Source organism: Hymenobacter negativus (assembly GCF_016056375.1).
GTDB lineage: Bacteria > Bacteroidota > Bacteroidia > Cytophagales > Hymenobacteraceae > Hymenobacter > Hymenobacter negativus_A.
Map to the genome: position 1 here is coordinate 1 of NZ_JAEDAE010000008.1, position 115,343 is coordinate 115,343.

General features: G+C 61.7%; 89 protein-coding genes and 2 riboswitches (1 of these 91 running past the window's edge). Of the genes, 55 read left to right on the top strand and 34 right to left on the bottom strand.

Going from position 1 to position 115,343, the window contains the following annotated elements; translation table 11 throughout:
* Nucleotides 1-109: 109 nt before the first annotated feature.
* Together I7X13_RS15885 and I7X13_RS15890 are read right to left on the bottom strand one after the other, a co-directional pair.
* The gene (locus I7X13_RS15885; RefSeq protein WP_198070044.1) at nt 110-1,228 is read right to left on the bottom strand and encodes a mechanosensitive ion channel family protein; all 1,119 of its coding nucleotides are present in this window, start codon (nt 1,226-1,228) and stop codon (nt 110-112) included.
* Nucleotides 1,229-1,400: 172 nt separating this feature from the next.
* Entirely contained in the window at nt 1,401-2,663 is a 1,263-nt protein-coding gene (locus tag I7X13_RS15890) for an ABC transporter permease (RefSeq protein ID WP_198070043.1), read from the bottom strand.
* A gap of 295 nt (nt 2,664-2,958) precedes the next feature.
* Between I7X13_RS15890 and queA the strand changes: the two genes are divergently transcribed.
* Complete coding sequence (gene queA, locus I7X13_RS15895; protein ID WP_198070088.1) at nt 2,959-4,008, top strand: tRNA preQ1(34) S-adenosylmethionine ribosyltransferase-isomerase QueA; 1,050 nt, start codon at nt 2,959-2,961, stop codon at nt 4,006-4,008.
* 138 nt (nt 4,009-4,146) lie between these two features.
* Nucleotides 4,147-4,893, top strand: coding sequence for a 2-C-methyl-D-erythritol 4-phosphate cytidylyltransferase (locus I7X13_RS15900; protein ID WP_198076227.1), 747 nt, complete (start codon nt 4,147-4,149; stop codon nt 4,891-4,893).
* Nucleotides 4,894-4,990: 97 nt separating this feature from the next.
* On the opposite strand, the gene I7X13_RS15905 is transcribed toward I7X13_RS15900, so the two are convergent.
* Both I7X13_RS15905 and I7X13_RS15910 read right to left on the bottom strand, forming a co-directional pair.
* The gene (locus I7X13_RS15905) at nt 4,991-7,465 is read right to left on the bottom strand and encodes a T9SS type A sorting domain-containing protein (RefSeq protein ID WP_198076228.1); all 2,475 of its coding nucleotides are present in this window, start codon (nt 7,463-7,465) and stop codon (nt 4,991-4,993) included.
* Nucleotides 7,466-8,353: 888 nt separating this feature from the next.
* Nucleotides 8,354-9,193 carry a hypothetical protein gene (locus I7X13_RS15910; RefSeq protein WP_198076229.1) on the bottom strand — a complete coding sequence of 280 codons (840 nt, stop codon included), beginning with the start codon at nt 9,191-9,193 and terminating at the stop codon, nt 8,354-8,356.
* A 190-nt stretch (nt 9,194-9,383) separates the two neighbouring features.
* On the opposite strand from I7X13_RS15910, the gene I7X13_RS15915 reads away from it, so the two are divergent.
* The 4 genes from I7X13_RS15915 (at nt 9,384) to I7X13_RS15930 (ending at nt 12,381) form a co-directional block, all read left to right on the top strand.
* On the top strand, nt 9,384-9,992 hold the full coding sequence (locus I7X13_RS15915; RefSeq protein ID WP_198070039.1) for a DUF4142 domain-containing protein: 609 nt from the start codon (nt 9,384-9,386) through the stop codon (nt 9,990-9,992).
* Between the two features lie 76 nt (nt 9,993-10,068).
* Entirely contained in the window at nt 10,069-10,671 is a 603-nt protein-coding gene (locus I7X13_RS15920; RefSeq protein WP_198076230.1) for a DUF4142 domain-containing protein, read from the top strand.
* A 234-nt stretch (nt 10,672-10,905) separates the two neighbouring features.
* Nucleotides 10,906-11,568: a DUF4142 domain-containing protein gene (locus tag I7X13_RS15925; protein WP_198070037.1), complete on the top strand. Its 663-nt coding sequence runs from the start codon at nt 10,906-10,908 to the stop codon at nt 11,566-11,568.
* A 99-nt stretch (nt 11,569-11,667) separates the two neighbouring features.
* Nucleotides 11,668-12,381: a TMEM175 family protein gene (locus tag I7X13_RS15930; protein ID WP_198076231.1), complete on the top strand. Its 714-nt coding sequence runs from the start codon at nt 11,668-11,670 to the stop codon at nt 12,379-12,381.
* Here I7X13_RS15930 and I7X13_RS15935 read toward each other — a convergent pair.
* Complete coding sequence (locus tag I7X13_RS15935; protein WP_198076232.1) at nt 12,374-12,811, bottom strand: hypothetical protein; 438 nt, start codon at nt 12,809-12,811, stop codon at nt 12,374-12,376. The two genes, I7X13_RS15930 and I7X13_RS15935, sit on opposite strands and share 8 nt — an antisense overlap.
* A gap of 67 nt (nt 12,812-12,878) precedes the next feature.
* Complete coding sequence (gene uvrA, locus I7X13_RS15940) at nt 12,879-15,950, bottom strand: excinuclease ABC subunit UvrA (protein ID WP_233454814.1); 3,072 nt, start codon at nt 15,948-15,950, stop codon at nt 12,879-12,881.
* Nucleotides 15,951-16,251: 301 nt separating this feature from the next.
* Between uvrA and I7X13_RS15945 the strand changes: the two genes are divergently transcribed.
* The 3 genes from I7X13_RS15945 to I7X13_RS15955 all read left to right on the top strand — a co-directional run bounded on the left by I7X13_RS15945 (nt 16,252) and on the right by I7X13_RS15955 (nt 18,158).
* A complete protein-coding gene (locus tag I7X13_RS15945) occupies nt 16,252-16,995 on the top strand; it encodes a hypothetical protein (protein ID WP_198076233.1) in 744 nt (247 codons plus the stop codon).
* A gap of 107 nt (nt 16,996-17,102) precedes the next feature.
* On the top strand, nt 17,103-17,546 hold the full coding sequence (locus I7X13_RS15950; protein ID WP_198070033.1) for a hypothetical protein: 444 nt from the start codon (nt 17,103-17,105) through the stop codon (nt 17,544-17,546).
* Between the two features lie 117 nt (nt 17,547-17,663).
* On the top strand, nt 17,664-18,158 hold the full coding sequence (locus I7X13_RS15955; RefSeq protein ID WP_198076234.1) for a hypothetical protein: 495 nt from the start codon (nt 17,664-17,666) through the stop codon (nt 18,156-18,158).
* Between the two features lie 72 nt (nt 18,159-18,230).
* Here I7X13_RS15955 and I7X13_RS15960 read toward each other — a convergent pair whose 3' ends face one another.
* Nucleotides 18,231-19,868 carry an FAD-dependent oxidoreductase gene (locus tag I7X13_RS15960; RefSeq protein ID WP_198076235.1) on the bottom strand — a complete coding sequence of 546 codons (1,638 nt, stop codon included), beginning with the start codon at nt 19,866-19,868 and terminating at the stop codon, nt 18,231-18,233.
* Between the two features lie 121 nt (nt 19,869-19,989).
* The gene (asnS, locus tag I7X13_RS15965) at nt 19,990-21,384 is read right to left on the bottom strand and encodes an asparagine--tRNA ligase (RefSeq protein ID WP_198076236.1); all 1,395 of its coding nucleotides are present in this window, start codon (nt 21,382-21,384) and stop codon (nt 19,990-19,992) included.
* 154 nt (nt 21,385-21,538) lie between these two features.
* On the opposite strand from asnS, the gene rpoN reads away from it, so the two are divergent.
* Nucleotides 21,539-23,125, top strand: a complete 1,587-nt coding sequence (rpoN, locus tag I7X13_RS15970; RefSeq protein WP_198076237.1) for an RNA polymerase factor sigma-54 — start codon at nt 21,539-21,541, stop codon at nt 23,123-23,125.
* 144 nt (nt 23,126-23,269) lie between these two features.
* A complete protein-coding gene (locus tag I7X13_RS15975; protein ID WP_198076238.1) occupies nt 23,270-26,059 on the top strand; it encodes a response regulator in 2,790 nt (929 codons plus the stop codon).
* A gap of 67 nt (nt 26,060-26,126) precedes the next feature.
* Here the strand turns inward: I7X13_RS15975 and I7X13_RS15980 are convergent, their stop codons facing one another.
* The gene (locus I7X13_RS15980) at nt 26,127-28,151 is read right to left on the bottom strand and encodes a hypothetical protein (RefSeq protein ID WP_198076239.1); all 2,025 of its coding nucleotides are present in this window, start codon (nt 28,149-28,151) and stop codon (nt 26,127-26,129) included.
* A 250-nt stretch (nt 28,152-28,401) separates the two neighbouring features.
* Between I7X13_RS15980 and I7X13_RS15985 the strand changes: the two genes are divergently transcribed.
* Nucleotides 28,402-30,480, top strand: coding sequence for an OmpA family protein (locus tag I7X13_RS15985; protein WP_198076240.1), 2,079 nt, complete (start codon nt 28,402-28,404; stop codon nt 30,478-30,480).
* 72 nt (nt 30,481-30,552) lie between these two features.
* On the opposite strand, the gene I7X13_RS15990 is transcribed toward I7X13_RS15985, so the two are convergent.
* Nucleotides 30,553-30,981: a DUF4844 domain-containing protein gene (locus I7X13_RS15990; protein WP_198076241.1), complete on the bottom strand. Its 429-nt coding sequence runs from the start codon at nt 30,979-30,981 to the stop codon at nt 30,553-30,555.
* A 236-nt stretch (nt 30,982-31,217) separates the two neighbouring features.
* Entirely contained in the window at nt 31,218-32,693 is a 1,476-nt protein-coding gene (gene proS / locus I7X13_RS15995; RefSeq protein ID WP_198076242.1) for a proline--tRNA ligase, read from the bottom strand.
* A gap of 263 nt (nt 32,694-32,956) precedes the next feature.
* On the opposite strand from proS, the gene I7X13_RS16000 reads away from it, so the two are divergent.
* Together I7X13_RS16000 and I7X13_RS16005 are read left to right on the top strand one after the other, a co-directional pair.
* Nucleotides 32,957-34,435, top strand: a complete 1,479-nt coding sequence (locus I7X13_RS16000) for a hypothetical protein (protein ID WP_198076243.1) — start codon at nt 32,957-32,959, stop codon at nt 34,433-34,435.
* A gap of 77 nt (nt 34,436-34,512) precedes the next feature.
* A complete protein-coding gene (locus I7X13_RS16005; RefSeq protein WP_198070022.1) occupies nt 34,513-36,081 on the top strand; it encodes an OmpP1/FadL family transporter in 1,569 nt (522 codons plus the stop codon).
* Between the two features lie 73 nt (nt 36,082-36,154).
* Here I7X13_RS16005 and I7X13_RS16010 read toward each other — a convergent pair whose 3' ends face one another.
* Nucleotides 36,155-37,177, bottom strand: coding sequence for a hypothetical protein (locus tag I7X13_RS16010; RefSeq protein WP_198076244.1), 1,023 nt, complete (start codon nt 37,175-37,177; stop codon nt 36,155-36,157).
* A gap of 102 nt (nt 37,178-37,279) precedes the next feature.
* On the opposite strand from I7X13_RS16010, the gene I7X13_RS16015 reads away from it, so the two are divergent.
* Both I7X13_RS16015 and I7X13_RS16020 read left to right on the top strand, forming a co-directional pair.
* Nucleotides 37,280-39,514 (top strand): S9 family peptidase, encoded by a 2,235-nt coding sequence (locus I7X13_RS16015; protein ID WP_198076245.1) that lies wholly within the window; start codon nt 37,280-37,282, stop codon nt 39,512-39,514.
* 358 nt (nt 39,515-39,872) lie between these two features.
* Nucleotides 39,873-40,955 (top strand): T9SS type A sorting domain-containing protein, encoded by a 1,083-nt coding sequence (locus I7X13_RS16020; RefSeq protein ID WP_198076246.1) that lies wholly within the window; start codon nt 39,873-39,875, stop codon nt 40,953-40,955.
* A 105-nt stretch (nt 40,956-41,060) separates the two neighbouring features.
* Here the strand turns inward: I7X13_RS16020 and prmC are convergent, their stop codons facing one another.
* Nucleotides 41,061-41,918 carry a peptide chain release factor N(5)-glutamine methyltransferase gene (gene prmC / locus I7X13_RS16025; protein WP_198076247.1) on the bottom strand — a complete coding sequence of 286 codons (858 nt, stop codon included), beginning with the start codon at nt 41,916-41,918 and terminating at the stop codon, nt 41,061-41,063.
* 55 nt (nt 41,919-41,973) lie between these two features.
* Between prmC and ribD the strand changes: the two genes are divergently transcribed.
* Nucleotides 41,974-43,008, top strand: a complete 1,035-nt coding sequence (ribD, locus tag I7X13_RS16030) for a bifunctional diaminohydroxyphosphoribosylaminopyrimidine deaminase/5-amino-6-(5-phosphoribosylamino)uracil reductase RibD (protein WP_198076248.1) — start codon at nt 41,974-41,976, stop codon at nt 43,006-43,008.
* Nucleotides 43,009-43,160: 152 nt separating this feature from the next.
* Nucleotides 43,161-43,643, top strand: a complete 483-nt coding sequence (locus tag I7X13_RS16035) for a GAF domain-containing protein (protein WP_198076249.1) — start codon at nt 43,161-43,163, stop codon at nt 43,641-43,643.
* Nucleotides 43,644-43,804: 161 nt separating this feature from the next.
* Here the strand turns inward: I7X13_RS16035 and I7X13_RS16040 are convergent, their stop codons facing one another.
* The 4 genes from I7X13_RS16040 to I7X13_RS16055 form a co-directional block, all read right to left on the bottom strand.
* Nucleotides 43,805-44,467, bottom strand: coding sequence for a phosphatidylserine decarboxylase family protein (locus tag I7X13_RS16040; protein WP_198070015.1), 663 nt, complete (start codon nt 44,465-44,467; stop codon nt 43,805-43,807).
* Nucleotides 44,468-44,727: 260 nt separating this feature from the next.
* Entirely contained in the window at nt 44,728-46,014 is a 1,287-nt protein-coding gene (locus tag I7X13_RS16045; protein ID WP_198070014.1) for a Glu/Leu/Phe/Val family dehydrogenase, read from the bottom strand.
* Nucleotides 46,015-46,336: 322 nt separating this feature from the next.
* Nucleotides 46,337-47,326 carry a phosphatidate cytidylyltransferase gene (locus tag I7X13_RS16050; protein WP_198076250.1) on the bottom strand — a complete coding sequence of 330 codons (990 nt, stop codon included), beginning with the start codon at nt 47,324-47,326 and terminating at the stop codon, nt 46,337-46,339.
* A gap of 129 nt (nt 47,327-47,455) precedes the next feature.
* Nucleotides 47,456-48,436: a CPBP family intramembrane glutamic endopeptidase gene (locus tag I7X13_RS16055; protein WP_198076251.1), complete on the bottom strand. Its 981-nt coding sequence runs from the start codon at nt 48,434-48,436 to the stop codon at nt 47,456-47,458.
* 140 nt (nt 48,437-48,576) lie between these two features.
* Here I7X13_RS16055 and dusB point away from each other — a divergent pair, with 140 nt between their 5' ends.
* Together dusB and I7X13_RS16065 are read left to right on the top strand one after the other, a co-directional pair.
* Complete coding sequence (gene dusB / locus I7X13_RS16060; protein ID WP_198076387.1) at nt 48,577-49,569, top strand: tRNA dihydrouridine synthase DusB; 993 nt, start codon at nt 48,577-48,579, stop codon at nt 49,567-49,569.
* A gap of 188 nt (nt 49,570-49,757) precedes the next feature.
* Nucleotides 49,758-50,960: an ATP-binding protein gene (locus tag I7X13_RS16065; RefSeq protein WP_198076252.1), complete on the top strand. Its 1,203-nt coding sequence runs from the start codon at nt 49,758-49,760 to the stop codon at nt 50,958-50,960.
* A gap of 129 nt (nt 50,961-51,089) precedes the next feature.
* Here the strand turns inward: I7X13_RS16065 and I7X13_RS16070 are convergent, their stop codons facing one another.
* From I7X13_RS16070 to I7X13_RS16085, 4 genes are all read right to left on the bottom strand, one after another.
* Entirely contained in the window at nt 51,090-52,151 is a 1,062-nt protein-coding gene (locus tag I7X13_RS16070) for a lipocalin family protein (protein WP_198076253.1), read from the bottom strand.
* A gap of 44 nt (nt 52,152-52,195) precedes the next feature.
* Entirely contained in the window at nt 52,196-52,729 is a 534-nt protein-coding gene (locus I7X13_RS16075; RefSeq protein ID WP_198076254.1) for a carboxypeptidase-like regulatory domain-containing protein, read from the bottom strand.
* Between the two features lie 230 nt (nt 52,730-52,959).
* Complete coding sequence (locus tag I7X13_RS16080) at nt 52,960-53,667, bottom strand: carboxypeptidase-like regulatory domain-containing protein (protein WP_198076255.1); 708 nt, start codon at nt 53,665-53,667, stop codon at nt 52,960-52,962.
* A gap of 50 nt (nt 53,668-53,717) precedes the next feature.
* Nucleotides 53,718-54,581, bottom strand: coding sequence for a carboxypeptidase-like regulatory domain-containing protein (locus I7X13_RS16085; protein ID WP_198076256.1), 864 nt, complete (start codon nt 54,579-54,581; stop codon nt 53,718-53,720).
* A gap of 114 nt (nt 54,582-54,695) precedes the next feature.
* On the opposite strand from I7X13_RS16085, the gene I7X13_RS16090 reads away from it, so the two are divergent.
* The 4 genes from I7X13_RS16090 (at nt 54,696) to I7X13_RS16105 (ending at nt 59,665) form a co-directional block, all read left to right on the top strand.
* The gene (locus I7X13_RS16090) at nt 54,696-55,217 is read left to right on the top strand and encodes a hypothetical protein (protein ID WP_198076257.1); all 522 of its coding nucleotides are present in this window, start codon (nt 54,696-54,698) and stop codon (nt 55,215-55,217) included.
* Between the two features lie 73 nt (nt 55,218-55,290).
* Nucleotides 55,291-57,075 carry an amino acid permease gene (locus tag I7X13_RS16095; RefSeq protein ID WP_198076258.1) on the top strand — a complete coding sequence of 595 codons (1,785 nt, stop codon included), beginning with the start codon at nt 55,291-55,293 and terminating at the stop codon, nt 57,073-57,075.
* A 49-nt stretch (nt 57,076-57,124) separates the two neighbouring features.
* Nucleotides 57,125-58,228, top strand: coding sequence for a sensor histidine kinase (locus I7X13_RS16100; protein WP_198076259.1), 1,104 nt, complete (start codon nt 57,125-57,127; stop codon nt 58,226-58,228).
* Nucleotides 58,229-58,687: 459 nt separating this feature from the next.
* Nucleotides 58,688-59,665, top strand: coding sequence for a lipid A deacylase LpxR family protein (locus tag I7X13_RS16105; RefSeq protein WP_198076260.1), 978 nt, complete (start codon nt 58,688-58,690; stop codon nt 59,663-59,665).
* 99 nt (nt 59,666-59,764) lie between these two features.
* Here the strand turns inward: I7X13_RS16105 and I7X13_RS16110 are convergent, their stop codons facing one another.
* Complete coding sequence (locus tag I7X13_RS16110; protein WP_211532098.1) at nt 59,765-60,802, bottom strand: DMT family transporter; 1,038 nt, start codon at nt 60,800-60,802, stop codon at nt 59,765-59,767.
* A 240-nt stretch (nt 60,803-61,042) separates the two neighbouring features.
* Here I7X13_RS16110 and hemA point away from each other — a divergent pair, with 240 nt between their 5' ends.
* On the top strand, nt 61,043-62,314 hold the full coding sequence (gene hemA / locus I7X13_RS16115; RefSeq protein ID WP_198076388.1) for a glutamyl-tRNA reductase: 1,272 nt from the start codon (nt 61,043-61,045) through the stop codon (nt 62,312-62,314).
* A gap of 161 nt (nt 62,315-62,475) precedes the next feature.
* On the opposite strand, the gene I7X13_RS16120 is transcribed toward hemA, so the two are convergent.
* From I7X13_RS16120 to fdhD, 3 genes are all read right to left on the bottom strand, one after another.
* Complete coding sequence (locus tag I7X13_RS16120; protein ID WP_198076261.1) at nt 62,476-65,022, bottom strand: FdhF/YdeP family oxidoreductase; 2,547 nt, start codon at nt 65,020-65,022, stop codon at nt 62,476-62,478.
* Between the two features lie 94 nt (nt 65,023-65,116).
* The gene (locus tag I7X13_RS16125) at nt 65,117-65,464 is read right to left on the bottom strand and encodes a DUF7009 family protein (RefSeq protein WP_198076262.1); all 348 of its coding nucleotides are present in this window, start codon (nt 65,462-65,464) and stop codon (nt 65,117-65,119) included.
* Nucleotides 65,465-65,553: 89 nt separating this feature from the next.
* Complete coding sequence (fdhD, locus tag I7X13_RS16130) at nt 65,554-66,441, bottom strand: formate dehydrogenase accessory sulfurtransferase FdhD (RefSeq protein ID WP_233454815.1); 888 nt, start codon at nt 66,439-66,441, stop codon at nt 65,554-65,556.
* Nucleotides 66,442-66,618: 177 nt separating this feature from the next.
* Here fdhD and I7X13_RS16135 point away from each other — a divergent pair, with 177 nt between their 5' ends.
* Both I7X13_RS16135 and I7X13_RS16140 read left to right on the top strand, forming a co-directional pair.
* Nucleotides 66,619-67,932 carry a cation:dicarboxylate symporter family transporter gene (locus I7X13_RS16135; RefSeq protein WP_198076263.1) on the top strand — a complete coding sequence of 438 codons (1,314 nt, stop codon included), beginning with the start codon at nt 66,619-66,621 and terminating at the stop codon, nt 67,930-67,932.
* A 37-nt stretch (nt 67,933-67,969) separates the two neighbouring features.
* Nucleotides 67,970-69,145, top strand: a complete 1,176-nt coding sequence (locus I7X13_RS16140) for a putative sulfate/molybdate transporter (protein WP_198076264.1) — start codon at nt 67,970-67,972, stop codon at nt 69,143-69,145.
* Nucleotides 69,146-69,181: 36 nt separating this feature from the next.
* Here the strand turns inward: I7X13_RS16140 and I7X13_RS16145 are convergent, their stop codons facing one another.
* The 4 genes from I7X13_RS16145 to moaA form a co-directional block, all read right to left on the bottom strand.
* Nucleotides 69,182-69,616, bottom strand: coding sequence for an acyl-CoA thioesterase (locus I7X13_RS16145; RefSeq protein ID WP_198076265.1), 435 nt, complete (start codon nt 69,614-69,616; stop codon nt 69,182-69,184).
* A 147-nt stretch (nt 69,617-69,763) separates the two neighbouring features.
* Nucleotides 69,764-69,989: riboswitch (cobalamin riboswitch) on the bottom strand.
* Between the two features lie 168 nt (nt 69,990-70,157).
* Nucleotides 70,158-71,729 carry an MDR family MFS transporter gene (locus I7X13_RS16150; RefSeq protein ID WP_211532096.1) on the bottom strand — a complete coding sequence of 524 codons (1,572 nt, stop codon included), beginning with the start codon at nt 71,727-71,729 and terminating at the stop codon, nt 70,158-70,160.
* Between the two features lie 194 nt (nt 71,730-71,923).
* Nucleotides 71,924-73,084, bottom strand: a complete 1,161-nt coding sequence (locus I7X13_RS16155; RefSeq protein ID WP_198076266.1) for an MFS transporter — start codon at nt 73,082-73,084, stop codon at nt 71,924-71,926.
* Between the two features lie 202 nt (nt 73,085-73,286).
* The gene (gene moaA / locus I7X13_RS16160; protein WP_198076267.1) at nt 73,287-74,324 is read right to left on the bottom strand and encodes a GTP 3',8-cyclase MoaA; all 1,038 of its coding nucleotides are present in this window, start codon (nt 74,322-74,324) and stop codon (nt 73,287-73,289) included.
* A gap of 136 nt (nt 74,325-74,460) precedes the next feature.
* On the opposite strand from moaA, the gene I7X13_RS16165 reads away from it, so the two are divergent.
* Nucleotides 74,461-74,703: a MoaD/ThiS family protein gene (locus tag I7X13_RS16165; RefSeq protein ID WP_198076268.1), complete on the top strand. Its 243-nt coding sequence runs from the start codon at nt 74,461-74,463 to the stop codon at nt 74,701-74,703.
* A gap of 91 nt (nt 74,704-74,794) precedes the next feature.
* The gene (locus I7X13_RS16170; RefSeq protein ID WP_198069992.1) at nt 74,795-75,217 is read left to right on the top strand and encodes a molybdenum cofactor biosynthesis protein MoaE; all 423 of its coding nucleotides are present in this window, start codon (nt 74,795-74,797) and stop codon (nt 75,215-75,217) included.
* 104 nt (nt 75,218-75,321) lie between these two features.
* Here the strand turns inward: I7X13_RS16170 and I7X13_RS16175 are convergent, their stop codons facing one another.
* The 3 genes from I7X13_RS16175 to moaC form a co-directional block, all read right to left on the bottom strand.
* The gene (locus I7X13_RS16175) at nt 75,322-76,014 is read right to left on the bottom strand and encodes a porin family protein (protein WP_198076269.1); all 693 of its coding nucleotides are present in this window, start codon (nt 76,012-76,014) and stop codon (nt 75,322-75,324) included.
* Between the two features lie 197 nt (nt 76,015-76,211).
* Nucleotides 76,212-77,408 (bottom strand): NTP transferase domain-containing protein, encoded by a 1,197-nt coding sequence (locus I7X13_RS21550; RefSeq protein ID WP_233454816.1) that lies wholly within the window; start codon nt 77,406-77,408, stop codon nt 76,212-76,214.
* A gap of 8 nt (nt 77,409-77,416) precedes the next feature.
* A complete protein-coding gene (moaC, locus tag I7X13_RS16185) occupies nt 77,417-77,908 on the bottom strand; it encodes a cyclic pyranopterin monophosphate synthase MoaC (protein ID WP_198076270.1) in 492 nt (163 codons plus the stop codon).
* Nucleotides 77,909-78,192: 284 nt separating this feature from the next.
* On the opposite strand from moaC, the gene I7X13_RS16190 reads away from it, so the two are divergent.
* Nucleotides 78,193-79,260 (top strand): SDR family oxidoreductase, encoded by a 1,068-nt coding sequence (locus tag I7X13_RS16190; RefSeq protein ID WP_198076271.1) that lies wholly within the window; start codon nt 78,193-78,195, stop codon nt 79,258-79,260.
* A gap of 133 nt (nt 79,261-79,393) precedes the next feature.
* Nucleotides 79,394-80,614, top strand: a complete 1,221-nt coding sequence (locus I7X13_RS16195) for a molybdopterin molybdotransferase MoeA (protein ID WP_198076272.1) — start codon at nt 79,394-79,396, stop codon at nt 80,612-80,614.
* Nucleotides 80,615-80,690: 76 nt separating this feature from the next.
* On the opposite strand, the gene I7X13_RS16200 is transcribed toward I7X13_RS16195, so the two are convergent.
* A complete protein-coding gene (locus tag I7X13_RS16200) occupies nt 80,691-81,266 on the bottom strand; it encodes an NUDIX domain-containing protein (RefSeq protein ID WP_198069988.1) in 576 nt (191 codons plus the stop codon).
* A gap of 72 nt (nt 81,267-81,338) precedes the next feature.
* Between I7X13_RS16200 and I7X13_RS16205 the strand changes: the two genes are divergently transcribed.
* The 17 genes from I7X13_RS16205 (at nt 81,339) to I7X13_RS16285 (ending at nt 103,041) form a co-directional block, all read left to right on the top strand.
* Entirely contained in the window at nt 81,339-82,091 is a 753-nt protein-coding gene (locus tag I7X13_RS16205) for a DeoR/GlpR family DNA-binding transcription regulator (RefSeq protein WP_198076273.1), read from the top strand.
* Between the two features lie 53 nt (nt 82,092-82,144).
* Nucleotides 82,145-82,254, top strand: a riboswitch (SAM riboswitch).
* A gap of 72 nt (nt 82,255-82,326) precedes the next feature.
* Entirely contained in the window at nt 82,327-86,025 is a 3,699-nt protein-coding gene (gene metH, locus I7X13_RS16210; RefSeq protein WP_198076274.1) for a methionine synthase, read from the top strand.
* Nucleotides 86,026-86,127: 102 nt separating this feature from the next.
* Nucleotides 86,128-87,084, top strand: coding sequence for a methylenetetrahydrofolate reductase [NAD(P)H] (gene metF / locus I7X13_RS16215; RefSeq protein ID WP_198069985.1), 957 nt, complete (start codon nt 86,128-86,130; stop codon nt 87,082-87,084).
* 179 nt (nt 87,085-87,263) lie between these two features.
* Entirely contained in the window at nt 87,264-87,824 is a 561-nt protein-coding gene (locus I7X13_RS16220) for a hypothetical protein (protein WP_198076275.1), read from the top strand.
* A gap of 32 nt (nt 87,825-87,856) precedes the next feature.
* Nucleotides 87,857-88,297 (top strand): putative signal transducing protein, encoded by a 441-nt coding sequence (locus tag I7X13_RS16225; protein ID WP_198076276.1) that lies wholly within the window; start codon nt 87,857-87,859, stop codon nt 88,295-88,297.
* Between the two features lie 68 nt (nt 88,298-88,365).
* Nucleotides 88,366-89,556, top strand: a complete 1,191-nt coding sequence (locus tag I7X13_RS16230; RefSeq protein ID WP_198076277.1) for a PA14 domain-containing protein — start codon at nt 88,366-88,368, stop codon at nt 89,554-89,556.
* Between the two features lie 199 nt (nt 89,557-89,755).
* A complete protein-coding gene (locus I7X13_RS16235) occupies nt 89,756-90,601 on the top strand; it encodes an SDR family oxidoreductase (RefSeq protein ID WP_233454826.1) in 846 nt (281 codons plus the stop codon).
* 268 nt (nt 90,602-90,869) lie between these two features.
* Nucleotides 90,870-92,279: an L-lactate MFS transporter gene (locus I7X13_RS16240; protein WP_198076279.1), complete on the top strand. Its 1,410-nt coding sequence runs from the start codon at nt 90,870-90,872 to the stop codon at nt 92,277-92,279.
* Between the two features lie 34 nt (nt 92,280-92,313).
* Nucleotides 92,314-92,460: an MFS transporter small subunit gene (locus I7X13_RS16245; RefSeq protein WP_198069979.1), complete on the top strand. Its 147-nt coding sequence runs from the start codon at nt 92,314-92,316 to the stop codon at nt 92,458-92,460.
* Nucleotides 92,461-92,632: 172 nt separating this feature from the next.
* Nucleotides 92,633-93,226 carry a gluconate 2-dehydrogenase subunit 3 family protein gene (locus I7X13_RS16250; protein WP_198076280.1) on the top strand — a complete coding sequence of 198 codons (594 nt, stop codon included), beginning with the start codon at nt 92,633-92,635 and terminating at the stop codon, nt 93,224-93,226.
* Between the two features lie 92 nt (nt 93,227-93,318).
* Nucleotides 93,319-95,031, top strand: coding sequence for a GMC family oxidoreductase (locus I7X13_RS16255; RefSeq protein ID WP_198076281.1), 1,713 nt, complete (start codon nt 93,319-93,321; stop codon nt 95,029-95,031).
* On the top strand, nt 95,028-96,362 hold the full coding sequence (locus tag I7X13_RS16260) for a family 1 glycosylhydrolase (protein WP_198076282.1): 1,335 nt from the start codon (nt 95,028-95,030) through the stop codon (nt 96,360-96,362). The genes I7X13_RS16255 and I7X13_RS16260 overlap by 4 nt, the downstream gene beginning before the upstream one ends.
* Nucleotides 96,363-96,475: 113 nt before the next feature.
* On the top strand, nt 96,476-97,066 hold the full coding sequence (locus tag I7X13_RS16265) for a hypothetical protein (protein ID WP_198076283.1): 591 nt from the start codon (nt 96,476-96,478) through the stop codon (nt 97,064-97,066).
* 9 nt (nt 97,067-97,075) lie between these two features.
* On the top strand, nt 97,076-97,390 hold the full coding sequence (locus tag I7X13_RS16270; RefSeq protein ID WP_198076284.1) for a hypothetical protein: 315 nt from the start codon (nt 97,076-97,078) through the stop codon (nt 97,388-97,390).
* Between the two features lie 164 nt (nt 97,391-97,554).
* Nucleotides 97,555-98,100, top strand: a complete 546-nt coding sequence (locus I7X13_RS16275; RefSeq protein ID WP_198076285.1) for a hypothetical protein — start codon at nt 97,555-97,557, stop codon at nt 98,098-98,100.
* 269 nt (nt 98,101-98,369) lie between these two features.
* Nucleotides 98,370-100,919, top strand: a complete 2,550-nt coding sequence (locus tag I7X13_RS16280; RefSeq protein WP_198076286.1) for a DUF5686 and carboxypeptidase-like regulatory domain-containing protein — start codon at nt 98,370-98,372, stop codon at nt 100,917-100,919.
* 70 nt (nt 100,920-100,989) lie between these two features.
* Entirely contained in the window at nt 100,990-103,041 is a 2,052-nt protein-coding gene (locus I7X13_RS16285; RefSeq protein WP_198076287.1) for a 7TM diverse intracellular signaling domain-containing protein, read from the top strand.
* 141 nt (nt 103,042-103,182) lie between these two features.
* Here I7X13_RS16285 and I7X13_RS21345 read toward each other — a convergent pair whose 3' ends face one another.
* A complete protein-coding gene (locus I7X13_RS21345) occupies nt 103,183-103,446 on the bottom strand; it encodes a hypothetical protein (RefSeq protein ID WP_213019093.1) in 264 nt (87 codons plus the stop codon).
* A gap of 47 nt (nt 103,447-103,493) precedes the next feature.
* Here I7X13_RS21345 and I7X13_RS16290 point away from each other — a divergent pair, with 47 nt between their 5' ends.
* From I7X13_RS16290 to I7X13_RS16320, 7 genes are all read left to right on the top strand, one after another.
* Nucleotides 103,494-105,890 carry a beta-glucosidase family protein gene (locus I7X13_RS16290; protein ID WP_198069969.1) on the top strand — a complete coding sequence of 799 codons (2,397 nt, stop codon included), beginning with the start codon at nt 103,494-103,496 and terminating at the stop codon, nt 105,888-105,890.
* A gap of 69 nt (nt 105,891-105,959) precedes the next feature.
* Nucleotides 105,960-109,124, top strand: coding sequence for a SusC/RagA family TonB-linked outer membrane protein (locus tag I7X13_RS16295; protein WP_198076288.1), 3,165 nt, complete (start codon nt 105,960-105,962; stop codon nt 109,122-109,124).
* Nucleotides 109,125-109,250: 126 nt separating this feature from the next.
* On the top strand, nt 109,251-110,765 hold the full coding sequence (locus I7X13_RS16300) for a RagB/SusD family nutrient uptake outer membrane protein (protein WP_198076289.1): 1,515 nt from the start codon (nt 109,251-109,253) through the stop codon (nt 110,763-110,765).
* 40 nt (nt 110,766-110,805) lie between these two features.
* A complete protein-coding gene (locus I7X13_RS16305) occupies nt 110,806-112,050 on the top strand; it encodes a PKD domain-containing protein (protein ID WP_198076290.1) in 1,245 nt (414 codons plus the stop codon).
* Nucleotides 112,051-112,079: 29 nt separating this feature from the next.
* Nucleotides 112,080-112,961: a glycoside hydrolase family 16 protein gene (locus I7X13_RS16310; protein WP_198076291.1), complete on the top strand. Its 882-nt coding sequence runs from the start codon at nt 112,080-112,082 to the stop codon at nt 112,959-112,961.
* A gap of 159 nt (nt 112,962-113,120) precedes the next feature.
* Complete coding sequence (locus I7X13_RS16315) at nt 113,121-113,951, top strand: glycoside hydrolase family 16 protein (protein WP_198076292.1); 831 nt, start codon at nt 113,121-113,123, stop codon at nt 113,949-113,951.
* 52 nt (nt 113,952-114,003) lie between these two features.
* Nucleotides 114,004-115,343, top strand: partial view of a T9SS type A sorting domain-containing protein gene (locus tag I7X13_RS16320; protein ID WP_198076293.1) — the 5' portion only. The gene runs 100 nt beyond the window's last position; only the first 1,340 of its 1,440 coding nucleotides appear in the window; the start codon lies at nt 114,004-114,006; the stop codon falls past the right edge of the window.

The following is a 115,343-nucleotide window of genomic DNA, read 5'->3' on the forward strand; positions in this document are numbered from 1 at the left end:
GGGCGGTCTGCTGAACGGTGGCCTGGGCGGAATGCTCGGCGGCTTGTTTGGCGGCCGTTAGGCACGCGAATTCGCCCGGTTTTACCGGATTTTGTGGGCGAATCAGTGGTTAGGGTTTGGCCACCGGGGCCGCCACCACGGGCGCGCCGGCAAACAGGCCGCCGTGCTGCTCCACCACTTCGATGATGCTGTAATTAAGGTCTTCTTTTACGTTGAGGTACTCATCGTAGCTGGTGGTTTCCACAAAGTATTGCACGGTGACTTCCTTGCCGGCGGGCGTAAGGGCGTTGAATTTCATCTGCACGTCCTGGGTCACGAGTGGATGGGCCTGCATGGCCACCACGGCATCCGCAATGATGGCGTGGAGCTGGGCACTGGTGGTTTTCTGGTCGAAGGTGAGGGTGAAGCCCACGCGACGCGAGGTGCGCAGCGAAAGGTTATCCAGCGGCTTGTCAATCATGCTTTTGTTGGGCACGGTAACGTAGCTTTTTTCGGCGGTGCGCAGGCGGGTGCTGCGAAAGCCAATTTTCTCCACGGTGCCGCTCACGTCGCCGGCCGTCACAAGGTCGCCCACGCCGAAGGGCTGGTCGAGGAAGATGGTAAACGAGGCGATGAGGTTTTCGAGGCTTTCCTTGGCCGCGAAGGCCACCGCTAGCCCACCAATACCCAAGCCGCCGATGAGGGCCGTGACATTCACCCCAAACACCTGTCCCAGCGCCACCAGCACCGCGATGATGATGAAAAATACCTTCAGCAGGTCCTTGGCAAAGGGCAGAAACTGGTTGTCGAGGCGGGTGGGACTGCTGGCGGTTTCGCGCAGTGCAGCCCGGCGGGCCATCACCAGCAGGGCAAAATCGACGAGGCGCAGGGCCACCCGCGCCGCCGCCACAATGAAGGCCAGCGTCAGGGTTCGCAACAGCACCACCTCGTGCCAAGGCAGTTCGCCCGGACCGGCCGTGGGGCTGTGCGGGTACGTGAGCGTGGCCCCAGCCAGTTCCAGCGTCACGAGCAGCAGCAGCGTGGACAGCGGCTGGATAAGCAGGTCGTGCAGCTCTTCTTCCGTAACGCCGGCGGTGTAGCGCTTGGTGAGCGAAAACAGCAGCTTGCTGAGCAAACGCGAAAACAGCCGCCGGAATGCGCTACCTACCAACAGAATGAGTACCGCAATGAGGTATTGCCCGAGGGTATTGCCTAGGATTTGGTAATCAAGAAAGGCGGGTAAAGTCATGCAATAGCTCTGGTAACAGAGCGGTTTGATTTGGTAATGAACGTCATGAAAAAACAGTCATGCTGAGCGGAGCCGAAGCATCTCTACCGCAATACCATTCCTTACGATTAGGATTAGTTGCGCGGTAGAGATGCTTCGGCTGCGCTCAGCATGACGTTCTTCTTATTATCCCCTATTTGGCTCGAATGGCAATTACTGGGTCCAAATTCGCCGCCAGCACGGCGGGCACAATGCCGGCAATGATGCCAATGCCCACTGAAATAAGCAGCCCCAGCACCACCCGCGCCGCCGACATGGTGAGCGGCAGGGCATCCTGCGGAATCAGCGTCACAAGCCAGACCAGGAAGATGCCGGCCGCCCCCCCAATCAGGCACAGAAACACGGCTTCAAACAGAAATTGAAACAGAATGAAGAAGTTCTTCGCCCCCAACGACTTCTGAATCCCGATGATATTGGTGCGCTCGCGCACGCTCACAAACATGATGTTGGCAATGCCGAAGCCGCCCACCAATATAGCAAACGAGCCAATGACGCCGCCCACCAGGCCGATGACGCTGAACAGCTTGCCCACGGCCGAGGCAATCATCTCGGGGCGGTTCAGGGCGAAATTGTCTTCCTCGCGGGGCTTGAGGCCGCGAATGTTGCGCATCACGCCGCGCATTTCGTATTCCAGGTCGAGCAGGCCCACGTCTTCGTCGCGCCCTTTTACGGCGATGGTAGCGCTGGGGCCGCCGCCAAAACCGGTGGTACTGAGCGCGAACATCTTGGTGAACATCCCAAACGGGATGATGCAGTTGGCATCGTTGCTGGAGATAGTGATAAGCTTTTTGCCTTCCTTTTCCATCACGCCAATCACGGTGAAGGTCTGGCCGCGCGCCTTGAACTGACTGCCCAGCGCATTGCCATGCGGAAACAGGTTTTCGGCGATGGTAGCCCCGATAATGGCCACGGGCCGGGCGGCATCCATTTCCTGCACGGTGAAGTAGCGGCCTTCCTTGATGGGCACGTTGCTTACCACGCGAAAATCGTAGCTCACGCCCTGCAGCACGCAGTCGGCTACCGAGTTAGAGCCGGCTTTAAAGGTGTTGCCGCTGTTGGCGGCGAAGAGGGCGATGCCTTTGTTGTTCGGCCCGAGCTGCCGGCGCAGCTGCTGGTACTCGCGGGGCGTGGGTACGGGGCGCTGGAAATACTTCCACCACGGAAAATCCGAATCGAAGGCAAACGGCCACTTTGAGACGTAGATAATCTTGTCGCCCACAAAGTCGAGGCTGCTGCGCACGTTGGCTTCCAGCGAGTCGACGATGGTGAAAACGGCGATGATAGCGAAGATGCCAACCGTGACGCCCAGCAGCGACAGCACGGTACGCAACAGGTTGGATTTGAGAGCGTCCCAGGCAAAGAGAAAGCTTTCGAGGGTGAGGCGCAGATTCAGCATAAGGGCGGGCGGACACGGATAAAGCAGCTTCCGACCCCAAAAGACGGAAACCGGCGGGGAAGTTGCGCCCTTCCGTTGTGTGTGTTGTCATCCTGAGCGTAGCGAAGGACCTTATCACGCCTGAACTACCTAAACTACCGCAGGCCGCTCAGGCGTGATAAGGTCCTTCGCTACGCTCAGGATGACAGATGAATAAGTGGCTACTGTTTTCACCAAAAAAAACGAAATCCAAATAAAAGCCGTACTTTTGCCTCCCCAAAATTCCGTATCTTCCCCCAATTACTGCCCTATGGCGATGAAATTGCACGAGTTCAAATTTGAACTCCCTGAGGAGCTGGTGGCATTGCACCCCGCCCGCAACCGTGACGAAAGCCGCCTGATGGTGGTGCACCGCGCCACCGGCCAGATTGAGCACCGCAACTTTAAGGATATTCTCGACTATTTCAACGAGGGCGATGTAATGGTGTTCAACGACACCAAGGTTTTTCCGGCCCGCCTGTATGGCAACAAGGAGAAAACCGGCGCTAAAATCGAAGTGTTTCTGCTGCGCGAGCTGAACAAGGAGCTGCGCCTGTGGGACGTGCTGGTAGACCCCGCCCGCAAAATCCGCGTGGGCAACAAACTGTATTTCGGCGAGTCGGATATGGTGGCCGAGGTGATTGACAACACCACGTCGCGCGGCCGCACCATCAAGTTCCTATTCGATGGCACCGACGAGGAATTCCGCAAAGCGCTGTACGAGCTGGGCGAAACCCCGATTCCAAAAGAAGTTATCAACCGCGAAACCGAACCCGCCGACAAGGAGCGGTACCAGACCATCTACGCCGAGCACATTGGCGCGGTGGCGGCCCCTTCGGCCGGCCTGCACTTCACCCGCGAAGTGATGAAGCGCATGGAAATCAAGGGCGTGGAGCCGGCTTTTGTGACGCTGCACGTGGGCCTGGGCACCTTCCGCACGGTGGACGTGGAAGACCTGACCAAGCACAAAATGGATTCGGAGAACTTCATCGTGACGGCCCCGGCCTGCGAAGTGGTGAACAAGGCGCTTGATGCCAAGAAAAAGGTGTGCGCCGTAGGCACCACCACCATCCGCGCCATGGAGGCGTCGGTGTCGGCCAATGCCCGCATGAAGCCCACGCAGGGCTGGATTGACCGGTTCATATTCCCGCCCCACGACTTCAAAATTGCCAACTGCATGCTCACCAACTTCCACATGCCGGAAAGCACGCTTATCATGCTGGCGTCGGCCTTCGCCGGCTACCCGCTGCTGATGGAAGCCTACAAGGAAGCCATCAAGGAGAAGTATAAGTTCTTCAGCTACGGCGATGCCATGCTGATTCTGTAGGTTTGAGGGGCTTGGGGACTTCGGGACTTGGTTTTCGTTCTTGTCTCATTTGTCACTCAAGCCTATTCATTCTCTAGCTTTTGAGCGTCGGCATTCCTTCGGGAATGTCGACGCTTTTTTTGTTTGAACTTCGCATCGATGAAACTGAAGCGCTCCAGTACCCAGGCATCCAAGCCACTCCCCATCCAAGCCCCCAAGTCCCCAGGCTCCCAAGTCCCCAGATTTGCTATTCTGGTGGCGGGCGGCAGCGGCACGCGCATGGGGGCCGACCGGCCCAAGCAGTTTCTGCTGTTGCGCGGCGAGCCGGTGCTGCTGCACACGCTGCGCCGCTTTGCCGAGCCGGCGCTGGGCGTGACAGACATTGTGGTGGTGCTGCCGGCCGACCAGCTCGATACCTGGCAGGCGCTGTGCGCGCAATTCAGCGTAAACATTCCGCACCGGCTGGTGGCGGGTGGGGCCACCCGCTGGGCCTCGGTGAAGGCCGGCCTGGCTTCTTTGAAAGCCCACGCCGAGGGCCTGGTGGCGGTGCACGACGGCGTGCGCCCGCTGGTGTCGCGGCAGGTAGTGGAGCGCACCTATACGGCGGCGGCCACGCACGCCGCCGCCGCCGCCGCCGTGATGCCCAAGGACTCCGTGCGGCTGGTGTCGGCGCACGGCTCGGCGGCGCAGAACCGGAGCCGCCTGCGCCTGATGCAAACGCCTCAGACGTTTGAAATCGACCTGCTGCGCCGGGCCTACGCCATGCCCGAGCTGGCCAGCTTCACCGACGATGCGACGGTGGTGGACGACCTGTGCCGCGTGCAGCTGGTAGACGGCGACTACCGCAACCTGAAAATTACCACGCCCGAAGATTTGGTGGTGGCGGAGGCGCTGCTGGCGCAATAGCAGCTGATGATGCTGGTGCGTGAACGGCAGCAGTATTCACACCAAAAAGGCCCGTTCAAAGCTGGACGGGCCTTTTCTGTAGCAAGTGCCGAGCTATTTATTTGACGAGGCTGACGTGGTTGGTTTTGGTTTTGCCATCGGCTACCACCCGGTACGTGTAGATGCCGGTGGCCAATGACTCTCCTTTGAGCTTTACCGAACGGGTTTCGCCCCCTACCACTTCGCCATCAAAAAGCGTGGCCACCGCCACCCCAATGGCGTTGTAGACCTGCACAACCACGTGCCCCGACTTAGGCACCGAGAAATTAATGGTGGCATCCCGGTTGGTAGGGTTGGGGTAGGCTTCCGTCTGGATGCTCTGCTGCAAGACGGCCGCAGTAGCGGTCGAGCCTGCTGCTACCCGGCCAGCCGAAGCCGGGCAACTTTCGGCCTGACCACCACAAATGGTTGCGGCTGAAATGCACCCTCCGGCAGCCGCCGAAGCCGTAGCGGTAATGCTGAACCCTTTGCCGGCACGCAGCACAAAAACCAACGGCCCCGCGCTATAGGTAGTGCTTTGAGGATTTGCGCCGTCGGATTCCGTCAACAGGTACGTGGTGCCTACCACGGGGCTGCAAACCGTGAGGGTAGGCGAGGTGAGCGTGCCGCATAGTGTAGCTTCCTGAATAGTTACCGTGGGCCCGGCAGGTTTGGCATTTACCGTCACGGCCACGTCGCTGGTGGCGGCAGTACACACCGGGTTGGCCGAGCTGGTCACGGTCAGGCGCAGGGTCACGGTGCCGCTGCCTCCGCTTACCGCAACGGTCGGCGCGTAAGTACCGCCGTTGGTGATATTCACCGTCAGGCTACTGGGGTTGCTCTGCACAGCCCACGAGGGCGTACCGTTGCTGCCCGAGCCCGATAGAGCGAAGGCGTTGCCTGCTTCGACAGCACACTGCGCTGCTGGCGCGGTTCCCGCACTAGCCGTCGGAACCGGCTTCACCGTCACGGCTACATCGCTGGTCGCGGTACCGCAGGAAGGCGTAGCGCCGCTGGTCACAGTCAGGCGCAGGGTCACGGTGCCGGTGCCCCCTCTTACCGCAACGGTGGGGGCATAGGTGCCGCCGCTGGCGATGCTCACCGTCAGGTTGTTCGGGTTGCTCTGCACGGCCCAGGAGGGCGTACCGTTGCTGCCCGAACCGGCGAGCAAAAAGGAGTTGCCGGCCGTGACGGCGCATTGAGTGGCCGGTGCCGTGCCGGCGTTAGCCGTGGGGTTGGCATTTACGGTTACCACTACATCGTCGGGGGGCGACGAGCAGGTGGCCCCCACTTTTGTCACTGTGAGCGTGTAGGTGGTGGTGGCGCCGGGACTCACCGAAACCTGAGCCGTGGTGGCAAAAGGAGCCGCATTGCCTATGGCCCAGGAATAAGTGTAGCCCGACACGGCCGGGGTGCCAATGGTAGTAGAGCCACCGGCGCAAATGGCTTTGTCCGGGCCGGCATCAGCCGTCACGTTTATCTTGAGGTCCAGCGGAATGGGCTCCACGAAATCCGTCATGTTAGCCGACGAGGACTGGGATGATTTCGTGACCACCCACAGCGTTGAGATTTTCCCCACGCAGGTGGTTTGCACATTTCTGTACACGGCGGAAATATCGACGGCCACCTCCGCAAACAAATTGGTGTCATAGGACGAGCCTCCAAATGGTGCGTAGGGCACATTGCTCAGCACCACGCCGTTGGTGCGGCCAAAAGCAGCCCCAGCCGGCGGAGCCTGAATCTGCACCCACGTAAATGCCCCCGCCACCGACCGCCACTCCTCGTAGTAGAGGTTGGGCACGGTGCCGCCGTTCACAAACTCGGCCGTGATTTGAATATCCCCCACCGTGCGCCCGCCGTCCGGGCCCGCGCTGGTGAAGGAACCGTTGGTATTGCGGACCAGCGTTTTTTGCAGAAACTGGAAAGCCAGAAAGCTGTTGCCTTCCTTGGTGGCCCGGTCGCCGGCCATCATCACCCACGTGTCGCCGGCCAGGGTGCCCGGTCCCGTAGCAACTGCCGATTCCTCGATGAACACCAGGGCGTTATTGATGTCGTTTTTGGAAGGGTTCGGTCCCCCGGTTTTCCAGGTCACCGCCGTGTTGGGGTTCGAATCAATCTTGCTCCCACCCGAAAAGATGTCGTCTGTAGCCCCGTAAGAGTCTGTTTTATGAATCACCCGCTTCGGATTGGCAGTGGCGGGCACGGTGCCACTGGCCGACAGCACGCCGCCATACCCAGCGGCCGTTAGTGGGTTCGGCAGCCAGTCTCCGGCATTTGTGTAGCTAGCATCATCCCCAAAATAGGCGGTCAGGTCACCGTCAATCCCAAATCCGTTTGTCGCGGGTGTTGGCCGGGAGTTGGGGATGGGCACCGGGGCCACCCCTGGCGGCACGGCATTTTGGGCAAAAGCGCCAGTACTTAGCAGCAGCGCCGCAAATAGCACTCCGGCCGGGTGCCACAACTTCCAGCCCGGAAGAGCCAGAAAGCGAAGGAAACGAACGAGGAAGCTTGATTGGGCAAGCGAACGAGCAAGGGCGTGATAAGCGAGTTTCATGGGTGCGCAGGTAAAGGTGAATTGTTGACAGCAACAGCGCGAACGGACCGCAAAGCGGCCAACCCGGGCCTCCAGTGGAGAGCCGCAGGTGAAGCGAGACCAGAAAGCGGAGACAGTAGTCTGCCATTGCCTGGCTATTGGCCAGGAGAAAACCCCGTCAATCAGAAAGGGGGCTCCTTACCAGAATGCCACCCGGCGCGCTAAAGCGGCAAGTGGGCCGGCAAGCAGCGGCGATGTAATAAAGCTGTTGCTGATGCCCATATCAGCAAAGCGTTGGAATGACCGCCCGTGGGCTCAGGCAGTACGCGGAGGGCACAAGCATGGCTCCCAGCACAGGAGGACAGTCATGCTTTATTATTAATATTTAAATGTATATATTAATTTTGTTAATAAACATTATATTTGATTTTATTATTAAATTTTTTAATAAATCCATGTCAAATACTTTAGCCCTAGTTTCAATCATCTGTGCACATTAATGAGTAAAACACATCTGTATGAGGCAAATATAACTAGCAGCCAAGCGACCTCACCGAAATATAACAACCTTATGTATAACACATTAAACTAACATAGCCTGTATTCCATACTTCTCTTACCAATGGGGCCAGCAGCGAAGGCGGTTCGGCCAGGAAACAGATACAACCGCAGGGATGGCGCTCAGCCTCACTTTTGTATTTAGTGAGCACTCGATTGTGTTTGAGGGCTGCAATATCCAAATCGCATTGGACTGGCAGTGTTCCGGACTGCACCTGTGTAGCACTGCGCCCGCACTCCCCGAGCCTTGCGGCCGCTGATGCGCCTACCCGGCGGGCATAAAAAAAGGCAGCCCGTGGGCTGCCTTTTTTTATGCTTGAATGCTTGACCAGTCGGTTTGCCAAAAGGCGCTTACCGCAGGGCGATGGTTTTGGTATGACCATTCACGGTTACAGTAGCCACGTTGTCGCAGGTGCCAGTGCCGTAGTCCAGCGTCATGGTCTTGCTGTTGGTGTTGGTGATGCCAATGGTGCCCTGCACGAAATATTTGGGGCAGTCGGCGCGCTTGATGAGCGGGTTCTGGATGGTAGCGGTGTAGCCCACGTTTTTGCGGTTGGTGCCGGTGGCCGCGCCCGTTACGCTGTACACATCGTCCGAAACCTGCGGGGTATTGTAGCCTTCCTTGCAAGTAAACGTCCAGTTGGCCGTCCAGGAGTGGGTGCCGCCGTTGTTGGCCCGGATAATGCTGGCACTGTCGACAGCCACGGTGAACGAGCCCGCGCCGATGTCGGTGAAGGTACGGCGGGCGGTGTGCTGGTTATCGTTCACGAAATAGTTGCGGCGGGTAACGACGGCGCCGGCCGTGCGGCGGTTTACATCGGAGGTGAAGCGCACCAGGATTTTGCCCCGGCGGTAGCGCCCATCCACGCACAGGCAATTGGTGGTGCCAAAGTCGATGGTGAGGGTCTTGGTGTTGAAGTCGTAGCTGCGGGTGGCGCAGTTGCCAAAGCGGTTTTTGAAGTCGTTTTCGCCAATCAGGTAGGCCGAGCCCTGGGTCTGGGCATCAACGGGGCCCGCCATTTGGAAGGCTTCCGAGCTCATGGCCGTTTCGGAGTTGTCGTCGCTGCGGTCCTCGGCCGTGGTAATGTCGTCGGAAGGCGTGGCGTCGTTGTTGCGGTTGCAGCTGGCGGTGAGCAGCGCGCCGCTGGCGAGGCAGGCAAAGGCGAGTGAACGGAGAGAAAGGGTACGCATGACGGTGAGAGAAAAAGTAAGTATATGAATGGGAATGTTGAACGGCGGTTGTGGTCGGTTGGAAGCAAAGGTGCTGTGCAGGTTTAACCCAGCCGTAAAAAAACTTCTCGCGGCCCGCAAAAAACCCAGCCCGGGGGGAGTCGTATAGCTGACGTATTGGGCCATATGGCTTATTCCCAACTTATTTACCATGCGGCCCTCCCCTCTTCTCTCCAGGCCACTGCGGCTGTTTAAATGGGCGGCCGTGGCGCTGCCGCTGCTGGCAGCCTGCTCATCGGGCGACGGCAGCAACGATGCCGTGGACGCGGCCATGGCCCAGAACGAAAAGAAAATTGACGCCGCCGACATCACCAAAAAGCAGGAGGCCGACGCTGAATTTCTGGTAAAAAGCACCAGCAATGCCCTGCTCGAAGTAGAGCTGGGCAAGCTGGCGCAGGCCCGCGCCACCTCCCCCACCGTGCGCAGTTACGGGGCCCGCCTAGTGCCGCAGCGGCTGGAGCTGCTGGGTACCCTCCGCGCCCTGGCCGCTGCCAAGGGCCTGACTGTGCCCGCCGCCCTCGGCGACGACGAGCAGGAAGCCTACCACGAGGCCAGCACCCAGGCCGGCACCCAGATTGACAAGCACCTGATGGCGCTGCTGGTGAAAGCCCAGAAGCAGGACGAGGACGCCTTCGACGATATGAGCGACGATGCCTACGACGGCGACATTCGCGGTTTTGCGGCCAAATTCCACGACCCGGTGCAGGAACAGCTTGATGCGGCCAAAGAGACGGCCGACGTAGCCAAAAAGCTACCCTAAGCGGCGGTTTTTCAGCAAATTTTCATCAGTGCGGAATCATCTTACCGCATTCAGTTCACCAACCCATCCTCTTGCCATGAAACGCTCGTTCATCGCCCTGCTCAGTGCTGCTACGCTGCTCATTAGCGCCGCCGGCTGCAATTCTAACGACTCCGTGAAAGAAGCCCAAAAAGTTAACGAAGTGAAAGCCGACAGTGCCACGGCCAACACCGACATGGGCAAAATTGAGGAAAAAGGCATGGACTACGACTCCAAGTTCATGACCAAGGCCGCCAGCGGTGGCATGCTCGAAGTAGAAATGGGCAAGCAGGTGGCGGCCCGCGCCGTGACGCCCGAAGCTAAGAAATACGCCCAGCAAATGGTGGCCGACCATACCAAAGGCAATGCCGAACTGATGGCCCTGGCCGCCAAAAAGAACATTACCCTGCCCACCACCCTCGGCGATGACCACCAGAAAGTGTTGAAAGATGTGGTGGAAGAAAAAGGCGTGAAAATGGACCAGGAGTATATGAAGGAGATGCTGAAGGACCACGAGGAAGATGTGAAGGAGTACACCGATGCCTCTATCAAAGCCGCCGATCCCGATATCAAAGCCTTCGCCGCCAAAACCGTCCCGATGCTGAAAATGCACCTCGATATGGTAACCAAAATGAAGCTAACGGTGGACGCGGCTAAGTAGCTTTCCGCCCGGTATTTGCCTTCGGCAATCAGCCCGTTCCGGTTTTCCGGAACGGGCTTTTTTGTTTTTTTCGAACGCTACTTTATTGACATTCAACAGATGAGCTTAGTCGTAAAATAGCATTGGGGATGTAACATCTGCTGCTGAATCTTGCGTACTGCCTGTATTGCTGGTGCTTCTTAATGCTGGTTTGTTCTTCCGTTTTACGTTCCAATCACCCATTTCTTCAACATTATGAAACGCTCCCTTCTTCCGCTGCTGGCCTCGGGCCTGCTCACGCTGGCCGCCTGCGGCGACGCCAACAAATCGACCACCGAAAGCAGCACCGACAGCAACATGGCCAACACGCCCGCTGCCGGGGCCGACACTTCTGCCGCGGCCACGCCCGCATCGGGCGACAGCAGCGCTATGAGCGGCTCGATGGGCGGCGCGGCCAAGGCCGACCCCAACGGCCCGACCGGCCCTCACAAAGACGACAAGGAATTCATGATGACGGCCGCCCACAGCGACCAAAATGAGATTCAGCAAAGCAAAATGGCTTTGGCTAAGGGCGTGACCGGTATGGCCAAGGAAATGGCCAACAAGATGATTGCCGACCACACCAAATCGACGGCCGACCTGAAAAAGATTGCCGCCAAAAAGGGCGTGACCCTGCCCACCGACATGGACGCCGAGCACAAGGCAATGGCCCCGGCCATGGAAAAGCTGTCCGGCAAAGAGTTTGAGGCCAAGTACATTTCGCAGATGCAGACCGACCACCAGAAGACGGCCAACACCATGGCCGCCCACGAAAAAATGACCCAGGACGCTGACCTGAAAGCTTTCATCGGCAAAACCCTGCCCGTGGTGGAGCAACACCTGGGCATGGCCAAACAAAGTTCGGACATGAAGATGTAGCCCGCTCGGCAACATCAACCCTAAGCCCATCTGCCTGGCGCAGATGGGCTTTTTTTTGTTTCTTTCCGCAAAAAACTCCTTAAATCTATATTGATTTTTATGTCGCACGCGCCTGATACTGCCTTCGACCACCACGACCGTACCGAGTTTCAGCTTGAGCGCCTCATTCTGTTTTCGGATGCCGTGTTTGCCATTGCCATCACGCTGCTCATCATCGAAATCAAGGTACCCGAACTGCACGAGCGCACCAACCATGCGGCCTTTGTGTCGCTGCTGCGGCTCATTCCCAAGTTCGTGGGCTTTTTTATCGGCTTCTTTGTGATTGCCACGTACTGGGCGGCGCACCACCGCATCTTTCGGTTTGTGCGGCGCTACGACGACGGGCTGATTTGGCTGAACATCTTTTTCCTGCTCAGCATCGTGCTCATGCCCTTCACCTCGGCCTACTACGGCGAGTACCCGATGCTGCGTGTGCCGTTTGTGCTGTACTGCGCCAGTGTGATGGGCACGGGCTTGCTGCAAATGCTGATGCAGCGCACGCTGGCCAACCCCAAACGCAACTACGTGTACCCCGAGGCCCTCGCCCACCCCGACCTGGACCTGGGCCGTCCCCTGATTCCGACGGCAGTATTCGCCCTGGGCATTGTGCTGACTTTGGTGTTTCCTCACTCGTTCATCAGCCGCCCGGTCTTCATACTAATTTTCCCATTCATGATGCTCTACGGCAAGCGCTATAAGCGCCTGCAACGCGAGTACGAAGCCCGGCAGCCAGTGCACCAAACCCAGCCGGCGCAGCAGGAACAGCTTATTTAGCCGCGGGCCCGACGGCGGTGGCTTCCCATTGCAGCTCGTAGGAGTCGCAGCGCAGGGCGTTGATGTTCATGCGGAAGCGGCCGCTGGCGGTTTTGCCCACAATTTTGCCGCCCAGGTCGAAGCACCAAGCGGTGGCCCCGCCATTCGGCGGCTCGCAGATACGGCCCGCAATGGTGCCGTTGCTTACGGCAAAGGTGCCCTTGGTGGGGCCGGCCGCGCCCAGCATTTCCAGCTTCCCGTCGCAGCGCCAGTAGCCCTTGAAAGTGAAGTCGCGAATGGTTTTGCCGTCGGGCGCGAGCACGAAACTCAGGGTATTGCCTTTGAGGCCGTTACTGAATTTGCCTTCGAAACGGGTGCCAGCCTGGGGCGCGGCGGGGATGTTGGTGGCGCTCAGGAGCGTTAGTAATGGAAACAGTAACAATGTTCGCATAGCTGTGGAAATGAAAAGAGGCCGGCAAATAACCATTTGCCGGCCTCTTTCGCAATATCCTTTCCGGCTACGCCGTGGCGTATTTGCTCGTCCGGAGCTCCTCGGCCAGGAAGCGGGCGGTATGGCCCTTGCCAGCCTTGGCCACCTGCTCGGGCGTGCCCTGTGCCACGATGGTGCCGCCGCCCGCGCCGCCCTCGGGGCCGATGTCGATGACGTGGTCGGCCACCTTAATCAGGTCGAGGTTGTGCTCGATGATGAGGACGGTGTTGCCCTTGTCGGCCAGCTTCTGAAGCACATCCGCCAAGTGGTTGATATCCTCGAAGTGCAGGCCCGTCGTCGGTTCATCTAGAATGTAGAACGTCTTGCCGGTGTCTTTCTTGCTGAGCTCGGTGGCCAGCTTCACGCGCTGGGCCTCGCCGCCCGAAAGCGTGGTAGCCTGCTGGCCCAGCGTGAGGTAGCCCAGTCCCACGTCGTTCAGGGTCTTGATTTTGCGCAAGATGCGGGGTTGGAACTCGAAGAATTCCACGGCCTTTTCCACGGTCATGTCGAGCACGTCGGTGATGGACTTGCCCTTAAAGCGGACTTCCAGCGTTTCGCGGTTGTAGCGGCGGCCTTTGCAGGTTTCGCAGGGCACGTGTACGTCGGGCAGGAAGTTCATCTCGATGGTGCGGATACCGGCGCCCTCGCAGGTTTCGCAGCGCCCGCCCTTCACGTTGAAGGAGAAGCGGCCCGGGCCGTAGCCGCGGATTTTGGCCTCCGCCATCTCGCCAAACAGCTGCCGGATTTCGGTGAACACGCCAGTATACGTGGCTGGGTTCGAGCGCGGCGTGCGGCCGATGGGCGACTGGTCGACTTCAATCACCTTGTCGATGAAGTCCAGTCCTTCGATGCTGCCGTAAGCCAGCGGCTCCTTCTTCGAGTTGAAGAAGTGCTGGTTTAGAATCGGGTACAGCGTGTCGTGGATGAGCGTGGACTTGCCCGAGCCCGACACGCCCGTGACGGCCACCAGCTTGCCCAGCGGTACTTTCAGGGTCACGTTTTTCAGGTTGTTGCCTTTGGCGCCCTTCAGCACCAATTCGGTGCCTTCGCCCTTGCGCTTTTTCTTTTGCAGTTCGATGTGCTTCTGGCCGCTGAGGTACTGCGAAGTGAGCGAGCCGGAGTTGAAAATCTCCTGCGGCGTGCCCGAGGCCACGATGCTGCCGCCGTGGATGCCCGCGCCGGGGCCAATGTCCAGCACGTGGTCGGCGTGCAGAATCATGTCCTTGTCGTGCTCCACTACGATGACGGAGTTGCCGATGTCGCGCAGGTGCTGCAGGGCTTTGATGAGACGCTCGTTGTCGCGCTGGTGCAGGCCGATGCTGGGCTCGTCCATAATGTAGAGCACGCCCACGAGCTGGGTGCCAATCTGGGTGGCGAGGCGGATGCGCTGGCTTTCGCCGCCGCTCAGCGTCCGCACCGGGCGGTGCAGGTTCAGATAGTCGAGGCCCACTTCGAGCAGGAAGCCGATGCGCTTACGAATTTCCTTGAGGAGCTCGCGCGCAATCACATTCTGGCGTTCCGTCAGCCGGTCTTCCAAGCCCACAAACCACTGCGCCAGCTCGTTAAGGTCCATCACCGACAGCTCGCCGATGTGCTTGCCGTCCATCTTGAAGTGCAGGCTTTCCTTTTTGAGGCGGAAACCCTGGCACTCGGGGCAGGGCTGAGCCTGCGCGTACTGCGCAATCCACTCCCGGATGCTGTCCGATTCAGAATCCATCTGCCGACGCAGGAAGGGAATAATGCCCTCGAACGGCTCAGTGAAGGCACCTTTGCCACTGTCGGCTTCGTCCTCCGAGATGCCGTGGAGCAGGCGTTTCAGCAGTTCCTCGGGCAGCTTCTCAATGGCAGTGTTCAGGGTGGCTTTGTTCTTCTTGAGGATGAGCGAGAGCTGCTGGAAAATCCAGATGTCGCGGTACTCGCCCAGCGGCGCGATGCCGCCCCGGCTGATGCTCAGCTTGCGGTCGGGCAGCACGGCGTCCTCGGTGATTTCCTGCACCTCGCCTAGGCCGTTGCAGGTGGGGCACGCGCCGTAGGGCGAGTTGAACGAGAACGTGTTGGGCGCCGGGTCGTCGTAAGCAATGCCGGTGGCCGGGTCCATCAAAAAGCGCGAAAAGAACTGCGGCTGAGCTTTCTTGGCGTCGGGGTCGAGCACCAGCATGGTGCCCTTGCCGTGCGTGAGGGCGTTCTGCACCGAGCCCGAGAGGCGGAACCGGTCTTCCTCCTTCACGATGAGCCGGTCGATGACGATTTCGATATCGTGGATTTTGTAGCGGTCCACCTGCATCTTGGGCGTGATGTCGAGGATTTCACCGTCGACGCGCACCTTGGCGAAGCCCAGCTTGGCAATCTTCTGGAAATCTTCGCGGTAGTGGCCCTTGCGGCCCTTTACCACCGGCGCCAGCACCACCAGCTTCTTGCCGTCGAAGTGCTTGAGGATGTAATTGATAATCTGGTCATCGCTCTGCCGAATCATCTTCTTGCCAGTGGCGTAGCTGAATGCCTCAGCGGTACGCGCATAGAGCAGGCGCAGGAAGTCGTAAATCTCGGTGATGGTGCCCACCGTGGAGCGCGGGTTGCGCGAGGTCGTCTTCTGCTCGATGCTGATAACCGGCGACAGGCCCTCAATCTTGTCCACGTCGGGCCGCTCCAGCCCGCCCATGAAGCTGCGGGCGTAGGCCGAAAACGTCTCCATGTAGCGCCGCTGCCCCTCGGCATAAATAGTATCGAACGCCAGGCTGCTCTTGCCCGAACCCGAGATGCCCGTGAACACCACCAGCCGGTTGCGCGGAATCTGCACGCTCACGTTCTTGAGGTTGTGCTCGCGCGCGCCATACACTTCAATGAAAGGCGCATCGATGTGATGGGCCGCGCCATTGGCGGCGGTGGCCGTGGTGGGGGGCAGCGTCTCGGGCGTCTGGTGTTGCAGAGCTACTGCTACACTAGCCGGGTTGGGCTGGGTGGCAGCTGCAGCTTCCGGCTCGGTGAGGGCGCCAGCAAGCTGCTTTTTCAGCGCGGCGCCGTTGGCAACTGGTTTTTTCTTAGCGGGAGCGGCGGCTTTAGGAGCTTGGGCAACCGGGGTAGCAGTGGATTTTTTGGCCATTCAGGAACGCAGCGAATAAGTGCGTAAAGGTACGTAGATGGGGCGCCGAAGGCTAATCGCAAAGGCAACTTTGCCAGCTGAATTAGCTTTCGATGAGCTTGGAGCGTCGGGGTACAACAGCGCAACGCCTGCATTTGTCCCCGGCATTCTGACCGAAAATAAACCGGCGACGATTACGGGCATTTGGGCGACGTTTTTAGCCATTGAAGCTACCCTTTTGGGCACATTGGCACTTGCCTTGCATCTATCAGGCAGCAGCGCCGTTAGTGGCCTGTTAACCCATTTTATTCAACCACTTAGCATGAAACCCCTCGCAAAATTTGTTGGCGCAGCCCTGGTGGGTGTGTTTGCCCTGTTGGTCACGCCGGCCGCACAGGCGCAGGTGGGGGTGAATATTAATATTGGCACCCCCGCCTGGGGGCCGCAGGTTCCCTACGGCACGCAGTATTATTACATCCCCGAGATTGACGGCTACTACGACCTCTACAACCAGCAATACATTGTTTACCAAGATGGTTACTGGGTGCCTCTGCCCGAACTGTATGGCTACGACCCCTACCAGTTCCATCCTGTCATAGTAGACTACCGGGGCCCGCAGCCCTGGCTGCAGATTGGCTATTACCGCCAGCACTATGCCTACCAACCCTACCGCAACTACGGCCCTGGCCGGGGCTACTATAACGGCGGCTATGGCTACGGCCCCAGCTACGGCCGCTCCCGCTACGACAACCGCGGCGGCTACTCCTACGGCGACCGTGACCGTGATAACCGTGGCGGTTACCCCAACGGCCGCAACTACGGCGACCACGACCGCGACGACCATGGCGGCTACCGGGGCAACGACAACCACGGCCAGTACCCCGGCGGCGGCTACAACACCCCGCGCGGAAATTCCATACCGCAGCAGGGCGGTGGCGGCTACAACCCCGGCCAGGGTAATCACGGGGGCTTTGGTGGCGGCCAGGGCCAGCAGGGCGGTGGCCAGGGCAACAACGGCCGCAGCAATGGTGGCGGCAACCACGGCGGCGGCCGCGGCCGTGACTAGCTGTGGTGTGCACCAACGCTCAACCCCTGTTACGGACTGCCAGTATAAGGCATCCGGTGCTGGCCACAGCGCCGGATGCGACAATTCTCACGCTTAAGTCCTTCATTATGAAAATGCTTCCCACCCTCCTCTGCGCCGCTGTGCTTGGAGGCATCTCTTTGCTTGCCGCACCGGCGGCGCAGGCCCAGATTAACGTCAACATCAACACGGCGCCGCCCGTGGTGGTGGGCGCGCCGGCCGATGCCCAATACTACTACGTGCCCGAAATCAACGGCTACTATGATGTGCCGGCCCGCCGCTACGTGGTGCAGCGCAATGGCAAATGGGCGCGGGTAGAACGCATCGACGGCTACGACCCGCGCAACTTCCACCCGCAGTACATCGAGTACCGCGGCGCCGAGCCCTGGACCTACCGGGGCGGCAACCCACACGGCCTGCCGCCCGGCCAAGCCAAGAAAATGTACCGCGACGATGACCACCACGACGGCGACCATCGTGGCGACCACGACGACCATGGCAAGGGCCATGGAAAAGGCAAAGGCAAGCACTAAGCCACCGCACGTCGGCGAAGCCCCGCCCCACCGGTGGGGCTTTTTGCTGCAGCAGGGTTTGGCATCTTCCTTGTGAACAGAGACGTATTACCTTATCGTTTTATTTTGTAAAAAGCCATGAATTTCCTCCCTAAAACCCTGTGCGTGGCGCTGGTCAGCTTGTTTGCGCTGGCTATGGCCCCGGCCGCCAAAGCCCAGGTCAACGTGAACGTGAACGTAGGCCAGCCCGCCTGGGGGCCGCCCGTACCTCAGGGCACGCAGTTCTATTACATCCCCGAAATCGACGGCTACTACGACCTGTATGCCCAGCAGTACATCGTGTTTCGCAACGGCCAATGGGTACCCGTAGCCGTAATGGATGGCTACGACCCCTACCAGTTCCACCCCGTTGTGCTCGACTACCGGGGCCGTGAGCCCTGGGTGTACGTGGGCGCGCACCGCGACCGCTACCCCCGCCGCGTAGTGGTGGTGCAGCCCCGGCCGGTCATTGTGCGCCAGCACGGTTTGCCCCCCGGCCAGGCCAAAAAGCTCTACCGGGAAGGCTACCGTGAAGGCCGGCAAGATGACCGCGGCCACGGCAATGGCCACGGGCGTGGCCATGGACGCGACTAAGCGAATTTTTATTCACTGAAAACTAAAAAAGGCTGCCCGCACGGGTAGCCTTTTTTAGTTGAAATCTCAGCTTCACCCAGCACTTCCGGCCAGCGCGGCCCAATCGGTTTCGGGGCTGATGCCAGTTGGGCTGGGCATCTTATTTTGGCTGAACAACTCCGTAATGTAAAGCATGGCCGTATCGCGACCCATGCCAGCCACGGCCGTAATTTTGCCCGCCAGCACGTAAAAAGCCAGGAAATCCTGCTTCGCCACTTCGCCGTGGTAGAGGATGGCGTCCCAGTGCTCGGCGTGGCCTGCGTAGCGCAGGCTCTTGCCATACTGCTGCGTCCAGAAGAAGGGGGCGGCGGTGAATTCCTGTTGCTGGCCCAGCATGTTACGGGCGGCTATCTGGCCGTGCTGCTGGGCCAGGCGCCAGTGCTCAATGCGCGTGGGCGCGCCAGCGGCGGCTAGCGGGAAGCGGGCGATATCGCCGGCGGCGTACACGTTTTTGGCGGCCCGCAGCTGCGCATCAACGGGCAAGCTGCCGTCTTTTCCCAAGGCGAAAACATCCTTGAGGAAATCGGTGGCCGGGCGCACGCCCACGCCCAGCACCACGGCCTCGGCGGGAAGGATTTGGCCCGTTTTCAACTGCACGCCGCTCACGGAGCCGCCTTCGCCCAGCAGGGCCGTTACCTCGGCTTCGACTTCAAACTTCACGCCTTTTCCCTCGTGCAACTGGCGGAACATTTGCCCGATTTCCGGCCCCAGCACCCGCTCAAATGGCACTTTATCCTGCGCCACCACGGTCACCTGCCGCGTTTCGCTGATGAGGCTACTCGCCGCTTCCATCCCAATAAAGCTGGAGCCGATGACGACGACCTGCTTCGCGTCTTTGGTGGCTTTCAGGATGGCATCCGCGTCGGCCCGGGTGCGGAGGGTATGCACGCCGGCCAGGTCGTGGCCCGGCAGTTTGGGGAGTTTGTTAGGCGTGCCGCCGAGGGCCAGCAGCAACTGGTCGTAGCGCAGCGGCGGGCGGTTTTCAAGCTGGACTTCCTGCCGGTCCACATCCAGGCCGGTGGCGCGGGTATTTAGCAGCAGCTCAATGCGCTGCTGCTGGTAGAAATCCGGCTGACGCAGGGGCAGCGCGGCCGGCTGGGCCTTGCCCGCTAGGTAAGCTTTGCTGAGCTTGGTGCGGTCGTAAGGCGCATTTTCATCGGCCGAAATCAATACCAGTCGGCCCTGAAAGCCTTCCCTGCGCAACGCTTGAGCCGCAAACTGGCCCGCTGCCCCGCCGCCGATGATGACGAACGTGCGCGCATCGGCCGGGGCCGGAGCAGCGGGCGCGGGCGGAGTGCCGCCCACTTCGGCGGTAGGCGTTGCGTCGGGCTTATCAGTGCTGGCGGGTGGGCTTTCCGGCAGTTGCACCAGAATGCGGCCGCCGGCCTCGCGCACAGCAAAAGTGGGCAGGTCGTCGAGGGCCGGCGGCTCGCAGAGGTGGCCGTTTTCAACCTTGAAGCAGGCGTGGTGCCAAGGGCAAATCAGCTTCCCTCTTACCACGTTGCCCTTTTCCAGCGGCGCGCCGTAGTGCGGGCAGTGCGCGGCCAAGGCACGCACCTGGCCCTGCTGGCGGGTGAGCAGCACCGGTGGGCCATCGTTGGGCGTGGGAAAGGCTTTGAGGCCGCCCTCGGGCAGGCTGGCGGAGTCGGTGAGGTCGATTTCGGGAAGCATACGCGGCAAAGGGTTGGTGCCAGGTAGCAACGGGCTGCGGGCTGGTGGGGTTAATAATGCACAAAAAAAGCGACCCCGGTGGAGTCGCTTTTCTGCAATTCAATACCCGTAAGCACCGGGCTTAGAACGCCGCGTTCTTGGGGTAGCGCGGGAAGGGAATCACGTCGCGGATGTTGCTCATGCCGGTCACGAACAGCACCAGACGCTCGAAGCCCAGGCCGAAGCCGGCGTGCGGGGCGCTGCCGAAGCGGCGCGTGTCGAGGTACCAGTCGAGGTCTTCGGCGGGCACGTGCATCTCGGCCATGCGGGTGGTGAGCTTGGTGTAGTCCTCCTCGCGCTGCGAGCCGCCGATGATTTCACCGATGCCGGGAAACAGCACGTCCATGGCGCGCACGGTGCGGCCGTCGTCGTCCAGCTTCATGTAGAAAGCCTTGATATCCTTCGGGTAGTTGGTTAGGATGACGGGCTTTTTGAAGTGTTTCTCCACCAGGTACCGCTCGTGCTCCGACTGCAAATCGGTGCCCCAGTCAACTGGGAATTCGAACTTCTGCTTGGCCGATTTCAGGATTTCCACGGCCTCGGTGTAGGTGAGGCGCTGGAAGGCATTGTCCACCACGAAATTGAGGCGCGAGAGCAGCTCCTTGTCGTACTGCTCGTTGAGGAAGGCGAGGTCGTCGGCGCAGTTGGCCAGGGCATAGCGCACCAGGCTTTGGAGGAAGTCCTCGGCCAGGTCCATGTTTTCTTCGAGCTCGTTGAAGGCTACTTCGGGCTCAATCATCCAGAACTCGGCCAAGTGACGGGCGGTGTTGGAGTTTTCGGCCCGGAACGTGGGGCCGAAGGTATAGATGCTGCCCAGCGCCATGGCGGCCAGTTCGCCTTCGAGCTGGCCCGACACGGTGAGATTGGTCTGCTTGCCGAAGAAGTCCTGGGTGAAGTCCACGGAGCCATCCTCGGTGCGAGGCGGGTGCTCGGGGGGCAGCGTGGTCACGCGGAACATCTGACCCGCGCCCTCGGCATCGGAACCGGTGATGATGGGCGTGTGCACGTAGTAGAAGCCGTGGTCGTTGAAATACTGATGCACGGCGAAGGCCAGCGCGTGCCGGATGCGCAGCACCGCGCCAAACGTGTTGGTGCGCGGGCGCAGGTGGGCGATGTCGCGCAGGTGCTCCAGCGAAGTGGCTTTCTTTTGTAGCGGGTAGGCTTCGGCATCGGCCGCGCCCAGAACGGTGACTTCGGTAGCCTGGATTTCCACGGCCTGGCCTTTGCCCTGCGAGGCCACCAGTTTGCCACGGATGGCCACAGCGGCGCCGTTGCTCACGTCTTTGAGGCTTTCCTCGGGGAAATTCCCGGCATCGGCCACGGCCTGGATGGTGTGGATGGTGGAGCCGTCGTTCACGATGATGAACTGCACGTACTTGTTGCCGCGGCGGGAGCGAACCCAGCCTTTGACGAGAACTTCGCGGTCAAGGTCCTGGCTGGCCAGGAGCTCTTTGACGGTGGACCGTTTGAGGGACATAACTTGCGGGGAAGCGGATGAATCGGCAAAGGTAGGCCGATTAGGCGGTAGCACGGAACGCCGTGCGGACTTTGTAAGGCGGGCCACACCAACTTTTCATGCCAAACTTTAGTAAAATTGACCTCCGCCGCCCGCTTTCCGTACTTTCGTTATTATGCAACGCCTCGACTTAAAACAGCTCCTTTCGCAAAAGCTTAGCCCGCAGCAGATTCAATTTATCAAGCTGCTGCAAATCCCGACGGCGGAGCTGGAGACGCGCATCAAGGAGGAGATGGAGGTGAACCCGGCGCTGGAAGAAGACGAGCCCGACGACGCCGAAGAGCTGGACCGCGACGATGAAGACTCGGACGACGACGACCCGGACGCCAGTCTCGACAACGACGAAAACACGCTGGATGAGGACTTTGACGACCGCGGCAGCAACGATGAGGAAACGGCCGAAGAAATGCCTGAGCCCGACCTGGCGGCCAAAGAAGACCTGGCCTCGACCGACGACTCCCCCGACAACACCGACCTCGACCTGAGCGACTACCTGAACGACGACGAAATAGCGGGCTACAAGATGCAGGGCGACGGCCCCGGCGAGGAAGAAGAGCGCGACACGCCCTTGGCCGACACCAGCGGCTCGCTCCTGGATTCGCTGCTCGACCAGCTGCATTTTGCCGATTTGGACGAGCGGCAGGAGGCCATCGGTCAGCAGCTCATCGGCTCGATTGACGGCGACGGCTATATCCGGCGCGACCTCTCGGCCATTGCCAACGACCTGGCCTTTAGTCAGAACCTGGAAGTGACCGTGCCCGAGATTGAGGCCGTGCTGCGCGTGGTGCAGCAGTTCGACCCGCCCGGCATTGCCGCCCGCGACCTGCCCGAGTGCTTGCTGCTACAGCTAGAGCGCCGCCCGCAGGACGAAAACACGGTGAACGCCGAGCGCATTCTTACCGACACGTTTGAGGAGTTCAGCAAGAAGCACTACCCGCGCATTCAGCAAAAGCTGGACCTGGAAGACGACGAGCTAAAAGAGGCCATTAACCTCATTCTCAAGCTGAACCCTAAACCGGGCGGCAGCGGCCCCAGCGGCCTGGGCAAGACGCAGTACCTGATGCCGGACTTCATCCTGACCAACGACAACGGCGTCTTCAACCTGACCCTGAACGCCCGCAACGCCCCCGAGCTGCGCGTGAGCCCGGCCTATACCGAGATGTTCCGGACCTACGACAAGGCGGCCAAGAAGGACACCAAAATGAAGGAGGCCGTGACCTTTGTGAAGCAGAAGCTGGACTCGGCCAAGTGGTTTATCGACGCTATCCGGCAGCGGCAGAACACGCTGCTGCGCACCATGAACGCCATTGTGGAGCTGCAGCGCGACTTCTTTGCCGAGGGCGACGAAGGCAAGCTCAAGCCGATGATTCTGAAGGACATTGCCACCCGCATTGGCATGGACATTTCGACAGTGAGCCGGGTGGCGAACTCGAAATCCATCCAGACGGAGTTCGGGATTTATCCCTTGAAATACTTTTTCTCCGAGGGCATTGCCACCGATTCGGGCGAGGACGCCAGCAGCCGCGAGGTGAAAAGCATTTTGAAAGACCTCATTGGCAAGGAAAGCAAAGAGCGGCCGCTAAGCGACGACAAGCTGGAAAAAATGCTTAATGCGCGGGGCTACAACATTGCCCGCCGCACGGTGGCCAAGTACCGCGAACAGCTGAACATTCCGGTGGCCAGACTGCGCAAGGAGCTGTAAGCCACCGCCAGCCTGTGGGCAAAACTGTCAGTTGAGAGAGTAGAAAAGGCGAGTTGCTGTACCTTTCCGGTAAAGATTGGGTTTCCGTGCCCGGACGGCAGTGCATTGCCGGATGCGGCGGCCCTTCTTCTGCTCTCCTGACCCATGAAAACCGAACTTCCCAACGACCCGGCCGAATTGCGCGCCCTGCTGCTGGCCGAGCGCGCCCGCCGCGAGCAGGCCGAGGCCACGGTTGAGCAGCTGCGCTTTGCCAGCCGCATGCCCGAGCTCAACCCCAATCCCGTGCTGCGCGTGAGCGCCACCGGCCAGCTGCTGATGGCCAACCCCGCCGCCGGGTTGTTGGCCGAGGAAATGCGGGGCACCGGCCCTTCGCGGATACGGCCGCAGCTGGTGAACGCCGCCGTGCAGTGCCTGCGCACCGGCGAACTAGCGCAGCAGGAAATAGTGGCCAACGACCAGAACTACCTGCTCTTCGCGGTGCCGGTGGTGGAGGAGGGTTGTGCCATGCTTTACCTCACCGACATTACGGCGCAGCGGCAGGCCAAACAGCAAATGCGGGAGCAATTTGCCTTCTACGAGTCCATCATGGCCCACCTGCCGGCCGTGGTGACGGTGCTCGACCCCGACCAGCGCTACCGCTACGTGAACGCCTACGCCGAACCCGACGCGGACCAGCGCCAGGCCCGCATCGGCCGCACCTTTGCCGACCATTGCGCCAAGCACGGCCTGCCCGAGGAACTGGCGGCCCGCCGTTACCGCCTGTTTGCGCGCGCCGTGCAAACCCGAACCACGGTGAGCTGGGAAGAGCGCTGGCCCGATACCGCCGCCGACACCCATCGCAACTGGCTGTGCTACTACCAGCCCGTGTTTGGGAACGACGAAGTGCTACACCACGTGATTTGCTACGGCCTCGACATCAGCAACCTGCGCCAGGCTGAGGCCCGCACCCGCGAGAGCGAAGCCGCCGCCGAGGCCCAGCAGCTATTTACCAACCTGGTGCTCGACCTCAACCCCAACCTCATCTGGGTGCGCGATGCGCAGGGACGCACCGTGTTTGAAAACGGGGAGATGCGCGCCCAGCGCCGCCACATTGCCGAAGTGGCGGGGGCGGTGTCGATGGAGGCAGCCATGAGCAAGGAAGAAATTCAGGCGGCGGTGCTGGCCGACCAAACGGTGCTTCATACCGGCCAGCCGCTCACCAGCCTGCTCTCGGTGAAGCTGGCCGACGGCGAGATGCGCTGGTACCAAACCGTGCGCTGCCCGCTGGTACTGCCCGACGGCACGGCCCAGGTGCTGGGCGTGAGCACGGATATTTCGGCCCTGAAAAACGCCCAGCACGCGGCCGAAGCCGCCGCCACGGCCCGCGAGAACTTCCTGGCCAACATGAGCCACGAAATCCGCACGCCGCTCAACGGGGTGCTGGGCATGACCAGCCTGCTGGCCAAAACCGGCCTCGACGAACAGCAGCGTAATTACACCGCGGTGATTCAGCACTCGGGCCGGCACTTGCTGAACGTGGTGAACGACGTGCTCGACATGGCCAAAATCACTTCCGGCAACCTGGAGCTGGAAAAAGCGGCCTTCAACCTCTGCGACTCGATGGCCAGCGCCAGCCAGCCCCTGGTGATGCAGGCCGAGGAGAAGGGCATTCGGGTGGTGGGCACCATGCTGCGGGATTCATGCCCCCACCCCTGGGTACTGGGCGACTCCTACCGCCTCAACCAGGTGCTCATTAACTTGCTTTCCAATGCCATCAAGTTCACGCCGGTGGGCGGCACCGTGACAGTGGGCGGTTACTACGTGAGCGAAACCGAGGACACGCTCACCACCGAGTTCCGGGTGACGGACACCGGCATCGGCATTGCCGAAGACAAGCTGGAAAGCATCTTTAAAGAGTTCACCCAGGCCTATGCCGACACCACGCGGCAGTTTGGAGGCACGGGCCTGGGCCTGAGCATCAGCCGGGCGCTGGTAGCCCAGATGGGCGGGCAGCTCACGGTGCAGAGCGAGCCCGGCAAGGGCAGCTCCTTCGCCTTCCGCACCACCCTGCCCAAGGCCGATGCCGCTGCCCGGCAGGCGGCCCTGGCACCGCTGGCACCAGTGCAGGAAGCGGCCGTGCGCGGGGCCCGCGTGCTGTTGGTGGAAGATAACGCCGTGAACCGCGAAGTGGCCCAGCTGCTGCTGGAGGCCCACGGCGTGACGGTAGACGAGGCCGCCAGCGGCCTCGAAGCCCTGGAGTTGTTCGAAATAAACCGCTACGACGTGGTGCTGATGGATATTCAGATGCCCGGCATGAACGGGCTCGAAGCCACGGCCCGCATCCGCGCCCACGCCGATGCGCGGCGAGCGGCCACGCCCATTCTGGCCCTTACGGCCAACGCCTTCCGGGCCGATGCCGAAAAGTACCACGCCGCCGGCATGAACGACACGCTGCCCAAGCCCTTCGACGAAGCTGAGCTGCTGAGCAAACTGGCCTCTTTGATTGCCGGAGTACCCGGGCCGCTGGTAGACGTGAAACCCGCCACGGCTGCCCCAGTCGCTACGGCCGCGGTGCCCCCGCTGCCCGCTACTGCAGCGGCTCCGGGTGCCGTACCCGCCGCTGCACTCTTCGACCTGGCCCTGCTGCACCAAACGGCCCACGGCAATGCCACGTTTATCAACCGGATTCTGACTTCCTTCCACACCAACACGCCCACCAGCGTGGCCGACCTGCACACCGCCCTGGCCGCCGCCGACTGGGCTGCCGCCGCCGCCGTGGCCCACAAGCTGCGGCCGTCGCTCAAGCTCATCGGGGCCGGGCAGCTGGGACCGGTGATGGAAGTGCTGGAAAGCAAAACCGGCACCGATGCCGCCCGCCGCGAAGCCGCCGAGGCGCTAGCGGCCGGCCTCACCGAATTGCTAGCCGTTTTGCCAACGGCAGTGCCCGTGGCCTAATGCAAACGCCCCTGCTACTTCCGTAGCTGGGCGTTTGCATTAGGCCACGGGCAGGTGCAAAGCAACGTTACCGCCGCCCTACCCGCCACTCGGCCGCCAGCTCGAAATACGGCAGCACCCGGCGCGTCTCCTGAGCCAAATCCGCAGCCGTATAGCTGCTGCCCGAGAAGGCCCCTTTGCCCAGCGAGTAGGCCGAGTACGTGCGCAGCCACTGCAGCCAGATGCTGGCCGTGAGGCTGAAGCCGGCCGTGGCGCGGCGCTCCACTGCCACCTCCGGCCCCTGCTGCCGCGTGATGCCGTGCAGGTAAATCAGCTGCGAGGCCGGCCCGGTGGGGTTGTCGAGTTGCAGGGCGGCGCGGCCGTAGTTGCGCTGCTCCAGCAGGCGGTAGCCCAGGCGCAGGCTGGTGCTGCCGCGCTTGCCAACCCAGCTCTGCCGCCCGCCGATGGACAGGTCGTGCGTCACGCTGGTATCGAGCGGGCTCTCGCGGAAGCGCGTCCAGTCGAGCTGGCCCACGCGGTTTTCGCGGCGCTGGTAGTCAGCCAGCAGCAGCAGGCGGGGCCGCAACTGGTAGCTGATGCTCTGGGACTGTTCCAGCACGCGGCTGGCGCGGTTGCGGGCCTGCTCGGCAGCTTGGTCGCGCACTTGATAGCTTACCCAGAGGTGGTAGTTCGAGCGGATGCTCCACTTGCCAGGTGCCCAGGTGAAGCCCGGCTCCCAGTGCAGCAGGTGGTCTACATAGTTCTCGGCGCTCTGGCTGGCCCGGATGAAAACCGTTTGGCGGTACTCGCCTGCCACTCCCAGCGAGGTGCGGAAGGCCCCGGCCCAGCGGCCCGTCCAGGTGAGGCGCAGCAGGTGCTGGGCTTCGTCGCGGGTTTGCTGGTTGTCTTTGCTGGGCGCGTCCACGCGCAACAGCTGGGCCGTGCCCAGCATCGCCAGCGCGTGGCGCGGACTGGGCAGCCAGGTCAGATTGCCCAGCCACAGGATGGTTTGTTCTTTGATATCTTTCACCTGCTCGCGGGCCAGCGCGGCGGCCAGACGCGGCACGCTCAGAAAGCGGGAGTTTTCGAGGAAATACGACCGGGTGCGCTCTCGGTAATTGAAGCTGATGGACGACTGCAGCTTGGGCCGGGCAAAGCGCAGCTCCTGGCGGGTGTCCAGCTCGCGCTGGCGGTAGCCCACGTCCTGCAAGGTATCGGCCCGCTCGCCCAGCCGCCGGTACCGAAATGCCCGGTTGGGCAACAGCAAGCTGTTGTCTGAGCGCAACGTGGCAAACTCATTAATCCGATAAGAAGCCCCCGCCTGCACCGCCACCGTATCGGACTGAATGCGCTGCACCGAGCCCAGCAGGTAGTCTTCGGCGCGGTTGGTGCGGTAGCCCACGCGGCCCTGCACCACCAGCGGCGCACCTTCCAGCAAGGCCTGCTCGCCGGCCGCCTCGGCCACCAGCCGCTGCATGGTGCGCGGCCCCAGGCGGGCGCGCGTGCCCAGCACGCGCACCGCCAGCGGCGCGGCGGCAGGCCCATTGAGGAAGTACAGCGCCGCCGCATCAAAGCCCAGGGCGAAGCCCGCGTCCTCGCGGCCGTTGCGGCGGTCGGTGGCCAGGCCGCCCAGCAGCGTGAGGCGCATTTGGCTCAGCGTATCGGTGCCGGAGCCGGCGCGCAGGCGGCGCTGGTAGCCCAGGCGGCCCAGCCACAGGCCGGTGCGGGTGGCATTGGCCCGGCTTTGGTCGTAGTGGAGCTGCTGGCCCAGCTGCCAGTGGTTGGCCGCGTCCAGGGTAAATACGTCGGCCACGTCGGCCCCGTAGTCTTCCCGCACGAAAGGCGGCGTGCCCCGCGAGTCGTAAATCATGTCGGTGCCTACGCGGTAGCGCAGCTGCTGGCGCGCACCCAGCCGCAGGTAGCCCCGCGCGCCGCTGGTCTGCACGAAGGTGCTTACGCCCACCCGCCGCGCCCGGGCCACCAGCAGCAGCGCCGTATCGGCCCCGGCCGGCCGCAGGCCGCGAAATACCGGCCCAAATGCGGTAGCGCCCACCAATACCTGCGCCCGCCCCGCCAGCGGCAGTAGCGCCAGCAACACCAGCAGTCCGGCCACGCGCCAGCCTGCCGCCGCGCTCCGCGCTACGGTTGCCCTACCCGCCGAAAACCACTGGATTACCACGTTTGCCCGGCCCCCGACTTATTGCCTCGGCGGGCCGAAGCGGGAAGGTAATACACGGCGCGGCCTGGCCCCGAAAATAGTTTTTCGTTAGGTTAGCTGTCGAAACGCTGGCCCGTCCCCGGCCGCGCTGATGTAAATTTGCCCGGGGCCCTCCTGCCACTTCGCCTTTTCTACTATCGTTACCATGAATAATTATCCTATGAAACGCTTGCGGACAACCGTGCCGGTTGCGCTGGGCTTGCTGGCTGCTACGGCGGCCCAGGCCCAGCACGTGCAATGGGCGGCCCGCCTGGTGGCCGTGTCGTCGCAGAAATCCGAAGGCAAAGACCCCTTCTCCCCTTCGCAGGTGCTGGGCGTACCCAATGCCCTGCCGTTGGGCCAAATCAGCAACGATGCCTGGATTCCGCGCAAGGAAGGGCCCAATGAGTTTATTGAAGTGCGGTTTGCGCGCTCGGTGGCGGCCCAGCAGGTTACCATTGTCGAGAACTTCAACCCCGGCTCCATCACCAAAGTCGAGCTGGTGGATACCAAGGGCGTGCACCACGAAGTGTATTCCAACGACAACCCCGGCCCCTTGCCCGAGCCCTCCCGCACGCTGGAAGTGAAGTTCCCGGCCGCCGAGTACCGCACCCTGGGCGTGGTGGTGCGCATGAATACGGCCAAAGTCGAAGGCATCAACCAGATTGACGCCATCGGCATCGCCGACGTGGTGTCGACGATGGTAAAGCAGGCCTTCACCGGCGAAAAAGGCCCCGATGCCGTGAAGTCAACGCAGTTCGATTCGGCACTGGTGAACCTGGGACCGAACGTGAACACCCGCTACGTCGAAACCCACCCGGTCATCTCGCCCAATGGCCGCACGCTGTACTTCGCCCGCGAAAGCAACCCCGACAACGTGGGCGGCAGCCGCGACCCGCAGGACGTTTTCGCCTCGGCCCTGCTGAGCGGTAAAAACAAAACCTGGGGCCTGGCCAAAAACGTGGGCGGCCCCGTGAACACCCCCGACGACCCCAACGGCATCGCCTCGGTATCGGCCAACGGCCAGAACGCCATTCTCATCAACATCTACAACCGCGACGGCACCATGGACCCGCTCGGGTGCAGCCTCACCAAACACACCCGCATGGGCTGGACGCAACCGGTGCCGCAGGTTATCAAGGAGTTCGTGAACCTCGATAAGGAGCACGTCGACTTCTTCCTGGCCACCTCGGGCAAGGCCCTGCTCATGGCTGTGGAGCGCCCCGACGGCATGGGTGGGCAGGACCTCTTCGTGAGCTTCCCGGTGCCCGAAATGAACAACACCTGGACCAAGCCCAAGAACCTGGGCCCGAACGTGAATACGGCCAAATCGGACTTCGCCCCCTTCCTAGCCGCCGACGAAAAAACCCTCTACTTCGCCAGCGAGGGCCGGGGCGGCTACGGCAAGTCGGACATCTTTTACAGCAAGCGCCTCGACGATACCTGGACCAACTGGAGCCCGCCCCGCAACCTGGGTCCGGTGGTGAACTCGCCCGATTTTGACGCCTACTACACCATCTCGGCCGCCGGCCAGGATGCTTATCTGGTATCGTCGCGCAATGGCACCAATGGCTCCAAAGACATTTTCCGCATCTCGCTGGCTCCCGCCTTCCAGCCCGAAGTGGTGACGCTGGTGACCGGCAAAGTGCTGGACGTGAACACCGGCAAGCCCATCCGGGCCATCATTCACTACGAAAACCTGCTCACGGGCGAGGAAATCGGTGTGGCCGAAACCGACCCGGTGGACGGCTCCTACACCATTGTGCTGCCCAGCGGCGTGCAATACGGCTACCGCGCCGAGGCCAAAGGCTACATCGCCGAAAACGCCAACCTCGACGTGACGACCAAGGACAAATATTCCGAGCAGAAGCAGGACTTGTTCCTAGTGCCCTTCAACGTGGGCCAGACGGTGAAGCTTAACAACATCTTCTTCCAGCAGAGCAAGTACTACCTCACCACCAACTCCTACCCCGAGCTGCTGCGCCTCATCCGCATCATGAAGGATTATCCGACGGTGGAAATCAAACTCTCGGGCCACACCGACAACCAAGGTGACCCCGCCTTGAACCTCAAGCTGAGCCAGGACCGCGTGAACGAGGTAAAGAAATACCTCGGCAGCCACGGCATCAAGGCCGAGCGGGTAACCACCGAAGGCTTCGGCGACACCAAGCCCATTGCCAGCAACGACCAGGAAGAAACCCGCGCCAAAAACCGCCGCGTGGAGTTCACCATCACCAAGAAATAGCCCCGGCACCGCCGGAATGCAAAAAAGCCCCGGCACGCACTGTGTCGGGGCTTTTTTATCTTAAAAATGCTGCTATTGCCGCGCTTTGCCGGCCGCGCCCACGAAGGAGTCCAGGCGGCCTTCGGAGCTTTCCAAGCCCACAATTTCCATGAGTTCCTGGAAGTATTCGGCCACCTGCTGGCGGTCGGTGGCAGTCTCGGTGAGCGGGGCTACCCGGGCCAGGCCGTTGTCGAGGCACTTGAGGTAGGCCTCCTTGGTGGGCTGCTCCTTGGTCACGCGCAGGAAATCATCGGCCGAGATAACGAGGTAGCGGTTGAGGTCGGGGCGCACTTCGGCGTGGGCCTTGGTGGCTTTGCCAACCTTGGCCACTTCCGCTTTAGTGAGTTCTTTCAGGTCTTCGAGTTGGGTGATGGCCTGGGCTGGCACCTGGATTTTGCCCGTCTGGGCATTGGCGGCCAGGGTGCCCAGCGTCAGCAGGCCAGCTAGTATGGCATGTTTCATAGTAATGCGGTAAATGTTATGGAAAGATTACGAAAAGGCTAAATCGAGGCTATCAAGCACGATAATTCTCTCCGAAGGTACTAGCGGGCAGGCACATTATCCTCTTCAGGCCGACAGCCGGACCAAAAAAATGTCATTCCGACGCAGGAGGAATCTGAGTAAAATCATTGTTCAACGACCTCACTCAGATTCCTCCTGCGTCGGAATGACAACTCAGGAATAGCAACTAACCCAACCTAGTAGGCGCGGGCGAAGTAGGCGCGGCGCGGGCTGGGCTTGCCCGTCACCATGCAGACGCCTTCTTCGTCGGCTTCGTTCAGGGGCAGGCAGCGCACGGTGGCTTTGGTTTCTTCCTTGATGCGCTCCTCGGTTTCGGAGGTGCCGTCGTAGTGCGCCAGCAGGAAGCCAGGTTCCTCGTCCAGCATCCGCTTGAACTCGTCGTAGCTGTCCACGCGGGTGGTGTGGGCGGCGCGGAAGGTCTTGGCGCGCTCGTAAATATTGGTTTGGATATCGGTCAGCAGCTGGTCTACGCTGGCTACGATGTCAGCCAGGGGCAGGCTCATTTTCTCCTTGGTGTCGCGGCGCACCACTTCCACCATGCCGGCGTCGAGGTCGCGCGCGCCGATGGCCAGGCGCACGGGCACGCCCTTCAGCTCCCACTCGGCAAACTTGAAGCCGGGGCGCTCGGTATCGCGCGCGTCCAGCTTCACCGAAATGCCGCGGGCAATCAAACCCATCTGAATGGGCTTGATGCGCTCCAGCAGCGCGTCGAGCTCGCCGGTTTTGTAGATGGGCACGATAACTACCTGGATAGGCGCCAGCTTGGGCGGCAGCACCAGGCCCTCATCGTCGGAGTGGGCCATGATGAGGGCCCCCATCAGGCGCGTGCTCACGCCCCAGCTGGTGCCCCACACGTGCTCGCGCACGCCTTCTTTATTTGAGAACTGCACATCAAATGCCTTGGCAAAATTCTGGCCCAGGAAGTGGCTGGTGCCAGCCTGCAGCGCCTTGCCATCCTGCATCAGCGCCTCAATGCAATAGGTGTCCTCGGCCCCGGCGAAACGCTCGTTGGGGGTTTTCACGCCTTTCACCACGGGCAGCGCCATGTGCTCCTCGGCGAACTCGGCGTACACGTCCAGCATCTGGCGCGTTTCGGCCACGGCTTCTTCGGCGGTGGCGTGGGCGGTGTGGCCCTCTTGCCACAGGAACTCGGCGGTGCGCAGAAACAGGCGGGTGCGCATTTCCCAGCGTACCACGTTGGCCCACTGGTTGATGAGCAGCGGCAGGTCGCGGTAGCTCTGCACCCAATTTTTGTAAGTATTCCAGATGATGGCCTCTGAGGTGGGGCGCACCACCAGCTCTTCTTCCAGCTTGGCGTTGGGGTCCACGCGCAGCTTGCCGGGCTTGTCGGGGTCGGTCTGGAGGCGGTAGTGTGTCACCACGGCACACTCTTTGGCGAAGCCTTCGGCATTTTTTTCCTCGGCTTCGAACAGGCTTTTGGGTACGAAGAGCGGGAAGTAGGCGTTTTCGTGGCCGGTACGCTTGAACATATCGTCCAGCTGGCGCTGCATTTTTTCCCAAATGGCGTAGCCGTAGGGTTTAATGACCATGCAGCCGCGCACGGCCGAGTTTTCGGCCAGACCGGCGCGCTTCACTAACTCATTGTACCAAAGCGAATAATCTTCCTGGCGGGTAGGCAACTTTTTACTCATGGGAGGCATCTTAGGGGTAATTGAAAAAGTTCCCAGATTTGGTACAGGATTTGAATTGACCTTGGGGCACCGTTTCGGGGTCAAATTACGTTATTAAAGTGCGGACCTCCTTGCGGAAGCGCTTTGCACGCGGAGTGGCAGCGAGCAGCCTATCCTCCAATATTCTTCGTTGGCTTAGCCCTGATTTCGAACCGCTTCATCCTGCTTCCACCGTATAGTCCGTTACTTTACAGAAAGCCTTCCCATCCTTACCTTTTTTCATCATGAAAAACCTGCTCACCGCTTGTTTGCCCGCTTTGGCCCTGTTTGCGCTGGGCGGCTGCGCGGGTACTTCGGCCCTCACTTCGTCGGAAGACGACGGGGTCTATTATTCTTCCAAAGACCGCACCACGGCCGTGGTCAGCACCGCGCCAGCGCCGGCCGCCAATAACGAGGAGGCCAATCCGGACTACAACGGCGGCTCCACCAGCTCGTCCTCGGCCCGGCAGAACAGCTCCGGTTCCGACCAGTATTACGACAATACCTACACCTACATGCGGGGTGTGCCGGGCTACGGCTCGTCGAGCTACTACGGCCCGGGGCTGAGCTCATATTCGCCCTATAGCCCTTACACCAGCCTGGGCTACTATGGCGGCTACGCTTATGGCGGTGGGGCCTGCGGCTTTTCGCCGTATGCCTACGGCGGCTACGACCCGTTTTATAGCTCGTTCTACAGCCCCTTTGGTTACGGATATGGCTACGGGTACGGTTACCGCTCGGGCCTGAGTATCAGCTTAGGGTTTGGCCGCTCGTTTGGATATGGTGGCTACGGCGGCTACTATGGGTACAGTCCGTTTGGCTACGGCTACAGCCCGTATGGTTACGGCTATAGCCCCTTCGGCTACGGCGGTTACGGTGGCTATGACCCTTATTACTACAGCAGCCCTTACTACGGCGGGTATTATGGCCGGGGCGGCTACTACGGCAGCGTTTACAACGGCGGCGGCTTCAACAACAATGGTGTTAACAGCGGCCCAGGTACTGTTCGGACTTATGGCCACCGCAACGACCGGGCTTCGGACGGGCGGTATTCTTCGGGTACCGCGGGCGCTGTGCCCGGCACTGCTACTCCCGGCACGGCAAATGGCGGCGGCCGTGGTCGCAGCACCGAGCGAGTTATGTCGAACACCCCGGAATCGATGCCCGTGAGCACTGCCGATGCCGTGGGGCGCACCCGTAGCGAAGCCGTTTCGGCATCGCCGGCTACTCAACCCATGCGCGCCAACGATTCCTACAACCAGCCCCGGAGCATGGATGACAAGCCGCGCTACCGTAACATGGACACGCAGCCCGCCTTAGGCGCTCGCCCGGAGCAGGGCCAGATTACGGGTGATAATAGCCGGGGCCGCATGCGTACCGCCGAGGAGGCCATGCCGCAGGGCAACGGCCAGATGCAGCCAACCGCTGCGCCGCAGGATGGTCAGCGCCGGCGCGGGGGTTTCTTTCAGAATGTGTTTGGCGAGCCAATCAACAACGGCGGCGGTCAGGCGGCCGAGCAGTCGCGCCAGCGCACGTATGACCAGTCGCAGCAACAACGCACCTACGACCAGCCCCGGCAGCGCACCTATGAGCAGCCTCAGCAGCGTGCTTACGAGCAGCCGCAGCAGCGTACCTATAGCCAGCCCTCATATTCTGCCCCATCGGCTCCTTCCTATGGCGGGGGCGGCGGTGGGGGCGGTGGCGGCCACCGGGGCCGCGACTAACTGCTAAGCTGTATTTCTGCAAAATATTTCCCAAGTGAGCCGGCCCTTCGGCTGGCTCCTTTTCTTCCACCCCACCCATGAAAAAACGGATAATCTGGCTTAGCCTGGCCCTCGTAGCAGGGCAGGCAGGCCACGCCTTTGCCCAAGATGCCAGCGATGCGCTGCGCTATTCCCGCCTGCAATTTGGAGGGCCGGCCCGGACGCAGGGCATTGGTGGGGCCAACGTAGCCCTAGGAGCCGATTTTGGTAACCTCACCAGCAACCCGGCCGGCCTGGGCATGTATCAGAAATCAGAGGTGCATTTCACGCCCGGCATCGGCATCGGCCAGAGCGATGCCCGCATCGACGGCGGCACCACTGCTTCGCAAAGCGCGGAGAAAAACAGCCTGCACGTGGCCAGCCTGGGCGGGGTATTCACTACCCGCCGCCCAGACAATGACCAGACATCTGATTGGCGGGGCGGAGCTTTTGCTCTGGGTTTCAGCCGGGTGGCTGACTTTAATTCGGCGTCGAGCTATCAGGGCACAATCAACAACAATCAGTCGTACCTCTCGCGCCTGCAGCCCGCCGCCGATGCGGCCCGGGGTGCCACCGCCTTTGCCGACCTGGACAAGCAGGCCAGCTCCGGCACGTACACCTCCAACCTGGGGCTGGCTTACGGAGCTTATCTGGCCAACATCCGCAGCTCCCGTGCTGGAGCTGATTCGGCCGTGGTGCTGCGCAAGCAGGGCAACGCCCTTACCCAGGGTGAAACGCTGACCACTTCGGGCTCGATTTCGCAGTTCGATATTGGCTACGGGGCCAACTACCGCGACCGGCTGTACATCGGCGGCGCCATCGGCATTGTGAGTTCCAACTATACCCAGCTGCGCACGCTCACCGAGGCCGACAATGACCCCAACACCCACTTCAACAGCCTGACCAGCAATAGTCAGCTCAAGACCTCGGGCAAAGGATTTAACGCCCGCGTTGGGCTTATCTACCGTGCATTGGACAACCTGCGGGTGGGAGCTTCGGTGCAGACGCCCACGTTTATGCAGCTGACCGACACGTACAGCGAAACTCTGACGGCGAACTACAGTGCGCAGGGCACCGACCGCGTCCCCAGCGACCTCCCGGTTGGGGATTATTCGGTGTCGCTGCCCGTTAACGACTACGCCTATACCATCACCACCCCGTTCCGGGCCAATGGCGGGGTGGCGTACACGCTCGGCAAGCACGGGTTTCTGACCGGCGATATCGAGTACGTGGGCTACGGACAGGCACGCCTGCACAACGACTCGCAGAATGCCAACGGCGATAATTACTCTTTCGCCACCGAAAACAGCGACATCCAGGCCCGCTACAAAAACACGGTTAACCTGCGTTTCGGGGCCGAGGGCCGCTTCGACGTATTCCGGCTGCGGCTGGGCTACGCCCGCTACGGCGACCCGTACAAAGCCGACACCAACAACGAGCGGTTGCAAAGTTTCTACACGGCGGGGGCCGGCCTGCGCCAGGGCAATTTCTTCCTGGACGCAGCAGTGGTGTACACCACCGTCGACCAGCTTTACACGCCCTATTCTCTCAACAACGGCTTGCAGCCCGTCATCAAAGTGAACGGCAACCGCTACACCACCAATATCACGGCAGGCATCACCTTCTAGCCGAAGCCTAGATACTGAATAAAAAGGGCTGCCCCATACCGGGGCAGCCCTTTTTTCTATTTTATAACGGCTGCTATTTCTGCACGCGCACGGTGCAGGTAAGCACCGGAGCCGAACCCAGTACGAGGTCGGAAACGAGCAGCAGGCCGTAGCGGTCCGTAGTACCGTCGGTAATTTTGAAGGACAGCACCTGGCCTTTTTTCAGCGGGCCGGTATAGAAGGCGTTGGTGCCAAAGTCCTTATTGGTGGTATAGCCCGCCTGAAAATCAGCCGCCGCGGCTGCCATAAACTGGTCACTGTTCAGCGCGGTAGCGTGCAGGCCGGTAACGTGCCGCTTGGTCCAGATGGCGGGTAGTCGGCACACCGCCGTATCGATATTGGCGGGTGCCACCAGCCCAACGGTATTTCCCGTGCCGCCGGCCACGCAAATCAGGTCCACCAAGTCTTGGTTGGCCTCCACGGAGCGCTCCTGGTTCAGCACCGCGTACTTGGGCAACAGCAGGCCGTATTGCAGGTTGAGGAACACCCGGCTGCGGTCGCGCACGCCCCGGGCTACTACGGCCCGGCGCGGCACCGGCCGCATCACCGCGGTGAAGCTGTGCAATACCACCGCCGAATCGGCTTTGCGGGCCGTGAGGCGGTAGGCGCGGCTAGCCGAGGCTCCGGCTACGTCGGTGGCCGTGTACTGCCACAGCTCAGCGCCGGAGGTGGCCCGCGCCGCAAACTGATTGACAAACAGCGTTTCGCTGATGGCGTGGCCGTTGGCATTGCCGGCCCGGGGCTCAATCAGCGAATCGAGGTAGATGATTTCCTTCTTATCCGGCGCGTTTTTGGCGGGGTCGTATGAAGACAGGGGCACCGGGTAGATGATGGGCGTAATACCAGGCTCGTAAGTGACCTTGATGGTCAGGCGCTTGAGCGCATTGTCGTTGCCCACGGCGTACACCCGAGTCGTGAGTGTATCGTTCGGCTGCACCGTTTTGTTGCTGGAAGTCAGCGCGGAAATACCAACAAAGTCGAGTTGAACCGGCCGGGCCGTTTTGGAGCAGGCGGCCAGCAGCACGGGCAGGCAAAGCAGCAGGAATCGAAAACGCATAATGCAAAGGTAACGGGAGCCGGGCCCCGCAACCTTGCGGCCGGCTCCTACTACCTTTAACGTTCCGTTGCCGACCTTATTTCGATTTTGTTTTTATCGCCTATGCGCTTACGCTTTTTCGCGCTGGCGGCCCTGCTGGCCGCCAATGGTCCGGCCCTGGTGCCGGGCCTCGCTCCTACCCTCGCCCACGCTCAGCAGAAGCTGCCCCTCACCTTAGAAGACATCTGGGCCAAGCCCACGTTCCGCTCGGCCTCGGTGCCGGGCTTCAACTGGATGAATGACGGCCGCTACTACTCGGCCCTGGAAAACGGCAGCTTGGTGCAGTACGAGGTGACCACCGGCAAAGCTGTGCAAACCTTGGTAGCGGCCGCCGAATTGCAGCTGGCCGGCGCACCGCTCAACGTGGACGGCTACTCCTTCAACGCCAACGAGCAGAAAATCCTGTTTACCACGGGCACCGAGCCCATCTACCGCCGCAGCGCCCGCGCCAGCTACTACGTGTTCGACCGCGGCAGCAAGAAGCTGACGCCGCTGAGCGCCGGCGGCAAGCAGGGCTACGCCACCTTCTCACCCGATGGGCAGCGCGTGGCCTTCATCCGCGACAACAACGTATTCGTGACCGACCTGGCCACGATGCAGGAAACCGCCGTGACGACCAACGGTGTAAAAAACAATATCATCAACGGCTCAGCCGACTGGGTGTACGAAGAGGAATTTGGCTTTGCGCAGGGCTTTTTCTGGTCGCCGGATAGCCGGCAGATTGCCTTCTATACCTTCGATGAAAGCCAGGTGCCCGAGTACGACATGCAGGAATGGGGCGGGCTTTATCCCAAGGAATACCGTTTCAAATATCCCAAGGCCGGCGAGAAAAACTCGGTGGTGAGCGTGAGCAGCTACGACGTGGCCAGCGGCAAAACCACCCGGATGGACCTGGGGCCGGTGGCCGACCAGTACATCCCGCGCCTGATGTGGACGCGCGTACCCAACACGGTGAGCATCCAGCGTCTGAACCGCTTGCAGAACAAACTCGAAATCCTGCACGGCGACGTGACCACCGGCAAAACCAAAGTGGTGCTCACGGACACTAACCCTGCCTACGTCGAAATCAACGACGATTTGAACTACCTCGAAGGCGGCAAGCAATTCCTGTTCACCAGCGAGAAGGACGGCTACCAGCACCTCTACCTGCACGACATGGACGGCAAGCCGGTGCGGCAGCTCACGAAGGGCAACTGGGAAATCTCGGCCATCAACGGCTTCGACCCCCAAACCGGCTACGTGTACTACACCAGCACCGAAGGCTCGGCCCTGCAGCGCCACCTCTACCGCGTGAACCTGAGCGGCAAGGGCAAGCAGCGCATCAGCGAAGCCGGCCCGGGCACCGACGTGGTGAACATAAGCCCCGACACGAAGTACTTCCTGAACGTGCACTCCTCGGCGGGTGTGCCCACGGTGAGCAGCCTGCGTGAGGGCAGCACCGGCAAGCTGGTGAAAACACTAGAAGACAACGCCAAGCTCAAGCAAACCCTGACGCAGTACGACCTCGGCAAGCTCGAATTCCTGACCTTCAAAACCAGCGAAGGTGTGGAGCTGAACGCCTGGATGATTAAGCCCAGCAACTTCGACCCCGCCAAGAAATATCCCGTGCTGATGCACGTGTACGGCGGCCCCAGCTTCGGCACCAGCAGCACCCAGACGGTGCTCGACAACACTGGCGGCGGCACGGCCCTCACCAACTACCTCTGGCACCAGATGCTGGCCGAGAAGGGCTACATCGTGGTTTCGGTAGAAAACCGGGGCACCTCGGGCCGGGGCTCGGCCTTCCGCAAGGCAACGTACGCCAACCTGGGCAAGCTCGAAACCATCGACCAGGGCGAGGGCGCGAAGTACCTGGCCACGCTGCCTTACGTGGACAAATCGCGCATCGGCATCTGGGGTTGGAGCTACGGCGGCTACATGACCTCGCTGGCCATGACCAAAAACGCCGACCTCTTCAAGATGGGCATCGCCGTGGCCCCGGTCACGAACTGGCGCTACTACGACACCGTGTACACGGAGCGCTATCTGAAAACACCCCAGGAAAACCCCGGCGGCTACGACGACAACTCGCCCGTGCAGTTTGCCCAGAACCTGCGCGGCAAGTTCCTGCTGGTGCACGGCACCGGCGACGACAACGTGCACTTCCAGAACTCCATCGCCTTCGTAGATGCCCTCATCAAGGCCAATAAGGACTACCAGACGCTGTACTACCCTAACCGCAACCACGGCATCTCGGGCGGCAACACCCGCCTGCACCTTTATCGCCAGATGACGAATTTCGTGCTGCAGAACCTATAATACCGGTTCTGCTCATCCTATCTAAAGGCCGACCTGAAATATCAGGTCGGCCTTTTTGTATTCATTCAGACATAATAAATGGGAAATATTTGCATTTTTTAATGATTTTATTTAAGACCATAAATTCCCAGGCCCACACCACTGCACTGACTGGCAAGCACATAAAATCAAATAATTGAATAATCATTCGTATGCCATTGCTATAGTAACAAATCAAATAATTTATTTTATATAAATCTTCTAATACGGTACAATTAAGACAATTTTTTAATAAAAAATTGACATATTTTTGAACCTTCTAAAACACGGGGCCTATTGATTGAGGCCTCACACTCCTAACCTCTCAACTTTTACTGCTATGCGACACTATTACGTCAACACCCTTTTACTAATCGGAATTGCCGTGAGCACGGTCACCTCTGTGTTCGCTCAAACGCCGGTTGTCCCATCTGTTTCGGCTGTTGCAAAAGACCTGACTGCAGTCATTACTCCGGCCCAGCCTGTGGCAGTAGTAAACGCTCAACAACTCAATAATGGCAGTTCGGTCACTTGCGGCGCACCATCCTATCAGATACTGAAAGATGGGCCCGTTGCCGGCTCGGTTTACGGTGCCGCCTATGAGTATTATACGCTCTCCATGACGGCCCCTGCTGGCACGACGTTTACTTCCATCGATTTTGCCAGCTACGGACTGCCAATCCCTGGGCTCGATGAGAATTTTGGGCTACCGACTACTGGCTATGCCCTTGGTTCCTGCGATGCTGCTAACAGTGTGGACGTTGTAGGCTCGTACCTGCTTGGCCAAAATAGCGCTGCCATTCCGGCTGTAAATGCTACTTTCGGCATCGACCCTTGTGGCGTAGCCAAACGGCTTTACGCAAAAGCTTCGTACATTAATGGTACGCCTGCAAGCTCACTTGCCTTCACCGCGGCGGGTACTTACCCCGTAGTGCTCGTCGTGCAGGATGGCTGTGGCACGAGCATCGCCCGGGCTACAGTGACCGTAATAGATGCCCGGTGCGGCAACAAAAACAACAAGGTTAACCTGTGCCACAACGGCCAGCAAATTTGCATAGGAGAAGTGGATGTGCCTTCTCACCTGGCTCATGGAGACAGCTACGGAGAATGCCGCACAAACTTCTCACCTGCCGCGGCTAAGGTTGCGGCTTCTGCCGCCGACATGGTGGTGCAGGCTTTGCCTAACCCCACCACCGATGGCCAGTTTCAGGTGCACGTGCAGGCAGCCTCGACCGGCCCAGTACAGGTAAACTTATTTGATATGCAGGGCCACCTCGTCAGTCAGCTCTACAATGGCCGCATGGAACTTGGTGAGCAGCGCGACTTCGCCATTGACCGCCCCGATATGGTGAAAGGCCTCTACCTGGTGCGCGTAGAGAATGGCACCCAAGCTCGTTCGCTTCGGATTGAGGTGCAGAAGTAAGACCGCCCCGAACATAACATCACGCCAAAAGAAAAGCCCTGGCTTATGAGCCAGGGCTTTTCTTTTGGCCATCTGACAAGAAGGGTCTCGGAATTATTCCCAACCTTACCGCCGGATGCCGCGCACTACCCGCGCCTTGCCGAACATATCGGGCAGCACGCGCACGTCCTCAAAGTCCTCCGGCGTGAGTAAGGAAGCCGTTTCAGCCCCCAGGGCTTCATTGATTTCCAGGTAAATGCTTCCGCCGGCGCGTAGCAGTACCCGCCCCACTTCGGCCAGCCGGCGGTAGAATAGCAGCGGGTCCGCATCGGGCACGAACAGCGCGGTGCCGGGCTCCCAGGCCAGCACGTTGTCACGCATTCCGGGCCGCTCGCTTTCGCGCACGTAGGGCGGGTTGCTCACCAGCACATCCAGCGAGCCGGAGGCAATTCCCTGGGGTAAGCTAGTCAGAATATCAAGCTGCTCGAATGTCACCTGCGGCGCATAGCGGGCCGCATTGCGCTGGGCCACGCTCAGCGCTTCGGCCGAAATATCTACGGCCAGCACCTCGGCAGCGGGCAGCAGGCGGGCCAGCGCCAGCGCCAGGCAGCCCGAGCCCGTGCCCACGTCGAGCACGCGCAAGCCCACCCGGCTGGCCTGCTCCTGCTTGATGAGATACACCAACTCTTCGGTTTCGGGGCGCGGAATGAGGGTGGCGGGCGTCACTTCCAGCTCCATTTCGGCAAAGTGGGCAGTGCCTAGCACGTACTGCACCGGCTCGTGGGCCAGCAGGCGCGCCAATAGCAGCTCCAGCGCCGCTTCTGCGCCTTCAGCAACAGGCTTTTGGGCGTCCATCATGCGCTTTAGGGCATCCATTTGCAACAGGTGCTCCGCCACCAGAGCCGCGATGGCCTGCGCTTCGGGCTGGGCATAGATGGCTTGTAGCGCCGTGGTAATTGAGTCGGTGAATTGGCGAACGTTCATTGCGGCAAAGGTAGCGCCGCGCCCCAGCGGCGGCCCGGCGCTTACCTTCGCGCCCATGGAAAACGATGATGCCCTGTTCATGCGCCGCGCCCTCGATTTGGCACTGCTTGGCACCGGCCACGCCCGGCCCAATCCCCTGGTCGGCTGCGTGGTCACGCACGAAGGCCGCATCATCGGCGAAGGCTGGCACCAGCAATACGGTGGCCCCCATGCCGAAGTAAACGCTCTGGCCGCCGTAGAAGACCAGGAAATGTTGAAGAAAAGCCGCGTCTACGTGACGCTGGAGCCCTGCGCCCACCACGGCAAAACCCCGCCCTGTGCCGATTTGCTTATCGCCAAAGGCGTGCCCGAGGTGGTGATTTGCAACGAGGACCCCTTTCCACTGGTAGCGGGCCGCGGCATCGAGAAGCTGCGTGCCGCCGGCGTGCACGTCGAAACCGGCCTGCTGGGCGAGGAAGGCCGCTGGCTGAACCGGCGTTTTTTCACTTTTCACGAGAAAAAACGCCCTTATCTGGTGCTGAAATGGGCCGAAACGGCCGATGGTTTTCTGGCCGGCCGCTACTTTCAGCCGGTGCAAATCAGCTGCCCGCAGGCGGGGCTGCTCACGCACAAGTGGCGCACCGAGGAGCAGGGCATCTTGGTGGGCACGCGCACGGCCCTGCACGACAACCCTCGCCTGAGCGCCCGCGACTGGCCCGGTGCCCAGCCCACCCGCCTTGTCATCGACAAAAACCTGAGCCTGCCGCCCACCCATCATTTGCTCGACGGCTCGCAGCCCACCCTTATATACACCTACCGCCAGCCCTACCACAAGGCCAACCTCGACCTCGTGCACCTGTCCGAGGCCGACGACCTCATGCCCCAGGTGATGGCCGACCTCTACGAGCGCCAAATCCAATCGGTGCTGGTGGAAGGTGGCCCCACGGTGCTCAACGCGCTGATAAACGCCGGCATATGGGACGAAATTCGGGTCTTTCGCTCGCCCATGAAGCTGGGCCAGGGCATTGCCGCCCCACGCCTGGGCCACGGCGGCCTGCGCAGCGTCGAAAACGTTGGGACCGATGAGCTGTTCTGGTACGTGAACCAGTAAGTTTTTCTATTTCACGCCGGTCATCCTTAGCTTGCGAAGGACCATATTACCGCTGCATGGTTAGCAGCAAATTCAAAAGTGAGAACGTGATAAAGTCCTTCGCTGCGCTCAGGGTGACCGGACTCTGCAAGCAATTAATAACTGAAAATACCATGGCCGAAACCCTCGCCCTCGACACCACGCTCACCAAAGCCGAGCAATACCGGCAGCTGCTGCCCCAAATCGAAGCCCTCACCACCGGCGAGCCCGACCTCACCGCCAACCTGGCCAACACGGCTGCCGCACTACGCCAGGCATTCGGCTTTTTCTGGGTCGGCTTCTACCTGGTGAAAGGCGATGAGCTGGTTCTTGGCCCGTTCCAGGGCCCGATTGCTTGCACGCGCATTCGCCATAGCAAGGGCGTGTGCGGGGCCAGCTGGGCACAAGCCACAACCATCCTCGTACCCGACGTGGAGGCCTTCCCCGGCCACATCGCCTGCAGCTCCGATTCGAAATCAGAAATCGTGGTGCCCATCCTCAAAAACGGCCAAGTCGTGGCCGTGCTCGATGTAGACAGCGACCAGCTCAACGACTTCGACCACGACGACCAGGCGGCACTGGAGCAGCTGATGACGCTGGCCGCACAATGGTTCTGAACCACGGATTCATCCGGATTTTTCGGATTGCACGGATTTCGTAGACGAACCAACTAAACAACAAAAAGGCCACCGCGAGGTGGCCTTTTTTACTTAAAGCGTTTGCCGTAAGTGACGTTCACAAAATCCGTGCAATCCGAAAAATCCGGATGAATCCGTGGTCAGACCTTCAGCTGGCAAATTACCGTTTCGCCACCTTTCACCTTCTGGCCCAGCTCCACTTTCACTTCGGTGTCAACTGGCACGAATACATCGACGCGCGAGCCGAACTTAATGAAGCCAAACTCCTCGCCCTGGCTCACTTCGTCGCCCTCGTTCACGTACCACACAATGCGGCGGGCCATGGCCCCGGCAATCTGCCGGAAAAGCACCAGCGGGCCGGCATCGGACTCCACCACCACGGTGGTGCGCTCGTTCTGGGTGCTGCTTTTGGGGTGCCAGGCCACCAGGTAGTTACCGGGATGGTACTTAAAGTACTTCACCAGGCCCGAAATGGGGTTGCGCGTAACGTGCACGTTGATGGGCGACATGAAGATGCTGATTTGCTTGCGCTCATCTTCAAAATATTCAGGCTCGAATACGTTTTCAATCACCACCACCTTGCCATCGGCCGGAGCCAGCAGCAGGTCTTCGTGGGTAAACAGGTGCCGGAACGGGCTCCGGAAAAACTGAAGAATCAGCAGAAAGATGATGACCGTGGCCCCGGCAAAGAGCCGGTTCACCAAATCCTGGCCCCGATTGAACTGAAACATGAGCAAATTGAGCGCCAGCAAAATCAGCAGCGTAACGAACAGAATGCGTCGTCCTTCTTTGTGAATCTTCATATAGCACGGCTTGAAACGAACGCCCCGGCGTGGCTTGCGCCGTCCTTCGGTTCAGGAATTCGGTTTCAGATGAAAAAGCTACTCAGCCGCGCAGAACCGGGCCGACTGATGAGGTAAACGGTGTAAACGGAATATCCGGGCAAAGGTCGGTACAGAAATCAGAAAGGCACGAACCGAGCGGCCCGTGCCTTTCCAGCAAGCAAGTACGGAAGAACGCCGAATAAATCTGCGTTCTTCGCAAAATCTAGCTAACTATTTGATTAGAAGCCGCCGCGGAACTTATACGTCTGGGCTACTTTGTCGATGCTCACCACGTAGGCGGCGATGCGCATCGGAATTTTATATTTCTGGCTGGTCTGGTACACCTTCTCGAAGGCGTCGTTCATGATGCGGTCGGCGCGCTCGGTCACCATTTCCTCGGTCCACTTGAAGCCCTGGCGGTTCTGTACCCACTCGAAGTACGACACGGTCACGCCGCCCGAGTTGGCCAGAATATCCGGCACCACGAGGATGCCCTTCTCGTTGATAATCGGGTCGGCCGAGGCCGACGTGGGACCGTTGGCACCCTCCACGATGAGCTTGGCCTTAATGTCGCGGGCGTTGTGCTCGGTGATGACGTCTTCCACGGCGGCGGGCACCAGCACGTCCACGTCGGAGGTCAGCAGGTCGTCGGCGTCCATAGTGGTGGCGCCGGTGAAGCCTTCGAGGCGGCCGTTGTGGGCATTTTTGTAGGCAATGGCTTCGTCGATGTTGATGCCATCGGCGTTCCAGTAAGCGCCCGAAATGTCGCTCACGGCTTTAATTTTCAAGCCTTTATCGAAGAGCAGCTTGGCGGCCCAGGAGCCTACGTTGCCGAAGCCCTGCACGGCGGCCGATACGTCGGTCGGCTTCAGGTTCAGCTTTTTCAGCGCGGCCAGGGTCGACACCATTACGCCGCGGCCGGTGGCCTCGGTGCGGCCCAGCGAGCCGCCCATTACCAGGGGCTTGCCGGTGACCACGGCGGGCGAAGTGGCGCCTACCGTCTTCGAGAATTCGTCCATCAGCCAGGCCATTTCGCGGGGGCCGGTGCCCATGTCGGGGGCCGGAATGTCACGGTCGGGGCCAAACACGTCTTTCAGGGCCAGCGTGTAGGCGCGGGTGAGGCGCTCGAGCTCGCCGGGGCTCATGGTGGTGGGGTCGCAGATGATGCCGCCCTTGGCACCGCCGTAGGGGATATCAACCACGGCGCACTTCCAGGTCATCCAGGCTGCGAGGGCTTTCACCTCGTCGATGTGCACGTGCTTGTCGTAGCGGATGCCGCCTTTGCTCGGGCCGAGGATGGTGTTGTGAATCACGCGGTAGCCTTCGAATACGCGCAGCTTGCCGTCGTCCATCGTCACGGGCAGGTTCACGATGACCTGCTTATCGGGGGCTTTGAGCACGTTGTAGGTTTCGTCGTCGAGGCCGAGGATTTCGGCCGCGATGTTGAAACGCGACATCATGGATTCGAGCGGGTTTTCGCGGTCCATTATCGGAGCCGGCTCCTTGTACACAGTGTGAGCTGCCATTCGGGAAGGGGGTTTAGGAGTGTGGTTGGGTGGGAATATGAGTACGGTTTCGCGCCGCAAAGGTATTGCTTTTGGCAAGATGACGCAGGCAAAGCTTCCCAAACGTTTGGGAAAACATTAACCGCCTGTCATTGCGAGTGGAGCGCAGCGCAACGCGGCAATCTGTCCTGTCATAACCAGAAACGCTCTTTTAACAGAAAGCCCCGATACTTTGCAGTGTCGGGGCTTTCTGTTAAAAGAGCGTTTGTCACATCTCAGGGTTGGTCGCATTCAGAGGACGGATTGCCGCGTTGCGCTGCGCTCCACTCGCAATGACAGGCGGCTACCCCGCCAGCAGCTGCAGCAGCGCCAGCACCGGCAGCACCAGCAGAAACGCGTCAAACCTATCGAGCAGGCCGCCGTGGCCGGGCATAATGCTGCCCGAGTCCTTCACCCCCACGCTGCGCTTGAGCATGGACTCGGCCAAATCGCCAAGAGGCGCGAACACGGCCACCACGCCGGCCGCCACGAGACGGTGCATGAGGGGCATGTCGGGCAGCATGTAGCCGATGGCCCAGCCCACCAGCAGGGTCATGGCGAAGCCGCCGGCCCAGCCTTCCCAGGTTTTGCCGGGCGAGATTTGGGGAGCCAGCTTGTGCTTGCCAATGGCCCGGCCCACGGCGTACGCGCCGATATCGGAAGCCCAGATGAGGAAGAGCAGGGCGAAGACGCGGCGGTAGTCGTAGCCCCCTGGTTTGAAGGCAAGGACAATAAGTGCCGTCATTGGCACACTGATATAGAGCAACCCGGTAATGGCGGCGCCCATGTTTGCGAAAGGTTGACTGTACTTGGGCCAAAGAAACATTTCGCGAATCAGCAGAATCACCGTTGTTGCGGTGAGCAGCGCGCCTGGAATGGCGAACAATGTCAGCCAGGTTTGCGACTGCCAAAAGGATGCCGTGATGTGTTCCGCGAGTTTATTTCCTTCGGGTGAACCGTCCGTTTTGGCCAGCGAAATGATGCTGTCGCCCATCAGGTAGTAAGTACCGAATAAAACGCTCCCAAACAGCGCTAAACTCACCCCCACCCCAATCCACGTAGCCGGCGCGTAGCCGCCCGCCCGCATCATGCGGTAGAACTCCCAGAGCATGATGGCCTGCACGGCGGCGAAGAACAGCCCGAACGTGAAGGGGCTGAACCAGACGCTGCCCAGCAGCAGCACGGCTCCGATGACGCCCCAGATGACGCGCAGGCGCAGGTTGCTGGGGCCGGCGGGCGCAGCGGTAGTTTCGGGAGTGGCGGCAGGAATGGTCTGAGGCGTAGAGTCGGGCAAAGTAGGAAGGGATGTAGAGACGCATAATTGCGTCTCGTCGTTGGGATTGGTATTTATAAAGGTGCCGTTACGGACGTTCAACGCAAGCCGTTCAACCTAAAGGTCAGCGGAGCTAACGCCGAGACGCAGTTATGCGTCTTTACCGCGCACGGCTACGCCCTCGCTGCTGAGGGTGAGCATGGCGGTGGGCGCGGCCGGGGCCGTGAAGTGCCGGTGCAGCACGTAGAGCAGGCCGGCTGAGAGCAGCGCCGAAGGAATTACCAGCGCCCAGGGCAGGGCATCGGTCGAGTCGGGGTCGAAGCCCCAGCCGAACTGGCCGCGCTGGGCCAGGTAGAGGATGAACAGCTGGAAGGCATTTTGGGTGAAGTGCGCGGCCATGCTCACCAGGATATTGCCGCTCCAGAGGTACAGGTACCCCAGCACCAGCCCCAGCACGAAGCGCGGCACGAACCCGAAAAACTGAAAGTGAATGGCCGAAAAAATGGCCGCGCCCAGCCACACGCCCACGTGCGGCGAAAACCAGCGCACCAGGTTGCGCTGAATCACGCCCCGAAACACCAGTTCCTCGGCCACGGCCGGCACCAGCCCAATCACCAGCACGCCCACCCAAAACCGCTCGAACGAATTAAATTTCGTGAGAAACTTGGTGAGCACGGCGGCCTTATCCTCACTGGCTCGCGCCCACACCTCAAACCCGTGCATACTGGCCGGGAAATGCGCCCCCGCGTTCCAGGCAATGATGGTGGACATGAACGGCAGTGTCACAATAATCAGCACCGCCACCACCAGCAGCCACCACGCCGCCCCCAGCCGACGCGGGCTGAAATACTCGGCCCAGCCGTAGCCCAACGCCGAGGCCAGCGCCACCGCCCCACCCGCCAACGCACAGAACAGGAGCACGCCCTGCATCATCATCAGCAGGCTCCAGCCCTGTGGGTAGGCGGTGGGGTTCAGCACGGCCCGCTGCATTTCGGGTATCGACAGGCCAAAGCCCCACTGCGCCCAGGCGAAGATGATGGCATAGCCCACGCAGGCCCCCGCCACCATAAAGGCCAGCAGCAGCAGGATTTGCAGGCCGGGGTGTAGCGTGCGGGGTAGGAAACCTTTCATAGCGGAGTGCAAGTTGGGAAGGGCGTAAATTTGCGTAAATCTAACGTGTCATTCCGACCGAAGGGAGGAATCTGGGAAATCTGCCAGTGGCCAAGCTCAGATTCCTCCCTTCGGTCGGAATGACAACTATCGCATCTCTCGTGGTCAACATAGGTCCCAACATTCAGCTTCCCGATTTTCCGCTCCTGCTCGCGCCCATGGAGGACGTGAGCGACCCGCCCTTCCGCGCCGTGTGCAAGGCCCATGGGGCCGATTTGATGTACACCGAGTTCATCTCATCAGAAGGCCTGATTCGGGCGGCGGCCAAAAGCCGCAAGAAGCTGGACATCTTCGATTATGAGCGGCCCATCGGCATCCAGCTTTTTGGCTCCGATGTGGAGACGATGGGCGAGTGCGCCGCCATCAGCACCGAAGCCGGGCCCGATTTGATTGACATCAATTACGGCTGCCCGGTGAAGCAGGTGGCCTGTCGGGGCGCGGGCGCGGCCCTGCTCCAGGACATCCCCAAGATGGTGGCCATGACGGCTTCGGTGGTGAAGCACACCCACCTGCCCGTGACCGTGAAAACCCGCCTGGGCTGGGACGAAGGCACCAAAAACGTGGAAGAAGTGGCCGAGCGCCTGCAGGACGTGGGCATCGCGGCCCTCACCGTGCACGGCCGCACCCGCGCCCAACTCTACAAGGGCGAGGCCGACTGGCGCCTCATCGCCAAAATCAAGGACAACCCGCGCATTCACATTCCCATTTTCGGCAACGGCGACATCGACTCGCCCGAAAAAGCCCTCGAATACAAGAACCGCTACGGCGTGGACGGCGTGATGATTGGCCGGGCCAGCATTGGCTACCCCTGGATTTTCCGCGAGGTGAAGCACTTTGTGAAGACCGGCGAATTGCTGGCCCCGCCCACCCTAGAAGAGCGCGTGGCCGCCTGCCAGATGCACTTCGACCGTAGCATTGAATGGAAAGGGCCGAAGGTGGGCATCTTTGAGATGCGCCGCCACTACGCCCACTATTTCCGCGGCCTGGAAGGGGCCAAGCAGTGGCGCACCAGCCTGGTGAATGCCGAAACCTCGGCCGACGTGCTGGAGATTTTGCAGGAAATTGCCAGCAGCAACGCCGTGCTGGTGGGGTAGCACATCTGTCAACGCCTGTCGTCCTGAGCGCAGCAAAGGACCTTACCACGCCTGACCGAGTTTGCAGCAATCAGCTCTACTGCAAGCCGTTCTTTAGTGATAAGGTCCTTCGCTGCGCTCAGGACGACAGGCGTGTTGCATGATAACCTGTTTACTGCCGTTCCTTTGCCTGCCCCGTATTCCCGTTCATGCTTCCGATTTACAGTCAAAAAACCCGCATCAAAATTCTGGTGGCCGTGCTGGCGCTGCTCATTGGAGCGGCCACGGTCATCTACACCAACCTGCTGGTGCAGCGCGTGTCGGAACGGGAGCAGCAGCAGATTCAGCTGTACGCCAAGGCACTACAATTCATCATCAACTCAGAAACGGACACCAATACGTTTGTTTTCAACGAGATTATCAGCGGCAATACCACGATTCCGGTTCTGCTCACCGACGGTACCAACGTGGTAAGCGCCAAAAACGTGGCCATGCCGAAGGGCATTTCCCCCGCCGACTCAGTGGCGCGGCTCGGGGCTGAGCTAGCGCTGATGAAGAAGCAACATCCACCTATTTTGGTGAAATTCGGCGGCGAGCAGGTAAACTACATCTACTACCGCGACTCGCAGTTGCTGCGGCAGCTGCGCACCTATCCGCTGGTGCAGCTGGTGGTGATTGGCTGCCTGGCCGTCATTGCGTATTTCGCGTTCAGCGCGTCGCGTCGGGCCGAGCAAAACCGCGTGTGGGTGGGCCTGGCCAAAGAAACGGCCCACCAATTGGGCACGCCCCTCAGCAGCCTGGTGGGCTGGCAAAGCTACCTGCGCGAGAGCGACCGGTTCCGCAGCGAGCCCATTGTAGACGAGCTGGGTAAGGATATTAGGCGGCTGGAAATCATCACGGAGCGCTTCTCCAACATTGGCTCGGTACCGGTGATGAAGGATGAAAACCTGTACCAGACCACCCGCAACGCCATCGAGTACCTGCAAAGCCGAGTGTCGAAAAAGGTCGTCTTCAAGATTGAAACCGACCTGCCGATGGACACCCCCGCCCGCATCAACGTGCCGCTGTTCGACTGGGTCATCGAAAACATCTGCAAAAACGCCGTAGATGCCATGGAAGGCCGCGGTTCCATCACGCTACACCTGCGCCGCGTGCGCACCCGCCGCACCTGGTACCGACGCGGCGCCCCGCCCCGCCAGGTCGCCATCGACATCACCGACACGGGCAAGGGCATCCCCAAAAACAAGCTCGAAACCGTGTTTATGCCCGGCTTCACCACCAAGAAGCGCGGCTGGGGCCTGGGCCTGGCGCTGGCCAAACGCATCATTGAGAATTACCACGAAGGCAAGCTCTTTGTGAAATGGAGCGAGGTGGGGCGCGGCACGACTTTTAGAGTGGTGTTGAATCAGTAGTGGCCTAACGTAGGGAATCTCACCCCCGACCCCTTTCCTTAGGGAGAGGGGAGTCAAGGCGGCATAACCATATCCAATCGTCAGCCTCCCCCTCTCCCAGGTAGAGGGGGCCGGGGGTGAATTTTACGCCTACCGATTCGTAATCTCCACATACGCCTTGCCCGTCACGGGCTGGCCATTGTGGGTGCCTTTCACGCGGCACATTCCCTCCCAGTAATACATGGTGAAGGCGTGGAAAAACCGTAGGGCCAACTCCTGCTGCGGCACCAGCGGCTCCACCGTGAGGTCGTAGCCCTTGCCGGGAACCTGAACGCGCCAAGTGGCGGGGTATTTCTTTTTGGAGGTGGGGCTGGTCCAGTACGTGAGGGGCGTGAGCTGGAAATCGGGGCCGGAGAGGTGCACGCTGGGGCCGGTAGCGCCGCTGAAGGTGCCGTTATTGAGTTTCTGACCAGTGGCGGAGTTGCGCAGGGTGTTCAGCATAAATTCCTCTTGAGGCTGGTCGAGCTGGATGCTGAGCCAGTCCCAGCCCACGTTTTTGTCCACGATGCTGGTGCAGTTCCACTGCCGGTCGTACCACAGTTCGCCGGCTACCTGGCGGGTTTTGCCGGCTACCGTGAGCGTGCCGGTGGTGGCCAAGCGCGGAAAGGAATAGTAGCCGGCCAGGATGCCGTTGCCATAGTTTTCGTAGCCGGTGCCGCTGTGCAGCACTACGTCGCGCGTAGGCTTGGTGACGAGGTCGAGGGCGTAGCCGGCATTGGCCTTGCCGGTGAGGGCAGCTTGCAGGTGGTAGGCCCCCTCCTGCCCGTCAAACTTCCAGGTTTCGCCGCGCTGGTGCTCGCGCAGCCGCAGCGGCAGCGAGTCGGTGAGTAGCACGGGCAGCCGGCCCAGCTTATAGTCGAAGTGGAATTTCTGGCCCTGTGGGTCGGTGAGGGCCACGTTCACCATCTGCCAGTCCTGGCGGCCGTCTTTCAGGTTGAAGTGGAAGAAAACGTATTCCACACCGAAATCTTCGCCGGTGGCCTGGTCGCGCAGGTGGCCGGTGAGGTACCACCATTCCAGCGAGTTTTTGGGGTGCACGGCTTCCTCGTGGGGTAGCTCGGCGCGGGTAGCAGTGGGATTGAAGCGGGTGGTGGGACGCGGGGCGGCACACGCCGCCAGCAGGCAAAGGAGGGCAACACACAAAACTTTCATACCCTTTTAGAAGGTATTTTGGGGCAGAAAGGTTTGCTAAATACTCAGCGGAACATTCCCATTGTGTGGCGCGAGGGCTTGTGCCGCTTTTGCAACCGAAGCAGGTACGGCTGGTTGCTGACCTTGTCAATCGGAGCCGTCGCATATTGGTAGTGCAAACCCAGGCGCGAAAAAACTGTCACCTGGATAGCGGTAGTAGAATCCAACGCTTCTGGCGCTACTACAAACCGAAAACTACCCTTTGCGTCCGTTGTCGCAACTACTTCTTGGAAGGCATTTTCCGAATCTAGGCTGACTTCCAAACCACCCACGGGGCTTCCATGCTGATTGACAACGGTGCCGCTAATAGTAATGAGTTCGGTGACATTGTTTACCTCTTTCCGCTGTTGCGTTGCAGAATCGGCGGCTTCTAGCACCGGCCCGGCCACCTGGCGCTGTATCGGGCCGGCTGTACTGATTGCTTGAGCATGGCCCGCAGGCACTGCCACCGCGCCGAAGCCCAATAAGGCTGCGGTAGCAGCCAACCCGCGCCGCCAGCCTGCCACCGGCCGAGTCGGCAGCAGCAACTGGCAGTTCAACTGTCCATTGCGGAAACGCCCACACGATATGGCCGGATACTACCGCAGATAAGTCAGGATTTCCGCATCGCTCATGCGGGTGAAATCGGCTACAGTCTCCTGACAACTGGCACAATAGCGGCCGGCGGCAGTAGGTGCCATTGCATCCCATTTTTCGCGGCAGGGCTTCGAAATAGAAATCATAGCGTCAGACGTTGAGACTTAGCTTTTGTCTGCTGGTGAAGCTGAAGCTACTTCTGCGGCGGGGCCACGGGCGGCTCGGGCATGCGGATTTTGCCCATTACCTTGCCCCGGTTCGGCACCGAGTCCAGGTGCACGGCCAGCGCGGCGGGCTGGGGCGTGGCCTTCAAGTTGAGCACTACATCCTTCGGCTGAAAATCAAACGGACTGCCCAGGAATTTCAGCGTCACACTGCCACCGGCAATGGGTGCCCAGTCGCGGGCCATCACCAACTCGAAATTGCCCTTCTCGTCGGTGGTGGTGCCGAATTGGGTGTCGTTTATCAGCACCCGCACGCCGGCTACGGCGGGGCCGCTAGCGCCGTCCAGCACCTGGCCGCGAATGATGATTTGGCGCGCCGGGGCGGTGGCTGGGTCGGTAGCTACGGTGGCGGTAGTGGGCACGGGCGGCTGCTGGGGCGGCTTGGTGGCGCACGACGTGGCCGACTGCCAGCCCAGCAACGCCAACCCGGCCAGCAGCCAGCGCCGCCAGCGCGTGGCCGGAGCCGCCGGGGCCAGCTGCGTGGCATTAGTTAGGGCGCATACGCGCCGGCCGCCCTGCCGAGCCATGAAGGCCAGGATTTCGGCGTCGCTCATACGGGTGAAATCCACCACTTCGGTGGCGCAGGCGGCGCAGTGGCGGCCGGCGGCGGTGGGCGACATATTGGCCCAGGGCTGAGCGCAAGGCTGCGGAATGGAAATGCGGGGGAGAGTAGCCATGCGGCTAAAGTAGCAGTTTTGGGGAAAGCAGCGGGCAGTTGGCTTTAGTATCAGTTGCCGCGAAAGGGCCGGGTGAGCCAGTATTTGCCCCAGTAATACAAGGCGCGTGGGTGCCAGGGAGCAGGCGGACGTACTGGAATATACATTTCCATTCCGCCCAATACCTGGGTATCCAACTGCATTATTATCAGCTGACCTGTTCCTCCATAACGCACCAATCTTTCTTCCGTAACAAAACCGACACTGCTGAATACAAGCACTATGTCTTTATTCGATAGTGCTTGCGGAACAGCCAGGACAAAGCTGCCATCCGCCACGGTAGATGTGCCCGTCGTAGTGCCTTTTATCAGCACCGTAACACCTGGAATGCTTTCGTGCGCCCTGGCATCGATAACAGTTCCTCGCAATGCAACCGGCACGGCGGCTAATGAGTCGAGGTGCGTCGAAGAATCATCTAACATTGCAGGCGCACCCATTGTAACCTGCTGCTCCTTCGTAGCGGAGTCACGCAACGGCGCGCTTTTTTCCTCACCCACCGGCGCGGAGGGCACCGGACCGCCCCAGTAGTGGGCGCGCCACTCGGCCGGTGCTTGCGCGTTTGCCTCCGTGCCGCTTCCCTCCCGCAGGCCCCACAGCGCCACGGCCGCCGCCAGCCAGGCCCGCCACCGCGCCGTTGGGGCAACCGGGACGGCGCGCTGCAACGGCCGTTCCAGCTGCCCCGCCGCGAAGCGCCCGCAAATGCGGGGGCTCGCGGCACCGGCCAAGTAGGCCAGGATTTCGGCATCGGTTTTTAGGGTGAAGTCGACTACTGTCTGAGCGCAGGCGGCACAGTGGCGGCCGGTGGCGGTGGGCGTCATCGAGGCCCAGTTTTCGTGGCAGGGCTGCGGAATGTGGATGGAGCGGGCAGGGCGCATGGGCTGACGAGCAAAAGCGGTTTCTTACCCGATGCCTGCCCCGGCGGCATTGCACACGCCGGTGGCCAAAACCTTGTATCTTAGTCATCGCTCCTTCCACCTAGCCTCTCCGCCATGTTCCGCACGCCACGCCTCGCGCCCCTGGCGCTCCTGCTTCTGCCCTTGCTAAGCCATGCCCAGACGCGCTCTGCCGCACTCGGGCTGGAAATTCCGGCTCCGGCCCCGCCCACGAAGGGGCATTTCCTCTCAGGGGCCTACGTGGTAGGCAACTACACGCCGCTACCTACTGCTTCCGGCTACGGCTACGCCATGCAGCCCTACCTGCGCTACCAGCTGGGCAGCAGCGCCACGGGCCGGCCGCGCCCATTCGTGCAATACACCTTCGTGCCCTACCGCCTGCAAGGCCCCGGCACCGGCATGCTCTATAACCCCGATGCCCTCCCTACTAACACAGGCTTTTCCCCGCTGGCGCAGCGTCCCGTTCCTTTTGGAGGCTACGGCGGCACCAGCAATTACGGCGGACTGGGCGCTTTTTCGGTGGGCATTCCGATGCAGATTGGGCGCGGCTCGGCCGTGCTGAACATCGGCGGCTCGCTGGTCGAAAGCGCGTTTATGCAGTCGCTGCATCCGAGGTAGGCGGGGCCGCGCGGGCCGCAACCCGCGCCGGGGCGTTATCTTTTGCCCCTCAAACCCGCCCTCCCACCTTAGCATGAGTTCTGAAAAGTCGCTTTTCCGCCGCAAAACCATCGCGGCCATTCTGCAAAACCCACCCGCCGACCACGAAGGCCACGCCGCCCCTGGCGGCCTGGCCCGTCACCTCACTGTGCGCGACCTCACGGCGCTGGGCATCGCGGCCATCATCGGGGCCGGCATTTTCAGCACCATCGGCAAGGCCAGTCTGGACGGTGGCCCGGCGGTGTCGCTGCTGTTTGTTTTTACGGCCATTGCCTGCGCTTTTTCGGCGCTGTGCTATGCGCAGTTTGCGGCCACCATTCCGGTTTCGGGCTCGGCTTATACTTACGCCTATGCCTCGTTTGGCGAATTGGCGGCCTGGATTATCGGCTGGGCCTTGATAATGGAATACGCGGTGGGCAACATCGTGGTGGCCATTTCGTGGTCCGATTACTTCACCGGATTGCTCGATGGCGTCGGGATTCACATCCCGCTCTGGCTTACGATGGGTACCCAAACCGGCCATGCCGGCTACGAGGCCGTGCAAACGCTGGTGCAAAGCGGCAAAACGCTGACTGAGGCCATGGCTGCCGTCTCGCCGGCCCAGCTCGACGGCTACAAGGCCTGGATGCAGGCCCCAGCCCTGACCGACGGCTTCCATCTGGTGGTCGACCTGCCCGCCTTCCTTATCACCGTGGCCATCACGGCGCTGGTGTACGTGGGCATCAAGGAAAGCAAAAACGCCTCCAACCTACTGGTGTTGTTGAAGTTGATAATCGTCTTCATCGTGATTGTGGTGGGCGCGTTCTACGTGCAGCCGGCCAACTGGACGCCCTTCGCCCCCAACGGCGTGGGCGGCGTGCTGAAGGGCGTGTCGGCGGTATTCTTCGCCTACATCGGCTTCGATGCCATTTCGACCACGGCCGAAGAGTGCAAGAACCCGCAGCGCGACCTGCCCAAGGCCATGATGTACGCCCTCATCATCTGCACGGTGCTGTATGTCATTATCACGCTGGTGCTTACGGGCATGGTTTCCTACAAAGAGCTGGGAGTGGGCGACCCGTTGTCGTTTGTGTTTGCCAAAGTGGGCTTGTCGCGTCTATCAGGCTTGGTAGCCGTGAGTGCGGTGTTTGCCATGGCCTCGGTGCTGCTGGTGTTTCAGCTGGGCCAGCCGCGCATCTGGCTGACTATGAGCCGCGACGGCCTGCTGCCCACGGTGTTTTCCAAGATTCACCCGCGCTTCCATACTCCCTCGTTTGCCACCATCGTCACGGGTTTTTTCGTGGCGGTGCCGGCCCTCATTCTGAACATGGATTTAGTGGTCGACCTCACCAGCATCGGCACGCTGTTCGCGTTTGCGCTGGTGTGCGGCGGCATTCTCATCATCGACCCCTACGGCCGCTCGGAGGCCCGCTTCAAGGTGCCGTACATCAACGGGCAGTGGCTGGTGCCGCTCATTCTGGCCATCGGCGCCTTCCTGATTGTGCGCTACAATGCGGCCAGCAACCACGAGTTCATGCTCGACGTCACCGGCGCGCGCGGCTGGATTGCCCACGATGCGCTGAGCGGCAAGGTCACGGGCGGCTTCGCCCACCAGATTCCGACGCTGGTGTTCTTCCTGTTCTGCATCGGCCTGTCAGTGCTCTCGTTCCGCAAAAAACTGTCGTTGCTGCCCACTCTGGGCCTGCTCATCAACCTGTATCTGATGACCGAGCTGGGCATTAGCAACTGGACGCTGTTTTTCGTGTGGCTGCTGATTGGCTTGGCCGTATATTTCGGCTACGGCTACAAAAATTCGAAGCTGAACCGGATAGCGGCGTAATTGGTTGCCGGGCAGCCGAAAGTTTTCACTGGTCTTTCGCCTCAACCTCATGCACCTTTCTGCCGACACTTTTCAGCACCTGCTCGATAGCAACCCCCAAACGTTTTTTGCCTACGACATCGCCGCTGGCGAAGTGTGCTACGTGAGCGCGGCCTACGAAACGCTTTTCCCCGGCTTCCGGTGCGAAGACGTGGACGCCGACCTGCCCCGGCTGCTGAGCTTCCTGCCCCCCGATGACCAGACTTACGTCCGCCACTGCCTGGGGCAGCTGGCCGCCGGCCACCTCTGCGACGACCTGCTGCTGCGCCTGCAGCCCCGCCTCAACGTGCCCATGCGCTGGCTGGCCATGAAGGCGCAACGCAGCACCGCCCCCGATGGCCGCCTGCTGCTGACCGGCACCATCGAGGACGTAACGGTGGAGCAGGAGTACCTGCGCAACGCCGACAAGTACATGGCCAAGAAGAACACTACGCTCGAAATTCTGTCGCACGACCTGGCCGGTCCGTTCAGCATGCTCCAGCAGCTGGCCGAATTTCTGGAGGAGAAAACCCAGACCCTGCAAGATGCGCAGGTGCAAAAGATGCTGCGCGTGATGCGCGACACCTGCCGCGACAGCGTCAACCTTATCCGCGATTTTGTGGATGGTGAGTTCATGGACTCGGCCGCCGTGCAGCTCAAGCGCACCCGCGTAGACCTGGTGCTGGCCCTGCGCCAGGTGGTGGAAACGTACCAGGTGAGCGAGCACTTGGTGGCCAAGCATTTTGAGTTTCGGCCCACGCAGCCCACGCTTTTTGTTGAAATCGACAACAACAAGTTTTTGCAGGTGATTAACAACCTGATGTCTAACGCCATCAAGTTCACCCGCGAGGGCGGCCACATCACCGTGGGCCTGACCCAGCACCCCAGCCACGTGCTCGTGACCGTGGCCGACGACGGCATCGGAATTCCGGCCCACCTGCTGCCAGTATTGTTCGACCGCTTCACCCCCGCCCGCCGCCCCGGCCTGCGCGGCGAAAAAACCACCGGCCTGGGCATGCACATCATCGGAACCATCGTGCGGTTGCACCACGGCCACATCTGGGTGGAAAGCGAGGAAAACGTGGGCACCACGTTTTACATCAAGCTGCCGGCTACGGCCGGGGCGGCGGGTTGATAGTGGGAGGTTTCGTGGGCTAGGCCTCCTTTCTCACTCTTCGCCTGCACGGCACCATCCCCGCGGCCACTGGCCGCGAGCTGGCCGCCGGGCTGCGCCCCAGGCTCCCGCCCGAAGCCGAATTCTGGCAGGCGGGCTGGTTTAACTACGAGGTGCAGGACGAAGCCGAACTCACCCGCCTGCTGGCCTATGTGCGCGGCAATGCCCGGCAGGCGGGCCTGCCCGCCCGCTTCCAGGAGTGGCCGTATGTAAATGACTGAGCTGGTGGTTTGCGCATCCCTGTCATCCTGAGTGCAGCAAAGGACCTTATCACGGATGGTCCGATTAGATTAACCCGAACCGTTCAGCGGTGACAAGGTCCTTCGTCTTCGCTTTATGCGCGAAATGCTCAGGATAACAAGCCTATTTTCCTAACAGCGTCAACCCTCGCCGCCCGCCCGCGCGTACCTTCCACCGCTTATGCGCCTGCCGATACTGCTGCTGTTTCTGGGATTCTGCGGCTTCACGGGCCACGCCGCCCCTGCTCCGGCCGATACGCTGCGGCCCATCAGCCCCAGCAGGCTGCTGCGCTACACCTACGCCAACGACCTGTTTTTCCGCACCGATTACTACTTCACGCAGGGCATGACGCTCACGCTGGTGCACCCAATGCTGGCCCGCCTGCCGGTGCGGCCCCTGCTGGCGGCCGGCCCGCGTGGCAGCATGCAGCAGCACGGCCTCACGCTGCGCTACGATGGGTTTACGCCCCTTCGTATTCAGGACGCGTTTATTCGGGTGGGCGACCGGCCGTATGCAGCGTATCTGTACGGGTCGTTTTTCCGGGTCAGCAATCAGCCGGCCCGCCACCAGCGCCTGACTACGGCGCTGGAAATCGGCTTCATCGGCCCGGCCGCCGGCGGCAAGCAACTCCAAACCGCCATCCACCGCCTCACCGGCAATGCCGAGCCGCGTGGCTGGGATTACCAGATTCGGAATGCGCCCATCATCGGCTACCGCGTGGCGTTTGAGAAGCAGCTAGCCGCCAATCAGCACGTTGATTTGCTGGGTAATGCCGAAGCCTCCCTCGGCACGCTGTACACTTATGCCGGCACGGGTTTACGGCTTCGGGCAGGAAAACTCAATCCCTGTTTCGCTGATTTGGCCGTAACTAGTCCGGGCTATAGCGGGAAAGCGCACTGGCAACTCTACGGCGAAGCCACGCTGACCGGCCGCCTCATTGGCTACGATGCCACCTTGCAGGGCAGCCCTTTCACCAACCGCGACCCGTACACCCTACACGCCAGCGACGTGGGTCGGGCCATTTTGCGCAGTTCCGGCGGCGTGGTGCTGGCTCACGGCGGGCTGAGCTTTGCTGCCACGGCCACCTGGGTTTCACCGGAATTCGCAGGCGGCCGCTCGCACCGCTGGGGGCAATTGGGCATGACCGTGGCGTTTTAGCCGAGCGTTGTAGAGACGCATTGTTGCGTCTCGTCGTTGAACGGTGTTGATGAACGGTCAGGCGTCGCGGCGCGAATGACGAGACGCAAATACGCATTTCTACCGTGCTCGGTGGATGATGAGCACGCCCGCCAGAATCACCACCATGCCGGCAAAGTGCCACAGGTTGAACGCCTCGCCGTCGAGCGCGCCCCAGGCCAAGGCCACGATGGGAATCAGGTACGTGCTCGACGAGGCAAACAGCGCCGTCGATTGCTGAATCAGCCTGTTAAACAACACCATGGCTACGGCGGTGCTCATGGTGGCCAACAGCGCAATGTAGCCAAACGCCGCCCAGGCCCCTGGCACCGTGGCCAGCTTGTGCAGAAACCCGGTGCCCAGCAGCAGGTACGCCAGCGCCGGCCCGCCGATAAGCAGCAGCAGTACCGACGTGACGGCCACCGGAGTCATCGCACTCAGCTTGTGCTTGATAACATTCACACTCAGCCCGTAGCCCATCGTGGCAATCAGAATGTAGATGCCGTACCAGGCATTGCCCTCGCCGGCGGGCGTGGCATCGCCGCCGCTGCCGCCCAGTTGCAGCATTACCACCGTGCCCACCAGCCCCAGCGTGATGCCCAGCACCCGCAGCCCCGTTAGGCGCTGCCGAAACAGCAACGCTCCCACCAGCAGCGTGAATACCACCGTGAGGGCATTGAGCACGCCCGCCAGCCCCGAGGCCAGCCGGGTTTCGGCATACGCAAACAGAAAGGCTGGTATTAGCGTCCCCACCACTCCGCTCAGTGCCAGCCACTTGAAGCGGCTGCGCTCTACCCGCCGCACGTGGCGCAGGGCAAACGGCAGCAGCAGCAGCGCGGCCACGCTCACGCGGGTAGCACCCAGCTCCATAGCCGAAAACACCACCAACCCCTTCTTCATCAGAATAAACGACGTGCCCCAGATGGACGCCAGAACGAGCAGCAGCATCCACGCCACGGGCGAGGTAACGGCCGGCGCGGGTGCGGCCAGCGCCTCAGTCGCTTCGAGGGAGGCCGTCTCATCGGCCGCGCCCGGCAGCGTGGTTTCGGGCGCAGAAGCAACCCTGGCGGGCGTGGGCACGAGTGAGGAATGAGCGGCGGGTGGGAGTTTCGGCGACATGACGCAAAGGTACAAGCCCACGGTACGGCGGTCGGCGCGCCATGCGGCTCGCTGCGCCCCGGGGCTCACCTGATTTTTGTCATTCCGGCCAGACACTTCCGTTCTGATTGCCTCTGAACGGCCAAAGGCACCTGATATTCGTCAACTTTCCTTTCGAACCCTACTTATGCCCGGGCTGTTGTGATATCCTACCGAAATCCTGCCGTAATTTTGTAGTCCGATTTCGTGTCGATTCCGTCTATGTCGCATCCGTTCAAGGCCGTTAGCCTCTCCTTCAAGAAAGCCCCGCTTGCCATCCGCGAGTTGCTTTCGCTGGACGAGGCCGCCTGCCGCCGTTTCCTGAATACGCTGCACAATGAGCTGGGCCTTAATGACCTGCTCGTGCTGAGCACCTGCAACCGCACCGAGGTGTACTACGCCGCCGAGGACGACCGCAGCCGCGAAATCATCCTCGCCCTGGGCCACCTTAAGGACCGCGCCGACATCGGCCAGTTCCTGCCCTACTTCGACCTGCTGCCCGACGCCGACGCGGCCGTGCTGCACCTCTTCGAAGTGGCCATGGGCCTTGATGCTCAGGTAGTAGGCGACCTGCAAATCAGCAACCAGGTGAAAATGGCCTACCAGTGGGCCGCCGATGCCGACGCCGCCGGCCCCTTCCTGCACCGCCTGCTGCACACGGTTTTCTTCACCAACAAGCGCGTGCAAACCGAAACTAGCTTCCGCGACGGGGCCGCCTCGGTAAGCTACGCCGCCCTGGAGCTGGTGGAAGAGCTGACCGCCGACGTGGCCAACCCCAAAGTATTGGTGGTGGGCCTGGGCGAAATCGGAGCCGATGTGTGCCGCCACTTGGCCGCCAGCAAAGGCTTCGGCGAAGTGACGCTCTGCAACCGCACCCGCGCCAAGGCCGAAGAACTGGCCGCCGAGTGCAACATGCGCATCGTGGAATTTGAAGACCTGGTGCCCGCCCTCAAGGAGGCCGATGTCGTCATCTCGTCCATCAACCGCGCCGAGCCGTTCTTCACCAGAGAGCTGGCCGAAAACCTCGACGTGCTCAGCTTCAAGTTCCTGATTGACCTGAGCGTACCGCGCAGCATTGCCGCCGATGTAGAGCAGGTGCCCGGCGTGCTGGTCTACAACATCGACGCCATTCAGAGCAAAGCCTCGGCCGCGCTGCAAACCCGTCTGTTGGCCGTGCCGCAGGTGCGCGCCATCATTGCCGAAAGTATTGCCGGCCTGAATGACTGGGCGAAGGAAATGATGGTGTCGCCACTCATCCAGAAGATGAAGGCCAACCTCGAAACCCTCCGTCAGGAGGAGCTCGACCGCTACCAGAAAAAAGCCACCCCCGCCGAAAGCAAGCTCCTTGATGAAGCCACCCGCTCGCTGATGCAGAAGATTCTGAAGCAGCACGTGCTGCAGCTCAAAACTGCCTGCCGCCGCGACGATGGCGGGCAACTGGTAGAGTTGCTGGGCGAATTGTTCGATTTGGAGAAGACGGGCGAGGTGGCGTAGCCTCACCCCCGGCCCCTCTCCCGCGAAGAGGGAGCCTGACGATTTACTGACGAAAAAGGCCCTGAATCATTACAATTCAGGGCCTTTTTCATTCTTCTTGATGCCGTTGCATGAGTGCCGCCGTGGCTTCCCTCTCCGCAGGAGAGGGGCCGGGGGCGAGGCTACGCCATCATCTTCTCTCGTTCCTTGATGCGCAGGTCGTTGTTGGCTGCGGTGGGCACCACCGTCACCACCACGTATTTCGAGGTGGGTGTGTTGCTCACTTTGGCCACGCTGCCGATGGGTACTAGCGGGTTGGCCTCGGGAAAATAGGCGCAGACGTTGCCTTTCGGAATGTCGTAGGGCACGGCCACGAACTTCTCCACGCGCCGTTCTTCGCCTTTGTAATGGCTGGTGATGTCGATGAGGTCCTTGGCTTTGAGGCCCCGCGACGCCATGTCGGCTGGGTTCATGAACAGCACGCGGCGCTCGCCGTGGATGCCGCGGTACCGGTCGTTGTATTCGTAGATAGTGGTGTTGAACTGGTCGTGCGAGCGCACGGTCATCAGAATCAGCTGGTCGGGTGCTACCTCGTACTTCTCCAGCTCGGTTTTGGTGAAGTGGGCCTTGCCGTCGGGTGTGGTAAACTTTCGTTCGCGCGGGCCATTAGGCAGGTAGAACCCGCCGGGACGCCGCAGTTTCGTATTGAAATCCTCGAAGCCGGGAATGACGCGCGAAATATGGTCGCGAATGACGTCGTAGTTCTCCGTCATGGCTACCCAATCGGTCCTGGTTTTGTCGCCGAGCGTGGCAATGGCCGTGCCGCAGATGATGGCCACTTCGCTGAGTTGGTCGCCGGCCAGCGGCACCAGAATGCCTTTGTTCTGACTCACCACGCCCATCGAGTTTTCGCAGCTGGTCATCTGGTGGCCAGACTTCTGCATGTCGATGTCGACGTGGGCGAAGGTGGGCAGCAGCAGACTGGTTTCGCCGGTGGTGAGGTGGCCGCGGTTGAGCTTGGTACCCACGAATACGGTGAGCTTCTGCTTGCGCATGGCTTCGGCAATGAGCTCGGTGTCGGGGCCGGCAGCCAGCAGGTTGCCGCCCAGGCCGAAGTATACCCGGGTCATGCCCAGGTGCATGGCCTTGATGGCTTCCACCACATCAAAGCCGTCCTTGGTGGGCGGGGTGAAGTTGAACTCCTTCTGCAGCGCGTCCATAAAGGTCTTCGGCATGCGCTCCCAGATGCCCATGGTGCGGTCGCCCTGCACGTTGGAGTGGCCGCGCACCGGGCAGGTGCCCGCACCGGGCTTGCCGATGGCGCCCTTCATGAGCTGCAGATTCACGATTTCCTGAATGGTCTGCACGCCCTGGCGCTGCTGCGTGACGCCCATGGCCCAGCAGGTGATGATTTTCTGCTTATGGGCAATGAGGTTGGCCGCTTCCAGCAGCTGGCCTCGGCTAATGCCGCTAATCTCCTCGATTTCCTCCCAGCTGGTATTGCGGATATTCTGCTCGAAATCAGCAAAGCCAACGGTGAATTCGTCGATGAATTTCTTGTCGACTACCTGCCCGGGGTTCATGTCCTCGGCCTCGAACAGATGCTTCATAATGCCGCGCAATAGCGCCATGTCGCCGTCCACCTTCACTTGCAGAAACACGTCGGTGAGCGGGGTGCCGTCGCCCATCAGCGCGCCCAGCGCCTTCAGGGGGTTCATGAAATCCTGCGGATTTTTGAAGGCGACGAGGCCGGCTTCAATCAGCGGGTTCACGGCGATGATTTTGGCGCCGTTGCGCTTGGCCTTTTGCAGGGCCGTGAGCATGCGCGGGTGGTTGGTGCCCGGGTTCTGGCCGATGATGAGGATGACCTCGGCCTCGTGCAAGTCGTTGAGCGTCACGGAGCCTTTGCCCAGGCCCAGCGTGGGGCTTAGGGCCGAGCCGCTGCTCTCGTGGCACATGTTGGAGCAGTCGGGCAGGTTGTTGGTGCCAAACTCGCGGGCGAAAAGCTGGAACAGAAAGGCCGGCTCGTTGGGCACTTTGCCCGAGGTGTAGAACACGGCCTCGTTAGGTGAGGCGCAGGCGTTCAGCTCTTTGGCAATGAGGTCGAAGGCATCGGGCCAGGTGATGGGTGAGTAGTGGTTGTCGCCGGGGCGCTTCACCATGGGATGCGTGAGGCGGCCGGCGTTATTCTGGTCGCGGTCGGTCATGCGCGAAAGCTCGGCCAGGCTGTATTTGGCGAAAAACTCGGGGCCGGCGGCTTTGTCGTCGGCGTCCGACGCCGTGGCTTTGGCCCCGTTCTCGCAGAATTCGGCTACCGAGCGGTGCTCGTCGGGGTCGGGCCAGGCGCAGCTGGAGCAGTCGAACCCGTCCTTCTGGTTCAGGCCGAGCAGGGCCTTGGTGCCGCGCCCTACGCCGCCTTCCGTCCAACTGAACTGCATGGATTTGATGACGGCCGTGACGCCGGCGGCCACTTTTTCGCGGCCTTCGAGCCGGAGGCCGGTGAGGGCTTCGGGCGGCTGGGCCAATACCGGGTGCTCGTATTTGGCGTTGGCCACGTCGGGGGCGGGAATGTGGGCGTGAATGTGCGTGTCTTGGGGCTCGGTACGGTAATGGTCGGGCGCGGGGGCTTTGCCCTGGTCGGGGCGCTCACCGCTTTTAGGAGCATTCTCGGCCTTTTGCTCGTGGGCTTTGCCGGCTTTGCTGGGGTCAGTTTTGGGAGAATCTTCCATAATTCAGTGAACAGTTATCAGTGAACAGTTATCAGCCAATAGTCATCAATGCGCTTTTAGAACGGCATTGCTCACTGTTAACTACTAACTGAAATTAATGGCGGCAGTCCAGGTCCTTCTCAACCAAAATATGGAGACGCTGGTTTTCAGCGAGTGGCACATCGTGCGAAAACCCATTCTGGTCGGTTTCGACCCAATTTTTGGCTAGGGCAAACGGCACTAGTACGGTGAGCGCGCCCGGCTCGTAATGCACCTGCACAGGCTCTTCGTTGGGCAGCGTTTGGGCCGGTTCGGACCCGCGCTCCAAGGCGTAGGTGAGGCGCTGAGCGGGACTAAGGCCGAAATGCACGGCCCCTTCCACGCGGCCTTTTTCAGCGAATTCATCCAGCTCGCCCTGCGAAACGCGCAGGCGCAGGGTATCGTCTTCGATGCGGAGTTTCATGGGGTCGGGATTGGAGCTGAAAGTTAAACGGCTGGCATGGGAAGCCGTTGCCAAACTATAGTTATTGAGCAAGATTTCAGGCACTATACTTATCCCAGCCGCCAGCCGTGGCTGTAGATGTTGAACCGCTCGTTACGCACGAAGCCCAACACCGTCATTCCGAAGCTCTCGGCAGCCTGGATGGCCAGGCTGCTGGGGGCGCCCACCGCTGCCAGTATGCCAATGCCCGCCGCTGCCGCCTTCTGCACCAGTTCGAAGCTGACGCGGCCACTCACCAGCAAAATGTGCTGGTGCAGCGGCAGCCAGCCGGCCAGCAGCGCCGCGCCGATTACTTTGTCCAGCGCATTGTGGCGGCCCACGTCTTCGCGCAGCAGCAACAGTTCGCCCTCGGGTGTAAATAGGGCCGAGGCGTGCTGCCCGCCGGTTTGCTCGAAGCCAGCCTGGGCGACGCGCAGTTTCTCGGGCAGCTGGTGCACCACGGCGTAGCGCAGGTGCGGGCCGGTGGTGGGCAACACGGGGCAGGAAGTGGTACGCACGGCATCGATGCTGGTTTTGCCGCACACGCCGCAGCTGGAACTAGTGTAGAAGTGCCGCTCCAGGGCCGCAAAATCGACTTCTATGTGCGCGGCCAGCTCGGCGCGGACCACGTTGCCGGCTTCTTCCTCTTTCTTGACATCGGGGCAGGGAATGATGCCGAGCAGGTCGGCTTTAGTATGGATGAGGCCTTCGGTGAGCAGGAAACCGGCGGCGAGCTCTTCGTCGTGGCCGGGCGTGCGCATGGTCACGGACAGTGTGCGGTGCTGGCGCAGGCCGTCGGCTTCGTAGCCCACACGGATTTCGAGCGGCTCTTCGGCGGCGAGCTGGTCGGAAGCGGGCACGGCCGGGCCGTTGCCGCTCACTTTCTGAATGGTAGCGAATTCGTAGCTGGCGGCGGGGAGCAGGATGGCGGGGTCCATGTTGAATTTAAAAAATGTCATGCAGAGCGCAACATCTTGCCTGCAGTTAGTAAACCAATCCTCAAACGAAAAGGATTAGTGGCGGCGGGCAAGATGCTTCGCTGCGCTCTACATGACGCTCTTTTAGCACGCCGTTCTTTTTAGCATGACGTTCTTGCGTTGCCTTTCCAACCACTCATCTGCCCTCCTACCCAGCCTATGACACTCAAACGCCTCACCCGCAACCTCACCTTTTGGGTGCTGCTGGCCATAGTGGCCGGGGCGCTGCTGGGCCACTTCCGGCCCGCCGCCGCCGTGCAGATGGAGCCGCTGGGCAAGCAGTTCATCAACGTGGTGAAGCTGTTCATCAACCCGATTATCTTCCTCACCATCACGCTGGGCATTAGCACGATGGGGGATTTGAAGAAGGTGGGGCGCATTGGGGGCAAGGCGCTGTTGTATTTCGAAATCGTGACCACGCTGGCGCTGCTCATCGGGGTGGGGGTGGCGGCGCTGGTGCTGCCGGGGGCGGGCGTGAGCACCGGCAAGCTGGACACTGGGAAGGTGGGCGAGTTCACGAAACGCGCCTCGGAGTTCTCCTGGGGTCACTTTCTGGCCGATAACCTGACCTTGCAGGTGCTCATCGTGGCCATTGTGTTGGGCATTATTCTCAGCAAATACGCCGGCCGCAAGCCCATCATTCACTTCCTGAAGGAGTGTTCAAAATACGTGTTTCGGGGGCTGCACTGGGTGATGATGCTCGCGCCCATCGGGGCATTTGGGGGCATGGCCTTCACCATCGGGAAGTACGGCATTGCCACGCTGTTGCCGCTGGGCAAGCTCATGGTGACAGTTTACCTCACGATGGGCTTGTTCGTTTTTCTGGTGTTGGGGGCCATTCTGCGGTACTGCAACATTGGCATGTGGTCGTTTCTGAAATACATCAAAGCTGAGCTGCTCATTGTGCTGGGCACTTCCTCGTCCGAAGCCGGCCTGCCGGGCCTCATGGAGAAGCTGGAGGGCATGGGCTGTGCCCAGCCGGTGGTGGGGTTGGTGGTGCCCACGGGCTATTCCTTCAACCTGGACGGCACGACCATATACCTCTCGCTTTCGACCCTATTCCTGGCCCAGGTATTCCACATCGAGCTTTCCGGGGCGCAGATTCTGACCATGATGGGCATTCTGATGGTGACGAGTAAGGGCGCGGCGGGCGTGGCGGGCAGCGGCTTTGTGGTGCTGGCCAGCACGCTCACGGCCATGAAGGTGATTCCGGTGGAGGGCCTGGCTCTGCTGCTGGGCGTGGACCGGTTTATGTCGGAAGCCCGCTCCATCACCAACTTCATCGGCAATGGCGTGGCGACCATTTTCCTGGCCCACACCGAAGACGCCCTCGACCACGAGCGGGCCGTAGAGGTACTGGGCCGACGGCTGAAACCCCTGCGTTTCCGCAAAGGCTACACCAGCGGCGAATACCTGGGCGATGCGGCCGAACAAGCCAGCGAAGTGGCCCGCCTGCTGAAGAACCGGAAGTAGAGACGCAAGTAGGCGTCTCTCCCCCACCTTTGTACCCATGCAGCCCACGCTTTCGCCGCCCGCCCCTACCCGCCCGCCCATCCGCCTCGACCGCAACGAGCTGGCCGGCGCGTTTGGCGACCTCGGCACCGATTTGCCGCTGCTCATCGGGGTCATCGCCGCCTCGGGCATCGATAGCGCGAGCGTCCTGATTCTGTTCGGGCTCATGCAGGTATTTACCGGGCTGTGGTACCGAATGCCCATGCCCGTGCAACCGCTCAAGGCCTTCGCGGCGCTGGTCATTGCCCAGAAAATTCCCGGACGCGTCATTTTTGGCGGAGGGCTGGCCATTGGCGTCAGCATGTTTTTCCTGTCGGTAACGGGGCTGATTGATGCGCTGGCGCGGCTGGTGCCCAAGGCCGTGGTGCGCGGCATTCAGTTTGGACTGGCCTTGCAGCTGGCCACGCTGGCCCTCACCAAGTACGTGGGGGCCGATGGCGCAGCGGGCTACGCGCTGGCGGCGGCGGCCTTTGCCGTCACGGTGGTGCTGTTTGGCAACCGCCGCTGGCCGGCGGCGCTCATCGTCATTGCCCTGGGCGTGGCGTATGCGCTGGTATTCAAGCTCGATTTGGCCACGGCGCAGCGAGCCGTGGGCCTGCACCTGCCCACCTGGCACCTGCCCCAGGCGGCCGATATTCTGACCGGCGCGGTGCTGCTGGCCCTGCCCCAGATTCCGCTCTCGCTCGGCAATTCCATTTTGGCCACTAAGCAGGTGGCGCACGATTTATTCCCGGAGCGCGAGCCGCTCACCATCAAAAAAATCAGCTTCACCTACGCGCTGATGAATTTGGCGAACCCATTTTTTGGAGGTTTTCCGGTGTGCCACGGCTCGGGCGGCATGGTGGGGCACTACGCGTTTGGGGCGCGCACAGGCGGCTCAGTGGTCATTTACGGTGGCATTTTTCTGGTGATGGGGCTGTTTTTCAGCCAGGGCTTTGCCGAGGTGGTGCAGATTTTTCCGCTGCCGGTGCTGGGCGTGCTGCTACTGTTCGAGGCCTTGTCCTTGGCCACGCTGTTGCGTGATGTGAGCGGCAGCCGCAGTGACTTGCTGGTGTCGTTGCTGGTGGGCCTGCTCTGCGCGGGGCTGCCGTATGGCTACCTGGTGGGCCTGGTGGTGGGCACGGCCATCTACTACGCCATGCAGCGCGGCTGGGTGGGGCTGGGCAAGCACTAGCCGTTGCGGCCCCACCGCAAGCCTTGGCAAGGCTGACTACGCGTCCAAAGGTGGCGTTACCAGCACGGGCAAGGCCGCCGTTTCCTCGGCCAGAATCTGCACGGGCTGTTTATGCTCGTCCACGGCCACGAAAGTGAACAGACCGGTTACGGCCTTGTGGCGCTCTTCGCTGTACATCTGCTCCACAAATAGCTCCACGCGCACCTTCAAACTGGTGCGCCCCACGTGCTCGATGCCAGCCACCAGTTCTACCAGCGAGCCGCCGGGAATGGGGCGCGTGAAATCGACCCGCTCAGAGGAAACGGTCACCATTTTCAGGCGCGAGAAGCGAGTGGCCGCGATGAAGGCCACCTCGTCCATGAGCAGCAGCGTGGTGCCGCCAAACAGGGTATCGTAGTGGTTGGTGGTATTAGGAAAAACGGCTTTGAAGATGCGCGTTTCGGCGCGGGCAATGCGGTCGGCTAAGAACATGAGCAACGGGGAATAAGAGGTGATAAACGGCCTCCGTTTACGTTCAAGCCCTATTCTGAGAAAGCCAGCCACCGGCCGCACGCCACCCCGCCGCGCCCCAGGCGCAGCGGCACGGCACCGCCGATGCCAGCCCCAAAGCGCGAGGGCAGCATCACTCGGCGGCCGGCAGGTCTCCTGACTTGTTTCGGGCCGGCCCCGCCCTTCTCGGCCCGGGTTCAGCGGGCCAATGGGCATCAAGTGGGGCCACCGGCTCCGGCCCGAAATGGGCCGGAAAACTCACAGTAGCGCGTCTGTTCGGGAGTTGCACCCGATTCCCTTTTAATCTTTACCCCGGCCGAGGCCCAGGTGAAAAACCGTCCGCTGATTGAAGGAAATCAAACCGAGAACCAACGCAGCGAAGGTACGGGCGGGGCGGTAATGGCGCGGGGTTGTCATCCTAAGCGCAGCGAAGGACCTTGTCACGGCTGCGCCGATTGATTCACTGCAAACCGTGCTGACGTGGCAAGGTCCTTCGCTGCGCTTAGGATGACAGACGCATTTTTTACTCCGCCATTACCGGCACCTGCTCATTGGCCTTGCGCAGCGGCAGCTCCGGCACCAGCAGCGTGAGCAGCAGGCCGCCCACCACCAGCAGGATATCCACCATATACACCCGCCGGATGGCCGTGGCAAAGGCCGCCCGCACCACCGGGTCAGCCGCGCCGGCAGTGGTGGCGGGCACGGCCGGCCCCTCCGCTACCACCGCTGACGCGGGGGCGCCCGGTGCCTTTGCGGCAGCCGGCAGGCTATGGGCCAACGTGAAGGTGAGCACCGCCCCCAGCGCCGAGGCGGCTAGCGCCCCGCCAATCTGCCGGAAAAACTGGCTGGCCGAGGTGGCCTGGCCCATGAGCGCGGGCACGGTGGCATTTTGGATGGCCAGGGTGTAGAGCGGCATCGTCGGCCCCAGGCCCAGGCCGCAGACGGCCAGGTACACGAGCACCCGATAGTATTGCACCGTGGGCGGCATGGTGGCCAGCAAACTCAGGCCGACGAGCAGCAGCACGAGGCCGCCCAGCATCCAGCGCTTGTAGTGGCCGAAGCGCGACACCATCTGGCCGGCCAGCATCGAGCCCGTGACCACGCCCAGCGACAACGGCATGAGGCTGGCCCCCGCCCGCGTGGCCGACTCGCCCAGCACATTCACCATGAACAGGGGCTCGAAAATGATAACGCCCAGAAACGCCCCGCCCATGCAGAACAGCGCCGCGTTGGCCGTCCGAAACACCGGGTTTTTGAACAGGCCAAAGTTGAGAATGGGATTCTCGTGCCGCAGGCTGCGCCCCACAAACAGCGCCAGCGCCACGCCCGCCCCGCCCAGCAGCCCCAGCGTGAGCGCGCCCGCCCATGGGTAGAGCGCCCGGTTGAGTTGCAGGGCCACCACCAACGGCCCCAATCCTGCCATCAGCAGTGCGGCCGAAACGAAGTCGAAAGGTTTGGGTTCGGTGCGCGGGCGCAGCGGCGGCATCTGGGCGATGATGAACCAGAGGGCCAGCAGGCCCAGCGGCAGGTTTACGTAGAACACCAGTCGCCAGCCCGCTACGCCGGGAATGAGGTCGGTGCCTTTATCGGTGAGAAAGCCGCCCAGCAGCGGCCCCAGCACCGACGATGTACCAAATACTGCCCCCGTAAAGCCTTGGTAACGCCCCCGCTCGGCCGGCGCAAAAAGGTCGGCAATGATGATGAAGGCCATGGCAAACAACCCCGCCCCGCCAAACCCCTGAATGGCCCGAAACACCACCAACTGTGTCATGCCATCGCCTAGCACGGGCAGCGTTCCGAACTCGCCCGCCAGCCCGCACAGCCCCGAACCCACCAGGAACACGCTCACGGCCACAATCTCGATGGTGCGTCGCGAGTACATATCGGCTAGCTTGCCGTAGATGGGCACTAGCGCGGTGCTGGCCACCAGGTAGGCCGTGGCCACCCACGTAAACCGGTCGAGCCCATGCAAATCGGCCACGATGCGCGGCAGCGCCGTGCTTACAATGGTCTGGTCGAGCGAGCCCAGGAACATGGCCAGCAGAATGCCGGCGAAGGTGAGCATCTTCTGGCGGTGGGTGAGGGTTTCGGTCAAGGGAGAGGAAAATGGATATCCGGAGCAAACAAGACCGTCATGCTGAGCGGAGCGCAGCGTAGTCGAAGCATCTCTACCTCAATACCAGCTTAAATGTTAGGATTAGTTGCGCGGTAGAGATGCTTCGACTACGCTGCACTCCGCTCAGCATGACGACCTTTTTCCTTCCTCCCTATCCCCTATCTATCCCCACATCACACCCGTACCCTGCTCGCCACCGCCGACACGCACAATCCCATGAAGGCAATCAGCGCAAACGACACCCGCAAACTCGTGGCCCCGGCGATGAAACCGATAATCGGCGGCCCCAGCAGGAACCCGAAGAAGCCAATGGTGGACACTGCCGCCAGCGCCATGCCGGCCGACATGTGCGTGGACTTGCCCGCCGCCGAGTACACCAGCGGCACCACCGCCGACGTACCGAAGCCCACCAGCAGAAAGCCCAGCAACGCCGTGGGCAGCAGGGGCCAGGTCACGGCAATGCTCAAACCAGTAGCGGTGAGCAGGCCGCTGAGCTGAATCACGCGCTTCGAACCGAGGCGGTGGGCCAGCCAGTCGGCCCCGAAGCGGCCGGCCGCCATGGTGCTCATAAAGGCCGTGTAGCCCGCTCCCACCCAGTCCTTATCGGCCTGAATAACTTTTTTGAAATACACCCCACTCCAGTCGAACATGGCCCCTTCGCAGATGAGCGCACAGAAGGCAATAGCCCCCAGGCCGAGCAGCTCCTTATCGGGTTTCACGAAGATTGGCTGGTCGGGGTCGACGCCGCTGTCTTCGCGCACGGTGTAGCCCGCGCTCACGGCCAGCCCGGTGAGAATAAACAGGGAAATGAAGATGAAATGCACGCCCGGCGGCACCGCGTGCCCAATCATAAACGAGCCCACGGCCGCCGCCACAAACCCCGCCAAGCTCCACAACCCGTGAAACGAGGCCATGATGGGCTTATGCTGATACAGCCGCTCTACGCCTACGGCCTGGGTATTGACTGCGATATTGGTGAGGTTGCCGCCCACACCAAACACAACCAGGCAGGGCAGCAACTGCCACAGGCTGCCGGCCCAGCCCAGCCCCAGCAGGGCGGTGGCATACAGCACCACGCCCCACAGTACCACGCGGCGGCTGCCGTTTTTGGCCACCAGCCAGCCCGCCAGCGGCAGCGACAGTAGCTGCCCCAGCGGAATGGTCAGCAGCACGCCGCCAAGCGCCGCTTCCGAAATGCACATCTTCTGCTGCACGCTCGGAATGCGCGAGGCCCAGCTGGCAAAGCACAAACCCAATAAAAAAAACAGCGCCCCCACGGCCAGGCGGTGGGTTTTGCGGGAAACATAGCCGGCGGCCGGCGGCAACGAAATCATATCCATTATTCCAAAATCTGGTCGGCAATCAGCCGGCACCGGGGCTCCGGTTTCGGCAAATTACAAGCTGTCGCAACGCCGGCCAGCACGGCGAAGTTGCCTGTTTTGGAAAAGAGATGTTCGTAGTTCAGCAAACGTTTCCAACTTCAACCCCCATGCTAATCAATTCAAAATAAATCACTTATACATCACAAGGCAGCAACTATCCCCCAATCGTGGCCATGCTCTCGAAGCTGAGCTGGTGCAAGGGCCGCTGCCGCTCGGCCTCGAAGCCGTTGGCCGCCCGGTGGCGGAAGGCGGCCGAGAGCGCCGCTATAATTTCCTCGTCGGATTTGCCGCCGCGCAGCAGAGCGCGGGTATCGAGCACGCCCTGGTCGTAGAGGCAGGTTTTGATGCCGCCCTCGGCTGTGAGGCGCAGGCGGTTGCAGGTGCCGCAGAAGGTGCGCGAGTAGGCTGCGATGATGCCCACCGTGCCCCGGTGCCCCGCGATGGTGTATTCCGAAGCCGTGGCCCCGGCCGCCATGCTCACCGGCAGCAGCGCCCCGAAATGGTCCTCCAGGAGCTGGCGAATGCGGACGTGGTTCCAGGGCAGCGAGGCGGGCCCGGCTTCGTGGCTGCCGCCGTTGAAGGGCATTTCTTCGATGAAGCGCACGTCCACGGGCAGGTCGCGGCTGAGGGCAGCCAGTGGAATGAGGGCATCGATGTTCTGGCCGTCCATCACCACGGCATTGATTTTCACCTGAATACCGGCATCGAGCAGCGCGTGAAAGGTTTCCAGCACCTTGGGCAGCTCGTCGCGCCGCGTGATTTGGAAAAACCGTTCGCGGTCCAGCGTATCGAGGCTGAGGTTCACTGCTTTGACGCCCAGGCGAGCCAGGGCGGGCACATGCGGCGCGGTGAGCACACCGTTGGTGGTCAGGCTGATGTCCTCAATACCCGGCAGCTGGGCCAGGCGCTCCATGAAAGGCACCAAATCGCGCCGCACGAAGGGCTCGCCGCCCGTCAGGCGCACTTTGCGCACGCCCAAGCCGGCCAGCAGGCCCGTGAGGCGCAGCATTTCCTCGTAGCTCAGCAGCTCGTGCCTGGGCATGTACTTGATGCCTTCCTCGGGCATGCAGTAGAAGCAACGCAGGTTGCAGCGGTCCGTCACGGCTAGGCGCAGGTATTCCAGCGGCCGGCCGTGCTGGTCGTAGAGCGGGGTGGCGGCCGGCGCGGCCGGGGCGAGGAGAGATGGAAGCACGTTTATCACCAATTTTGCCTGGCTGTACGTAAGACAGCCGGCTTGCGGTAAACCCCGGACGCGGGAAAGGTGTTCAGGCCACAGCCCCAGGCGCGGTCAGCGGCCGGGTTTCGCCCCAGAATTTACGTCGAAAGATATGTCATTAAAAGTCGCCCTCTTCGGCATCACCCGCGACATTGTGGGTACATCCGTCATCGAGCTGCCGGCCCCCGCCCCCGCCACCGTGGGCGAGCTGCTGGCCGAAATGCGCCGCCAGTACCCCGCCCTGGGCGACCTGCGCAGCTGCGCCGTAGCCGTGAACAACGAGTACGCCACCAACGACCAGCCGCTGCACACGGTGGATGAAATTGCCCTCATCCCACCTGTAGCTGGCGGTTGAGGTAGTGCGGACTTTTAGTCCGCGTGTGCATGATGCCAGAATAATTCTAAACATTTCGATTCGCGGACTAAACGTCCGTGCTACTGCCTGCATGACCCCTCACCTCGCCATTACCGACCAGCCCATTGACATTGCCGCCGCCCTCGCGGCCGTGCAAACCGACACAGCCGGGGCGGTCAATTCCTTCATTGGCACGGTGCGCAACCAGTCGGGCGGGCGGCCGGTGCGCCGGCTGCACTACGAGTCCTACGACAGCATGGCCCTCACACAGCTGGGCCACGTCGTGGCGCAGGCTTATGAGAAGTGGCCCATGCTGCAGGAAGTGGCCGTGGTGCATCGCAAAGGCACCTTGGAGCTGGGCGATGTGGCCGTGGTGGTAGCCGTGGCCACGCCGCACCGCGCCGAGAGCTTCGCCGCCTGCCAGTTCATCATCGACACGCTGAAGCAGGTGGTGACCATCTGGAAGCGCGAGGAATATGAGGACGGGACCGAATGGGTGGCGGCGCACCCGTAAAACTTGATTCGGCTGTCAAGCTGAACGCAGTGAAGCATCTGAAAAAAGCCGTCGAGCCGCTTTTCTCAGATGCTTCACTGCGTTCAGCTTGACAGAACAAACCTTTACTTGCTCGGAATCAGATACCCCAGCGAAAGCTGGAAGGCCGAGTGGCGGGCGTTTTTCAGGTCGCCGTTGAAGTAAGTGTTGTTGTCGGATTTCACGAAGTCGCTGAAGGCACCGGTGTAGCGCAGGCTCAGGCTGAGGCCGTTTTCGGCTTCGTAGCCCACGCCGGCCAGGTAGCCCAGCTCGTTGCGATTGAGGCCGCTCACGTCGGTTTTATTCTGGGTTTCGGTGGTGGTAGGCGTGCCACCCAGGGCGGGCGTGGTCGTGGTTTTGGTCTGGTTGTTGGCGCTTAGCAGGTAGGAATACTGCGGACCGGCCTCGAAAATCAGGCCTGAGGCGCGCACCTTCAGCAGCACCGGCACGTCGAGGTAGTTATAGTTCACCTTGCCTTCGCGCTGCTGCTTTGCTCCAAACAGGCCGGTGTATTCGGTGGGCTTGTTCTCGAAGCCCTTCTGCGAATACAGCACTTCGGGCTGCACCGAGAAAAAGCCGTCAGAAGTGACGGGAATATTGAGCATGGCCCCGCCCAGGAAGCCGAATTTATTGTTATAGGTATCCTGATTCTGAATGTTGCCGGCCAGGTTAGAATAGTTGGCCCCGGCCCGCAGACCGATGCGGATGCTCTGGGCCTGGGCCGACGAAACAGCGGCCGTGGCCAGAAGCGTGGCGGCTAGAATGGTGCTTTTTTTCATCTTGATGATAGTAGGTTAAAAAATAGCCTCGGGGTAGCGACGTTCGAAAAGTGTGCCAACCCGCGTCATAAACGCATTTTATCCTCCGACAGATATGCCCGATGCTCACAAAAAAGCCTGACGGCCACGGCGGCAGTCAGGCTTTCAGGCAATTGCTGAGCGAATATTTTTTAGCCACTCTGGCGCACAGGCCAGGGTCAGCCAATGAGCTCCTGTTCGGCGGCGGCGCGCTCGGCGGGCGTGTTTACGTTGCGCAGCTCGGCGGGCGCGGGTGGTGCCAGCAGCTCGATATCGGAGTTAATCAGCGCCTTACGCGGGCAGGAGTAGCCCAGGCTCAGAAACCGCAGCAGCTGCCCGTAGCTGCGCGGCTCCCAAATGCTGACCAGCGGCTCCGGAAAGGCATCCCACGGGCTACGAAACGAGGTGGCCAGGCGCGCCGGCTGCCGGTTCGTCACCAGGTATTCCAGAGTTTCGCGGGTGAGGAAGGGCAAGTCGCAGGCCAGCACCAGCCAGGCCGCGTTGGGGTCGGCCTGGAAGGCGGAGAGGATGCCGCCCAGCGGGCCCAGGTTGAGGAAAGTATCGGGCAGGGCGGTGAGGCCGGCGGGCAGGTCAGCAGCCTGGTCGGGGCGCACGGAAACGCGCACATCGGGGCAGAATTCGGCCAGCAAAGCGGCGGTGTGCTGGCGTTGGTCGAGGCCGTGGTAGTGCAGGGCACCTTTGTCGGTTTGCATGCGCTCGCTACGGCCGCCGGCCAGCACCAGGCCACGCAGCACGGGCACCGCCAGCTGGTACCATTGCTTGATGAAGGCCGCTATTTTGGCCGTATCGTTCAGCGGCAGCACGGGCGGCAGCGGGGCGGCGCTGAGATGCTCCAGCAGCACGGCGGGCAGTTCGGTCTGGCCCCCGGCCAGCAGAATCAGGCGCACATCGGTGAGGCGGTCGAGCTTCTTATCGAGCGGCTTGCGCGGGTCGACGATGACCACCTGCTGGCGGGCGCGGAAGTGGTTGCCGTTCACCAGCACCACGCTTTCGTGGGCCAGCAGCTCGGGCTGCGAGAACCGGTCCAGCGCCCGTGTAAGGTTGAGCTGACGGTAGGTGATTTTATCTACCAGCTCAGCCGAAAGGCCGTTTTCGGCCACGTAAGGCACGGGCTTGGACGGGACCGCCGAAGCATCTTCGGCCGCTGCCGAATCGCCGGCGGCATGGTCGGCATCCACGTACCCAATGCGCAACTGCGGGGCCAGCAGCGGCAGCAGGCGGGCCACCAGCGTTTGAATGTCGCCGCAGGGCGCTCCTAAAATCGCCAGCTCGTGGCGGCCAAATTCGCCCATGTCGGGCCGGGCCAGGGTGGCGTGTTTAGTGCGCTGTACGGCTGAGTTCGCTAGACTATCCATGCTTGAATTTACGAATTTTCGGCGCGATGGAAGTCTTTCTTGCCGCCGGTTTTCTCGATAAGCTGCACACTATCAATACTGATATCATGCGAAAACGCCTTGCACATGTCGTAAATGGTGAGGGCGGCCACGGTGGCCCCGGTCAGGGCTTCCATCTCCACGCCGGTGCGGCCGGTGACCACGGCGGTGCACACCACGCGCAGAGCGGCGGGACCGTCGGGCTCGATGGTGATGCTGCAATCGTCCAGCCCCAGGGGGTGACAGAGCGGGATGAGGTCGGCCGTTTTTTTCGCGCCCATGATGCCCGCCAGGATGGCCGTGTGAATAACCGGGCCCTTGTGCGAGGGCATTTCGCCGGCCTGTACGCGGCTCAGCAGCTCTTCGCCCAGCACCACGCGGCAGTGGGCGCGGGCCACGCGGCGAGTGGGCGCTTTGGCGCCCACGTCCACCATTGTGGGCTGGTTGGCGGCGTTTACGTGGGTGAAATTCTTGGTCAGCATAGAGTGTAGAGACGTGTGAAGGTGCTTGAGCGTTGGAGGTAGCGCGAACTTTCAGTTCGCGTCTCCGCGCCACTGGTAACGCTGGTCGTTCGGGGACGCGGAGACGCGAACTGAAAGTTCGCGCTATGGCCCTTTGTTTCGGCGCAAACTATTGGGCCGGGCAGCCGTTTTCTACCCGGCACCGGGCCACACAGCCCGCGCCTACTCCGGCAAACCCGCCGCGCCGGTCCATTTGGGCCGCGCTCTTTCCCCTATTTTATTATGAGCAATATCGCATTTTTATTATGAGCAATATCGCATTAGTCGTGGGTGCCAGCGGCATCATCGGCAGCAACCTGGCCCAGGAACTGCTGGCCCACAACTGGACTACCTACGGCCTGGCCCGCCGGCCCGATGCCAGCATTCCTGGCCTGCAACCCGTGGCCGCTGATTTGATGAACCCCGCCAGCCTCGAAAGCGCCCTGGCCGACATTCGCCCTACGCACGTATTCATTACCAGCTGGATGCGCCAAGACACCGAGGCCGAAAACATCCGCGTGAACAGCGCCATGGTGCGCAACCTGCTGGCCGTGCTGGGCCCGAAACATTCGGTGCAGCACGTGGCCCTCGTCACGGGCCTGAAGCACTACTTGGGGCCGTTTGAGGCCTACGTGAGCGGGGGCGTGCCGCCGCCCACGCCGCTGCGCGAGTCGCAGCCCCGGCTGGCCCTCGACAACTTTTACTACGCCCAGGAAGACGAGGTGTACGCCGCAGCTGAGCGCGACGGCTTCACTTGGAGCATTCACCGGCCACATACCATCATCGGCAAGGCCGTGGGCAACCTCATGAATCTGGGCACCACGCTGGCCGTGTACGCCAGCATCTGTAAGGAAACGGGGCGGCCCTTCCGCTGGCCTGGCTCGCAGGCGCAGTGGGAAGGCTTGTCGGACGTGACCGATGCCCACGTTATTGCCAAGCAGCTGGTGTGGGCCGCCACCACCAAGGCCGCCCGCAACGAGGCCTACAATGTGGTGAACGGCGACGTGTTCCGCTGGAGCCAGTTGTGGGGCCGCCTGGCCGGATGGTTCGGCGTGGAAGCTGCGGGTTTCGATGGCACCATTCATCCGCTGGAAGCCGAGCTGGCTCAGGATGCGGACATCTGGCGCGAAATTGCCACTAAGCACGGCTTGGCCGAGCCAGATTTGAACCGCCTCGCCTCGCCCTGGCACACCGATTTGGATTTGGGCCGGCCCATTGAAGTGATGACGGACATGGCCAACAGCCGCAAGCGCGGCTTCACCGTGTTCCAAAGCACCGAAGACTCGTTCTTCGACTTGTTCGCGCAGCTGCATCAGGACCGGCTGATTCCGTAAGCGCCGCGCAGGCAGAACGTCATGCCGAGCGCAGCGTAGCATCTTTACCGCAATAATTGATTTTACTATTGCGGTAAAGATGCTACGCTGCGCTCGGCATGACGTTCGTTTTTAATTCTTAACTCACCCACCCATGCTCTCCCCCGCTGAAGCCACCGCCCGCGTCCTCGCCACGGCCCGCCCCCTGCCGCCCGAAACCGTGGCCCTGCCCCACGCCGCCGGCCGCGTCCTGGCCGGGACGCTCACGGCCGACCGCGACTTTCCGCCCTTCAACCGCGTGGCAATGGATGGCATTGCGGTGACCTTCGCTGTCTGGGCGGGCGGCCAGACAGAATTCGATATTGCCCATACTCAGTACGCGGGCGAGCCGGCCCGCCCGCTGCCCAGCCCGCAGCACGCCGTAGAGGTAATGACCGGCGCAGTGCTGCCGGCCGGGGCCGATGTGGTCATTCGCTACGAGGACCTGCTGCTGCATGACAACCGAGCCCGCATCCAGATTTCGCCGCCCGATGCGCCCGGCGTCAACATCCACCACCAGGCCGCCGACCGCCGCGCCGGCGATGTCCTACTACGGCCCGGCACCCGCCTCGGCCCCGCCGAGCTGGCCGTGGCTGCCACCGTGGGCGCGGCCGAAATGGCCGTGCTGCGCAACGCCCGCGTGGCCGTGGTGAGTACCGGCGATGAGCTGGTGGGCATCTCGGCCACGCCGCTAGCCCACCAGATTCGGCGCTCGAATGTGTATGCCCTGCAAGCCTTGCTTACGCAATCCGGGGCCGATGTTTCGCTGTTTCACCTTTCCGATAATGTGGAGGAGCTGCGCGTGGGCCTCACCAACATCCTGGCCGCCGGCTTCGATGCCGTGGTGCTGAGCGGGGCCGTGAGCAAGGGCCGCGCCGACCACCTGCCGGGCCTGCTGCGCGAATTGCACGTGGCGGAAATCTTCCACGAAGTGCAGCAGCGGCCCGGCAAGCCGCTCTGGTTTGGGGCGCGAGCCGGCGGGCCGGTGGTGTTCGGTTTGCCCGGCAACCCGGTTTCTACCTTCATCACGGCCTGCCGCTACGTGCGGCCCTGGCTACGCGCCGTGCAGCAACCCGAGGGCGCAGCTGAAACGGCCTCTATTGAAGCCCCCCAGCCAGCCGTGCTTACCGTCGACATCAGCTTCAAGCCCCCACTGACGCACTTCGTGCCCGTGCGCCTGACCGTGGACGCGGAGGGCCGCCGCCTGGCCACCCCGCTCCGCGTGGGCGGCTCCGGCGATATACTGGGGCTGGTGGAGGCTACCGCGTTTTTGGAGCTGCCGCCCGAGCCGGCCCTGTTTGCGGCAGGCAGCGCGTGGCCGGCGTGGGAGCTGTAGTAAGTGGGTTTTGGTTGGCGCACATCGGCGGCGCGCCAGCCAAAACCCAAGCCGGCCCTTACCCGGGCGCGATGCCCTAAGCTGTGAGTTGCCGCAGCCGCAGGTGTTGCAGCAGCATGATGGTTTTGCCGTCCTGGATTTCGCCGGTTTTCACCATCGCCAGGGCGGTTTGCAAGGGCATTTCGAGCACCTCGATTTCCTCTTCCTCAATGCCGCCGCCAGCGTGCTGCTCGGTGGCCGCCGAGTACTCGGCCAGGTAGAAATACAGGCGCTCCGTGACTGAGCCGGGGCTCATGTAGGCCTCCATCACCTTCTCAACGTGCGTGAGGCGGTGGCCGGTTTCTTCCTCCGTTTCGCGGATGATGGCCGCGTCCGGGTGCTCGTCGTCGAGCAGGCCGGCGCAGGCTTCGATGAGCAGGCCCGTGGGGTTGCCGTTCACGAAGGTGGGCAGGCGGAACTGTCGGGTCAGGATGACGTGGTCGGTGGCGGGGTCGTGGAGCAGGATGACGGCCCCGTTGCCCCGGTCGTAGGCCTCGCGGGATTGGGTTTCCCAGGTGCCATTTTTGCGTTGGTAGTCGAAGGTGATTTTGCGCAGAATAAACCAGTCGTCGGACAAGGTTTCCTGCTTGCGGAGGCGGATTCGTTCGTTCATAAAGCGGTCGAAAGTTCGTTTCTGTTCGTTCTTGTTTCTTTGCGATTGTTTAGAACAAGTAACACCCCGGCGATGAATTTCCAGCTGCGCAAGCAACACTTATTGGCCACTTTGGAGCAGCACGGCACGGTGCTGGTGGCCGAGGCCGCCCACCAGCTGGGCACCACGCCCATCACCATTCGCCGCGATTTGGCCCTGCTGTCCGAACAGGGACTGGTGCTGCGCACCCACGGCGGGGCCGTGCGGCCGGGCATCACGAAGCATCCGGTGGCCTTCACCGCCAAAACCACGGCCCACGGCGCGCAGAAGCAAGCCATTTGCCGGCTGGCCGCTCGCCACGTGGCCGAGGGCGACACCATTTTCATCGACTGTGGCAGCACCACGTTTCCGCTGTGCGCCCACGTGCGCCACCTCAAAATCCGCGTCGTCACCAACTCGCTGCCCGTGCTGTTCGAGCTGGCCGGCACGGCCGTGCAAGTGGTGATGGCCGGCGGCGAAGTCGATGCCAAGCGGCAGGCCACGCACGGCGCCATTACGGTGGAGCACTTGCAGCGCTACCAGGTCGATAAGGCGTTTATGGGCGTTGATGGCATTTCACTGAAGCGCGGCCTGAGTGCCAACAGCGAAAAAGAAGCTTCGATTTATCGGGCAGTGGCCGCGTCGGCCGGCCACGTGTATCTGCTCTGCGATTCGAGCAAACTGGAGCGCGACCAGTACTTCCAGTTTGCTCCCCTGGCCGCAGTAGGCACGCTCATCACTGACCAGCAGGCCCCCGCCGAGCTCCTGGCCCGGTACCGCGAAGCCGGCCTCACGGTGCTCTCGTAGCGCACGCCGGCGCTTGCGCTCCAACACGCGTTCCGTTGTATCTTCGCCCTACGCTGCTATCCAGAAAGACTGAGGGACCGGGCCCAATGACGTCTTGGCAACCTACCGCGAGTAGGTGCCAACTCCCGTTTCACCGCGTTTTTTTGGTGAAAGAAGATGACAGCCGGAACTGTGCTTCGCCGCACGGGTTTCTTTCTGGATACGCGCTTATGTAGCTATTCGACCCAGAAAAGAAATGTCCACCGCCACCCTCGCCGCCCCCTCCCCGCTTCCCGATTTGCTCCGCCAGCGCCTGCTGATTCTCGACGGTGCGATGGGCACCATGATTCAGCGCCACCCGCTCACGGAGGAGGATTTCCGCGGCACCCGCTTCGCCAACCACGACCGGCCGCTGCGCGGCAACAACGACCTGCTGAGCCTCACCCGGCCCGATATCATCAAGGGCATCCACGCCGAATACTTCGCCGCCGGGGCCGACATGGTGGAAACCAACACCTTCTCAGGCACTACCATTGCGCAGGCAGACTACGGCCTGGAGCACGTGGTGTACGAGCTGAACTACGAGTCGGCGCGCCTGGCCCGCGAGGCTGCCGAGGAGTACAGTACGCCCGAGCGTCCGCGCTTTGTGGCCGGCGCGGTGGGCCCCACTAATCGCACCGCCTCGCTCTCGCCCGATGTGAACCGGCCCGGCTTCCGCGCCGTGACCTTCGATGAGCTGGCCACTGCCTACCTGGAGCAAGTGCGCGGACTGGTGGACGGCGGTGTGGACACGCTGCTCATCGAAACCATTTTCGACACCCTGAATGCCAAAGCGGCCCTGTACGCCGTGCAGAAATTCTTTGACGAAGGTGGCCGCGTGGTGCCTGTGATGATTTCGGGTACCATTACCGATGCCTCGGGCCGCACGCTTTCAGGCCAGACAGTGGAGGCCTTCTGGAACAGCATCCGCCACTTGCCGCTGCTGAGCGTGGGCCTGAACTGCGCCCTTGGCGCCGACCAGCTCCGCCAGTACGTGCAGGAGTTGAGCCGCATTTCCGACGTGCACATCTCGGCCTACCCCAACGCGGGCCTGCCCAACGCCTTCGGCGGCTACGACGAGTCGGCCCAAGAATTCGCCGCGCTGGTGGAGGAATACCTCAAGGAAGGCATTGTGACGGTGGTGGGCGGTTGCTGCGGCACTACGCCCCAGCACATTGCCGAATTGAGCAAGCTGGCCGAAAAGTATAAGCCGCGTGAATTGCCCGCCGAAGTAACGCCTTCCACCCGCCTGAGCGGTCTGGAACCGTTTACCATCAAAGAGGAAAGCCTCTTCGTGAACGTGGGCGAGCGCTGCAACGTGACCGGCTCGCGCGCTTTCGCCCGCCTCATCCGCACTGGCGCCTACGAGGAAGCCTTGGCCGTGGCCCGCCTGCAAGTAGAGGAAGGCGCGCAGGTGCTCGACATCAATATGGACGAGGGCATGCTTGATTCGGAGCAGGTGATGACGACCTTCCTGCACCTCATCGCCTCGGAACCCGACATTGCCCGGGTGCCCGTCATGATTGACTCTTCGAAGTGGAGCGTACTCGAAGCCGGCTTGAAATGCGTGCAGGGCAAGAGCATCGTGAACTCGATTTCGCTGAAAGAAGGCGAAGCCGCCTTCCGCGAGCGGGCCCACACGGTGCGCCAGTACGGCGCTGCCGTGGTGGTGATGGCCTTCGACGAAAATGGCCAGGCCGACTCATTGGAGCGCCGCATCGAAATCTGCCAGCGCAGCTACGACATTCTGACGAAGGAAGTGGGCTTCGACCCGTCCGACATCATTTTCGACCCCAACATCCTGACCGTGGGCACGGGCATGGACGAACATCGCAACTATGCGCTCGACTTCATCGAAGCCGTGCGCTGGATTAAGGCCAACCTGCCCGGCGCGCTCACCAGCGGCGGTATCAGCAACATCAGCTTCTCGTTCCGCGGCAACGACGTGGTGCGCGAGGCCATGCACACGGCCTTCCTCTACCACGCCATCCGGGCCGGGCTGGACATGGGCATTGTGAACCCCGGCCAGCTCGGCGTGTACGATGAAATCGAGCCCCACCTGCTGGAGCTGGTCGAAGACGTACTCCTGAACCGCCGCGCCGATGCTACCGAGCGCCTCGTGGAATTTGCCGACACGGTGAAGCAGAAGGACAAGGCCGAAGTGAAAGCCGACGAATGGCGCAGCCTGCCGGTGCAGGAGCGCCTGTCGCATGCGCTGGTGAAGGGCATTACGGAGTTTATTGACGAAGACACCGAGGCCGCCCGCCAGGAATTGGCCCGCCCGCTCGACGTGATTGAAGGGCCGCTGATGGCCGGCATGAACGTAGTGGGCGACCTGTTCGGGGCCGGCAAAATGTTCCTGCCGCAGGTGGTGAAATCGGCCCGCGTGATGAAAAAGGCCGTAGCCTATTTGCAGCCGTTTTTGGAGGCTGAAAAGCAGGGCGGCGACCGCCAGACGGCCGGCAAAATTCTGATGGCCACCGTGAAAGGCGACGTGCACGACATCGGCAAGAACATCGTGGGCGTGGTACTGGCCTGCAATAACTTCGACATCGTGGACCTTGGCGTGATGGTGCCGCTCGAAAAGATTCTCGACGAAGCGCAGGCCCAGAACGTGGACGTTATCGGCCTCTCCGGCCTCATCACACCCTCGCTCGATGAGATGGTGTACGTGGCCCAGGCCATGGAAAAGCGCGGCATGAAAACGCCCCTGCTCATCGGCGGCGCCACAACGTCGCGCCTGCACACGGCCGTGAAAATCGCGCCTTCCTACAGCGGCGCGGTGGTGCACGTGAACGATGCTTCGCGCAGCGTGGGCGTGGCGGCCGGACTGCTCGGCTCGGGCGAAAAAGCTTACGCCCAGACCGTGGCCGACGACTACGCCACCCTGCGCGCCGACTACGCCAGCCGCCAGCGCGAGAAAAACTACCTCACCATTGAAGCCGCGCGTGAAAACGGTTTCAAGTCGGACTGGAACACGGTGCCCATCACCAAGCCCACCTTCCTCGGCACCAAAGTGCTGGAAGACTACGACCTCGCCGAGCTGGCTCAGTACATCGACTGGACGCCCTTCTTCCACACTTGGGAGTTGAAGGGCCGCTACCCGCGCATTCTGGAAGACGAAAACCTGGGCGAAGCCGCCACCAAGCTGTTTGAGGATGCGCAGACGATGCTCGCCCAAATTATTGATGGCAATTTGCTCACGGCCCGCGCCGTGCTGGGCTTCTGGCCGGCGAATACCAAGGATTACGACGCCATCGAAATCTACGCCGACGATACCCGCGAGGCCGTAGCCACCGAGTTTTTCACCTTGCGCCAGCAGGGCGAGAAAGGCCCAAAAATCCCCAACCTGGCCTTCTCCGATTTCCTGGCCCCGAAAGAATCGGGCCGCGCCGACTACGTGGGCGGTTTCGCCGTCACGGCCGGCATCGGCATCGAAAAGTTGCTGGAGCAGTACGAGGCCGACCACGACGACTACTCCAGCATCATGGTGAAGGCGTTAGCTGACCGCCTGGCCGAGGCTTTCGCCGAGCGCCTGCACGAGCGGGTGCGCCGTGAGTTTTGGGGCTACGCGCCCGATGAGCACCTCACCGGCGACGACCTCATTCAGGAGAAATACCGCGGCGTGCGCCCCGCCCCCGGCTACCCCGGCTGCCCCGACCACACCGAGAAAATCACCTTGTTCCAACTGCTCGAAGCGGAGGGGAAAACCGGCATCACCCTCACCGAAAACCTGGCCATGTACCCGGCCTCCTCGGTAAGCGGCTTGTACTACGCGCACCCCGATTCGCGGTATTTTGGCCTCGGCCGCATCGGCCTGGACCAGGTGAGCGACATTGCCCACCGCAAGGGCATGGCCACGGCCGAGCTGGAACGCTGGCTGATGCCCAACCTGAACTACGAGCCTAAATCGTAGGAACGCGCCACGGCGCGTTCGGACGCGTGGTTCGCTGTCCACACCGCCCACCCAAAATTGTTCAAGCCCCGAACGCGCCGTGCCGCGTTCCTATCCAGACCAATGAAAGTTACCGACCACCTCGCCCAGGCCAACGGCAAAACCCTCTTCTCCTTCGAGGTGCTGCCACCCAAAAAGGGCGAAAACATCCACACGCTCTTTTCGAATATTGAGCCGCTGATGGAGTTCAAGCCGCCGTTTATCGACGTGACGTATCACCGCGAGGAGTACGTGTACCGCCACCACCCCAACGGCCTGCTGGAGAAGAAAACCGTGCGCCGCCGGCCCGGTACGGTGGGTATCTGCGCGGCCATCAAAAACCGTTTCGACGTGGACACGGTGCCCCACCTCATCTGCGGCGGCTTCACGAAGGAGGAAACCGAAAACGCGCTGATTGACCTGCACTTTCTGGGCATCGACTCCATCTTGGCCCTGCGCGGCGACCCCATTAAATCGGAAGGCCACTTCAAGCCCGAGCCCGACGGGCACGCTTACGCCTGCGACCTCATCGGGCAGGTGGCCAACCTGAACAAGGGCGAGTATCTGGATGAGGAACAAGACGATACCTGGGCCACTAATTTTTGCATCGGCACGGCCGGCTACCCCGAAAAACACTTTGAAGCGCCCAACTACGCTTCTGACATTAAGTTTTTGAAGCACAAGGTGGACCGTGGGGCCGACTACATCGTGACGCAGATGTTCTTCGACAACGAGGAGTTTTTCAAATTTGAGCAGAAGTGCCGCGAGGCGGGCATCACCGTGCCCATCATCCCCGGCCTGAAACCGCTGACCACCAAAAGCCAGCTCACGATGCTGCCGCGGGCCTTTTTCCTCAACCTGCCCGAGCCGCTGGTGGAAGCCATCAGCCAGTGCCGCGACAACGAGGCCGCCCGCACCATTGGCATCGAGTGGTGCCTCAACCAGAGCCGCGAGCTGATGGCCCACGGCGTGCCCTGCCTGCACTACTACTCAATGGGCAAGTCGGAAAGCATCCGGCGCGTGGCCGCCGAGCTGTTTTAGGACGCCTTAAAAAGCGGTTGGAATAGATAAAAAAGCCCGTCATGCTTCGACTGCGCTCAGCATGACGGGCTTTTTTATCACAGCTTTTCATTCGAGCTAACTTTTCGGCCGGCGCGGCAGTACAGGGCACAGACGGCCGTAGGGGTCGTTATTTGCATTCTATTTACCGTATTCGTGCTATGAAAGGCAATCTGCGCAATCAACCGTTTACCCTGAAAATTGGCGGCGCATTAGCGGCCGCGCTGCTGCTCACCAACTGCGACTCGACGCCGAACGAGCGCCGGGAAGTGGCCCGCTCAGCTGGCCGCGAGCTTGACAGCGCCGCCCGCACCGCCGCGCACAAGCTGTCGCGCATCGGCAAGGCCACGGCCACATACAACGAGGCCAACCGCGCCCGCCGCGCCCGGCCCCTCGACCCACGCCAGCAGCTGGCCATGGAGGCCAAGCTGCTGGGCCCCTACAACGGCCAGATTAACGCCCTCACGCCTCAGGACCTGCCCGCCGCCTATGGCCAGCTGGTGCGCGAAACCCGCACCCAGCGCGCCACCTGGACCGACCGCGACTGGGACTATGCCCGCGCCGTGTACCAGCGCCTGAACGACCAGCTGAAGCAAGTCCGCATGGACATGCCGGCCCGCGACGAAGTGCGCGTGCGCGCACGCCAGGCCGAGTTTGTGAGTCTGCAGGCCGGCCACGCCGTGGATGGCATCGACGCCGCCACCCGCAAGCAGCCAAAATAGAATTATTAATTTTTAATTCATAATTCCTTCCCGTGTCCCGCCCCGATTCCGTCGTTTTTCTCGAATCGTTTTACGAGCCGATGGCGGCCAACCTGGCCCGCACGCGGCTGGAGGCAGCGGGTATTCCGTGCTTTCTGAGCAACGAGAATCTGGTGGGGCTGCTGCCGCTGTATAGCCCCATTACGGGCGGCGTGCGGCTGCACGTGCGGCAGGCCGACGCGGAGGCTGCGCTCGAAATTCTGCACGCCGAGCCCGAGCCCCGCGCCACCGGCCCGGACGTCGCTTCTTTCGAAGCCGACGCGCCCGACCCCGTGACGCCCCGCTGCCCACGCTGCGGGTCGTCGGATGTGGCTTGGGGGCCGGCCACGCGCAATACCTACGGGTTCTGGTCGGGGCTGCTATCGGTGCTGCTGCGGTTTCCGGTGCGTGGCAACCGGTTTCATTGCTTCCACTGCGGCAATGAGTTTGCTTAGGTAGCCGGCAGCAGGTTATCGAAGCTGAAAGCCAATACCAAAAGCGTCGGAATTGCCGTTATTGCAGCATGGCTGGCGAACACAACCGGCGGCTTGGGCTGCCATTACTTATTGGATTGGCGTTGCCGGGGGTGCCTGCGCTGGCGCAAGCGCCCCTGCCTTCCGGTGACGGCATCAGAGGCGACTACTACGAAGGGACGAATTTTGAAAAGTATGTCCTGACTCGTCGCGATGCGACCATCAATTTCAACTGGGGCCACCAGCCGCCCGCATCGGGGATGCCAGCCGAGGAGTTTTCGGTGCGCTGGACGGGCTGGCTGGTGCCACCGGCCAGCGGCAAATACGTTTTTCATGTTACCGTAGACGACGGGGTTCGGCTGTGGCTGAACGACCGGCAGCTGCTGAACGAATGGCGCGGACAGCCCCTAAGCGACTACACCGCCACGGCGGAGTTGCGGGCCGGCGAGCCGTACCACCTGCGGGTTGACTACTGCCAATACGGCCTGGATACCCGCATTTTTATTACTTGGGAGCGGCCCGACGTACCCCAGAAACCGCCGACTGCATCGTGGCGCAACTTCTGGGGCAAAATGGCCGAAACGCCAAAGTTGGCGCCAATTCCGACCAGTTACCTGTTCAGCCGCAACCCGCCACCGGCCGCCACCGGTACGGCGCCCCCCAAGCCAATAGTTCGGCCACCGAAACCAAGGCCGGCCCGCGTCATTTCTACGCCGCCAACTTTGGTACCTGTCCGCCCGGCCGCGGTGGTGCCTAAGCCGGTTCGCAGCCCCGCTCCCTTGCCCAAACCGGCCGCTTCCGTTGGAAGCAGCGGGGCAATAGCAGTTTCACCACCGGCTGCGGCCCCAACACTGCTTCTGGCCGATTCTGGCAGCGCGGCTTCGCTGACCGACCTAGCTGTTGGAGGCACAGTGACGTTGCCGGAACTGTATTTCGACCAGGGCAAGGCCGCGTTGTTGCCGCCTGTGCGCACGGCGCTGGATGCGCTGGCCGGCACCCTGCGCACTCGGCCGGAGCTGCACTTTGAGGTGCAGGGCCACACCGACAACGTGGGCAACGCCGAGCTCAACCGCCAGCTCTCGCAGCAGCGGGCCGAGACCGTGTGCCTCTACCTCACGGCCCACGGCGTGGGCACGGCCCAGCTGCGGCCGGTGGGTTACGGCGGCACCCAGCCCGTAGCCGACAACGCCGACCCTGCCCAGCGCCCCCGCAACCGCCGCGTGGTGCTGCGCCGGCTGTGAGCCACTGATAGGGTAGCACGGGCAAATAGGCGGGCCAGTGGCAGCCATTGGCGGGTTTTTCGCGTAAGCCAGGGCATCACGTTTTCCTACCAACATGCCTCCGAAGAAAACCCCAGCCGCTCCCGCCGCCAAAAAGCCCGCCGCCCCGGCTAAAAAAGCTGCCCCTACCAAAACCGAGCGCCGCCCCACTGCCAAGGACATGAAGGCCGCCGCCCAAAAGCTGCCCTACCCAGCCAAGCAGGCCGACATGAAGCTCCAGCCCGACTCCGACCTGGCCAACTACAAGGCCGCCGGCAAGCTGAAGGACAAAGTCGCCATCATCACCGGGGCCGACTCCGGTATTGGCCGGGCCGTGGCCATTGCCTTCGCCAAGGAGGGCGCGCACGTAGCTGTCGTCTTCAATGAAAACGTAGAGGATGCGGAGAAAACCAGGCAAATGGTGGAAAAGGAGAAGCGCAAGTGCCTATTGCTCCAGCTCGACGTGCGCGACCACGAGCAGTGCAAGCAGGCCGTGCGCCGCACCCTGGCCGAACTGGGCGGCCTGAACGTTCTGGTGAACAACGCCGCTTTCCAGATGAGCCAGGAGAAATTCGAGGACATCCCAGAGGAACAAATTCGCCGCACCTTCGACACCAACATTCTGGGCTACATCTGGATGGCGCAGGCCGTGATTCCGCACCTCCAGAAGGACGACTGCATCATCAACACGGGCAGCATCGTGGGCATCACCGGCATCCCCATTCTGGTGGATTATGCCTGCTCGAAGGCCGGCATTCACGCCCTCACCAAGTCGCTGGCGCTGTACCTGGGCGAAAAGGGCATTCGGGTGAACTGCGTGGTGCCCGGCCCGGTTTGGACGCCCAATATCCCCGGCACCATGCCCCGCGAGGAAATCGCCAAGTTTGGCCACGAAGTCGCCCTCAAGCGCCCCGGCCAGCCCGAGGAGCTGGCCCCAGCCTACGTGCTGCTGGCCTCCCAGGACGGCTCGTTTATGACTGGCAGCCTCGTGCATATCACTGGCGGCAAGCTCAGCAGCGACGAATAACGCCTGTCATCCTGAGCGCAGCGAAGGACCTTCTCACGTCCGCGCAGCTTGCACGAACTCAACTATGCGAACGTGACAAGGTCCTTTGCTGCGCTCAGGATGACAGACGTGTTTCAGGACCTATACCTGTTTAGCAACATTTTCGCGCTGCGGATAATCAACCAGCGAAGCCGCCGGTTACCTTGGCACTTGTCGCCCGCTTTCAGCGCGTTAGGCGCAGCAGCGACGGCATTTTTTGTCTTCTTCCACTTCAATTCCCACCTTGAACATGGCCGACAATTCCTCTTCGCTTCTCGACCGTAGCCGCACCGTGGCCGGCCCGGGCTACAACCGCTGGCTGGTGCCGCCGGCGGCCCTGGCCATTCATCTGGCCATCGGGCAAGCTTACGCCTTCAGCGTGTTCAACAAGCCGCTGGGCGCGCTCATCAGCGGCGACCCGGCCAAGCCCGCGCCCGACGACTGGACGCCCCTGCAAATCGGCATCACGTTTTCCATCGCCATTGTGCTGCTGGGCCTATCGGCGGCCATTTTTGGGAAGTGGCTGGAGCGCGTGGGGCCGCGCAAGGCCATGCTGGCCTCGTCGCTGTGCTTCGGCGGCGGCTTCCTCATTGCCTCGCTGGGTGTGCATCTGCACAATATCTGGCTGCTGTATTTTGGCTACGGCGTGGTGGGCGGAATTGGGTTGGGCATTGGCTACATTTCGCCGGTGAGCACGCTGATTAAATGGTTTCCGGACCGCAAGGGCGTGGCTACGGGCATGGCCATCATGGGCTTTGGCGGGGGCGCGATGATTGGCTCGCCGCTGGCCAACAACCTGATGACGCACTTCAAAGGCTCAGCCCCCATGGGCGTGGCCCCTACGTTCATTGTAATGGGCATCATTTACCTGATTTTTATGCAGTTTGGCGTCTGGACCATCCGCGTGCCCGCCGATGACTGGAAGCCCGCCGGCTACGTACCAAGCACTGAGCACAACGACATGATTACCACGGCCAACGTCTCGGCCGACAACGCCATCAAAACGCCGCAGTTCTGGATGCTGTGGGTGGTGCTGCTTTGCAACGTGACGGCCGGCATCGGCGTGCTCGAAACGGCCTCGCCGCTCATTCAAGAGACGTTTTCGGACACGGCCATGGGCGCGGGCAAGGGCGTGACCGCCGCTGCCGCCGCCGGGTTTGTGGGCCTGCTCAGCCTGTTCAATCTGCTGGGCCGCTTCTTCTGGTCGTCGGCTTCGGACAAGCTGGGGCGGAAGGTGGCTTATGCCATCTATTTCGGCCTGGGCACCATTATGTACGCCCTCATTCCAACGCTGGGGCACAACCTGCAGCTGACCTTGTTTGTGGCCGTGGCCTGCGTGATTATCAGCATGTACGGCGGCGGGTTTGCCACGGCCCCGGCCTACCTGTCCGACCTGTTTGGCAAGTACCAGGTGGGGGCCATTCACGGCCGCCTGCTCACGGCCTGGAGCACGGCCGGCGTGCTCGGCCCGCTCATTGTGCACTACCTGTCCGATAGCCGCAAGGCCGAAGGCTTTTCCGGGGCAGCAGCTTACCAAACCGTGTTTTACACCATGGCCAGCCTGTTGGTGGTGGGCTTCATTTCCAATATCCTCGTGCACGCCGTAAACGAGCGTTACTACGAAAAAGGCCCCGTGACGGTAGAAGCCGGCGCCCACTAAGCCTTTGTTTTTCAAACCCTAATTTGACCTCGATATGAATCCGCAACCCAACAACTCAACCCCTCCCGCTACCGAATCCGGCATGGGCGGCTCGGTGGTGCTGGCCTGGCTGGTGGTGGGCCTGCCCCTGGCCTGGGGCGTGTCGCAAACTTTCATTAAGGCACTGGCCCTGTTTAAGTAAGCACTGTTTTTCTATTGCGCTGAGAAGCCGCCAGTTTAAAGCCGGCGGCTTTTTTTGTGGGTTCTGTTTAAGAAATACCCCCGCAAACCTGCACCCTTTCGGGCGGTTTCACTCGTAAGTAATTATTAGCTGAGCCGTTGCCGGTGGTAGTGCGTCAGCCCAAGCCTTCTTTATGTCCGTTCCTACTTATCCCAGCGGCACCGTGCGCGCGCTGCTTGCCACGCCGCACGTATCGGAGGCTACCCGCACCGCCGTGCAGGCCCGCCTCGATGCGCCGGCTTACCCCCCGCAGTTCTTGGCCCCCGAAACCTATGCGCTGCTCGAAGCCGTAGCTGCCCGCCTCTTCCCGCAGCCCGACCGCCCGGAGCAGCCCATCCCGCTAGCCCCGGCCGTGGACCAGCGCCTGACCGAAGGCCGCGCCGACGGCTGGCGCTACGATGCCCTGCCGCCCGACCGCGAAGCCTACCGCCTGGGCCTGGGCGGCATCCAGGAAATCGCACAAGCGCAGTTCCAAACCGATTTCACGGCGCTGAGCGCAGAGCAGCAGGACACGGTGCTACAGGCACTGGCCGCTGCCACGCCCCCCGGCAAAACCTGGGAAACGCTGGATGCAGGCCGTTTTTTTGAAGAAATGCTGGCCGAGCTAACCGAAACCTACTACGCCCACCCACTGGCCCAGGAGGAAATCGGCTACGTGGGCATGGCCGACCTGCCCGCCTGGACGAAAATAGGCCTCAACGAGCGGGAAGAAAGAGAACCCGCGTAGGAACGCGCCACGGCGCATTCTTGACTGTAGCGCCGATAAATAACTGTATTCTAAAGAATGACCGCGCCGTGGCGCGTTCCTACCCCAAGTATATGCCCGACGAAGAAGTGCTCGAAGAAGGCGTCCTCAACCCCGTCAAGCCCGAAATTCAGGACCCGCTGCTGCAGGCCCTGCTGGCCGATGAGCCCGCTGCGGCTCCCGTAGCGGTTGATACTCCCCAGGAACAACCGCAGGCTATCGAGCCCGAAGCCGACGAAGTGGACTGCGTGGTGATTGGGCTGGGCGCGGGCGGCGCGCCGCTGCTGGCCCGCCTGGCCATGGCCGGCCTGAAGGTGGTGGCCCTGGAAGCCGGCCCCTGGCACACGCCCGAGAAGGATTTTGCCACCGACGAAAAAGCTCAGGATTTCCTGTTCTGGAACGACGAGCGGCTGGCCGCCGGCCACAACCCGCTGGCCATGGGCAAGAATAACTCCGGCACAGGCGTGGGCGGCAGCACGCTTCACTACACGGCCTACACCCCCCGCCCGCTGCCCGATGATTTGCACATTCGGCGCGACTTCGGGCAGGGCGAGGACTGGCCGGTGAGCTACGAAGAGCTAGCCCCGTACTACGAGGAAGTAGAGCAGTTCATCGGTGTTTCGGGCCCCACGCCATATCCCTGGGGCCCAGCCCGCCGCAAGGGCTACCCGCTGGCCCCGTTGCCACTGAATAGTGCCGCCCAATTGATGGTGCGCGGCGCTGAGAAAATGGGAATTCGCACCTCGCCGGCGGCTAATGCGGCGCTGTCGGCCCGCTACTATCAGGAGGGTGTGGGCTGGCGCGAAGCCTGCACCAACCGCGGCTTTTGCCAGGCCGGCTGCTCCAATGGCGCGAAGTCGAGCATGGACGTCACCTTCATTCCGCTGGCGGTGAAGCACGGGGCCGACATCCGCCCCAACAGCTTTGTGACGGAGATTGAGCGCGATGCGCGGGGCTACGTCACGGGCGTGGTGTACACCCAGAACGGCGAGCAGAAACGCCAGCGCTGCCGCCACCTGTTCCTTTGCGGCGGCTCAGTAGAAACCCCGCGCCTACTGATGCTGAACGAGTTGGCCCTGACCAGCGGGCAGGTAGGCCGCAACCTGATGGCGCACCCCGGCCTGCAGGTCTGGGGCACGTTTGCCGAGGAGGTGCGGCCCAACAAGGGCATTCCCGGCGGGCTGATTTCGCAAGACACGCACCGGCCGGCCGGGGCCGACTTCGTGGGTGGCTACCTGCTGCAAAGTATTGGCGTGATGCCCGTGACGTTTGCGGGCCAGGTGGCACGGGGCCGCAAGCTCTGGGGCCAGCCCCTGCGCGATTACATGCGCCAGTACAACCACATTGCCGGCATCAATATTCTGGGCGACTGCCTGCCGCACGCCGACAACTTTATGGAGCTGGCCGAAGAAAAGGACGCCCGCGGCCTGCCAAAACCCCGCCTGCACTTCACGGCCCAGGAAAACGAGCAGCGCATGAACGCCCACGCCGAGAAAATCATGCGCGGCATCTGGGAAGCGGCCGGCGCTACCGACATCTGGGCGTTTCAGCGCTATGCGCACGTCATCGGCACGGCTCGCATGGGGCTATCCGGCGATGATGCCGTGGTGGATGCCAACGGCCGCGCCTTCGACGTGCCCAACCTCTACATCTCCGATAATTCCACCTTTCCCAGCGCCCTGAGCGTGAACCCGGCCCTGACCATTATGGCCCTGAGCCTGCGCACGGCCGACAAGTTTCTGGAAAGCCAGCAGCGCCGGGACGTTCTAAGAAAACCCACCCCATGAAGTCTTTCCTCACAGAGATAAAAGAGCATTTCGGCGACGGCAACTACGAGGGCGACGAATACGGCGGCGCGCGCGGGCACAACGGCAACGGCCTGCCTACGGGCCTGCCCAACAATTTCATGTTTGCCACCGGCATCGAGTGCAGCTACCCGACCATCGACCATGGCAAAACCCGGCGCGACCTGCTGGCCGAATGCGACCACTACAACCGCTATAAGGAAGACCTGGCGCTGGTGAAGGAAATGGGGCTGAAGGTGCTACGCTACGGCCTGCCTTACTACAAAATCCAGCTCAGCCCGACGAAATACGACTGGGAATTTGCCGACCGGGCGATGGCCGAAATGCAGCGCCTGGAAATCACCCCAATTCTGGATTTGATGCACTTCGGAGTGCCCGATTTCATTGGCAATTTCCAGAACCCCGAGCTGCCGGTGCATTTCGCTGCGTATTGCGAGGAAGTGGCCAAGCGCTACCCTTGGGTGCGCTTCTTCACGCCCGTGAACGAGGTTTACGTGACGGCCAAGATGAGTGCCAAAGATGGCATCTGGAACGAGCAGCTGAAGTCGGACAAGGCCTTTGTGACGGCCCTGAAGCACATTGTGGCGGCCAGCATCATGGGCACGCAGCGCATTGCCAAGCACCGGCCCGATTGCGTGATTGTGCAGAGCGAGTCGGCCGAGTTCACCCACGAGCTGCGCGCCGAGCACACCTACGAGGTCCAGATGCAGAACAAGCTGCGCTTCGCCGCCCTTGACCTGCTCTATGGCCACCACCCCGAGGGCGACGTGCTCAACTACCTCTACGACAACGGACTGACCCGGCGCGAGTACGAGTGGTTTATGGCCGGCGAGCCGCCCGGCTACCAAATAATGGGCAACGACTACTACGGCCGCAACGAGAAAATCATGCTGCCGAACGGCGAAATCTGCACCAGCATGGACGTGCTGGGCTGGTATAACATCACCCGCGACTACTACCTGCGCTACAAAAAGCCGGTGATGCACACCGAAACCAACGTCCTCGAAGCCAAAGAAGCCCCCACCTGGCTCTGGAAGCAGTGGGTGAACATACTCAGAATGCGAAAAGAAGGCGTGCCTGTGCTCGGCTTTACCTGGTACTCGCTCATCGACCAGCTCGACTGGGACAAGGGCCTAGAGCGCAAAGTGGGCACCGTGAATCCCTGCGGCCTCTTCGACCTCGACCGCCGGCCTCGACCCGTGGCCGAAGCCTACAAAATGCTGCTCCAGGAGTACGGCCAGATTACCATCGTGCCCCACGGTGAGCTGTTTGAAGTAACCAAAGGGCCGGCCACGCTGAAGGTAGAGGTGTAGCTTGGACGCTATGGGTCTGCGTTCGATATTGCTGTAGCGCCTGGATGCGCGGGCTCACAGAGTCCACGATGGATTCACTCGCTCTACACCCGCCGAGCATTCTTTGCGCTACCATGAAATTTCAGCCCCTCCAAAACCAGTTCCGCCGCCTGCTCTGGCAGCACGCGCTGCTGCTGCTGCTGGGCCTGGCCCTCTACCTGCTCGACAAGCACGAGGGCCTGCCGCCCAACGTGATTACCGGCATCTTATTGGCCGCCGCAGCCGGCAAAACCGGCTACTTCCTGCTGCACAACTTTCGGGCGCTATCGGCCCTGCGCGAGACTTTCCAGCAGTTTGTGCTGCTCGTCTCGCTTAATCTGGGCATGATATCGCTGTCCTTTGCCCTCGATTTCTACTGCCTCTACCGCGTGAATGGGCTGGCCTTCAGCGGCCTGCGGCCGGGCACCGAGCTGGAGGTGTTCGGCCAGCTGTTCTACCACAGCGTGGGCACGCTCATCAGCAACTCGGGCGGCAGCATTGCGGCGGCGGCCGGCACCACGCAGGTGCTGCTGCTACTGGAGAAAATTGCCGGCTTCGTGTCCACGGTTTTTGTTATTTCCAACGCTTCCAACTACCTGCGCCCTGCGCACCGAACCAGGCGCCCCGCCCCGGCCGAGTCTCTGCCGGAAGCCGCACCCGCGACGATTTCGGCTCCGCAGCCGTAAACCGGGCGTATGCCTCCATCCTCCCCCTCCCTGCTCCTGCGCGTAGCCGCCACCTGGCCCCTGCCGGGCCTGGGCCTGCTGGTGCTGCCCGATGGTCCCACTCCACTGCTGCAGCCTTACGCTCTGCACACAGCGCTGGCAGTGGCCTGCCAGTTACCTGATGGCACCCAGCAGCTAGGAACTGCCACGGTGGAGGAAGTGAGCCACCCCGGCTCTGCTCCCGGGCCGGTACGCGGGCTGCTGCTCGATATGGGAACCGCCAGCCCGGTGCCGCCGGGCACTGAAATCTGGCTAACAGGATATAGCGCCGACGAGCTCCGGTAAGTCCCACACAGCCGTTTATCGACTCTCAATTGCCTCCGTCGACTTTCCGGAGGGCTTGGTAGACGCGCTTTGGCGGCGCGGGTGCGCCCTGGCTAGTTTCGACGCACCCGAAGGACGGGCCGGCCAGCTGGCCGTTTTTGCATTCCTTTTTCACGCTGTAGCTCATGTTCAAAACGCTCTTTTCACTCCTGGCGCTCGCCTTCCTACTATCCGGCCCCATGGCCTCGGCCCAATGCCGCGACCCCTGGATTGCCCAAGCCTACCGGCAGATGGCCAACCGTGCCCCCGTGGGCCAGGGCGAAGTCTGCGAGTGCAACATTCACCTCTACAACAACGGCACCTGGGGCAATTACAACGAGCTGGCCAGCTACGTGAAACAGTACTTGCAAAGCGGCGTGCGCCTGGGCTATGCCCCGTTGGCCAACGGCAACTTCGCCGTAGCCGTGCTGCAAGGCAACCAGGTTGCCGCTATTTCGGTGCTGAATTCGGGCGGCAATGTGGTGGCTTCCGGGGGCGGCAATGTGGTCGCTTCAGGTGGCGGCAATGTCGTTGCTTCGGGTGGTGGCAACCTGGTAGCCTCGGGCGGCGGCAATATTAGCGGGCTCAGTGCCAACACGCCAGGCTTCTCCTTCGGCCAGGCCCGGGGCGTGCTTGCCGCCGGCGAGCGCCGCCTACCCACCAGCGGCGGCGGTACCCTGGTCATCCGCTGAGGTCGTCAATATCCTATTTTTTGCTATCTGCTCCCCGCTTCGGCTTTGGCTGGGGCGGGGAGTTTTTTTTGGCCGCTGCTTCGCCCGGCTCATTGCCCAGAACGGCCCTTGCGCACTTGGTCGACGCGCGACAGCTATTCGCTTGGCAGGTTTAATCTTTCACCAGAAATTTTCCTGTTTTCGGCACGGAACTAGTTGGGAGCCGCTTGCGCTTTGCGTAAATTGCCGGACTACTTAAGGTTTTGGCATTTGGCTCTTTTATACTCCGTATGAAATTTCTTGCTCCGCTGCTCCTGGTGTGCCTCCTGGCACTGCCAGCCGCCGCCCAGCGTATTGTAATCAGTGGCCAAGTGGTGGAAGCTGCCAACGGTGAGCCGGTGCCGTTTGCGTCCATATTTATTCCTAAAACCAGCGCCGGCATCACGGCCGACTTAGATGGCAAATTCAAGCTGAGCGTGGCGGGCTCGCCCGATTCCATCGCGGTTTCGGCCATGGGCTTTGCCACGCAGCGCCGCAAGCTCAGCAATGCGGCCGTGCAAACGGTGCTGTTCCGCCTGAAAACCGGCGGCGTCACGCTCGGCGAAGTGTTTGTGAGCTCGCGCCAACCCGAAAACCCCGCCTTCCGCATCTTGCGCGAGGTGCAGAAGCACAAGCCCGAAAACGCCCGCACCTACCTGAAAGCGGCCGAGTACGACTCCTACAACCGCATCGAAACCAGCCTGATTGACGTGCCGGCGGCCCTTAACAACCGCAAGGCCATTCGCGACATTCGGGCGCTGGCCGTGCGGCAGGGCGCTGCCGCCGTGGGCGACCCCGACGCGCCGCTTCCGGTGTTTGCCTCCGAAGTGGGCTCGCGGGTATACCAGCGCAACAACCCCATTCGGCGCCGCGAAGACCTGCTGCACAAGCAGATGCGCGGCGTGGGTCCCCGCGAAGGCTCCATCCTGAGCCAGATGCTGGGCTCGAACTTCCAGAACTTCGACTTTTATCCGAACTGGCAAAACGTGCTGGGCAAGGATTTCATCTCGCCCATTGCCGAAGGCGGCCGCGGCACCTACGACTACGAGTTGCAGGACTCGGTGTTTGTGGGCAAGGATTTCTGCTACAAAATTGCCGTCACGCCCAAGCGCAGCCACGATTTGGCCTTCAAAGGCACCATCTGGATTACGCAGGAAGGCTACGCCCTGCGCCGCCTAGACTTGGTGGCCAGCCCCGAGGCCAACATCAACTTCGTGAACGACCTGCGCGTGTCGCAGGAGCTGACCTCGCCCGGTGAGGGCCCCGGCCTGCCCACGCGCACCAAGTTGCTCATCAGCGTGCGTCCCTACGAGAAGCAGGCGGCCATGCTGGTGCGCTACACCACGGTGAGCAGCAATTTCGTGCGCAACAAGATTCACGACGAAACCGGCTTCTACGACCAGCCCATCGTGTCGTCGCTGATGGAACCCGCCGATGCGCCCGCAGGCGGTTTGCTCAGCGGCCTGCCCCAGGGCGGGGCCGGGGGCTATTTCGATACCCACCGCCCCGACACGCTGAGCCTGAGCGAGCGCCAGGTGTTTGCCGTGCTCGACTCGGCCAAACAGTTGCCCTCGGTGCGTAACCTCCTCGACTGGGTGGACCTGTTTGTGAACGGTTACAAACGGGTGGGCAAACTCGACATTGGGCCGATTTCGACGCTGTACGCCCACAACGACTTCGAGGGCAGCCGCTTCCGCATTGGTTTCCGCACCACCCCGCTCATTAGCCGCGACTGGCTGACGCAGGCTTTCGTGGCCTACGGCACCCAGGATGGCCGCTTCAAGTACGGCGTGCGCGAAAGCTACATTGCTGAGCGCCGGCACTGGACGGTGTTTTCGGCCGATTTTAAGCACGACGTTGAGCAGACTGCTTTGCTTGATAACGACTTTCTTGATAACAACAACCTGTTTCTGGCGGCTTCGCGCTGGGGCCGCTTTCAGCGCCCGGCGCTGCGCGACATTGTGGCGCTGAGTGTGCAGCGCGACCTGTTTCACGGCTTCACCCAGACCCTGACGGCGCGCTACCAGTTCATCGACCCATTGTTTCCTTTGGCCATTGCGCCGCCCAGTGGCCCCAACGACACTCCGCCGTCCGACCTGCTGCACCTGAACGAATTGGTTTCGGAATCGCGCTACGCGCCCGATGAAACCCTGGTGCAGAGCGAAAACCGCCGCCGGGCCGTGGGCCTGAAACGGTGGCCGGTGTTCAACTTCCGCTACACGCTGGGCTCTATCGAATGGTACCGGGGCCACCACATGTACCACAAGCTCAACCTGGCCATTACCCACAGCGTGTCGGTGGGTTATTTCGGCCGGCTCAATTATCGCATCGAGGGCAACTACATTCCCACACCGCTGCCGTACATCATCCTGAAAGCTCCGTTGGGCAACCAGACCATTTTCTATAACCCCAACGCCTTCAACCTGATGAATTACTTCGAGTTTGTGACGGACCGTTCGGTGTCGTTGCGCCTCGACCAGCATTTCGAAGGGCTGTTGTTGAACGCCATTCCCGGCATCCGCACGCTGAACTGGCGCCTGGTGGGCACAGCCAACGTGCTGTACGGCAATCTGTCGGACAAAGCGCGCGATGCCAACGGCCGCTCCAATTACTTGCCTGGTGCTATTCGGGAGCCTTATGTAGAGGTAGGTTACGGCATCGAAAACATTTTCAAGTTCATTCGGGTCGATTTCCTGCATCGCCTCACTTATCGGGACCAGCCGGCGCCCCCGCCCCCGGGCCGGCCCGACAACAGCCACCAGAACTTCGGCATCCGGTTCGGGGCGCAGTTCCGCCTCTGATTTTTGGCAGATTCCGCCTCAACGGTCCGTCCGGCTATTCGCTGGGCGGACTGTTGTATTTTAGGGGCCTATGTGGTTACTCTCTTATTTACGCTGGCACGCGCAACGCCGGGCCGTGGCTAAGCGCCCGGTAGCGGCTCCAAACAGCCTGCTTGCCCGCGTCCGGCTGCTGTTGGTGCTGGCCCTGCTGGGCGGCCCGGCCCGTGCTGCCCAGCCCGAAGACACGCTGGCCGTGAGCCCGAGCAACCCCGCGCTCTACCTAGAAGAGAATTATTACAGCATGCTGGAAGACCCCACGGGCCGGCTCCGGCTGGCCGACGTGCAGTCGCCGGCTTGGAGCCACCGCTTTGTGGTGCTGCGCGGCTCGGGCCACCCGCCCAATATCCAGCATCCGCGCAGCACCTATTGGCTGCGCATCACGGTGCGCCACGCACCCGCCGAAAACGCCGCTTGGTACCTGGAGCTGTACGATTCGCACATCGGACAGGCGGTGTTTTATGGGCCACGGCCCGGCTCGGCCACGGCCTACGACAGCGTGGCCACCGGGGCCAGCCACTCCTTTGCCACCCGCCCACATCCTTACAAAAACTTCCTGTTTGACCTGCCACCCCGGCCCGGCGAAACCGCCACCTACTACCTGCGCCTGCACTCCGACACGCGCACCAGCTTCCGGGCCATGCTGCACAGCGGCGCGGGGCTCATCCCGGAGTTGTCGCTGCAATACTGGCTGCTGGGCATGTTCTACGGCGTGCTGTTCATTATGGTGCTGTACAATCTGATTCTGTTCTTCTTCCTGAAGGAACGCACCTACCTCTACTACGTGCTCTACGTGCTGAGTGGTACGCTGCTGTTTCTGACCGAGGACGGGCTGGGTTTCCAGTATTTATGGTCGGCTTCGCCCGAGTTGAATCACTTCGTCGGCGCGCTCGCCCCGGTGCTGCTGCTGCTCACCTTTGCCACCTACGCCAGCGGCTTTCTCGATACGGCATCGCGCCTGCCAGCCCTGCACCGCCTGGGCACGTGGGTGGTGGGCGGCAGCACGGCCCTGCTTGTGCTCGATGCCGCCGTGGTGCACTCCGGGTTCAGCTTCTGGCTGTACCTGCTGCCGTATGGCCTGCTGTACTACGCGGCCTTTCGGGCATATGGCAGCGGGCTGCGGCCGGCCCGCTACCTGCTGCTGGCACAGGCGTTGGTGGCCATCAGCCTCACGTTTCTCATCATGCGCAAGCTGGGTATCAACTTCTACAGCAACGTGTATACCGTGTACAGCCTCAACGCGGCCTTCGTAGTAGAAGTGGTGATACTAAGCTACGCGCTGGGCGAAAAGCTGAAGGGTCTGATGGACACTACCTTGCTCACCCAGAACCGCCTGCTCAAGCAGCTCCGCAAAAAGCACCAGGCCCAGGACCGCCTGGTAGAACAAATGCGCGAAAACCAAGCACTTAAAGACCAGCTTAACACCGAGTTGGAAGGCCTAGTAGCCCTGCGCACCGCCGAGCTTCGCCAGCAAAACGACACCGTGGCCGCCCAAAACCGCGAGCTGCTGCAAGCCAACGGCCTGTTGGCCCTACAGTCGGCCGCCATCGAGAAGCTCAACGGCGACCTCAGCCGCGACCTTCACGCCGAAAAGGCCGCCCGCATTGAATCGAAGGAAGTAGACTTCGGCGAATTCAGTCAGATATATCCCGACAAGGACGCCTGCCTGCGCTACCTCGCCGACCTGAAGTGGGGCCACGGCCGCTACCAATGCCGCAAATGCGGCCACGAAAAAAGCTGCGAAGCCCGCGAGCCCCACGCCCGGCGCTGTACTCGCTGCCGCTACGTGGAGTCGGCCACGGCGGGCACCTTATTGCAAAAGTGCAAGTTTTCTATTGTCAAGGCGCTGTATGCCGTGTTTCTGATGCACGCTCACAAGGGCAATTATTCTCCCTCCGAACTGGCCCGAATCCTGGACCTGCGCCAGGCCACCAGCTGGGCTTTTGCCCAAAAGGTATTGCAAGCCCTGCAGCGCCGCCGTCAGGCTCCCGACTTTGAAGAAGGGGAACCATGGACGCACGTACTGCTGGATGCCGGCACCGAAGCCGAAGTGGAGGAGAATGAAGCCGTAAAAGCCGTCGATTAAGCGTGCCTTAATTTCCGGTAACGTTTGTGACGGACTCCGCAATCGGTTTGCCCGCCTGGCTGCCTGATGGGTGGCATTTTAGCTTGGCACTCTGGAATCGGCGAATAATGTTGGTTTTATTTCAGTAAACTCTATTTTTTTTCATTGTTTTTTAGCGAGCGGTACGAAAACTGAAAACGCTTTAGCTACTTGTTTCAAGGGGGAATAGGAAATGAGTGCGTGTGCAGCAAGCGTATAAGCCCCGCTGACCGTGCTGGCAAAAACAGCCAAATCAGGCATTTCAGGGCATTTATTGAGTTGCATTTGCCAAACACACTCTTCTACATTTGGCCAACTGAATACTCCAGATGGCCCGGTTTTCTTCCCTTCTCCGCACTCGCTTACTAGCTGGCCAGTTTCCGGCACGGGTAGCTCAACGTCACTCTGTCGCGTGGCGCAGCTTGCTGTTGGCAATGCCACTCCTCGCGGCCTGCCAGCGGGGAGCCGTGCCCATGGCCACTGCCGCCGCATCTGCTGAAACCACCGTAGCCGAAATAGCGCCGCCTACTTTCAGCCCCCGCGTACAAAAGCTGCTGGCGCAAATGACGCTGGAGGAGAAAATCGGGCAGATGACCCAGCTGAATATTTCGGCCATAAACCACGACGGCTCCAACGGCGACGTCACGCTCGACTCGGCCAAAGCAGCAGCACTGGTCCGGAATTTTCATATTGGCTCGTTCATCAACGGAGAAGCGGTGCCGGCAGCGCAGTGGCTGCGCTATTCGGCCGCGCTCCAGCGCATTGCCATACGCGAGTCGCGCCTACACATCCCCATGATTTACGGCATCGACCACATGCACGGGGCCAGCTACGTGGGCGGCACGGCCATTTTCCCGCACAACGTAAACATCGGAGCCAGCTTCAACCCGGCTCTGGCCCGGCAGGCCGCCCGCGCCACCATCCTCGAATCGGCGGACCTGGGCCACCACTGGGTGTTTGCCCCGGTGCTCGATTTGGGCTTGAATACGTACTGGCCCCGCTTTTATGAGACGTTTGGCGAAGACCCGCTGGTGGCAGCCACGCTCGGCGCGGCTTTCACCATTGAGCTTCAGACCAATACCGAAATTGCGCCCTACAAAGTGGCGGCCTGCGGCAAGCACTTCATTGGGTACTCTGACCCACGCAACGGCTGGGACCGCACCAACGCCCTCATCCCCGACCAGCGGCTGCAGGAGTTTTTCCGGCCTTCGTTTCAGGCCGCAATCGATTCCGGCCTGAAATCCATCATGATTAACTCAGGCGAAATCAACGGCGAGGCGGTGCACGCATCCAAAGCCATTCTCACCGATTTGCTGCGCCGCCAGATGGGCTTCAAAGGCGTGGCCGTGACCGACTGGGAAGACATTAACCGCTTGGTGCGGGTGCAGAAAGTGGCCCCCAACGAAAAGGAGGCCACCTGGATGGCCATCGACGCGGGCGTGGACATGGCCATGACGCCCTACACCACCAGCTTCTGCCGCATTGTGAAGGAGCTGGTGCAGGAAGGCCGCCTGACGCAGGCCCGCATCGACCTTTCGGCGGGCCGGATTTTGCAGATGAAGGACGAAATCGGCCTGTTTGAAAACCCCATGCCCCGCGCCGACCGGCTCAGCCGCATCGGCGACCCGGCCCTGCGGGCCCAGGCTGTAGCGGCCGCCCGCGAATCGGTAGTATTGCTTAAAAATGAACGCAATGCGCTACCTCTGGCTCCGACCCGCGTGAAGCGCCTGCTGGTGGTAGGCCCCTCGGCCGACTCGCGCGCCAACCTCTGCGGCGGCTGGACCCTGGCCTGGCAGGGCCGCGCCGAAGACGCTTACCCCAAGGACGTGCCCACGCTGCTGGAGGCGCTACGCCGCGAATACCCGCAGGCCAAAGTCGAGATGCTGCCCTACCGCGATGCCGCCGGCAAAATGCAATTGGCCAGCATTTCCGCGGCCGCCAGGCAGGCCGATGCCGTGGTACTGGCCCTGGGCGAGCGGCCCTACACCGAAGGTTTGGGCAACACTTCGGACCTCACCCTACCCGCCGACCAGCAGCAGTTGGCCCAGGCGGCACAGGCCAGCGGCAAGCCCACGGTGCTCATCGTCATCGGCGGCCGGCCGGCTATCATCCGCGGCGTGGCGGAGGGCTCGTCGGCAATCATCTGGGCAGGGCTGCCGGGCTACGGAGGGGGCACGGCTTTGGCCGAAATCATCAGCGGGAAGACCAATCCAAGTGGCAGGCTGCCATTTACTTATCCGCAGTTTGCCGGCCACATCACCAACTACCACCACGACAACAACGAGAACAGTCTCGATTTGAGCGACTTCGGCGCGGGCTACGCGCTGCCGGGGGCTAAGTACAAAAGCTCGATGCTGACCGAGTTTGGAGAAGGGCTGAGCTACACGACCTACACATACTCCGGGCTGGCGCTGAGCGACTCGGTACTGACCGGCCCGGCCGCCCGGCTGCGCGCCACGGTGCGCGTAGCCAACACCGGCCCCCGCGCCGGCCAGGAAGCCGTGCTATGGTTCCTGACCGATGAAGTTGGCCGCATTGCTCGGCCGGTGCGGATGCTAAAGCACTTTGAAAAACAAACTTTTGTCGCCAGCCAAAGCCAACAGCTGGCCTTCGATATCGACCCGCTGCGCGACCTGAGCTACCCCGACGGCCAGGGCCGCCCGCAGCTCGAAACCGGCTGGTACACCCTGCGCGTGGGGTCCCAGACGGCCCGGTTCCGCTACGTGGCGGGGCCAGTGGCTAGTGCCACCCCGGCCGCGGGCAAAGCCACCGGAGCCGTACGCCCGATACCTGACCAATCGCGCACCGCAACGGCGGGCGCATCGCACTAACCAATTCGCTAATTCCCCGGCTGCTTTCTGACAGCCGCCGCCTCGCTTACGCTTTTTAAAACTCCCACCATGAAGCGAACTTTTTACCTGATTGCGCTGCTGCGGCGCACCACCGTATTGCTGGCCTGCGGGCTGCCGGTGCTGGCAACAAGGGTGCCGGCTATGGCAGCAAACCGCCCGGTAATGCGCCCGGCGGCCGATGTGCCTGTGAGCGGCCGCGTGACCGGGGCCGACGGCAATGGCCTGCCCGGCGTGACCGTGCTGGTGCGCGGCACCTCCATCGGCACCTCCACCGCACCCGATGGCAGCTTCTCCCTGACGGCTCCCGAAGGCAGCACACTGGTGTTCAGCTTCGTGGGCTTTGGCACTCAAACCGCTGTGGTAGCCAGTGGTACACCGGTGAGTGTTACGCTGCGCGAAGATGCCAAGCAGCTAACCGAAGTGGTGGTGGTGGGCTACGGCACCCAGGACCGAGGCAGCGTTTCCAGCGCTATTTCCTCGGTTTCGGGGCGTGACATTGCTACCCAGCCGGTGGCCGACCCCACGCAGGCGCTGCAGGGCCGTGCGGCGGGCGTGACCGTGACGCAGAACTCGGGGGCGCCGGGCGGGGCGGGCGGCACGCAGGTGCGGGTGCGCGGCATCACGTCGGCCGGCAACAACTCGCCGCTGTACGTGGTGGACGGCTTCCCGCTGCCGTCGTCGGACGCGGGCGGCAACAGCGTGGAAAACCAGCTGAACGCCATCAATCCTAATGATATTGAGACGATTGACGTGCTGAAGGATGCTTCGGCTACCGCCATTTACGGCCTGCGGGCCGCCAACGGTGTGGTTATCATCACCACTAAGCGTGGCAAGGCGGGCACGTCCAGCATCACCCTGGACGGCTACCGCGGCATCCAGCAGGTGTGGCGCAAGCTTGATTTGCTGAATGCGGAGCAATACGCAGTTATCAACAACGAAAGCATTCTGGCCCAGGGCTCGTCGCCGGTGCAGGAGAAGCTGCGCGACCCCAAATCCCTGGGCGCGGGTACCGACTGGCAGAAGGCCGTTTTTCGGCCCACGGCCGTGATTCAGAGCTACAACCTGAGCGCGGCGGGCGGCAGCGAGAAGGCGCGCTACGCAGTATCGGGCGGTTACTTCCAGCAGGACGGCACGCTGAACGGGTCTAATTTTGAGCGCTTTACGCTCCGGGCCAATGGCGACATCCAGCTCAGCAAGCGCGTAAAAATTGGCAACAGCCTGTCGGTAACGCACCTGAGCGACCGGCAGCTGAACACCGGCAACGACGAGTTTGGCGTGCTGAACAACGTGCTGCAGGCCCCGCCGGTGCTGCCCGTATACCGCCCCGATGGCACCTGGTACGAGGCTGTGAAAGCCGATAACTACGTGGAGCCCAACCCGGTGCTGCAGTCGTTGATTGCCAATACCAAGTTCAACCGCAACCGGGTGCTATCCACGGTATTTGCCGAGGTGGAGCCGCTCAAGTACCTGCGCTTCCGCACCAACGTGGGCGTGGATTTGATTTTCGACAACGGCAGCGGCTTCACGCCTTCGCTCGGGCCAAACTCGCCGCGCAACGGCCCGGGCACGGCGTCGGCCTACGCGTTTTCGAACTACAATCCCGGCTACCTCATCGAGAACACGCTGACCTATGACCGGCTGTTTGCCGAGAAGCACCAGGTAACGGTTCTGCTGGGGCAGTCGGCGCAGGAATTCAATTTCAACTCAGTGAGTGCCAACCGCGTGGGTTACCTCAGCAACGACCTGCAGCAGCTCAACAACGGCCCCCAGACTAATCAGACCAACAGCGGCACCAGCAGCCAGACGCGCCTGGCCAGCTACTTCGGCCGGGTGAACTACGACTTTGCCGGCAAATACATTTTCTCGGCCACGGTGCGCTACGACGGCAGCTCGGCGTTTGCTACGGGCTACAAGTTTGGTTTCTTCCCGGGCGCTTCGGTGGGCTGGCGCTTGTCAGAAGAGGAATTCATCAAGAACATCAGCGTTATCAGCAACCTGAAGCTGCGCGCCGGCTACGGCCGCGTGGGCAACCCGCTTAATGCCGGGCAGTTTGCGTACCTGGCTACCATCAACACCGGTATTACCTACCCCTTCGGCCCCGGCAACGTGGCCACGGGCACCCAAACCATCAACTCGGGTGCGGCCCCTACCCGCGCCCAGAACACGCAGCTGCGCTGGGAAGACAACGTGCAAAGCAACCTCGGCGTGGACGTGGGTCTGTTTGGCAACCGCATCGAGGCCACGGTGGACGTGTATAACCGTCGCTCGCCCAACCTGATAAACAACGTGCCAGCCTACCTCGTGACGGGCACTTATGAGGCCGTGCCCACCAACTCGTTGGTGTCGTACAACCGGGGCATTGATGTTTCGCTTTCGACCCGCAACCTAGTGGGCGGCGACCGGGGCCTGACCTGGACGACGTCGGCGGTGTTTTCGGCCTACAAAAACCGGATTGAGGACCTGGGCACGGGCGGCACCGCCTTCAACGGCGCCACCAACCGCAGCGGCACGGCCATTGTGCGCTACGACAAGGGGCAGGCTTTTGGCGCGTTCTACGGCTACGTGGCCGAGGGCCTGTTTCAGACGCCGGAGGACGTGAAAAACCACGCCACCCAGACCGTGAACGCCGACCCCGGCAAAAGCACCGGCCCCGGCGATATCCGCTTCAAGGACCTGAACGGCGATGGCAAGATTACCGACGCCGACCGCACCTTCATCGGCAACCCCAACCCCGATTTCACCTACGGCCTGAACAACACCCTGAGCTGGCATGGACTGGACCTTAACGTGTTCGTGCAGGGCTCGCAGGGCAACGACGTGTACAACCTGAACCGCGTGTACACCGAAGGCGGCCTATATAGCAACGGCAACAGCAGCACCCGCGTGCTGGGCCGCTGGACCGGCCCTGGCACCAGCACCGACGTGCCCCGCGCCATTGCCGGCGACCCCAACCAGAACCTGCGCGTGAGCAGCTACTTCCTGGAGGACGGCTCCTACCTGCGCCTCAAAACCCTGACCCTGGGCTACAATCTGCCCAAGTCCCTCACCCAGCGCGTGGCCGCCCAAAGCCTGCGCGTGTACGTGACCGGCCAGAACCTGGTGACGCTGACCAAATACACGGGCTTCGACCCGGAGCTGGGTGGCCGTGGCATCGACTTCGGCGTGTATCCGCAGTCGCGGGTGTATCTGGCGGGCGTGAACATCGGCTTTTAAGCGAAGGCGAGGAACAACCGCCTGTCATGCTCATCTGGCGTCCGCGCAGTCGAAGCATGACGGACGCTCCCCACTCCCCGATTCCCGCTCCCTACTCCCCGATTCCACACTTCTAATTCCCACCAGATGAACTTCCTCCCCAAAACCGCCGCCGTGGGCTTTCTGCTGAGCCTGGGCCTGCTGACAACCACGGGCTGCGGCGAAAAATTTCTCGAAGAAGCCCCGCGTGACCAGCTCACGACCCAGAACTTCTACCGCAACGAAACCGACGCCATCCTGGCCACCAACGCGGTGTACTCGCAGCTGAGCCGCAAGGGCCAGTATAATTACTCGCTGTGGGGCATCGGCGACATCATGTCGGACAACTCGAACACGGGCGGCGGCGGCGGCGGCGACGGGGCCGAGGAAATCCAGCTCGACCAGTTCAACATTCCCAGCAGCAACCCCATGACCAGCGCCCTGTGGGCCGGCTGCTACGTGGGCATTGGCACGGCCAATCTGGTGATTCAGAAAGTGCCGGGCATCACCAACATGAGCCCGGCCATCCGGACGCGGTGCGTGGGCGAGGCGCAGTTTCTGCGCGCCAAGTACTACTTCGACCTCGTGCGTTGCTTCGGCGATGTGCCCCTGCTCACGGCACCGCCCGCCAGCCCTGCCGACGCGGCCATTCCGCGCACGCCGGCCGCCAAGGTGTACGAGCAGATTATCAGCGACCTGACGGCCGCCAGCGGCAGCCTGCTGGGCAGCTACAGCGGCTCCGACCTGGGCCGCGCCACCAAATGGGCCGCCATGGGCTTGCTGGCCAAGGTGCAGCTCACGCTGGGCAACAAGGCCGAAGCCGCCCGCCTAGCCCAGCTCATCATCGCCACTGGCCCGCACAGCCTGTGGGCCAACTACGGCGACAACTTCAAGCTGGAAAACGAGAACGGCAAGGAGTCGTTGTTCGAAGTGCAGTTTGTGTACGACCCCTCGCAGTCCTACGATTTCAACCACCTGGGCTTTGCCGGCAACGAGTTTTTTGCTCCGCGCGGGCAGGGGCTGGCCCCACAGGGCGGCTACGGCTTCAACATCCCCGAGCCCAACTTCGTGGACGGCTATGAGGCCGGCGACCGCCGCCAGGCCGTCACCATCTTCAAGCCCGGCGACCCGTATCCGGCGGGCAGCACCTACCCTTCGCAGCCCGCCAAACTGGACGGCTCGCCCAACGGCTACAACGTGCGCAAGTGGCTGGTGCCCAAAACAGTGACCAACGTCTGGGACTCGCCGCTCAACTTCCCGGTGCTGCGCCTGTCCGAAATCTACCTCATTGCCGCCGAGGGCCTGGGCGCTACCACCGACGGGTTTAAGTACCTCAATGTGGTGCGCCGCCGGGCCTTTGGCGAAGACATGCTGAGCACCTCGCCCCAGCCCCACGACCTGAACAGCAGCAACACCGGCGACTTTTCGGCTGCCGTGCTGCGCGAGCGCCGCTATGAGCTGGCCTTCGAGGATGACCGGTGGTTTGACCTCAAGCGCACCGGCAAGCTGCTCACCAACGCCCACCTCATCAGCAAGGGCATCAAGCCTTTCAACGTCGTGCTGCCCATCCCGCAATCGGAGCGCGACGCCAACCCCAACCTGACGCAAAACGATGGCTACTAAGCGCGTCGGCTCATTCCCACCCATGCTACCCTCCGTTGTTATGCGTAGTTCTTTCCGTCAATCTGTATTGCTGCTGGCCCTGGGGGTCGTGGCGCTGGGCTCGTGCCGCAAAAAAGAAGTGGACTCGCTGGAAGGCCCCGTGCCCACCGCCGCCTTCACCGTGGCCCTGAACACGAGCGTGTACCCGGTGGTGGCCACCTTCACCAACACTAGCACCGACGGCTTCCTGTACCAGTGGGATTTCGGCGATGGCTCGGCCCTGGCTACTGGCGTTAATGTCACCCACACCTACACCCTGCCCCGCACCTACCAGGTGAAGCTGGTGGTGGCCGGCCGGGGGGGCACCGGCTCCAAGCCCATGGATGTCACCATTCCCTCTATTTGCAGCAACGCGGCTTTTTCGGCCCTTATCGACTGCGGCAAGAACAACGCCACCAGCTGGACGTATTCGGACCAGCCCGGCGCCATCAAGACCTTCGCGGCCAACGGCACCACGCAGCTCTCCGCCTCGGGCCTGCTGCCCGACTGCCAGGCCGACGACCAGTTTCAGTTCGACCAGACGTTCAGCTACACCTACGACGGCGGCGACAACTGCGGCGCGAACCTGAACGGCAAGAGCGGCTTCATTTTCCGGCCCACGGCCAACGGCCTGGGTCAGATTGTGCTGCAGCGCCCCAAATCCTTCATCGGCCTCACCGATTCGGTGGTGAACAAAACCTACGACATTGTGGAGGCCACGGCCACCGTGCTGCGCCTGCGCGGCACCAACCCCAACGGCACCATCACGGAAGTAACCCTGATGCCTACCCCGCCCCCGCTGCTGCTCACTGAGCGCCGGCTCACGGGCGGCAGCTCCCGCACCTGGGTGCTCGATAACACGGTGACGAACCCCATCACGGTGGGCACCGAGGCCGCGCCGGAATCTTACTACCCCAATGGGCCCACGGTGGCTGCCGGCACGCTGCCCGCCTGCCAGGCCGACGACGAATACACCTTCACCAGCAGCCACAGCTTCATCTACGATGCCAAGGCTGAGACGTTTGTGGCCGGGTCGTACTCGTGCCAGGCCCCGCGCTCGCTCACTACGACGTTCACGTTTGGGCAGGCGTCCGGCGCAGGCGTGGGGCAGTTTGTGCTGACGGCGCCCAACGCCTTCATCGGGGCCACCGACGCCGGGGCCGACCACACCTACCGCATCCTATCCATCAACAACCGCACGATGGTGCTGCGGGCCGGCGGCCCAACGGCCGACCCGGTGTTCACCTTCAAGATGCGGGTGAAATAAGCCTCCCACCTATCCTTTTCGATTTTCTCATGACGCTATTTCCCTTTTCCCCTCGCCTTGTTCCGGCCCTTGCGGCTCTGGCTCTGGCTCTGGCGGCCAGCGGCTGCACTCAGAACCCGCCCGGCCCCACCATTGTCGAAACCGCCGCGGTAACGCCGGAGCCTGTAAATGCCGCCATTATGCCCTATAGCAGCTACCGCACGCTGGTGTGGAGCGACGAGTTCGACGGCGCGGCGCTCAATGCCCAGAAATGGGTGCCCGAAATTAAGGACGTGTGGTACAACAACGAGCTTCAAGCCACCACCGAATCGCGTAATAATCTGTCCGTGACGAGTGGTAACCTGGTAATTACGGCCCAGCGCGAGGCCTACCACGGCCGCAGCTACACCTCGGCCCGCATCAATACCAAGGGCCTGCGCGACTTCACCTTTGGCCGCATCGATGTGCGCGCCAAGCTGCCCAAGGGCAAGGGTATCTGGCCCGCCATCTGGATGCTGGGCTCGAACGACAGCCAGGTGAGCTGGCCGGCCTGCGGCGAAATAGACATCATGGAGCTGCGCGGCAGCACGCCGCAGGTGAACGTGAGCACGATGCATTTCGGCAACAGCGTGGCCACCAAGCCTCAGCCGCTTTCTACTACTTACGCCCTGCCGGGTGGCGGCGATTTCTCGCAGGCCTTCCACACGTTCAGCATCATTCGGGCGCAGGACAAAACCGAGTTTTACGTCGATAGCGTGAAGTATTTCACGACAACGCAGGCGCAGATGTCGCCCTATCCTTTCAACAACCCGTTCTACATGATTTTGAACGTGGCCGTGGGTGGCGACTTCGACGGCAACCCCGACGGCACCACCACTTTCCCCCAGCAGATGCTGGTGGACTACGTGCGCTACTACAAATACAAGGAATAGCCCGGCCCGATATCGCCGTTCACTCCGGCCGGGGCCTGGTGAGAATCCCCCGCCGGATTGGGCGTTGGCCGCCGGCTCAGTGGGCCGGCGGCCAATTGGCTCCGCGATTTTCGGCATCAATGCCGCCCCGGAGTTATCCCCATTTTTCCACTTTCCCGCATGATTTCCACCTTACTGCCCGGCTTGCTTCTGCTGCTCAACGGCCCTGCGCCCGCCCCGAAAGCGGCCGCGGTGCCGCCGCGCTACACCTTCAGCAAGCTGGCTTGGAGCGACGAGTTTAACTACACCGGCCTGCCCGATTCCACGAAGTGGACCTATGACGTGGGCGGCCACGGCTGGGGCAATAAGGAAGAGCAATACTATACCAAAAAGCGCCGCGAAAACGCCCGCGTGGAAGGCGGCAACCTCATCATCGAGGCACGCAAGGAGGCGCTGGTGGCCGGCAACGGCTACACGTCGGCGCGGCTGGTGTCGCGCGGCAAGGGCGGCAGCCAGCTCTACGGCCGCTTCGAGATTCGGGCCAAGCTGCCCGGCGGGCGCGGCACCTGGCCCGCCATCTGGATGCTGCCCGACCAGAACCCCTACGGCAACCACGGCTGGCCCGACAACGGCGAAATCGACATCATGGAGCACGTGGGCTACGACCCCAACGTGGTGCACGCCACCACGCACTGCAAGGCCTACTATTTCCGCATCAACACCCAAAAAACCGGCATCACGAAGCTGCCCGACGCCATCACAGCCTTCCATACCTACTCCATGGAATGGACGCCCGAAACCATCACGGCGCAGGTAGACGGCCAAACCTACTTCGCCCACCGCAACGAGGGCACCGGCTGGGAAACCTGGCCCTGGGACCAGCCCTTCCACCTGCTGCTCAACATTGCGGTGGGCGGCGAGTGGGGCGGCCAGAAAGGCATCGACGAAGCCGCCTTTCCGCAGCAGATGATGGTGGACTACGTGCGCTTCTACCAGATGAAAAAGGAGTAGCTAACCCGACGAAAATCCCAATCCCAATTTTCACCTTCTCACCAATTCCCACATGAACAACTTTACCAAACTACTGTGTACCGCTGCTTTAGCTACGGGCGCAACCCAGGCGGCTTCGGCCCAAACCCTGTACGACAACTTCGAGTCGACGCGCATTGTGTCGTACCCGGTGGTAGAAGGTACACTGGTGCAGAACACGCCCAACCCCGGCACTAACACGGTGAACAGCAGCACTACCTGCGCTTCCTACACCCGCCTCGGCAGTGCCCAATACGCCGTGCTGGTGGTGAAGCCCAACAACGCCCGCATGGCCGACGTGGCCGCCTACGCCACGGGCGGGGCCAAGCGCATCAGCATCAAGTTCCGTAGTCCGGCGGTGGGCGTAACGGTGGGCGCGGTGCTGCAAAACAGCACGAAATCGAATTCGCTGCCCTACCCGGCCGGCAAGTTTGGCACCGAATTCACGGCCGTGACCACGGTGGCCAACGCCTGGGAAACCCTCACCTTCACGCCCAGCGTGGCGAGTGGCGGCAACTTCGACGCCACGGTGCTGTCGGGCGACATCGACCAGATGCTGTTTCAGGTAGCGCCCGGCACCAGCAACGCCGCTACGTACTACCTCGACGACATCATGGGGCCGGAGCTGGTGGCCGTGACGCCGCCCACCGGCAGCGGACTGGCCGTGCGCCAGCTCTACGACAACTACGAGGGTACCCGCGCCATCAAGTACATCGCCTACAAAACGGCCGGTGGCCTCAAGATTGATACCCTGAACAACGCGGTGAGCACCGCCAATCCCAGCGCCCACGTGGCCCGCTACACCCGCTCGACTCAGCAGTATGACTCCTTCGTGATGCAGCCCCGGGGTGCGGCTATTGCTGATGTCACGAACTTCAAAAACAACACTTTGCACATGACGCTGAAGGTATTCAGCACCACGCCGGGCACCGTTTACCAGATTACGCTGCAGGACTCCACGGTGGCTGGCGCCACCAACTACCCGGCCGGCCGCAACTCGGAATACACCGCCACCACCACGGCCACCAACGCCTGGGAAACCCTCAGCTTCAACTTCGTGAACGCGCCCAGCGGCACGCCCAACACCGGCCTGAACGAGATTGTGCTGCTGGTGGCCCCCAACACCACCGCCCGCCGCAAAATCTACATGGACGACTTTTTCGGCCCGAGCCTGGTGGGTTTCGTATCGGCCACCCGCACCGTGCAAACCACGTCGGCCGCCTTCGCCCCGGCTTTCCCCAACCCCACGTCGGGCCTCACGCAGCTGCCTTTCAGCCTGCAAAAGCAGGCGGTGGTGAGCCTGGCTGTTTTCGATAACGTGGGCCGCCGCGTGGCTCAGCTCATCGATGGCGAAACCCGTGCCGCCGGCCAGTT

What these genes read in the sequence shown, in the direction of transcription:
- I7X13_RS16280 (WP_198076286.1), top strand. Translation starts at nt 98,370, where the DNA reads ATGAAATTTCTTGCTCCGCTGCTCCTGGTGTGCCTCCTGGCACTGCCA.
- I7X13_RS15905 (WP_198076228.1), bottom strand. Translation starts at nt 7,465, where the DNA reads ATGAAACTCGCTTATCACGCCCTTGCTCGTTCGCTTGCCCAATCAAGC.
- I7X13_RS16055 (WP_198076251.1), bottom strand. Translation starts at nt 48,436, where the DNA reads ATGAAAGGTTTCCTACCCCGCACGCTACACCCCGGCCTGCAAATCCTG.
- I7X13_RS16270 (WP_198076284.1), top strand. Translation starts at nt 97,076, where the DNA reads ATGCCTCCATCCTCCCCCTCCCTGCTCCTGCGCGTAGCCGCCACCTGG.
- I7X13_RS16170 (WP_198069992.1), top strand. Translation starts at nt 74,795, where the DNA reads ATGACCCCTCACCTCGCCATTACCGACCAGCCCATTGACATTGCCGCC.
- I7X13_RS16290 (WP_198069969.1), top strand. Translation starts at nt 103,494, where the DNA reads ATGCCACTCCTCGCGGCCTGCCAGCGGGGAGCCGTGCCCATGGCCACT.
- I7X13_RS16175 (WP_198076269.1), bottom strand. Translation starts at nt 76,014, where the DNA reads ATGAAAAAAAGCACCATTCTAGCCGCCACGCTTCTGGCCACGGCCGCT.
- I7X13_RS16015 (WP_198076245.1), top strand. Translation starts at nt 37,280, where the DNA reads ATGCGCTTACGCTTTTTCGCGCTGGCGGCCCTGCTGGCCGCCAATGGT.
- I7X13_RS16085 (WP_198076256.1), bottom strand. Translation starts at nt 54,581, where the DNA reads ATGCGCCCTGCCCGCTCCATCCACATTCCGCAGCCCTGCCACGAAAAC.
- I7X13_RS16310 (WP_198076291.1), top strand. Translation starts at nt 112,080, where the DNA reads ATGACGCTATTTCCCTTTTCCCCTCGCCTTGTTCCGGCCCTTGCGGCT.
- I7X13_RS16220 (WP_198076275.1), top strand. Translation starts at nt 87,264, where the DNA reads ATGAAAGGCAATCTGCGCAATCAACCGTTTACCCTGAAAATTGGCGGC.
- I7X13_RS16090 (WP_198076257.1), top strand. Translation starts at nt 54,696, where the DNA reads ATGTTCCGCACGCCACGCCTCGCGCCCCTGGCGCTCCTGCTTCTGCCC.
- I7X13_RS16135 (WP_198076263.1), top strand. Translation starts at nt 66,619, where the DNA reads ATGACACTCAAACGCCTCACCCGCAACCTCACCTTTTGGGTGCTGCTG.
- I7X13_RS15935 (WP_198076232.1), bottom strand. Translation starts at nt 12,811, where the DNA reads ATGCGAACATTGTTACTGTTTCCATTACTAACGCTCCTGAGCGCCACC.
- rpoN (WP_198076237.1), top strand. Translation starts at nt 21,539, where the DNA reads ATGCAACGCCTCGACTTAAAACAGCTCCTTTCGCAAAAGCTTAGCCCG.
- I7X13_RS16205 (WP_198076273.1), top strand. Translation starts at nt 81,339, where the DNA reads ATGAATTTCCAGCTGCGCAAGCAACACTTATTGGCCACTTTGGAGCAG.
- I7X13_RS16190 (WP_198076271.1), top strand. Translation starts at nt 78,193, where the DNA reads ATGAGCAATATCGCATTAGTCGTGGGTGCCAGCGGCATCATCGGCAGC.
- I7X13_RS16250 (WP_198076280.1), top strand. Translation starts at nt 92,633, where the DNA reads ATGTCCGTTCCTACTTATCCCAGCGGCACCGTGCGCGCGCTGCTTGCC.
- uvrA (WP_233454814.1), bottom strand. Translation starts at nt 15,950, where the DNA reads ATGGCCAAAAAATCCACTGCTACCCCGGTTGCCCAAGCTCCTAAAGCC.
- asnS (WP_198076236.1), bottom strand. Translation starts at nt 21,384, where the DNA reads ATGTCCCTCAAACGGTCCACCGTCAAAGAGCTCCTGGCCAGCCAGGAC.
- I7X13_RS16315 (WP_198076292.1), top strand. Translation starts at nt 113,121, where the DNA reads ATGATTTCCACCTTACTGCCCGGCTTGCTTCTGCTGCTCAACGGCCCT.
- I7X13_RS16255 (WP_198076281.1), top strand. Translation starts at nt 93,319, where the DNA reads ATGCCCGACGAAGAAGTGCTCGAAGAAGGCGTCCTCAACCCCGTCAAG.
- I7X13_RS16000 (WP_198076243.1), top strand. Translation starts at nt 32,957, where the DNA reads ATGAAAAACCTGCTCACCGCTTGTTTGCCCGCTTTGGCCCTGTTTGCG.
- I7X13_RS16240 (WP_198076279.1), top strand. Translation starts at nt 90,870, where the DNA reads ATGGCCGACAATTCCTCTTCGCTTCTCGACCGTAGCCGCACCGTGGCC.
- hemA (WP_198076388.1), top strand. Translation starts at nt 61,043, where the DNA reads ATGTCGCATCCGTTCAAGGCCGTTAGCCTCTCCTTCAAGAAAGCCCCG.
- I7X13_RS15885 (WP_198070044.1), bottom strand. Translation starts at nt 1,228, where the DNA reads ATGACTTTACCCGCCTTTCTTGATTACCAAATCCTAGGCAATACCCTC.
- I7X13_RS15955 (WP_198076234.1), top strand. Translation starts at nt 17,664, where the DNA reads ATGAATTTCCTCCCTAAAACCCTGTGCGTGGCGCTGGTCAGCTTGTTT.
- I7X13_RS15925 (WP_198070037.1), top strand. Translation starts at nt 10,906, where the DNA reads ATGAAACGCTCCCTTCTTCCGCTGCTGGCCTCGGGCCTGCTCACGCTG.
- proS (WP_198076242.1), bottom strand. Translation starts at nt 32,693, where the DNA reads ATGAGTAAAAAGTTGCCTACCCGCCAGGAAGATTATTCGCTTTGGTAC.
- I7X13_RS15945 (WP_198076233.1), top strand. Translation starts at nt 16,252, where the DNA reads ATGAAACCCCTCGCAAAATTTGTTGGCGCAGCCCTGGTGGGTGTGTTT.
- I7X13_RS16265 (WP_198076283.1), top strand. Translation starts at nt 96,476, where the DNA reads ATGAAATTTCAGCCCCTCCAAAACCAGTTCCGCCGCCTGCTCTGGCAG.
- I7X13_RS15890 (WP_198070043.1), bottom strand. Translation starts at nt 2,663, where the DNA reads ATGCTGAATCTGCGCCTCACCCTCGAAAGCTTTCTCTTTGCCTGGGAC.
- I7X13_RS16200 (WP_198069988.1), bottom strand. Translation starts at nt 81,266, where the DNA reads ATGAACGAACGAATCCGCCTCCGCAAGCAGGAAACCTTGTCCGACGAC.
- I7X13_RS16295 (WP_198076288.1), top strand. Translation starts at nt 105,960, where the DNA reads ATGAAGCGAACTTTTTACCTGATTGCGCTGCTGCGGCGCACCACCGTA.
- I7X13_RS15920 (WP_198076230.1), top strand. Translation starts at nt 10,069, where the DNA reads ATGAAACGCTCGTTCATCGCCCTGCTCAGTGCTGCTACGCTGCTCATT.
- I7X13_RS21550 (WP_233454816.1), bottom strand. Translation starts at nt 77,408, where the DNA reads ATGGATAGTCTAGCGAACTCAGCCGTACAGCGCACTAAACACGCCACC.
- queA (WP_198070088.1), top strand. Translation starts at nt 2,959, where the DNA reads ATGAAATTGCACGAGTTCAAATTTGAACTCCCTGAGGAGCTGGTGGCA.
- I7X13_RS16300 (WP_198076289.1), top strand. Translation starts at nt 109,251, where the DNA reads ATGAACTTCCTCCCCAAAACCGCCGCCGTGGGCTTTCTGCTGAGCCTG.
- I7X13_RS16105 (WP_198076260.1), top strand. Translation starts at nt 58,688, where the DNA reads ATGCGCCTGCCGATACTGCTGCTGTTTCTGGGATTCTGCGGCTTCACG.
- I7X13_RS16020 (WP_198076246.1), top strand. Translation starts at nt 39,873, where the DNA reads ATGCGACACTATTACGTCAACACCCTTTTACTAATCGGAATTGCCGTG.
- I7X13_RS15950 (WP_198070033.1), top strand. Translation starts at nt 17,103, where the DNA reads ATGAAAATGCTTCCCACCCTCCTCTGCGCCGCTGTGCTTGGAGGCATC.
- I7X13_RS16230 (WP_198076277.1), top strand. Translation starts at nt 88,366, where the DNA reads ATGGCTGGCGAACACAACCGGCGGCTTGGGCTGCCATTACTTATTGGA.
- I7X13_RS16155 (WP_198076266.1), bottom strand. Translation starts at nt 73,084, where the DNA reads ATGATTTCGTTGCCGCCGGCCGCCGGCTATGTTTCCCGCAAAACCCAC.
- I7X13_RS15985 (WP_198076240.1), top strand. Translation starts at nt 28,402, where the DNA reads ATGAATAATTATCCTATGAAACGCTTGCGGACAACCGTGCCGGTTGCG.
- I7X13_RS15930 (WP_198076231.1), top strand. Translation starts at nt 11,668, where the DNA reads ATGTCGCACGCGCCTGATACTGCCTTCGACCACCACGACCGTACCGAG.
- prmC (WP_198076247.1), bottom strand. Translation starts at nt 41,918, where the DNA reads ATGAACGTTCGCCAATTCACCGACTCAATTACCACGGCGCTACAAGCC.
- I7X13_RS15975 (WP_198076238.1), top strand. Translation starts at nt 23,270, where the DNA reads ATGAAAACCGAACTTCCCAACGACCCGGCCGAATTGCGCGCCCTGCTG.
- I7X13_RS16110 (WP_211532098.1), bottom strand. Translation starts at nt 60,802, where the DNA reads ATGTCGCCGAAACTCCCACCCGCCGCTCATTCCTCACTCGTGCCCACG.
- I7X13_RS16145 (WP_198076265.1), bottom strand. Translation starts at nt 69,616, where the DNA reads ATGTTCTTAGCCGACCGCATTGCCCGCGCCGAAACGCGCATCTTCAAA.
- I7X13_RS16275 (WP_198076285.1), top strand. Translation starts at nt 97,555, where the DNA reads ATGTTCAAAACGCTCTTTTCACTCCTGGCGCTCGCCTTCCTACTATCC.
- I7X13_RS16095 (WP_198076258.1), top strand. Translation starts at nt 55,291, where the DNA reads ATGAGTTCTGAAAAGTCGCTTTTCCGCCGCAAAACCATCGCGGCCATT.
- I7X13_RS16140 (WP_198076264.1), top strand. Translation starts at nt 67,970, where the DNA reads ATGCAGCCCACGCTTTCGCCGCCCGCCCCTACCCGCCCGCCCATCCGC.
- I7X13_RS16100 (WP_198076259.1), top strand. Translation starts at nt 57,125, where the DNA reads ATGCACCTTTCTGCCGACACTTTTCAGCACCTGCTCGATAGCAACCCC.
- I7X13_RS16010 (WP_198076244.1), bottom strand. Translation starts at nt 37,177, where the DNA reads ATGCGTTTTCGATTCCTGCTGCTTTGCCTGCCCGTGCTGCTGGCCGCC.
- fdhD (WP_233454815.1), bottom strand. Translation starts at nt 66,441, where the DNA reads ATGACATTTTTTAAATTCAACATGGACCCCGCCATCCTGCTCCCCGCC.
- I7X13_RS16120 (WP_198076261.1), bottom strand. Translation starts at nt 65,022, where the DNA reads ATGGAAGATTCTCCCAAAACTGACCCCAGCAAAGCCGGCAAAGCCCAC.
- I7X13_RS16040 (WP_198070015.1), bottom strand. Translation starts at nt 44,467, where the DNA reads ATGAAGATTCACAAAGAAGGACGACGCATTCTGTTCGTTACGCTGCTG.
- I7X13_RS16165 (WP_198076268.1), top strand. Translation starts at nt 74,461, where the DNA reads ATGTCATTAAAAGTCGCCCTCTTCGGCATCACCCGCGACATTGTGGGT.
- moaC (WP_198076270.1), bottom strand. Translation starts at nt 77,908, where the DNA reads ATGCTGACCAAGAATTTCACCCACGTAAACGCCGCCAACCAGCCCACA.
- I7X13_RS16305 (WP_198076290.1), top strand. Translation starts at nt 110,806, where the DNA reads ATGCGTAGTTCTTTCCGTCAATCTGTATTGCTGCTGGCCCTGGGGGTC.
- I7X13_RS15910 (WP_198076229.1), bottom strand. Translation starts at nt 9,193, where the DNA reads ATGCGTACCCTTTCTCTCCGTTCACTCGCCTTTGCCTGCCTCGCCAGC.
- I7X13_RS15960 (WP_198076235.1), bottom strand. Translation starts at nt 19,868, where the DNA reads ATGCTTCCCGAAATCGACCTCACCGACTCCGCCAGCCTGCCCGAGGGC.
- I7X13_RS16195 (WP_198076272.1), top strand. Translation starts at nt 79,394, where the DNA reads ATGCTCTCCCCCGCTGAAGCCACCGCCCGCGTCCTCGCCACGGCCCGC.
- I7X13_RS16070 (WP_198076253.1), bottom strand. Translation starts at nt 52,151, where the DNA reads ATGAAAGTTTTGTGTGTTGCCCTCCTTTGCCTGCTGGCGGCGTGTGCC.
- ribD (WP_198076248.1), top strand. Translation starts at nt 41,974, where the DNA reads ATGGAAAACGATGATGCCCTGTTCATGCGCCGCGCCCTCGATTTGGCA.
- I7X13_RS16080 (WP_198076255.1), bottom strand. Translation starts at nt 53,667, where the DNA reads ATGGCTACTCTCCCCCGCATTTCCATTCCGCAGCCTTGCGCTCAGCCC.
- I7X13_RS16235 (WP_233454826.1), top strand. Translation starts at nt 89,756, where the DNA reads ATGAAGGCCGCCGCCCAAAAGCTGCCCTACCCAGCCAAGCAGGCCGAC.
- I7X13_RS16045 (WP_198070014.1), bottom strand. Translation starts at nt 46,014, where the DNA reads ATGGCAGCTCACACTGTGTACAAGGAGCCGGCTCCGATAATGGACCGC.
- I7X13_RS16285 (WP_198076287.1), top strand. Translation starts at nt 100,990, where the DNA reads ATGTGGTTACTCTCTTATTTACGCTGGCACGCGCAACGCCGGGCCGTG.
- I7X13_RS16035 (WP_198076249.1), top strand. Translation starts at nt 43,161, where the DNA reads ATGGCCGAAACCCTCGCCCTCGACACCACGCTCACCAAAGCCGAGCAA.
- metF (WP_198069985.1), top strand. Translation starts at nt 86,128, where the DNA reads ATGAAAGTTACCGACCACCTCGCCCAGGCCAACGGCAAAACCCTCTTC.
- I7X13_RS16260 (WP_198076282.1), top strand. Translation starts at nt 95,028, where the DNA reads ATGAAGTCTTTCCTCACAGAGATAAAAGAGCATTTCGGCGACGGCAAC.
- I7X13_RS16245 (WP_198069979.1), top strand. Translation starts at nt 92,314, where the DNA reads ATGAATCCGCAACCCAACAACTCAACCCCTCCCGCTACCGAATCCGGC.
- I7X13_RS16125 (WP_198076262.1), bottom strand. Translation starts at nt 65,464, where the DNA reads ATGAAACTCCGCATCGAAGACGATACCCTGCGCCTGCGCGTTTCGCAG.
- I7X13_RS16005 (WP_198070022.1), top strand. Translation starts at nt 34,513, where the DNA reads ATGAAAAAACGGATAATCTGGCTTAGCCTGGCCCTCGTAGCAGGGCAG.
- I7X13_RS15990 (WP_198076241.1), bottom strand. Translation starts at nt 30,981, where the DNA reads ATGAAACATGCCATACTAGCTGGCCTGCTGACGCTGGGCACCCTGGCC.
- metH (WP_198076274.1), top strand. Translation starts at nt 82,327, where the DNA reads ATGTCCACCGCCACCCTCGCCGCCCCCTCCCCGCTTCCCGATTTGCTC.
- I7X13_RS15900 (WP_198076227.1), top strand. Translation starts at nt 4,147, where the DNA reads ATGAAACTGAAGCGCTCCAGTACCCAGGCATCCAAGCCACTCCCCATC.
- I7X13_RS15915 (WP_198070039.1), top strand. Translation starts at nt 9,384, where the DNA reads ATGCGGCCCTCCCCTCTTCTCTCCAGGCCACTGCGGCTGTTTAAATGG.
- I7X13_RS16065 (WP_198076252.1), top strand. Translation starts at nt 49,758, where the DNA reads ATGCTTCCGATTTACAGTCAAAAAACCCGCATCAAAATTCTGGTGGCC.